Below are 115343 nucleotides of genomic sequence, written 5' to 3'. Positions count from 1 at the left end.
GACATCGATAAAAGAAATTCCATATTTTACATTCAATTTTTTCAAGCCAGTAGCATATTTCAGCACTAAATTGGCATTGGCACCCTGAGCAGTTTTTGCTTCTTTCAAGAGGCCTGCGGCTGCATTTAAAACAGTCTGCGGCAGTTTTTCAGGAATTAAATACAAATATACCTTTGTGTCATTTTCCAATAGTTGAAAACCACTAATCGCTGTACCGTTCCAATTCATTTCTCCATTTTTAGAATTGAGAATTAAGTAAACCGCTTCTTCTTTTGAAAATTGCAAATCATAGCAAGCCGATTGGTGGGACAAACCAAAATTGACCATAATTTGCTGCTCGTCTAAATAAACGCCATAGGAATAAGGCGTCAATTTTTCCTGATCATAACAGTAATCAATTACAGGTTTTATGTTTTTTTCATTTCCTTGAAAAGGACTCAGATTAAAAGCTGAACTCCCGCGATGACTCGTTACCACCATAGGAAGACCATTCAACTTAACACTGGTATAATCGCGACGCTCTGGATAAACGCGCAAAAAACTATTGGGCAAATGAATGGTGGGATAGGTCGGCACCAAAAGATGGCTGATGTTTCCCATGTACGGATTTACATAGTCTACAGGATTTTGCACTTCTGATGCTTTGGGATTTTGCTGCGCGTTGCAAATTGAAAAAACTGCAAAGGTCGCCGCTAATACATTTTTCTTGAAATTGATTTTCATTAATTCTATTTTAAATATAGTATTTCATTTATTTTGTGTAAAATTCCAGGTAGAGAACGGCCTTTTATCAAGGTATGTTATTTTTCTTTTCATTAAAATCGATCCTCCAAAAATGGAACCATTTCGGTTAACTTTCCGCTTTTGAAAGTTCCCTCTTTGAGATGTAAATCTACATTCAAAGCCTCGCAGAGGGATTCATTCACTACTAAACTAACTCAATATTATTATTTTTATATTGCAAACTTGTATAACGGAAAACGCCGTCTATTATAGCTATCGCTCGGGTTTGGTTGCACTATAATTTCCTTCGTTATGAAACCATTTTGCCCCTTGTCCTGTGAGCCATAAATAATAATCGGTTGGTAAATCGTCTTCGATACCTACGAATTTTTTTTCTTGAGTCCCGTTTAATGGGACATTTTTCTGATTCAACACTTTGAATATCGCAGTGCCTTCATCTACTTCATCAAACATTGCCACATACAATGCTTGCGCTCCGCCTTGCTTTGCTCCCGCAATTTGTTTCCATAAAAAATCCCCTTTTAACCTAGGAGTCGAATTGTATTGTGAAACATCTTTTTTTAAATTTCCCCAAGAAAATCCCGGAAAAACTAAAGGAACATAATCGACCCCATTGGCCTTGGTCCATTGGATATCCTCTGCAAGGACAGCGGGATTATAACTGTCTATTTTATACCTGCCCACAGCCCAAGGCATTATCATATCACATTTTTTTATGAGTGTGTGCAATTCCGGATTAGTTTGAGTGTCTTTTACCAATGTTCTCCAATAATAAGGAACACCCAATAATACGGATACTCTATTGTTAGGACCTTTCAACTTAGTCACTAAAGCATCGATGTCGGCAATGCTGTATTTTCGTTTGTCATTGAAACCCACCCCCCAAATACTGACCATCGGCTTTCCGTTGTGTCGCAAATAGGTTGGATTTTTACTATTGTTAAATAAATCAAACTGCTTTTGCAATTCTTTAAAATCTTCAGCCACAAAGGCGATATCTTCTTTTTTGCAGCCGCTTAAATCGTACATTATACTAATCGCTCTGTCATATTTTGCAGCAGCTTTAAGCGCATTTTCGAGCACTTTATTAAAATGTCTTTTCCCATTCAACTTCGATCCGTTGATTTCAACAACAAATCGTTGCATGTGCACGCCATCGATGCCGTAATCCTTCATCCATTTGAAATGCAAATCGACCGTCGAGGCATCATAAGGACTATATAGCGAAGCTTTGTCACCGTTGGCAAAAGAAAAAGGTGTTTCGTACTGTTGGATATATTCCCTCATATCGGGCCAAAAATCAATACAAGAACAGCCGGGACCAAAACCACAACTGCCTTTGTAATGATACCAGCCTCTTTGAGAGGCATCGCTCTGGGCGGCAAACCATCCTTGGTAGCCCGCCATCACGAGCCTATCGTAGGATTTGTACAGGCAACCCGATTCGTCATAAATGGTATCTTTCGACGAATTATCAAGTATTGCTGGTACTGAAACATGATCCTTTAGTATGGAAAAAGCAAACAAGGGAAGCATCACCACTATAGAAAGCCGATTTAGTCTCATTGAAAGGTATTTATCACTTTAAAAAAGGAAATTTCTATTGTCGAATTATTGTCTCAAAAAAACTTTAGGATGGATTTAAAAGCCCTAAAATATTCCAACAAAAAGACCATCCTCTATAAATTATAAAGGTTTCATATCGTCTGTAATCAAAATAAAGTAAAAAAAATCCTTTCTTTAATCCCTGAAGCGGATTAGGCTTTTTAGAAAAAAAGAAAGGAACAAAAGAACTTAGAAAGTAAACGAAACTACTTGCGGTGCGTAGTTGGACTTTGTTTCAGGAGCAGCTGTCAAAGCACCTATTCTGAAATAATACGTCCTACCAACAATAATATTAGCATTACCGGCGGTTTCTAGTTCGACGGTATAAATTTGGTCAGGAACAGCCAAAGCATTCAAAGTAACTTCGGTTCTAGAGGTTTGCATAAATTCGCCTACGTTGGGATCTCTGTGCGAATACAGCCCTATTTTCTTGACCAAATCAGCTGTCGTTTGTTCTAACTTGAATGTTGCCACAATCTTAGTTCCCACTTTTTCTATTTTTGGCTCCAAAATTCGTATGTATGGTTTTACTGTAAAATCAAGCATCGTTCTACCTGCAATCTTTACTTCTTGTGGAGCAACTAACTGAAAATTAGTTCGCACTGGTTGAACAGTGTACATGTTTTCAAAAAGACGGCTATTTTCGTATGTGCCATTATTTTTGATAACCAAGTTCTGCGGAGCTACATTGGCATAACCTGCTTCCCGAAGTTCTATAACCGAACCTTGAATAATATCTTGAGGTACTAGTGTCCCATCTTTCTCGTCGATAATTTTACCATATAAACCAGCAGTTGGTTCGTCTAAATTATCCATTTCGCAAGAACTCAAAACGCCTACGAAAATTGTTAATATAAAAATTCTTATATATTTATCCATAATATTAAATTCTTTATTGGGTTAATCTTTTTATTGGTTTAGTATTGTGGATTTTGAATTAATCCGTTAAGCGCCGTTCCTGGAATATCTTTATAGTAATATTTGGTCAAGAACAATTGTGGATTCATATTCAGATTCTCTCTTACAAAAATATATTTATACGGAGCAGTTCCTCTTAAATCAAGCAAAGGTCTTAAAGCTTTTTGTTTCACGTTATTAAACTTTTCGTGGTATTCTCTTCTACGAATCAAGTCCCAGTATTTTTTGTGTTCGAAAGCCATTTCCACAGTTCTTTCTCTTTGCACATTGGTAACAGTCAATGGAATGGCAGTCATAAAAGCGGCTCTTCTTCTAGTCGCATTTAGTGCGGCTGTCGCTTTGGTAACATCACCTAAACCACTTTCGACGACGGCTTCGGCATAATTCAACAGCACTTCGGCGTATCTCATATCCATATAATCGGTAGTACTTGAATTCCAACCATTGATGGTAGGTGTAGTCTTCAAAAACTTTTTGAATGAGAATCCAGTCTTAGTATGATCGGATGCAATTGGCGCAAATCCAGAGTAATTCAATGCATTTGAATCACCGAACACAAAATACTCAGTAGTACCTACTTTTGCACTTCCGGTTAGTACTAATGAACCTGCCGGATTTACCAAACCACCCTGAATATTGATGGTAACATCTTTAAATTTAGAACCTGGTACAATAACTGTGGCAAACATACGAGCATCTTTTCCTGCAAAAATATCTTGTGGATTTGAATACTTGAAGTAGGGTTTCAATTTATTAAAACCATTATAATTATTGATGTCATCTCCAGTAGCGGTTAGAATCGGTGAACTTACACCTGGATTGGCATAGCTTTCGTACAAATCAATAAATTCTAGGGTGGGATTCATCCTTCCTGGACTTGGCCAACCGTTTTTCAATTGATTTGGGCTATACCAAATATCATAGTTATTACCATAATTATTTCCGATAAGAGTACGTCCTTTTACCAATATTGCTTCAGTATTTAACGCAAGGTTTGGGTTTTCGAACATCGACCTATAATTTTCGGTTGCTTCTTCTGGAGTGGCTGGCAATGGTTTGTACAACGAAAATTTGTTAGAATCCATAATGGCATTAGATGCATCAATACATATTTGATAGTAGCCCGCTGCATCGGCAGGATCTAAACCTACTAATTTGGCATCATAAGCAGGACCTGACATCGGATTTTTAGGACCAAACTTTGCAATAGAAGCAGCGAAAAGAGCCGCTCTTGATTTTAAGGCATAAGCTGCCCATTTAGAGGCTTTTCTTTTATTTGGGTCAATATCCAACACTTTGATAGCGGCATCACATTCTGAAAGTACAAAATCCCAAGTTTCTTTCTCTGTATTTCTTGGTACTTTTAGTGCTTCCGAATCGCCGTTATACACTTGCGGCGTTTTGATGATTGGAACACCGCCGTGGCGTATCACCAATCCATAATAAGCAAAAGCCCTAAGAAAGGAAGCCTCACCTAAATAAAGGTCTTTTTGTTGCTGAGAAATATTTAGGGTTGGTACAATTTCCATAAACAAATTGATATCTCGAATCAAGGTATACGCTTCTGACCACCATTTGAATTTATCACCATTGATAAAGCCAGGGGCATTCACGTTGGAATGTGAGGCAATACCAGTAAACATCTCTTCACAAATCCCATTATTATTTGGATTAGAGCCATTGTAATTGAATCCTTGGTTTGGAAAAAAAGTCAAGTCTTCGATAGGAAGGCGATTATAGAGATCGGCCAAATAAAGATTGGTGCTGGCTGGCGTTGCAAATATTTCTTCTGCAGTCAACTTATCTCTTGGTTCCAAATCAAGTGAATTCTCGCATCCTACAAAAACTAAGGCAAAAAGCAGCAGGAAGTATGTTTTTTTAAATGTTTTCATTTTCTTTTAATTTAAATTAGAAACTAATATTAAGTCCGAAATTGTAAGTGGTAGTCAGCGGATAGGTAAAGCCTTCTCCTTCTTGATCTCCATCATCTGTAGTTACTGTTTTTTCAGGATCAAAAGCTTTTACGAAAGGATCACAAAAAGTATATAAGTTAAAACCACTAGCATAAAATCGTAAAGATTTGATACCAATTTGTTTCATGAAGGGTTGATCACCCTCGAAAGTATACCCAATTTCGATATTTTTTAGCCTTACATAACTTGCATCTTTTCTCCAAACAGAACTTTCTTTGTACATTCCTCCTACATCGGCAATAAGTCTTGTAGCAGGCCATTTCCCTGGAATCCATTCGCTAGTAGGATCAAATTGATCAGCTTTATGCCATCTGTCATAGAAATAATCAGGTAAATTACCATTGAATGCCATCACTTGGCCATAAACGCCTGTATATCGTACGGTGTATTGAGCCGCACCTTGGAATAAAACATTAATATCAAAACCTTTGAAAGCAGCATTCATGGTCATACCAAAAAACATTTTTGGCGCTGAATTATAAAAAAGAGGTTTTTGATCTTGCCCATCGATGATACCGTCGTTGTTGATATCTTCGTATTTAAAATCACCAGGAAGTTCACGGTTGATATTTCCAGTAGCACCGTTTTGCAAGGCACCATTCAGAATTTCTTGCTCATTTTGATAATAGCCATCGTAAGTGTAGGCCCATTGAAGGTCATTCCATCTGTATCCTTTTTGATTGGTGTAGCGTTGCATACTGTTGTTGAATGCTTCTCCTTCGCGGTGTAAATTTTTGGTACGAGAATAGGTAAAATTGCCCGAAACATCATATTTGAAAGCTCGACCATGGTTTTTGTAACCAATTTCGAACTCAAAACCCTGGGTACGATTGCTATTTAAGTTTTCTTGCGGCAATGTTCCACCGTAAGTATTAGGAAGACCCACACTTAAGTTGGCTGGAATACCTTCGACCAAACGATCAAAGACATCCGCTGTAAAAGTGAACTTGTTTTGCCAGAATCCCAAATCGATACCAAAATCGGTAGTGGTGGCAGTTTGCCAAGTCAGGTTTGGATTGGCAGGCACTGGAGTCGAAACCCCATTGGTAATCAAATCATTAGAAAACTCCCAAGAACCTCCAGATCCAATGGTGTACCCATCTATGTACTGAAAGGCATTTCCGGCAGGTTGCGCCGTGGTACCATAAGAAGCACGTAATTTCAAATTAGACATTACACTTACATTATTTTTTAGGAAATTTTCTTTTGAAACTATCCAGCCCACAGATCCCATAGGATAAAAACCCCATCTGTTTTCTGGTGAATATCGGTAAGAGCCCATGTAGCGTCCGGCCAATTCTAATAAATACTTCCCTTTAAAATCATAATTTACACGACCAAGATAAGACAAATCGGCAGATTCAGAGCGAAGTCCATCAGTTTCCTGATTGAGTGCATCTCCGTAACGAATTTCATCTTTGGTATAAACCGTTGCATATAATTTTTTGATGGATACAAATTGCCCATTGCCTTGATTTGATTCAATGACACCTACAGCACTTAGATTGTGATTCTCGCCTAAATCAGGCTTATAAGTCAAAAAGCCTTGTAAACTAAGACTGTTACTATTAGTGGTTCTGTAGGAAATATTACCAGTACCATTACGCATAATTACCGGTTTATAAATACCTAAAACTTGATCATAACTATATAAAGTGTAAGACTTTGATAAATTATTGGATTCAAAATTATTGGCATCATATGAAGCCATCCCTTTCAAAGACATTCCTTTCAGGAAAGGAAAATGGTAGTCCAAAGAAAGTGAGGTTTGTAAGTTTCTAGTTACCTCATCTACATATCCTGTAATATCTCTATCGGCTAACACCATTGGATTTTGATTACCAGGCAAAACAATGCTTGGATAAAGTGGATTATTGTTTGCGTAAGGTCTATCGGTTGGAACACTGGAACGAGTACCTTTGAAAATATTGAAAAAACTATCTCCTGGTTGGGTTCTATTATCATAGCGTCCTCCGATTAAAAGTTGAGCCTCAACATTTTTAGTCAGTTTGGCGGTTAAATTTGATCGTAGGTTATAACGTTGATACCCCATGTCATTGCTTTTAAGCAATCCTTCCTCATTTACATAACCAAGACCTATAAAATAACTCACATCGTCTGACGCTCCTGAAGCCGAAAGATTATGTTGTGTTTGCATAGCGGTTTTCTTGATGGCAACATCATACCAATCGGTACTTTCAAAACCTGGAACCTCATTTACATATTTATCAATTTGCTCTTGGGTGTAGAAAGGGACACCACCAATTACTCTGTTGATTTGAGTGTCATTGAACAATTCAGCATATTGGCCCGCATTGGCCATTCTAGGAATGTCGGTTGGTGAAATAAATCCTGTAACCGAACTGTATTCGAAAACTGGTTTTCCTTTTTTTCCTTTTTTGGTAGTTACCAAAATAACTCCATTGGCAGCACCTAAACCATAAATCGCAGCCGAAGCATCTTTCAGGACCGAAATACTTTCGATATCGTTTGCATTCAAACGTTGAAATTCGCTACCATCCCCTCTGCGGACCCCGTCAATAATATACATTGGAGAACCAAATCCTCTAATATTGATCGAATTGTCAAATACCCCCGGTTGCCCAGAATTTTGACGAATGTTAAGTCCCGCTACTTTTCCTTGTAATTTCTGAGCCATACTCGCACTCGTTGTGGTTTGAATTGCAGCTGTTGTAATATTCGAAACGGCCCCCGTCAAGGTTTCTTTCTTTTGCTTTCCATACCCAACAACCACTACTTCAGACAAACTCTTCGTTTCGAGTGTTAAGGTTACATTGACCACTGACTTTCCTGAAATGTCTTTTTCCTGTTTCAAAAAACCAATACTACTAAATTGCAAGATGCTTACATTTGTAGGAACGGTGATTTCATATTTACCGTCAAAATCTGTAGTAGTGGCTTTGGTGGTGTTTTTTACCAAAACAGAAACCCCTGGTATAGGTACATTGGCCTCGTCGAGCACAGTTCCTACTATTTTGCGGCTGGTTGCGCCTTTAGTCTGTGCCGATAAATTGGTTAAACTAAGTAAGAGTAGCAAACTAAAGACGGTGGCTAACCATTTTATCGTTGCAAACTCTTGGTTTTGGTTGATTGTCTTTTTCATAAATTTAAATTCAAAATGTGATTAGTTTATAATTTGGATTTGTTGTTCTTGAGGCAGCCCCTCTTTGCTATTTTTTAGTTCATATTATTAATGTTAATTTTGTTAAAAGGATTTTCTTTGCAATACGTGATTTCAATTATTAATGATACAAATTTCAATCTGCTAGCTTAATATTGGAATAATAATCAATAAAAAATCTATTAATATTTTATTAATTTGTATCTTTTCTAAAAAAAACACCAAAAAAAACATTATTTAATCAATTTTAACACTTGAAACTACCCCTATTTTTACATTTCAAAAAAATAACGTTTTTCTACTATCGTAAAATCTGTACGAAACACAAAACATTACTTTTATAGGTTTAAGCGGAAACGTTGCGGAGTTTTTTTTACCCTATAGTATATATTATGCTTCCATAGCTATTAGAATATAGATTCTATTTGTAGAAAGCTTCGCTTTTGCATAGTATTCATATTATTATGTGTAAAAAGAATTTTCTATGTCAATCTTTTTTAACAATTTCGACTACTTTTCTATGTGGTTTACATTAATTTCAAATTTATTATCACCACACACCCAGTAGAACACTTTTTTAAGAGTTTCTTGAGCTCCTGTGAAAATTCACCTTTTTTCAGACTCATTTTTCTTAATCCAATAGTTCAGAACTGAATATTTATAAATAATCGTACTACTAATTTTTAAAACCTTATGATTTTAGTACCAAAATCTGAATTAGCACTATTTTTGAACTTCCATTTCGATCCCAAACCAATCTATTCTACTAGAATTCCGCGCGAGCCTAAACTTGCAAAAATCAGCAAAGACCTATGGCAGAGTATTTTGCATTTTCGCCTGCTCAGGTTCGGAAAACTCTAATTATGGCAGCTAAATAAAAACAAAATAAGCCCATTTAAAAGCGTAAACTACACGAAAAAAAACGAAAAAATGAAGTGTAATATATAGGTATATCTATATTTATTTTGGTGATTTTGAAATCTATTGATTTAGAGTTAAATACAAGGTGAAATTTAAAGGCAAATGCACCAACATTTGATTGAAAAATATTTTAATATATCGATATAATTTAAAAAATGAATTATATTCGCAAAAAAAACAGCGCTAATTGATAACACTCTTTTTTTTTATACATTTTCAAGTTTTTTAAATAATTACGTTATTTTATAGAAGGCAGTACAGCACAATCCAAATCGACTAAATGAAAAAAATTTTACTTGTCCTCTTTACATTTTTGATTTGTTTAGGTTATGCTCAAGATAACCCATACAATGGCTTGCTTTTTTCATCAAACAAAGTAAATAAAGATAAGCGAACCTCACTTAACCTAACACCTACCACACCCTTTGGATTCAGCAATGGATTTGCGATGGAATTTGAAGCTAGCTTTCATCCCACAGACGGTTACTATGGTAATATCTTTAAAATTTTAGGCAACAAAAACTATAACATCGACCTGATTTCCAATTTTGAAGGCGGATCGAATCCGGTATTTACATTGGTGGTCAACAACGCTATTTTATCTACCTTTCAATGGAAAGAAATTCCTCAAGGCGGTATCGAAAAATGGATGAAATTCAAAATCGAGGTGGATGCCCTCAATTCCTCGATATCCTTGTCGATAAATGGGCATATTATCACAAAAAAAGTCAAAGATTTGACTGAAGTGAAAGATTACGAAATCGTTTTCGGTAAAAGCAATTTGAAAAATTTTGTGACCACCGATGTGAGTCCAATGAGTATCAAACACATCCGCTTATACGAAGAGGAATCCCTTGTTCGAAATTGGATTTTAGGCAAACACCTGAAAAACAACAGCGTATATGACGAAATTAAAAATGACCTCGCCACCACTCTAAATCCAATTTGGCATTTAGATCAACATTTGTATTGGAAAAATGCTAAGCAATTGCGATTCAGTAACTTACTGGGAATTGCTCCAAATGAAAAACGAGGTCTCGTCTACTTCATAGACCAAAAAGCAGTGTATACCTACGATCTGAAAACGCAACAGTTAGACACGCTACGGTACAAAAACAAGCCTTTTCCGTGTCAGGGAAATAATTTTATTTATAACGAAAAAACCAACGAAATCTGGTCGTATTCCTTTGATAAAAATTTAATTTCCAAATTTAGTTTCAACAGCCTTAGTTGGTCAAGCAACGAAAACTATTGTGTCGAACCTAATTTTTGGCACCACAATAAGTTGATTTCTCCGCAAGACGGCAGCCTGATTACCTTTGGCGGTTATGGCCATTACAAATACAAAAACAGTTTCAAAAAAATTCATCCCAAAAATGAAGTTTGGCAGTCAGTTGAGGGCAATTCTACTATCAATCCCAGGTATTTAAGCTCGGCAGGAATCCTAAACAAAGATAAATTCTTAATATTTGGTGGCTACGGCAGCAAATCAGGAAGTCAGGCGGTCAATAGCCACTGCTATTATGACCTTTATACTGTTGATTTTAACGGTTTCAAAACCCGTAAACTCTGGGAAAGAGCCAATTTAGATCAAGCGCCATTTGTACCCGTCGGTTCAATGGTTATCGATGCCCAATCCAATCATTTCTATTCTTTACTTTACGACAACAATACCTTCAATACCACTTTAAAACTGGCACGAATTGGTATTAATAAATTTGACATCACGGTATTTCCTGATGTGATTCCGTATAAATTTCTCGATATTAAATCGAATGGCAACTTATTTTTGGATGCTAATAGCAGCAAACTTTGCGCCATTACTGCCAATGAAGGGACGGTCAATATGTATTCCTTGGTGTATCCGCCGATGCTTGAATCCGACGTGTTTCAAAAAGAAGCAACCCCTTGGACAACCTACCTTTACGCCATTCTTTTGGTGCTGATTATTCTGGCTTTGATTGTATTATTTCTGCAAAGAAAACCCAAAAAAGAATCCACAACCACCGTTAGCCGTGAACCTCTGGCTGCATCAACCGCATTCGACGAACATTATGAACCCGCAGCTTACAACAAAATTAAAAAATCAGCCATCTATTTGTTCGGAGGTTTTGAAGTTTTTGATAAAGAAGGCAAGGACATTACTTCTCAGTTTACCCCTACCCTAAAACAGCTTTTCTTATTGATTCTGATGTCTAAATCCAAAAACGAAAAAGGCATCACTTCGCACAAAGTAATCGAAAATTTATGGTACGATAAATCCGAGAATAGCGCACGTAACAATAAAAACGTGAACATCAGCAAACTTAAATTATTGCTCGAAAAAATTGGCGATGTCGAATTGAATCACGAAAACACCTATTGGAACATCCAATTTGGCGAAAATACATTCTGCGATTATCAGTATGTGAACAAAATGTTGGCACACATCAAAAAAGAAGGCAACGAAGAAGATAAAATTGTTGAATTTTTGAATATTATTTCGGCAGGTGAAATTTGTCCTGATGTCCAAAACGAGTGGATTGAACCTTTCAAAGTTGAAGTATCCAATCGTATTATTGACGGCTTGGACTTTTTGTCGACCAATCATAAAAACTTAAGCTTACTAGAGTTGATTGCCAATACCATCCTTAAATACGATCCGCTCAACGAAGAAGCGATAATCATCAAGTGTAAATCCTTATATGCTTTGGGCAAAAAAGGTTTGGCAAAACAATCGTATGACGATTTTTGCAAAGAGTATTTGACTTTGTTAGACGCCAAATTCAATGTCGCCTTCAAGGATATTATTGAATAAAATACTCGAGCGATTGCATTTATTTTCTGATCAAAACTCTAGCGATTTTGCAATGGAGTCTGTCTGTATTTTAAATACTTTCCGTCGTTGATTTGCAATTTCATCATCCTTTATAAACTTTCATTAGAATTTTAGCTAATGAACTCTAAAGATCCTGCGAAAAATCAGGGAACCTCTCAATGTGTTCCCTACTTCTTATCACTTCATCAAAAATTATTTTTGAATAAAAGATTCGTTTATAATTTTCACTTTTTTTCATATATTTGTTTAGTAGTCAAAATAAACTAAACAGAAAAAATCGACTATTAGCTATACAAGTTACAACAGGTCTTTCTGCCTCAGCAGCATCGCAAATACAACAGCAGATAGCAAAAGGAACCAGCATAAAGAACCGTCTTTTTGACCACCGACAAAATTTCGATTTTATCTTTCTTAGGTTGAAGAATACATACAAAAAATCAAAAGTACTTCACTGGTTTGCAAAAATTAGGAAGACAAAATAGATACTACTTTTTCTAAAATAACTACATCAATATTTAAAGTAGGTCATTAACTGTGCTACTATTCAAAAAAAACGTCAATTGGTTTTACTTTTTTTAATGGCATTGTAAAAAATGAATTTCACCCAAGGGTAAAAAACATAAAAAATGAAACAAAAAATAAGTTTTACGCTAAACCGAGAAACGGTCACCGTGACGGCAAACGGAACGGATTCGCTATTGACCGTACTCAGAGAATATTTGGATTTAACAGGTACTAAATTCGGATGTGGGCAGGGAGAATGCGGTGCCTGTACCGTTTTGATTGATAACAAAGCGATACGGTCGTGCATGGTTGCTGTGGAAGATGTGGCTGGAGCAGCGATTATCTCGATTGAAGGGATGAGTGAAAATGGCAGCCTACACCCTATTCAAAAAGCCTTTATCACGCACGATTCGATGCAATGTGGTTTCTGTACGCCGGGGATGATTATGAATGCTTACGGCTTATTATTGCGAAATCCAAAACCGAGTCGCACCGAAATCATCAACGGTATGGAAGAAAATTTATGCCGATGCGGTTCCTACAATCGCATTTTAGATGCTATTGCCACTGCAGCCCAAGAAATGTCTAAAAAACCGAAGCTATGAAAAACGATGTTATTACAAGTGAAATGGCTACAGCACTACTCGAAAGCCGACGTGGTTTTTTGAAAAAATTGGGTGGCGGCATCATTGTAACTTTTACTATTGGTCAATGGTCTATCCTCGACGGTTGGGCGAACAATCCAGCGGCAGAAGTGTTGAATTTTAATGCTTATTTGAGAGTTAAAGAAGATGGTCGTGTGGATTGTTATACCGGAAAAATTGAAATGGGACAAGGCGTTGGCACCTCTTTAGCGCAAGCCGTAGCCGAAGAATTGGAAGTGTCTGTTTATTCAATTGATATGGTTATGGGCGATACCGAGTTGTGTCCTTACGATGAAGGTACTTGGGGTTCGATGACCACTCGTTTTGTCGATCCTGTTTTGCGAGCTGCCGCTGCCGAAGCGAGAATCGTCTTGATCGGTCTTGCTGCGGCACAGTTGAAGGTGGCTCCTGAATTGCTTGAGGTAAAAGAAGGCATTGTTTATGTTAAAAATGAGCCTTCGAAAAAAATATCTTATGCAGCACTCACCAAAGGTCAAAAGATTATTGAAAAACTTAGCGACAAACCGGTTCTCAAAAAAGCTAAGGATTTTAAAGTTATCGGAACTTCGATTGTCCGGTTGGACGCGGAGTCGAAGGTTAGTGGAAAAGCAAAATACAGTGGTGACATCAAATTACCCGGGATGGTTTATGCACGCATCGTTCGACCTGCTGTTTTTCGTTCTAAAAAAATCAGTTTAGATGCTTCTAAACTTGCCGATTTTGAGGGAGCACAGTTACTTGAGGATGGCAATCTGGTGGCTGTGATTCATTCTAATTCTGAAATGGCTTACGCTGCCGCGCAGACCGTAAAAGTCAAATGGGAATCTCCAAAAATCAATGTCAATCAGGATACTATTTTTAAACATTTAGAGAATACCATCCAAACATCTAAGATTCATCAAGAAGGAGGCGACTTGGCCACCGGCAAAACGCTGTCGGAGACGGTTATCGAAGCCGATTATTATGATGGCTATAAAGCCCATGCTTCGATGGAAACCCATTGCGCTACCTGCTATTTTGAAGGAGACAAACTGACGATTTGGGCTTCTACTCAGACTCCTTTTGGTACGCGCAAACATATCGCCAAAGCCTTGAATGTAGAATTAGAAAAAGTGCACGTCAAACAAATCCTTTTGGGGGGTGGTTTTGGTGGTAAAATTAGTGACAATCAAGCCGTAGAAGCTGCTAGAATCGCCAAGATTTGCGGAAAACCGGTACAATTGATTTGGTCAAGACGCGAAGAATTTATGCTGGTAGGCTTTCGCCCCGCCGCTTTGATGAAAGTCCGTTCGGGCGTGGACCGTAATGGTAAATTGAAATTATGGAATTTTGATATTTATTGCGCTGGTACAAGAGGTACTTCATTGTTTTATGAGGTGGAGCACAATCGCACGCGCATGTTCGATGATAAAAAGGCGCATCCTTTCGATGTGGGGGCTTGGAGGGCACCAGGAAATAATTCCACCACTTTTGCTAGAGAATCGCATATTGATGTGACTGCGCATAAAATAGGTGTTGATCCTTTGCAATTTCGCTTGAACAATTTGAATAATGAAAGAATGTCGGCAACTTTAACCTTGGCTGCCAAAACTTTTGGCTGGGATAAACCTAAAAAACCAAGCCATGGATATGGGATAGCTCTCGGGGAAGATGCCGGTACTTGCGTGGCCTTAATTGCCGAAGTTTTTGTCGATAAAGCGACAGGGGTTGTGCAGCCGATTCGAATGGTCTGTGCTCAAGATATGGGACAAGTGATCAATCCGCATGGCGCAACAATTCAAACCGAAGGCGGGCTTACGATGGGCTTAGGGTATGCCCTCTATGAGGATATTGCCTTTGAAGGTGGGGACTTAAAAACTACTGGTTTCGGCAATTATGAAATTACCCGTTTTTCGAAAACCCCACCTATTACTTGTGTTTTCGTTGATAAAAAAGAGGCCAAACCTGAAGGCGGAGGTGAACCCGCGATCATTTGTGTAGGAGGTGCTATTGCCAATGCAGTATTCGACGCCTGCGGTGCCCGAGTGAACCAAATGCCAATTAGTCCGGAACGAATTTTAGCCGCAATGCGGTAGAGGTTTGGGGTTTAAAGTTTATGGTTTGGAGTTTGGAGTTTGGAGTTTGGAGTTTGGAGTTTAAAGTTGAAAGTTGCAGGCTACAATATACAATTTACGATTTTTTGAATTTGTAATTTATTTAGGCTCGGTTAAGTATTCTTAATAATTTATTCACTGAAGAAAATCCCCTCAATCGCAATAATTTGGTAAATTGCAATGATATAAATCCCCGCAGTTGGAGGCGACTCATTATCCTACTTTGAAATTAAGGCAAAAATTATATTTCTTCTTTTAATAGATTAGTAATTAACAGTAATAAAAAAAACAGTTATGAAAACAACAAACGTAAAAGCTTTTGGCACCAATGCAGCCGATGCTCCTCTAAACGAGATGCATATTGATCGTAGGGAAGTAACGGCCAAAGACATTGAAATTGACATTTTATATTGTGGTGTTTGCCATTCGGATTTGCACACTGCGAGAAACGATTGGGGATTTACAGTATATCCTACTGTCCCAGGTCACGAAATTGTGGGGCGAGTAACCAAAATAGGCAACGAGGTTACCAAACTTAAAGTAGGCGATATCGCTGCAGTAGGCTGTTTGGTCGATTCTTGCCAGACTTGTAGTAGCTGTGAACAAGACTTGGAACAATACTGCTTAAATGGATGGGTTGGAACCTATGGTGGCGCCGACAAGCATCTGGGTGGCCATACATACGGTGGTTACTCTGAAAAAGTGGTCGTAGATGAACATTTTGTATTGAAAGTGCCAGCTCATTTGGATTTAGCTGCTGTAGCTCCTCTACTTTGTGCCGGTATCACTACTTGGTCGCCCCTTCGGCATTGGAAGGTAACTCAAGGCAGTAAAGTAGCCGTAGTCGGTTTGGGCGGATTAGGTCATATGGCTATTAAATTGGCTAAAGGCTTAGGCGCTGAAGTCACTCTTTTTTCAAGAAGTCCCGGTAAAGAAAAAGATGCATTGGACTTAGGAGCGGATGCTGTACTGATTTCGACCGATGAAACGCAAATGGCCTCCGTGATGGGTAAATTTGATTTGATTATTGATACCGTTCCCTACGTTCACGACATCAATCCGTATGTGGCTACGCTAAACATCAGTGGTACTTTGGTTTTGGTAGGCTATTTGGGACCTATTGACCCTTTCTTGAATACCGTGCCGATGATTTTAGGACGAAAATCAATTGCAGGCTCACTTATTGGTGGGATAGCCGAAACACAAGAAATGTTAGATTTTTGCGGCGAACACCAAATAGTTTCAGAAATTGAAATCATCAAAATGCAGGATATTAACGAAGCCTATGAAAGAATGCTCAAAAGTGATGTACGATATCGTTTTGTAATCGATATGGCTTCATTGAAATAGGAAATAGTCCTTAAAAATTAGAATCCCAGACACCACTTTTAATAGATGATGTTTGGGATTTTTGCTTTATAAAAAAAATAAAAGTTTACTCCTTCACCAAATATATACCGTCTTCCTTGATCTCGATGCCTTTCTCTTTATACAAAGCGCCGATGGCTTTCTTGAAGGTTTTCTTGCTCATTTTCAAGACCGTTTTGATGTCTTCGGGATGGGAATTGTCGGTTAGGCGCAAAAAGCCACTGCTGGCGAGCAATTGCCTTAAATAAAAAATGATTGAAAATTAGATTAACTTGTTCTGCTTTTTTATTAAAACATAAAGCAGTATTGAATTTATTCATTATTTACAATACTCTATTAAAAAAAATATCATAAATTTGAGTATAATTATTTTCACCCTGAATTTTATAGTTTTTTTTCAACCTACTCTAATTTAGATTCTTACAAATCAATTAAATATAGAGCTATGAGAAATTCAAACACAACTTCAAAATTTAGTATTGCTTTTTCAAATAAATTAAAAAAAGCTGCATACTTGAAAAAGGCTTTTTATCCTGCTTTCCTGATTATTTTATTTTTCACACTTACATCCAATAATTCAATGAATTGGATGGATTCAATTATGAAAAAGTTTCAGTTTTGGGAATGGACGGAAATTAATAAAAATTCAGAATGGGAAGCTAGAGCAGGATTACAAGCTTTAAACCTAAAGGGGGATTTTTACATTTTTGGCGGTAGAACCCCTATTAATCCGTTTGTAACCGATGTTATTGGCGCTAGTAAAATATGGGGCGATGTATGGAAAAGTAAAGATTACGGAAAATCGTGGACTAGAATTCTAGAAACTAACGATGAAACTCATTGGCCTGCAAGAGCTTATTTTCAAGCAATCAACAACGGAAAATACATGTATATTATTGGTGGGCAAAACTTCACTATTATTGATAACCCTGGCTATCCATTTTGTGGTCCATGTCCAGCTAAAATATCAAAATCTGAGTTTTTTAATGATGTTTGGCGGAGTGAAGATGGCATAAAATGGACTAATATGACTAAAGATATGCCATCGATAAAAAGATGGTCTCCAAGAGCCGGCTTAAGCGCAGTATTATTTAATAATGAAATTTATGTAATGGGTGGTTCAGTAAATGATGATTCATCCATAACACCGGGGGGACCGGCAAGAATATATTACAATGATGTTTGGAAATCAAAAGATGGAAAAAATTGGGAATGTATGACAAAAAATGCACCCTGGGCGCCAAGAGCTGGGGGCGTTGCTGTTGTCAAAAGTGGCTATTTGTATATGATCGGTGGTGAAGACGGATTTATTTGTAATCCATTCACTCCAAGATGTCCTCCGTATTACAATGATGTATGGCGTACAAAAGATGGTAAAACATGGGAAATTGTAACAGCAGCGGCTCAATGGAGCTCAAGACCCGGACATCAGGTGGTGGTAGCTGATAATCATTTTGTTCTTTTTGGCGGTTTTGGCTTAGATCCTAATTTTAACCCTACAAATAATTCTCAAAGCAAGTATGTAGCCTCAAATCCCGTCGATGTATGGGTAAGTAAAGATGGGAAAGATTGGGAAATGTTAAAAGACAAACCTTGGAATGCCGAATCCCCTGCAGATATTAAATATGATTTTGATGTTGTAGTTGTAAAAGGTAATCGTGAACATATGAAAGATGCGATATATACCTTTGGAGGAGATAGAGAAACTTTCGATTTCCTTGATTTTACCAATTATCTCAATGTAGATAACGATGTTTGGCGATTTTCGCTTCCTAAACAGTATCAAGATGGAAATAGTACTAATGAAAGCGCTGAATACCCAATTGAAAAAATAGTTTTACTGCAAAACTATCCCAATCCATTTGTCGATAAGACCGTACTATCTTTTAAACTTACAAGAAGTGCATTAGTTAAAATTAACATTTATGATATGAATGGCGAATTGGTAAAAAATGTAATCAATGAGAACAAAACTATTGGCCAATATGAAATTGAATGGGATGCCAAAACTAAAAACAACTTATTTATTAAAAAAGGAGTTTATATTGCCAAAATTTGGGCTGATGACGAATTAAAAACAATAAAAATGATTTTGAAATAAAAAGAAGACAAAACCCTTTAAACTACAATAGCTTAAAGGGTTTTGTATTATATTCAAATAATCTATTAAAAACACTCTTACAAAGTCCGCATAGTAATGACTAGGTTTTGCGTTACGAGCAGTTTTTATAAAATCTTAGCCTGATAAATCTTAGCTATAACCCTTCGCCACGGCAATAAAACTGATGTATGACCAGCTGAACTTTGGGTAGCAAATCCCTCGGGGTCGTTTATTGCATTGCTATCTTACTATTCTATAAAACGATACTATTAGCTTACTCCTTCACCAAATATATACCGTCTTCCTTGATCTCGATGAGTTTCTCTTTATACAAAGCGCCGATGGCTTTCTTGAAGGTTTTCTTGCTCATTTTCAAGACCGTTTTGATGTCTTCGGGATGGGAATTGTCGGTCAGGCGCAAGAAGCCACGACTGGCACGCAATTCGTCTAGGATTTTCTCGGCATTGGGTTCGATGTTTTGATAGCCTTGGATTTGTAGTGACACATCGATTTTGTTGTCAGGACGAATGGTTTTAATGTAGCCTCGCATTCTGTCTCCTGTTCGAATGGCATCGTCATACACTTCGTCTTTGTACAAAAGTCCTTTGTGCTGCTCGTTGATGATGACGTTGATGCCCAATTCGGTGATGTGGGAAACGATTAAATCGACTTCTTCCCCTTTTTCGACCGTGAGGTTATTGTTGTTCAAAAACTGATTGGTTTTGCTCGACGCTACCAAACGTTTGGTTTTTTCGTCCATATAAAGATACACCAAATAGCGTTTTCCTTTTTCCATCGGGCGTGCTTGTTCTTTGAAGGGTACGAGAATGTCTTTTTCCATTCCCCAATCCATAAAAGCGCCCACTTGGTTGACGTAGTTCACGCGCAAAAGCGCAAATTCATTTAATAAAATATACGGTTCAAGTGTAGTGGCGACCGGTCGTTCTTCGTGGTCTAAGTAGACAAAAACGATGATCTCCTCGCCTATTTCCCATTCGTTGGGCACGTATTTATTGGGTAAAAGTATGTCGTGGATTCCTTCGGGGTCTTTTTCGGGATTTCCCAAAAACAGACCTACTTTGGTATCGCGTAAGATGGTGAGCGTGTTGTATTTTCCTATTTCAATCATTTTCTTGTCATTTGTAAAGTGCAAAGGTACGAAGATTGAAAGGATTTATTTTAAAGCCATGGCATTCGCTTTCAAGACTTTTAACCACAAATTACACCAATCATCACAAATTCCATTCATTCTTACAATTAGTGTACTTTTTTTTAAAAGTAGATTTCTTGATTATCTAGTGATAATTTTTTTATAAAAAGTCCTGCCATTCCAATCCAAATGAAGAATGTATATAGCGTCGGAAACTAGCTGATTATAATGCAATTGCAATTCTTGTCCTTGCATTTTATAACTCGCGCTTTGGAGTAAAGTGCCATTGATGGAAAGCAAGGAAACTTGGATGTAATCGTTGCTAATCTGAGGCAAACGAAGGGTTATATTTCCATCGGAACAGGGATTGGGATAGACGGAGATATCTTGGTATTGTTCCTTATCGAAATCCACTGAACTCAAAAGTACAGCGCTGAAAATGGGCAGTTTTGCAAAATTACTTCCGAATACTTGGGTCACTTCGGCTTCGGTCATACAAAGCCAATCTTGCATTAAGGAAGCGTACAATTGACGGTAATCGAATTGCATCGGTACTTGGTTGCTGACTGTGGCATTTAAGGGGATGTCTGGCGAAGTACCAATCATACCCGGCACCGGATATTGCGTTCCGGCTACTTGGGTGGGACTTGTATTCAGAGCGGTACCAAAAAACATTACAGGAGCTGCTGAGCCGTGATCGGTGCCCAAACTGGCATTGCTTTTGATGCGTCGGCCAAACTCACTAAAGGTCATCCCGGCCACTTGATCGGCTTTGCCCATAAGCTCCAAATCCTGCTGAAATGCGCCAATAGCTTGGGAAAGCAAGGTTAAATTGGTCGCTTGTGAACCCGTGGTCTTATCGGTAGTGCCCACTTGATTCTCGTGGGTGTCGTGCGTATTGGGATGATTGACAATGTACACCGGGGTTTTCAAACCGCCATTGATCAATTTGGCTACAATCTTTAATTGATCGGCTAGTTTGTTACTCGACGGGTAGGTTACGGTATTGCTCAAAGGCACACCATAAGCCGTTTGAATGGTTTGTCGGTACACATTACTTTGGTCTTTCATCAGTCGTAGAAAAGTCAATTCATGACCATAATCATTGTCGGGTGCCGGGTCGGTATTGGCATTGATAACATTCAACAAACTGTTAGGATCGGTGACACTGTACCCCATATTGATATTCTGACCCTGCAAGATAAAAGGTAGCGTTGAACCAATTTGAATAGCCAAAGGATCAGGCATTTCGGCCGTTGGATAGTCGGCTGGAAAATTAGGATATTTTATATCCAAGGCTCTCCCCAACCATCCGCTATCTAAGGTGGTATTGCTACCCGAACCGGTAAACCAAATATCGGTGGCTCTGAAATGACTGAAATTAGGATTCGGATAGGAAACACCTTGGACAATCATCAGTTTTCCATTGTTGTACAGTCCTTGCATTTCAGCCATTGCGGGATGCAAACCGGTACTCAGGTTATTATTTAAGGGAAGTACTTGGGAATTATTCATTAAAATATTGCTTCTTGCATTGACCAAATTAGTCCATTTGTCTAAAGCAAATACCGTATTTAAGCCGTCGTTCCCGCCGTTTTGTTGCACAATCACTAGTATTCGCCCACAATTGGCCGCGGCAAGCGCCATTTTTTCTAAAGAAGTATTTTCGATTTGCGAAGATGCCATTACCGGCACACCGCCGAAAAGCAGTGGTACAGAGGCCGCAGCTGTGGTTTTTATAAATTCTCTTCTTTTCATGTCTTTGGTTGTCTAGATTTGGGGGTGGCTTCGTCTTTCCTGCCTCACCATCGAAGCAAAAAAAAAAGTTCTCGATTTACATTAATTGATATTCGGCAAGTTGGGTAATGGTGAGCAGCAAACTCTTCAATCTGGTTTTTACCGTGCTGGTATAGGTGGTGTTGCTGGGATTGGAAATATAGTTACTCCAAGCTACTGTCCAATAATTATTATCCGTTTGATTGGATAGTAAATTCTGCATTTTCAGGGTGTTTTTAACCGTGGTACTCAAATCAATCGGCAACAAATATTTGACACATTGATCGACTAATAGGTCAGGATCTATGACTACTTCGTTTGGAAACTGCTTCACCCAAGCAATGACATCCACTTCTATTCTGGTGCTAAGTCCATTAAACGTTTTAGTATAACCATTGAAAATGCTTGATAAAAAACTAAACCTCTTTTGAGTGGTGGTCGAGTTAATCCAATATTCGTGAAAGGATGGTTTTTGATAGAAGGCATTCCATCCCGAAACATTCGGAATGGTCCCCATGACTTGTTCGATTGGCAATAGAAAATTGGAATTGAAATCGTTCCAAATTTTATATTGTGCGTTGTAATTCGTGGCGTCGGATATTGTAGTGTTGATATTGAACGTTCGCAACGAGCCAATGACCAAATCTAAAGGCGATTTAATATACGCACCTCTATTGGCCATATCGTAAAAATGTTGACTTTTGAAAAGAGTATCCAAAACAGGTTGAATATTCCAATTATTGGCTACAAAAACTTGTGCCAATGGGGTAATGACATTCGCTTCAATTGTGGCATCGATATCGTAATAAACGAAGAAACGGTACAATCGTCGGCAGATGTATTCGGAGACCACCACCGATTTGGAAAAAATCATATCGACAAATGCATCGAGCTCATTGGCCCCTGTGCCATTTATGGTCGTATTATTGAAAAACGAAGAGAAAGTCTTGGTGGTTTTATCGTGCAAGGTGTCGTCATAGGTAGTGGTCGTGGGATAAGCATTCAAATTTTTAACTCTCCAGCCGGTCAGCACTTTGGCTGCTTGCACGACATCTTCCTGAGTGTACTCACTGAGCGGATCTTTTCCTAAAGTAAACAATTCCATTACTTCTCGTGCAAAATTTTCGTCGGGAGCATTTTTAGAATTGGCTTGATTGTTCAAGTAGTACATCATAGCGGGTTGCGTGGCCATATTTCGAATAATACTTTTGAAATTTCCCAAGCAATTTTCACGAAAATACTTCATATAATCGTAGCAAATTCTTGCCGAATTGCTGCCACAATAGGAGTTTTGAGAAATTCGAACGACCGTAAAATCAATGGGGATAAAATGATACCAAAACAAGGACATTTTCTCGCGAATATTTAAATCCTGATTGAGTCCGAGTGCAAAACACCAAGCGGCCAGTCCTCTGGTTCTGTTGGTGTTGGTCGTACCTCCAATAGCGCCTGAGGTAAAAACATTTTGGGTCCAATCGCTCCCATACGCTAACCCATTTTCATCGGCAGCATCGGGTTGGTAATAATTTACAGGTGGACTTGGGGTCGTATTGGTAAAATTTAAAAGGAGATCGACCGCCGCATTCATCCCAAGATTCACAAAAGCATCAGCATCGGATTTTTTGAATCCAAATTGGGTATGTCTCAACAAATAAGCGGCTTCATTGATAGTCCATGCGCCGGTGTAGGCTGCCAATCCGCTCGAAACGGGACTAGTTCTGGCGTTGATACCAGCCGAATATTTACGGTTAAAAAATTTTTTTCGTCGGTATTTTTCGAATAAAGGGTCAACGGTGTTCGCGTTTCTGGAAACGAGCATTTTCAAAAGGCTTCTTCGATTCATAGTGTGGGGCATTATAAAAAGTTTGAGCTAATATACTAATTTCTTGTAACTTTTTGAAATTTAGATAGTTTTCTTTAGTGCTATCCCGTTATCAAATTGAAATACCGTACAAAAAGAAACACAAAGAGACCGAAAATTAGCTATCAGTGGACACCTCCACAATTGCATTAAAAAACGGATTTTATGCTTAAAATGAATCCAAAGCCATCTTAAAAACTAGTCGCTATCAAAAAGATTGTCCGCTAAAAAACAAAACCTGTTGTTTTTTATCGGACAAAATTAATTTTAAAGCAATTAAAGAACTACTGCCATTTAATAGGTAAAACGTTTAAAAGCTTCTATGGCTTCATATTCAGCAAGACCTAATTCATCATACAATTTTGCAGTGTGTTTGTTTCGGTCTTCTGCTCTAACCCAGAATTCTCTGGAATCGTTGCCTTGAAACATCACTCGGTCTTTTTGCGATTGATGGTACAAAATAGCGTGTCTTTTGAGCATTACTTCATCAGGGCTCAATGGTACAGCCATATCTATTTCGTGCAAATCCCATTCGTGCCAAGCGCCACGGTACAACCACAACCAACAATCACGCATATAAGGTTTTGATTTCAGCCTTTTCAAAGCAGCAAAAATAGCGTTCAAACATACTTCGTGGGTTCCGTGTGGATCGGCAAGATCACCTGCCGCAAAAACTTGATGTGGTTTTATTTTTTCGATAATATCTGCTACAATGGCAATGTCTTCCTCGCCAATTGGGTTTTTCTTAACCTGTCCTGTTTCGTAAAAAGGCAAATCTAGAAAATGGGTGTTTTCGTCTTTCAAGCCAATGTAACGAACGGCAGCATACGATTCTCTTCTTCGGATGAGTCCTTTTAGTTTGCGCACTTCGACAGAATCTATTTGATCCTCCGATTTATTTTTCAAGAAATCGATAACCGCTTGGAAATTGATTTTGCTCTCGTCTTCGCCCACAAAATCGTTGCATACTTCGGCGAATTTCAAAGCTTCATCGTCTGTAACGGCTATGTTTCCGGAAGTTTGATACACCACGTGCACCTCGTGACCTTGTTTGATTAATTTGGAGAAAGTTCCACCCATCGAAATCACATCATCATCGGGATGAGGGCTGAATAGAATGACTCTTTTTTTGGCTGGATTCGCTCTTTCGGGACGGTTGCTGTCGTCGGTATTGGGTTTTCCTCCGGGCCAACCGGTGATGGTGTGTTGCAAAACGTTGAACATATTGATGTTCAAATCGTAAGCCGAACCACCCGATGCCAAAAGGTCGGACATTCCGTTGTTGTTGTAATCCCTGTCGGTCAATTTCAATATGGACTGATTTGTTTTTTGGCATAGCCAAACGATGGCTTTGCTTTTCAATTCCGGTGTCCAAAGGCATTCGCCTACCAACCACGGGGTTTTGTTACGGGTCAATTCCGAAGCAGCCGATTGGTCTAAAACGAAAGTAGTATTGCTATGATTTTGCAAAAATGTCGCTGGAATCTCGGAACTGATTTCGCCTTGAATGGTTCTTTTGATGATCTCGGCTTTGTTTTGTCCCCAAGCCATCAAAACGATTCTTTTAGAGCGAAGTATGGTCGAAACTCCCATTGTTACGGCTCGTTTGGGTACGAAATCTATGCCATTGAAATCGAAGGAAGCATCGACTCTGGTAATGTGGTCCAAAGTAATAATTCTAGTTCCTGAGTTGATGTGTGAACCCGGTTCGTTGAAACCTACGTGACCTGTTCGACCGATTCCAAGCAATTGAAAATCGAGTCCACCGGCATTTTTTATTTTCATTTCATAATCAATGCAATATTGATTCAAATCTTCGAAAGGAACGGTTCCATCGGGAATGTTCACGTTTTCAGGATCAATATCGATATGATTGAAAAGATGCTGATGCATAAAATAGAAATAGCTTTGGTTGTTTTCCTTCGACATTGGATAGTATTCATCCAAATTGAAAGTAACCACATTGCTAAAACTCAATCCTTCTTCTTTGTGCATTCTCACCAATTCTTCATACACTTTGATTGGCGAAGAGCCCGTTGCTAAACCCAAAACACAAGGTTTGTTTTTGGCTTGTTTGGCTTGGATCAATTGAGCTATTTCTCGCGCTACGATAACCGAGGCTTCGGCGGAGTTTTTGAAAATTTCGTTGTGAATTTTCTCGAATCTTGTTTCTTCAAATTTTCCCGGACTTTTGTAAGTGATGTCTGGGGATACTTCTACAGTAATTTTCATTTGGATTTTATTTGGATTAAATACTTCACTATTATTTTAAATATGCTAATGGATTCAACAAATTAGAACGGGATACTATTGGAAATCAATACAAAATGATTTGTTTTTTGGATTCAAAAAACAGGTTCTGATTCCAAAAGAATCAAGCATTGCCAATCCATTGATACAAATATATAAAATTATTACTAATTCAATGTTAATTAATAAATAATTTTATTAATTAAATCCGAGCAAAATAAGTAGCTGGCATTGCAGCCCATCGCTCGAATATCATCTATACCGTTTCGGAATAATCTAAATCGACTGAAAAAGTCTCTTTTAATTTCGACAAAGAAAATAAGGAAATAACTGTTATTACAGAGCCAACGACCATACCCGACAACAGGATATTACCATCGAAAATTGAATCTCTAAAAAAGGCATAAACGAAAATAATCAGTGGTAGAGCACCTCGAACAAAATTAGGAACTGTAGTGGTTACCGTCGCTCGAATGTTCGTTCCAAATTGCTCGGCTGCGATCGTTACGAATAAAACCCAATACCCTACTGATGTTCCCATCAAGAAGCATAGAAAGTAAAAAAGACTTGAAGATATATTGAATGCATTTAAATAAACGAAAATCATAATCAGGTTAAAAACCAGAAAAACATACATAATCTTTTTACGGCTTTTGAACCATTGACTTAACAAACCGCTAAGGATGTCCCCAAAAACTAAGCCCGAATAGCAAAAAGCAATAGCTTTTCCCGCTTCGACGGTGTCCGCATTTTGAATTCCAAGTGCTTTGGCAAATTCAGGAGAAAAAGTAATTAATATTCCCACCAAAAACCAAAGCGGCATCCCGATAAGAATGCAATTCAGGTATTTGAAAAATCTTTTTTTATGGGTAAACAAAGACAAAAAATCTCCTTTAGATTCCTCTTTCTCCATCGTTTTTTTGAAAATTCCCGACTCGGTAACCCCTATTCTCAAAAACAATAATAAAATTCCCAAAACGCCTCCCGCATAATAACATAGGCGCCAATCTTGAAAAATTTGATACACCAAATAGGCAGCCACAGCTCCAGAAACCCCAACCGAAGCTACAATCATAGTTCCGTAACCGCGTTTTTCTTTGGGTAAAGATTCGGCCACCAAGGTTATTCCGGCTCCCAATTCGCCAGCAAGTCCGATACCCGCGATTAATCTCCAAAAAGCATAAGCATCGACCGTGTGCACCATTCCGTTAGCGATATTGGCGACCGAATAAATCAAAATTGAGCCAAATAAAACTGATATTCTCCCTTTTTTATCACCTAGAATTCCCCATAAAATACCACCAAATAGCATTCCGAACATTTGCATACTGATCAGATATTCCCCTTGATTCCGAATGGCATCGCCAGTAATTCCGAGGTCCTTTAAGCTATCGGTACGCACAATCCCGAAAAGCAATAAATCATAAATATCTACGAAATAGCCTAAGGCTGCCACAATTACGGCTGCATTGAGAATGGATGTTGGTTTTTTGGGTTCTTGCGACGAAATGCTATTCATATTTATTGATTTGTTTTAAAATTTAAGTTTAATTTTTAGTGCTTTTTTTGCTCTACAGGAAATGTTGTGAACATTCATTTCTTTTTCTTTTTCTCAAACCATTAAGGACATTAAGTATCAGTAAGCATACTGCCTATCTTAATTTTCTTAATGGTTAAAATAGTTGTAATTTATTTTTAAATGTTTTGATTTTCACACAAAATCCAGTAGCACCATTTTCTTAATGTGCAATCCAGATGTCTTCAATTTCTTCCAATGATTTGCCCGTAGTTTCTGGGACGAAGAAATAGGTAATCAGAAAATATGGGATACACATTACAGCAAATAACCAAAAAGAGATGGCTGGACTCAATGATTCCAGTAGTACAGGAGTCAATTGACCTATCAAATAAGTTCCTATCCAAAGAGAAAAACCTGCCATAGACATCGCCAAACCACGCACTTTTACAGGATACATTTCGGATATTAACACCCAAATCACCACACAAATTGAAATCGCACAGAAGAAAACATAAGCAATAATTAAATACAATAAAATAGTAGGATTGCCAATATTCATATTAAAATAAAAACCGATAGCTACGAGCATCAGAAACATTCCTGAAACCCCTATATAAACCAGTTTTTTTCGTCCTATTTTATCTATCAAGTACATACCTAAAATGGTCGAAAGCACATTGACTACTCCAATCACTATTTGAAAATCAAGAGAACCTTGGGCTGCCATTCCCGCTTCTTTGAATATTATTGGGCCATAATAGAAAATCACATTTACCCCCATAAATTGACCCAAAATAGCCAAACTCATCCCAATAAATAAAGCTGTGCGATAGCCTGGTTGGAATAAAATTCTCCAGTTTGATTTTTCCTTTTTCAACAGTGATTTTTTGGTGATTTCCACTTGAGCCAATGCTTCTTCAGTACCCAAAAGTTGGGTTAATGTTTTTAAAGCAGCCACACTATTGTTTTTAGCAATTTGCCATCTTGGACTTTCAGGTATAAAAAATATAATTAGAAAGAAAAGTAATGAAGGTACGGCGCACAAGCCCAACATTCCTCTCCAATATTCGGTTTGGAAAATAGTTTTCATCGCTTCGGATTCAAATTGTCCGGTAGTAGCCCATTGCAAAACCTCAGCATTGGCAAAATAAGAAGCCACAATTCCGACGGTAATGGCTAATTGATACAGAGTTACCAAAGTACCTCTGAATCGCGCCGGAGCTACTTCGGAAATATAGAGGGGCGAAACAATAGAGGCCACTCCTATTCCCATACCGCCGAGAATACGACACCAAATCAGGGGTTCGAAACTGGTAACAAACATACAGCCCGCTGCTGAGAATGTAAATAAAGTAGCAGCCAATAACATCGTCCATTTTCTACCCAAAACATCAGCGATTTTCCCTGCAAAAGCAACGCCAATAATAGACCCTATAAGGGCGCAACCCACATACCAGCCCACAGAGACTGTGTCCAATTGGAATTGTTGGGTAACTAGTTCGATGGTTCCTGAAATCACGGCTACATCATAACCAAACAGGAATCCTCCTATTGCTCCTATTATCGAAAGGAAAATTACATAGCCTATATTCTCTTTTTTTGTATTCATTTTTTTGGTTGGTTAATTATTGGTTATTTAATTCAAAATATAATTTATCTTTTTTATTTCATTCCAAAATATTCCTTGTATCGATCATACAAATGTCCCGCTTGCAAATAACTCGATTGTGGGCTCATAAAGTGGGAAAACTCAAAAGTAATTCCTTTTTGGAAACCGGCTCTTTGGGCGGCTTCTAATTTCAAGCGCAATTTCTCGAATTTGATTGGGAAGAATTTGATGGGCATATCGCGATCAAAAGTTTCGGCATTGGTCCAGCATTCTAAACCGTATTTGTCACCTAATTTTTTATTAACCGAGAAAAAAGCATCCAATTCGTCATAATCGATATGGCCGTCTTGGAAAGCGCAAGCATCGACAGCACCTTTGATTCCGTCGAAAATTTCACCCCATTCTTTTTCGTGTTCCTGAACTGAAACGGCATCGGTTTTAGATAAAGTTCCCGAAGCGGCCATTACTGCTTTTTTACCATCAATCCAAGGAGACATAAACGTGGGCAAACCTCCTGAAACATCTTTACAAAGCTGTCCCAAAGTGCGGAATGAATCAATGGCACCTTTGGTTTTTCGGCTAATTTCGCCACTCAAGTACCAACCACCGAAACTTTTGAAATGCCCGTATTTTTTCCAAACTTCTTCGATTACAAATTTATTGGACTCAATTTCGTAAGTCATATCGCCCGTGTCCCAATACTTGCCTGAATCATACAGACCAAAATAAAATTTCAGTTTGTGCTTGTCGGCCAAACGCAAATACATTTCCAATAAATCGACAGATGGTTTGTAACAGCCTTGTTTTACTAAATAAGCAGAGTCGTAGGTAATAAATTTTCGATAACCAGAACGAATCATAATTACCGTATCGATACCGATCGCTTTCATATGGGCAAAATCGCGATCCCATTCTTTTTCACCCCAGTTTTGATGTGGTATGTCGTGTGAAATTTCGTCGAGAAAAGTACCGGTGATTTTCAAAGCATTTCCAGCAGGGACAATAAATTTAGGTTTTGTATCTATAATTGAATTAGGGGTATCGATGATTTCATTGCTTGAACCACTTTCAAAAGAACTCAAAAGCGGAATACTCAGTGCCGAAGCTGCTCCTACTCCTAATTTGTTTAAAAAATCTCTTCTTGTTTTCATAATCGGTGTTATTTTTTGATAGTATTTTATATTTTTTCTCATTCAAACCTATGAGGTTTTTGAAACCTCATAGGTTTTAGAAAATTGAATTATCGTTTTTCCATTTTTACTCGTTGTTAAGATTTCCATTTATTTCGAACCAAAAATATCTATATTTTCTCCACTTTCACCACTTGTACTTAACGTAAAATAAGTTTTTGCAGGACATTGCATATCGGTAAATCTTTTGGAATGCATAGGTGCTTTTACCACTTGTGAATTGGCAGAACGAAACAAATATACGTCTAGCCATTTTGCGCCTGTTACTTTGGCTGTCGTCGGCTGAACTGGTTTTCCCTCATTCGCAACTTGATCAATAGCATTTACCCTTTTGTAATTGGCCATAATTTCTTTTTGATAGCCATCTGCTTCAAAAATCTGTTCGTATCTTTTTCCGGCTCCTTCGACAATAAATTTTATTTTTTTTGCTTCAATCACCTCAATACTCATCGCGATCGTTTCGCCCGGATACCAATAATAATTGCTGATAGCTGGCGCATTTTGATACACTGCAGCTTGTCCCGATTTGTGACTGGTGCGACGCATAAAAGGTCGAAATGCCTTGCGTTCCTTGCTCACACTGCCATCGGCTTCCCGAATGACTTCCCAAGTCATCCCGATATCCGTTTCTTGATCGTCTGAGGTTCCACCGAGATAAATGGAAGCATTGTCTAAATAGGTTCCCAATTTGTTTGGGTTTTCGCGTGTTAAATCATAAGTCAAAGTGGGCAAAACCACCGTTCCTCCTATTCCTAACCAATAATCCCTACTCGAAACTGCTTTTCGATAATAAGCCCCTGCAAAACAACTAGAAGAACTTGGTGGCAAAACTTCACCATAAAATCTAGTTTTAATTTGTTCCTCCAAACTAATAGAAGGTACGGGCTGAGCCTGAGAGGAACTCTCGGAACAACTACTAAAAAAAGTTAGGAGAAAAAGGGCAACTACGCCACCAGAATTATTAAAGCATTTCATTATATAAATCTTATTTTATAGTTATTTCATCTACGAATATAAAAGTGGGTTGGCCCGCGCCATAATGCCAAGCTGGAATTTTTTCGAAAATAGGTGCTACAATCTTGATGTACCTTGCTTTTTTACTTCCAAAACTGGCCTTCAAATTCAAAATTTTAGGATTCTCTCCTTGGGTTGCTATTTCAATTTCCTGACCAAAAATCGGACTGAAATTTGTTCCATCTTCAGACAAAGAAACTATGAATTGTTTGGGTCCAAAAATCCAATCATTAGCAGAAATAAAAGTATTCATCTCCACTTGAGTCACTTCTTGAATGTTTTTTAAATCGACTACGGCTTCAAAATCTTGATTGTACAAACCAATCCAATCGCCTGTACTGAAAACCGTTGTGCCGTTCTTTCCATCGACCAATGTTTGAGCACCGTTAAATCGGTATTTTTCTGTAGGTTGATTTTTCAAAATGACTGGCTTCAATGTTGCCTTATTAAATTCGAATGCTTGCTCGAAAATTTTACTTTTTTGGGTTGAACCAATAACCGCCGCTTTAACGGTAACCGAATTTTTTATGCTAATATCCTTTTTATAAACTTCACTAGTAACAGTTGGATCAGCTCCATCCAAAGTGTAATAAATTGGATCTTTGCTGGTGGTTTTCAAGCTCAAAATCAAACTTGAATTCTGAGTATCCATCGTGATTTGCGGCGAAACCTCCAGGATGTTTTTAGCATAATTATACTTCAATTCATCATAAATGGGTAAAAGATTCATTAATCGAGTTAAAAAATCAGAGTAATTTTTCTTTTCTGGTTTGGTCCACAATACTTCGCTCAATGCAGCCATTCGGGGCAAAATCATATATTCAACATAGTCAGAAGTGGGCATATATTCGCGCCAAAGATTGGCTTGTGCACCAATAATATGTTTTCGTTGCTCACTAGTTAAGACTTCAGGAACGGGCTCGAAAGAATATACGCGTTCGATACTGGTGTAACCACCGATGGCCAAAGGTTCGGATTTGGTATCATTGCCTTGATAATGGTCAAAATAACAGTGGGAACTTGGCGTCATAATAGCATCGTGTCCCTGTTGTGCAGCTTCAATTCCGCCCTGAAAACTGCGCCAGGACATAATCGTTGCGTTTGGAGCAATTCCGCCTTCGAGGATTTCGTCCCAACCTATAATTTTTTTCCCTTTAGCGTTCAAGAATTTCTCCACTTTGCTGATACAATAACTTTGCAATTTTTCCTCAGCAGAATGTTTACTGTCTTTTATCAAACCGAGTTCGTTGATTTTAGCTTGACATTTTGGGCAATTTTTCCAACTGGTTTTGGGACATTCGTCGCCGCCAATATGAAAATAGTTTGAAGGAAATAAAGGAACCATTTCTTCAAAAACACCTGCTAGAAATGCAAAGGTTTTTTCGTTTCCTACACAAAGAACGTCTTCAGAAACACCCCAATTTTTTCTTACTTCATACTCTTTTCCTTTGCATCCCAGTTCAGGATAAGAGGCTAATGCCGCCATCATATGTCCTGGCAAATCTATTTCTGGTATTATGGTAATGTATCTTTTTTGGGCGTAGGCTACGATTTCTTTAATTTCATTTTGGGTATAAAAACCGCCGTGTGGCTTGCCATCGTATTCGTTTTTATTTTTTCCAACCTGCGTTTCGGCTCTTTTGGACCCAATTTCGGTCAATTTTGGATATTTTTTAATCTCAATACGCCAACCTTGATCGTCTGTCAAATGCCAATGAAAAGTATTGATGTTGTGCAACGCCAAAATATCGATGAACTTTTTCACAAAATCAACTGGGGCAAAATGTCTCGAAGCGTCCAGCATCATTCCGCGATAGCCAAAACGTGGATAATCAACAATAGTTACGTTGGGCAATTCGATTTGAGTTTTAGAATCGGAACTCATCAATACTTTACGAAGCAACTGAACGCCATAAAAGGTTCCGGCTCCCGTGCTACCATTAATTAGAATCTTATTTTGAGTAACATCGAATTGGTAAGCTTCCTTATTTTCGTTTTTGAAATTTGACTGTAATATAATTCCATTTTTAAGTATTGGCAAATTCGTAACTGAAACTTTTATACCAGTTGCATTTAAAATGTATTCGGATAGAAAAGTGGCAATTTGCTCCAAATTTTTCTCGTTTTTAGGATATGAAATCTGGGTTGCTGCCGAAAGAATAAAGGGTTTTCCTGTTCCCAAAACACTACTTTGAGGAAGCGGAATAATATTATAATCAACCGATTTTGAGTTTTGAGCCATTACGGAACAAATTCCAAAAATCACGATAAAGCAAAGAATGTAATTTTTCATCACGATTTATTTATTGTTTTTTATCCGTCATTTTAAAAACCATTTCGCCCCCATTTACAATATCGGCGTGCCTGAAAAATGGCGTTTTTAATCGTTTGCCATTTAAACTTACTGAAGCAACATATTTGTTTTGGGCGCTATTGTTTTGTGCTTTTATTATCAATGTTTTTCCGTTTTCAAGTGTAATATTGGCCTTATCAAACAAAGGTCTCGAAATCGTGTAGGTTGGATCGCCCGGAGCCACTTGGTAAAAACCTAACGCATTAAAAATATACCAAGACGACATTTGGCCACAATCCTCATTTCCGGTTAAACCATCGGGAGCATTACGGTATTGCTCTTTCATAATTTTATCCGCCAATTCTTGAGTTTTGAATGCTTTATTGATGTAATTGTAAAAATAAATAATGTGATGACTTGGTTCGTTTCCGTGGGCATATTGACCGATTAAACCTGAAATATCTGCTGATGCTTCTTCACCTTCAACAACCGCTTTAGTGTTAAAAAGTGCGTCTAAATTTTTCTCGAAAGCATTTTTTCCTCCCATTAAATTGATCAAACCCGGAACATCTTGGGGAACAAACCAAGTCCATTGCCAAGCATTTCCTTCGCAATAGGGACTGTTCATATGATTGGAATAGGAAGGATTAAATGGCCCAATGAATTTTCCGTTGCTGTCTAGAGCACGCATAAAACCAGTTGTTGGATCAAAGTATTTCTTGTAACGAGTTCCTCTTTCCGAAAGCCATTTATAATCTTCGTTTTTGTTCATATCCTTGGCTACTTGTGCCAAAGCCCAATCACAATACGCATATTCTAATCCTCTTGAAGTGGCGAAAATCACGTCCTTATCTGCGGGAATAAAACCAATTTCTTCGTTGTACTTTTTGCCTTTGGTCATCAACCATTCCCAAATGGCAGGATGATTTACTTTGATTCCTGTCGTGTCATAAGGAATAGAGCGCTTCATCGCTTTGTACGCCAAGTCCGTATCGTAACCCAGAATTCCTTTGGTGTACGCATCGGCAATTATTGAGGTGGCGTGTGCTCCAATCATTGTGCCGGTATAATTAGAGGCAAGTGCCCACATTGGCAACAAGCCACCTTGCTGGTAGTTGAGCAACATCGAATTAATAAATTCATTGGTTTTTGAAGGTTGAATTAAACTCACCAATGGCATTTGAGCGCGAAAAGTGTCCCATAATGAAAAAACAGTATAATAAGTTCCTTTTTCTAAAGTGTGAATTTTCAAATCCTGACCGCGGTATCTTTTATCGACATCTGAATAGGTTGATGGATGAATAAAAGCGTGGTACAGACCGGTATAAAAGATGATTTTTTCGTCATTCGAACCGCCTTCCACTATTATTTTTCGCAATTGTTGTTCCCAAGAATCATTGGCTAAACTTCGCACTTTCTCAAAATCCCAATCGGGTATTTCAGTATCTAAATTATTCAAAGCACCTTTTTCGTCCACCGGAGAAATGCCCACTTTTACGTTGACTTCTTTTGGATTATCGAAAGTCAAAACTGCTTTTACATTTTCGTCGTTTAGCGTGTTTCCGGAAACTTCTTTGTTTTGCTTGTATAATTTAACCGTGTAAGGCTTGTCGAATTTGGCATAAAAATAAACGTAATCTCTTTTTGCCCAACCTTCGGTAAGACGCATTCCTCGAATTTCGGTATTGCTTATAATTTCGATATTCGATTGCAGTACTTTTTGATTGTGTAAATTATGATGCAAATCGATAATAATTCCTGACTCGCCCGCTGGAAATTGGTATTTGTGAAAACCCGCTCTTGTTGATGCTGTGAGTTCGACTTGGATGCCATTATCGAAAGCAACTTTGTAATACCCTGCTTTTGCGATTTCGTTTTGATGCGAGAATGCCAAAGGATAATATTTTTGAAGCGTGTCGTTCTGCATTTTCAATTTACCAATGAAAGGTGTGAAGAGTACATCGGCAAAATCGGTCATTCCCGTTCCGCTCAAATGACGGTGCGAAAAACCCAGAATACTTTTATCATCTGTATAATAACCACCGCAGGCATCCCAGCCGTTAGTTCGTGTATCGGGACTGAGTTGCACCATTCCAAAAGGCACCACTGCACCAGGAAAAGTATGACCGTGTCCTCCCGTTCCGATGAATGGATTGACAAATTGCGTGACTTGGTTAGCACTTTGTTTTCCCTCTTTTGAAGAAGAAGTAAACAAAAACGCCAGAAGCAATAAAGGAATGATTTTCTTCATCGTATAATTATAATGTATTCATTTTTTCTTCGAATGTTTTCCAATCGGATTCTTGGAGTTCCAGCACATAAGCGTAGCCTTTTTCATTGGGTGTTTTCAACCACGTATTGACTAATTTTTGTTGGCCGCTTTCTATTAAATTTCCCTGCTTATCCCAAGTTTCATTAACACACAAACAACCCATTGAAGGCGTTTGTGGGTAAAATTCTTTGCCAATATACAAATTTGGATCTATCGTAGTGCCGTGAAAATGAATTTCAGTTCGACCCGCTTTTCCGGCCCAGAAAGTTTGTTGTAAAAGTGTGTTTTTCTGAAGGGTTGCTGGAAAAAAACTTAGGTAATTTTCTAAAGTAAATTTGGTTGTTGGCGAATTAAAAAAAGTAGCAGCATCACATTCAAAAGGCAAAAAAGTAACAAAAGCCAAGCTGGGTCCAATAAAAACATTTTCGGATTTATGCAAAGAATTAATTTTATAAAGGCCGACGGGTGTATTCCCATTGGTAATGTACATTGGTAAATTCGTGGCGCTGCGAGCCAATTGGTCAATGAATATCACTTTTCCGTTTTCTTTTACCAACAATCCGCTTTCCGTTTGAATAAAAACCTTGCCTACTTTGTTGCGATCTTGGTGTTGAATGGAATATAAAAATTTGCTTTTTTTATCTTTGTTAAAACGAATGATACTTTCTAAATCCGCTATCGAAATTGGATTGTAATTTGGCTGAAATTGATTTCGTAAGGCTTGAATAATCGGATGATTGCTGTTCTTGAATTTAGATTCCAAGAGCTGTTTTACCTCAACTTTGTTCTGGGCTAAATAATTTACAGCTGTGGCAAAAATCTTTTCATTCTCCGATTCGCCATTGGCAATAATTCTGATTTCAGGTACAAACTGATTTGGAAAACAGGCAAAAACGGATCCGAATACTTTTTGCAAATCGGATTTCGAGAGTTGATTGTACTCTTTTAATGCTTTTTCTAAAACGGCAAAGTTTTGTTTGGATTCATCAATAATATAAGCGGTTGCCCAAGCGTAACTTTCCCAATTAATTCTTTTATTGGCTAAAAAATCGTTGGCCGATGGGTTAATAATCGAATCGTTTAATTTAATCAAAAGCTTTTCTCTTGCTTGTTTTGAAGCAAAGGGAAATGGATTGGATTGCGAAAACCCAATACCAATACAACCGAAAAAAAGAAATATGATTACCAATTTACTCATTCGCATTAAGCTTGTTTTAGAAATAGATTAGACAACTTTTAAGGAGTTGTCTAATCTGATTTACTCTACATAATTAAAAACCAAAACCATAAACTACTTATTTCGTAGGATAAATTTTTGTAAAATATTCGGAATTGTATTTCAAACCTTCAAAAAAGAAAAAGCAATCCCCACCTACTCCGTTGGCTCTGTTCAGGTTGACCATTTGATTCACATACTCATTTGAGGCATTCCAAGTTCCGGATTGAATCAATACACCAGCGTAAAATTTATTTTTATCCCCACTGTTTTTGATGGCTGCGATTTGAGATTTCAAAGTAGCCTCATAACCGGCAATATCATAACGGTACAATTGTGGAATCACATAATCACAATATTTTTTGTCCAACCAAGTTGGCCAATCTTGCAAATAGTTTTGTTTTCCCCAAGGTGAAACTGTTGGAGCAGAAGAAACTATTACATTAGGTTTTACGGCTTTTACCGCTTTGTATAAAACCCCTAGAAAATCTGTTAATTTATTGGTTCTCCAGTCAATCCAAGCGGTAGTGTTTTCGTTTGCAGGAGGCGCAACTCCACCATTTTCGGTTTTATACAATTGTACTGTGTAATCGTCATAGCCTCCTTTTACTGGCATTGCAGGCAATCTATCATCTCCTTGAACCCCATCGACTTCATATTTTTTCACCACTTCTAGCACCAATGATTTTATAAAATTTTGAACGTCAGGATTGATTCCATTCATCCATTTGAAACCACCGCTCGAAACCAAAATGGCTTTGCTGGCATCTCTGGCAGCCCAAGCTGGATATTTATCAAGAATAACATCTGGACCCGCAATATTGGTATTGGAGGAAGAAAAACCATACTCAAACCAAGCGTGGACTTTGAGTTTTTCTTTGTGTGCTTCGGTAATCATTTCGAGTAGAGGATCTCTTCCGGCGAAACTTTCCATAATAGGAATTCCGAATTCTTTGTTCATAATTTCACTTGGATACAAAGTTCTACCTTTATTCCAAACCACCACATAAATATCGGTCATTGCTGACTTTTTGCAGGTTTGCACCGTTTCTTTAATGTTGGCAAGCGAGTTCAAAGCTGTTGAAGCCACATTGGTAACCCAAACTCCTTTGATTCCTTTTACCACTTCTGGTTTTGGATTTGGACTAACAGTTGGTGGTGTTTCATAAGTTGTACAAGAAATAACCAGTACGGAAACTAACATTAAAATCTTTTTCATAAGTATCAATTTTTAATAAAGAGCGGCATTGCCACAACAGCCAAAGCCGCTCTGAAAGTTATTTATTGTTCTAATTTATAAACCGCTAATCTGTCATTTGTTCCATAAAACAAGACGTGAAGTTTGTTGTTGATCACTTTAAAATCAGCATCTACCGTTATATTACCATTTCCAACCGTAGCTCCCGTTATGTTCATAATTGGATTTTCTAAAGAATACGTATTCGGTGTTGTATAATCTATAATTCTAAACACGTGTTTACTATTTACAAATGCGACATAAGCAATGTATTTTCTTCCTTTATAGGTAATGGTTTTGGCATCGGAAGTGGCAGCACCCGAAATCTTAGCGCTTTCGGTAAGAGAAGTACCCATCAAATTGACACCATTAAAATTGACACCAGTTGCAGCTCCTACAAAACCGTCTTCAGTAGGTTGCACACTATAATAGTTACCGGCTGCAGCATAAGGAAATGCCTTAGCTACAGGCGTTGGATTTAAAACCCCATTGGTCACGGTCCAAACAAATACGTCTGTTTTTCCCGAAATTGGAACTGTAATAGTGGCGTTTCCGTCTAAGGAACCCGAGATATTGATACCCGCACTTCTTGGTGCATACGCTAATCCAAGACTGGTTTGCGTGTAGGTGATATAAGCCGTTGGTGCAGGATCGGTAATGGAATTCCATTTGAAGATAGAAAGCGTCGTTGTTGATCCTGCCCCAGCGCCCAATTGTACGCCAAGTATTTTACCATCATTATCGGTGGCACACTTACGAATTCCTGTTACGGCTCCACCATCAAAATTAGTACCTGTTTTAGCAAGTCCATTCAAATAATTTCCAGCCAAGTCATAGGCATTGATTCCCAAAACTGGCGTTGCTCCTGCATTCATCGCATTGGTAGCAATCACAATATTATTTCCACTCCAAGCGGCAGAAGAACCAGCATTGGCAGCAAAATTAAAGGAAGCGTGCGATTTTTCTAATAGTGGCGTATTGCTAATTAAAGGATTCATAATAGTGAATTCTGTTTCAACACCATTTGTGCCGGTAATTTTCACTTTAATACTTTTCAATAAATCGACATTGGTCGTTTTGAATCCTGGATCAACTACGTTACCGAAACCGGTTATCAATTGGATCGTTGCATCATTAAAAGCAGTCAAATAAGGAACTACCGGTTGAACGATATTTTTGGCAGCGTCAATGATTAACATCTCTGAAGTAGTGTCTCCATTGATTACCATTCCTTTAATTTGGGCTGGTCCCACGGCATCGGATGTAAAGATCACATCGTACGGATAAGTAGTAGTTCCATCGGCACCTAAAACCAATAATTTGAAGGGTGGTTTTGATGGAGAAACGGTGTAATCTTTTGGTGTTCCATTGATAAAATTGGTCATAGTACCATTCAAAAATCCGTAGGAAACAGCTAAATTTGTAATATCAGTTCCCACAGGAACCTGCACGATAATGGTCGTTTTTCCAAAATTGATTTTATCTTTTGATAGCGGTAATCCCACCACATCTAAACTCACTAACAATGGCGGAGATTGAACAATCATTTTCCAGGTACTTGTAGCTCCATCTTTACCTTTAATCTGAATATCAATAGGTTTCGATAAATCATGAGGCACTCCATTTTCAAAATTGAGTAGTTCGCCATTGGCTACTAAAATCTCAGTTTTCAAGGCTGTAAGATTAACACCAGGTTTAAGAACTACTTTCGCTTCTTTAGTACCCGTATTTGCAATAGTATAAAGAGCATTATCGATTTTGACTGCTACAATTTTGGCAGGCTCGTAGGCTCGGTCGTCCAGATAACTCACCTCGCAAGAAGAGAGTACAAAAAGACTGAATAGGATGTAAAATACTTTTTTCATATTTTTAATTTTTATATTTTATTTAAGTTTTCAAAAACAATTAATTTTCAGGAGAACGTCGATTTTCTCCTGAAAAACCAACTGTTTTATTGACCGTAGCCTTCGTTTTGAGTGAGCCAAGGCGCTTTGTTTCTTTCGGTTTGAGGTATTGGCCACAAATAGAATTTATCATCCCAGTTTTTAGGTCTGTCGGCATCTCTTTGACGCAATTTCGATCCATAAGCAGCATATAAAGCCAAATCATTCAAATCTCTTGCTGAACCTGCTGCTCCATAACTAGGCACCATATCAGGAGTAACTTGGGTGTAGCCATCAGGGAAATTGGTTGCAGTAACGCCAGTAGCAATTGGGAAGCCATAGGTTTTTTCGGCATTTTCTAAGGCTCCTGTTCTCCATCTTCTCATATCGAAGAAATGCAAACCCGATTCTCTAGCCAATTCGACTTTTCGTTCTCTACGCACCAATTGTCTTAATTTGATTGGGTCTGTTAAAGTGGTACTAGGCATTCCTGCTCTGGTTCGCACTTCATTAATCGCACTTCTTACACTACCATCTATTTGATTCAATTCGATTTTGGCTTCAGCATACATCAATAAGATTTCAGCATAACGCATCAACAAAATATTATAAGTAGGCTCAGATACAATTTCATCATCAAAAAAGTTGTATTTTTTCCACAAATAGCCTACTCCACTCTGGATGTAACCGAACTGCGCTACAGAACCTGTATAGTCAAGGTTGGAAATTAGTTTTGAATTTCCTAAGGCATCGTAGGATAAGGTTTGTGGGTTATACAATTCCATTACGATGTTCAATTTCACCCCACCATTATTAGAAATAATCCTGTCTTTATGGGTATAAATAGACATTTTCAAACGTGGATCTCTATTGGCAAAAGGATTCTTGGGATCGTATCCTGAACCGGGTTCATCAATTCTTTTTCCGTTAGCCATTTCGTAGGTATCTACTAATAATTGGGTTGGAAAACGACCTGATTGTCCTCCGGCTGTTCTAGCAATTTCCCCAAAAGATTGGTAGTGGTATTTTCTTGAAGCTTGATCCGAATAGGCAATTCCTAAAATGTTTTCTTTTTTAGAAGCAGCTGTAAGTTGTCCTGCTCTTGTAAACAAGTCATTAAAATTAGGATTTAATGATCTTCCAGACTCCGCGATAATTTTTTGCGCAGTTTTGGCAGCGATGTCAAAATAAACAGCGGCTTTGGCAGCATCTTTGATTCCTGATTTTCCAAAACCTTCTTTGTGCCAAGAACCGGCATAAAGAGCGATTCTGGCTTTTAGACCTAGTGCAAAGGATTTATCAACACGTCCTAATTCATTAGTTTGCCACGGTAAAAAAGCACTAGCATCATCCAAATCTTGTATTAGATTATCAGCAATTTCATTCCAAGGTGTTCTTGCAATGCTTTTTTGTTCTTCCTCTGTAACTGATTTTGTAAAGTAAGGAACATCACCATAAAGCGAAATCAGATAATGATAATGCATCGCTCTTACTACTTTTACTTCGGCCAAATACTGTTTTGCCTTGTCGCTCAATTCCCCAAGATAAGGAGCCGAACCTTCTAAAACGTTATTACATCGGGCAACACCTGTGTAAAATCTTGCCCATTGCCCTTCTACCACAAAACTAGATTCCAATTGGATATTCCCTACTCCAATACTACTATTGTCTGATCTTTCGATACCCATCGGAGTGTACATATCATACAGTGTACAAAAAGGCAAAAGACTGCTTTCCATATACATTCCTTGATAGACTCCATTTGTACCTTGTTTGATTGCCGCTTCATTATTATAAAAATTAGAAGACAAATATTCGCTTAAGGGTTCTTTATCTAAATAATCCTCACAAGATGCAAAGCCTGCTAAAAGGCTTAATCCTATTATCGTTTTTTTAATTAATTTCATTTTCTTAAAATTTAAAGTTAGCACCAAATGTAAACGTCTGCATTATAGGGTAAAATTCACCTCCAAGGCTACCTCCATAATTTACTTCCGGATCATACCCACTAAAGAATTTACTGATCGTAAATAAATTTTGTCCGCTCAGGTAAAATCGAGCACCGTCTAATTTTGTTTTATCTAAAAATGATTTTGGCATACTATAGCCTAAAACCACGTTTTTCAATCTCAAATAAGCTCCATCTTGCACCCATTTGTCGGAAGTGACAAAATTATCAGCTGAGTTGGCTTCTGGCACTAATATTGGGTATTCGGCATCTTGATTTTCTGGCGTCCAAGAATCCAATTGATGTGTAAAAAGATTAGAACCGTTAAAGAAAGGTCTAACACCTATTCCGCTCATCATTACTTTTCGTTCTCCCACTCCTTGAAAAAACACCGTTAAGTCAAAATTACTATAATTCGCCGTTAAATTCAATCCGTACTCGAAATGTGGGAAAGGATCCCCTAAGTACACTTTATCACTCTCTCCAATTATAGTAGGATTTGCTCCACTTGGATCCATTTTCACATATTTCACATAGCCTGGTTTGGCTGAATTCGATAATCTTGGTGAATTAGCCACATCATTGGCATCAACATAATATCCATCGGTCTTATAGCCCCAAATTCCATTTTGTGGATAACCTACTGTTAGTGCTCTATTTGGGAAAAATCCGTAAAGTTTAGTTACTTCATTTTCATTGTTACTCAAGGTTCCGGTAATACCAAAGTTAAATTCGCCAATTTTCCCCTTATAAGTCAAGTTAGTTTCCCACCCTTTGTTTTGCATATCACCACCATTAGTGTTTCCAGGATTTAAACCAACATAATAGGGTAAAGGATAATCTATTAACATATCATAAACATCTTTGATATAATAATCGAAAGTAACGGCTAATTTTCTATTAAAAAACGAAGCATCCAAACCAAAATTGACTTGTTGCGATTTCTCCCAAGTGACATCTGGATTAGCCAAAGTAGTTTGTGCTACTCCTGTAGCCACTTGTTTATCTATCCAGTAACTGTAACCGGGGTCAATTGATGTAGCGTAAGGATAATTCCCAATTTCTTGATTTCCAAGAAGACCATACGAAGCTCTCAATTTAAAAAAGCTCACATAATTTTCTATCGATTCCATAAATTTTTCTTTGCTCACTACCCATCCCGCCGAAACTGATGGGAAAAATCCCCATACATTTCCTTCCGTAAATCGGGATGAACCGTCATAACGACCAGTTGCTTCAAAAAGATATTTATCGTCATAATCATAATTAAATCTTCCGTAAAAAGATGCCATAGCCCAATTGGAAGCGCCTCCGCTAGCCGTAGCTGTTTTTGCATCTCCATTATCTAAGTAATAACGATCCAATTCGAATAAGTTTTTTGAAGCACTAAAGTCAGTGTTCAAATTGTCTTCGACTTGGGTACCTACCAGTATTTTTGTTTTACTCAAACCAAAGTCTTTTGCATAGGAAACCTGACCTCTAATAAAATTACGAACCGTTTGCGCCCAAGTTTCACTTACGCCATCTGTGCCGGGAAAAGCCCCTAGGTACACTCCTCTCAAAGAGGTAAAATAAGGGGTTGTAATATAAGTCCCTCTCGATTCCGTTTTTCTATAACTGTATTGGCCCAATATTTCTAAATCTTTGATAGGAGTAGCCGTAAGCGTTGCATTGAACAACAATTCAGGTCGTTTTACAGTTCTTGAACCTGAAGCAGCTGCATTGGCTACCGGATTGTCTCCGTTTTTACCATAGCCCCAATAGCCATCCAGTTCTGTAACGGCAGATAAGGTGGGTAGCATATACAATGATTTATTGATAATTGCTTTTGGTGATGAAATTCCCGGCGTTAATTGATCTGAAACTCTATAGGAAATTTCGTTGCTGAATTTCAACCAAGGTCTAATAAAAGCATCTGTATTTACTCTGATGTTAAGACGTTTAAAGTTATTGGTTTCGATTAACCCGCCTTGGTCTAAGGCTGAAATAGTCCCAGAATATTTAAAATCTTTATTACCCCCTGAAAGTGCAAAACTGTAATTCGTTAGTAAAGCAGTGTTTTTTATGGTAGCATTTTTCCAATCGGTATCGTATCGATTCCAATTGTCTGGTTTGTAGGTTCTTTGATCAAAAATCATTTGTTCTCTTTGAGCTCTTTGGTCAGCTGGAATGACAATTCCTGCATTTTCTAAAGAGTTCAGCTCCGCCTGAAGAAAATCGGCAGCTCTCAGAACCTTTGGCATATTGGTAGGTGTTTGGATAGTAGAATACATATCAAATGATACCTTAAGTTTACCCTCTTTTCCTCTTTTGGTCGTAATCAAGACCACCCCGTTTGAAGCTCTAGAACCATAGATAGATGCCGATGCAGCATCTTTCAATACAGAAACCGATTCTACTGCATTCATATCGACTTGGTTGATATCCATTTCGATGCCATCCACCAAAACCAATGGAGAAAGCCCGGCCTTATAAGAACCTAATCCTCTAATTCGAATGCTCGAACCATCAGCTCCAGGCTCACCAGAACCTTGTTGTACGGTAACACCCGCTATTGTTCCTTGCAAAGCCGTAGATAACGAAACTACAGAACGTTTGTTCAAATCGGCTCCTTTTACCATTCCAACCGCACCGGTCAAAGTCGCTTTCTTTTGCGTACCATAGGCAACAACAACCACTTCCTGCATTTCGATTTTATTGGATTGCATTTGGATTTTTACATACGATTTGCCTGCGACAGAAAATGACATCGTGCCGTAAGCAACATAACTTACATTGATGGTGGTTGCATCTGCAGGAATTTTCATTTCAAAATTACCATTCAAATCGGTCGATGTGCCGTTTTTCGTTCCCGACACTGCAACGCTGGCTCCCACGAGTGGAAATCCGTCTGGGTCTAAAACCGTTCCTTTTATTTGTTTTGTTTGTGCCTCGACTGCGAGAGAGAACAAACACAACAGTAAAAATAGAATTCTTCTTTTCATAATTAATTGATTTTTATTGAGTTAATTTATAGTTAGTTATTTTATTCTAAGGTTTTCCATAATTGGTACAAGCCTCGAGGCACGTGAAAACAGCCTTTCCATTTTCCGCCTTTGGCCTCAAGCAATGGTTTTCCTTCTCGGGTTAAATAGCCAAACCATTCGCCGTGAAATTCTTTGTCACGGAAATGATTCCAAGTATAGTCGTGTAATTTCAAAAACCATTCTTTGCATTTTGGATTTCCTGTTAATTTGTAGGCTTTGGCAAAAGAAATCATCGTTTCGATATGCACCCACCACAATTTTTGATTCCATTGCAGCTCTTGCATAGGATGTCCTTTGATGTCTAAAAAGTAGTATATGCCGCCAAACTCTTTGTCCCAACCAAATTCTGTAGTGCGAATCAAAATTTCCTCACATTGTTGGATCAACGCAGGATTTTTATAACGAACCGCTAAGTCCATCAAAAACCACATCGATTCATTTCCGTGACCGGGATTGATTTGCCTTCCCTCGAAACTGTCACAAAGATGGCCATCGGGATAGATGTTCTCCATAATGATTCCGTGTTCTTTGTTTAAGAAATTGGTCATTATATCCTCGATTAATGGTGGTACCATTTTATCCACATTTTCCTTACCCAAAACTTCTTCTAAAAGCAAGGATAGATTGCATAAAATCATTGGAAGTGAGAAATTTTTCAAATCTCTTGTCCCAGGATGCGCTTTACTCCATTTCCCTTTTGGATTCTCTTTTCTGGCAATAATGTTATTGTAAGTGGCTACAGCTACTTCTTTATGCTCAGAATTGTTGGTGGCTTTATACAATTCGCCAAAAGCCATAGCGGCAAAACAATCGGAGAAAATATTATAGGGTTCTATCAAAGGTTCCCCTTTTTGATTGAGCGAAAAATACCAATTGCCCTCCGCATCTCGGCCATTTTTCAGCATGAATTCGGCTCCGTGAAGCGCGATGTCAAGCCATTCTTGCTTCTGCTCTACTTTGTTGTACAGCATAGCAAATAACCAAACTTGCCTGCCTTGCAACCACATAAACTTGTCGGTATCATAAACTTTTCCTTGTCGGTCTAAACAAGTGAAGAAGCCGCCAAATTCGTGGTCAATCGAATTGTTTTCCCAAAACGGAATGATTTGTTCCAATAATTCTTTCTGATACAATTTGGCATACTGAGATAAATCACGGTCTGTGTGATGTTCTTGTTTGATCTCGTTTTCAATTTTCAACATTGATGCTTTGTATTTAAAATTAATATATTACTGTCTATAAAACCCTACTGTTATTTTTTTAGATTCCCTGAAAAATCGATCTCTCTATCAAATGGATGTAGGCTTTCTTCGATGAGTTTTGCCAACTCTCTTTTAGTGATTGCTTTTTTAGAAAACTTAGACTTCGCAACAAATTTTCCGCCTGCTTGTTTTAAAATTTTTACCGCTTCGAGTTCCGTCAAAAGCTCTTGTTTTTTTTGTACGATAATTTTAGAATCAAATTGATGTAAGCCTTCCGTAAATTCCTCAATCGTCATCGTAGCACTTGGAGAAAACCAAGTTCTATTGGCCCATTTGTAGTTTTCGCCTTTTGTTTTTAAAATCCCTGTTGCAGTAATTTTTTGAATTGTTTCAAAATCGGCATCGGTTGGTTTTATATCGAAAAGAGGAGCGATATACGCTTTTTGACCTAAAAGAGATTGTTGTACTTTACGAATCGAAACTTCTCGAACTTCTTTATTCTCCTTTACACTCAACGCGGCCAATGTTCCTGCGGCTTGGCCTGTGAGCAACACCACGGGTTGCAAACGTGTGGCACCGTTAATCAAATTAGAAACCGAAATCGCTTTGTCTGAAACAACAAATCCGTTTACCTTTTCGGGAATCAAGGCTCCTAAAGGAATCGAATAAGAAGGTACTGGAGGAAAACCTAAATCTGGGGCATTGGGGTTTTGTTTGTGATGGTGATCTACGGGATAATCGCCCACCGAAATACCCGTTTTATACAAAGACTCCTTCTGATTATAGGGTTCGGCTACATGATTATAAGTAAAAAAAGATACTCCTTTGAGTCTTCGCCCTTCACGATGATAGGGTGCATAAGCTAATAAATCGGTGGTTCTAAACTCGTCATCTGCTAAACCTAAATTTTTATAACCTAACTCATTTTGGATATAATAAACAAATTGTAAGGAATAATTTCTTGCTTTGAGAAGTGCTGCATTTCGATCCTCTCTTGACATTTCGACCACATTCAAATAAATATCATTTCCTTTGGTAGGCCAATTGATCATGTATTTATTGTTGGGTAATTTACCATAGGTCAACATTTTGTTGCAATCAATTTTGATATTATCTACGGTTTCAACACAAGAACCTTTAAAATTTTCGGGATTATAATTACTTGGTTTTGCGATAGTTTTATCTGCATTTGGGCCGAAATCTTTCAAAACTGCCACCCAAGTCAAATCTTGAACGATGTCGTTGGGTTGTTGGGGTGCGTTGGCTTCCAGAGTTTCCGTTTTCGAATCCATTCCCAAACGGTAGGCTGCACCAGCCATTTTTAAGCTTTCGCCAATATCTGTTGCATCGATGGTTACTTTAGCGACTACTTCAAGTGTTTTACCTTGCTCATTTTTGAAAATGGCTCCTTTAACATGGTTTCCAACCTTTACTATTTCTGTAATGAAAAAACCGTGAATAATTTCTAAGTTTTTTTCTTTCGCAGCCATTCGATTGAAAATCATATTCCCTACTGAGGGTTCGAAAAGGGTGTTGCTCACCCAACCTGTTTCCAATGCCTGTGCCCCGCCATAATGAGCTCGTAATGCTTCTCTGAATTCATTCCAAATACCGGAAGGCAGATTGTGGTTTCCATCACAAGCGCCCACACCTTGAGCGGTAAACATCCCGCCAATCCAAGGCGTTTCTTCGACAATTAGCGTTTTCACACCAAGTCGAGCAGCCGTAATCCCAGCAGAAGTTCCGCTAGTAGAACCGCCTATGATCAATACATCGACTTCTTTCTTGGAGTGATTCTGAGAATATCCCATTAGGAATAAAAAGAAAACTAGAATATTAATTTTCATATGATAATTCGAATTGTTGTTTTAAGTTCTCCAAAACCATTTGATTTTAGAGAAATACATTGTTATTATAATCGCTAATGTGGTCAGCAGTACTCCTTGCAAAAAGCCCATAAAAGCCCCAGTTTTAAAAACATCAAAATAATTGGTAAGGCGTAGTAAAGTCAAAATTGGCATCACTACCAAAGCAGTGGCAACATATGCTATCATTGGGTTTTGTCCCGCCAATACTAAGAATTTGGTCGATTTTATATTTTTGAAATAATCACAGATTACCGAAAAGAAGAGTAGTGCAAAAAAGGCCAATCCCGAAGTTACGAAATAGTAACTATACGTAGATTGATCTTTTCTGATTCCGCCTTCATAAGCTTCGAAAATCAAGCCCAGCAGCAAACAATAGGCCCCCACGGTAAAAAGGTTTTTCCAAAAAACACCAAAACTCGAGGAATTTGATTTTAAAATAAAATAACCGCTCCCCAATAAAATGATTGTCAAAAAGAGATTGAGTTCAAGTTGGCGTGTGAATAAGAAAATTACATTGCTAACAATAAGCGCCAATGCTGTAAAAGCCATCAAATACGCCTGCCTATTGGATGTTTCAGAAAGCTCATTTGAATCGGAATTGATCCATTGGTACAAATATTCCCCAGCCAAACTTCCTGGAATAACTATAAATAAATATTTGAGATAATAAAAAGAGTATGCCCAAGGTGCCGGCGTAAAATCATACACTAATTTTACCCAACCCGGATTGGCAGCAGCCAAGAATACTGCCATTACAAAAGGAAGCACGAGCAATCGATAGTTCGGTTTTTTGTAGGTAAAAATATAAATGACACTAGCAAAAAAGGCCATATTTGCCAAAACGATAATAATAATATCACTAAAATAAAGATCAAAATCGGTTGTTTTTTTTCCGGTATATTCCAAATTGTACATTAGTATAAAACCCATAAAAAATGCGGCTAATTTAACTCCCCAAGTCCCATATTTGAATTTGCTAAAAAAAGGAATGATATCATTGGCAAACATTAAAAACATTAATCCAAAGGCAAAAAGCGAGATGAAACAGGAAGCCGAATCCACCGAACTGCTTATTACAAAGGGTTTCATATGCTGTAAAAAGATGGCAAAAAACACCAATTGAATCGCTCTAACAAAAGAATCCCAACAAAGTCTGTATTTATTTTCTCCCTTATCTATTTTGGTTCCCAAAGAAAACGGAAAAGCTGCTCCCATAGCAAAAAGAAAAAAAGGAAAAACCAAATCGACCCAGGTAATCCCAAAAATAGAAGGATCAAAAGAGGCATTCGGTGGAACTTGCGCGTGCGCCATCCAAGCAGGCAAATGAGTGAGATTCATTTGACCCGAAAGAATCATGCCGATGATGGCGATTCCTCGTAAGGCATCTAAGGCTAAAGCTCTTTTCTTCATTTGCAAAAAGGGTAAATCATTTTTCTATATTTTTAACCTATTATGGCCAATTCAACTTTAATTATTTTTAAACACATAGATTCATAGTCTTTTTAAATGTATAAAGGCGTTTCACTTTGTTTGAGTAAAACATAGCTTTGTGCAACCAAGAATTGGTCTATCCATCTCTTTTCCCTATGTATCTATGTGTTTAATTTTTGATTTTTGTATTATTCTTAATTATATATAATTGTACCCAAAAGTTTAAGCTTAATAATTCTATTTTAAAACTATTTTTTAATGTATTCCTTTGAAAAATAGTCCGGAAACGCTTTCAGTCCTTCATAGAAAAAGAAAGACTCTCCTTGAATGCCTAATTTTCGATTGGCTTCAATCATCGCTTTGAGAAATTCTGGACTTGGATTGACACCATTAACCTGAAGAAGCACTCCCGAAAAGAATTTGCTTTTTTGATTCGCAGGAAGATATTTCAGTTGGGACTCAAGCGTGCTGGTATAACTTTCGATCGTTTTTCGATACACTTGCGGAATGACGTAATCGCAGTAGCCTTTTGCTAGCCAAGTAGGCCAATCTTGCAGGTATTCTTCTTTGGCCCAAGGATGGATACTAGGTGCCATACTCACTATCATCTTGGGCTTGATTGCTTTGACCTCTTTATACAATTTCCCTAAGAAAAACGTTAATTTATCGGCTCTCCAAGTAAGCCAATCCGCATTTTTATAATCATTGGGAGGAAGATTTCCTTGATGTTCCTTTTTGTATAAAGCGAGAGTGTATTTATCGTAACCACCTAGTGAAGGCATGGCTGGCAAACGATCGTCCCCTTGAATACCATCGACATCATAATTTTGAACCACTTCAAGAACCAAGGACAGAATAAAATTTTGAACCTCAGGATGCATTGCATTCATCCATTCAAAACCATTTTTTGAAACCAAATTCCCTTTGTTGTCAATCGCTTTCCAGTCTGGAAATTTTTTTAGGATAGCACCGCCATTTTCACCATAAGAGGAAGCGAAACCAAACTCAAACCAAGCATGAACTCGCATACCTGCTTTATGTCCTTCTTCAATCATTTCTTGCAAAGGGTCTCTGCTTCCGAAACGCTCCATTATAGGTAGATTGAAAATGGATTTCATGATTTTGCTCTGGTACAAAGTGCGCCCCCTATTCCAACAAACCACATAAATATCGGTAATTCCTGATTTTTTACAAAGAGCAACCGTTTCTGTAATTTTCGCTCTTGAATCTAAAGCGTCCGAAGCCACATTCGTAACCCAAACTCCTTTTATGGCAGGTACGGGAGCAGCACTCAATCGAATATCCGCATTGACTCTAGTACAAGAGAGCAAAAGAAAAATTGACAAACAAAAGAAAAAGAATTTCTGATACATAAAAATTGATATATTGCTTCAACACAACAAATATATAAATTTTTAGTAACAAAGCAACAATTAATAAAAAAATTTATTAATTGTTGCTACTGAAGTACTATTTACTTAATAAAGGAGATAGCATTTTTTCCTTGACAATACAGCAAGCACCTATTACACCGGCCCGTCTGCCTAAAGTAGATTTTTTTAATTTCATATCGCGATTGACCAAACCCAGCGAATGTTTTTTCAAAGCCGCCTGAATTGGCAAGAGCACATAATCACCGAGGCGCGCAAAATCGCCGCCGATTACTAACAAATCGGGATTGAAAATGTTGAGCAAAATCGAAAGATACCTTCCTATTTTCTCGCTTTGTTTGGTGACCAAATCCACACACAAACTATCTTCGAGTTTGACCGCTCCATCTATAATGACATGATGCTGTAAGCCCAAAAGATTTTCGTCAATACTGACGTTGGATTGCTTGCCCTGGCTTATGGCTTCTTGAAATTGTTTTACCAACGACCAACCTGAAATTTCGGTTTCTAAGCAACCTAATTTGCCACATTGGCACATTATTTCATTATTAAAAATGGTACTATGACCAAATTCTCCTGAATATCCAGATTTTCCATAATAGAGTTTACCATCGGTGATCATCCCAATCGCCACTCCCCAACTATAATTAAGGAATATAATATTCTGTTCGTGATCGACCACTCCTTCCCTATATTCCCCAAAAGCCATGGCTCTTGTATCATTTTCTAGATGAACCGGAATAGTCAACTGCTCAGAAATAATTTCGGTCAAGGGCCTGTTTTCGCTATAAAAATAATTATAACTAAAGCCTTCCATCGAATTGATACGACCCGAAAAGTTTATACAAACTCCCACTATCATATCTTTGGCAACAGAACTATCTTCGATAAATGAATTCAGAATTTCGCAAAACTCCATTAGTGATTCTTGAGTATTTTGCAGAATAAAAGAAGTCCCCATTTCGATACTGACAAATTCATTCTTAATGTTTTGCAATCCAATCGAAAGGTCCGAAATATTCACTTCGACTCCCATAAAATAGGCGCAAGTCGGATTGATACTATATAAGGAAGGACGTCTGCCACCGCTATTGGTGACTTTCCCCATATCAATCATATAGCCCTCTGCCAATAATTCATTAACCGCTTTTGTTACTGTAGGCACACTCGATTGCAATTCCGAACTCAGCTCAGTAATTGTGGCGTTTCCACTGGATAGCAAGCGTTTTACTATGGTTTGTCTCAGCATGTGCCACTTTTGATCGGATAGACTTTTGTCTAAACTATTATCTAATAAATCTTTCAAATTCATTTTCACTTTTTATTTAAATACCACTTATTACAGCAATACAAACATAAACCATATTCGTTACAAAGTATAACTTTAGATTATTTATAACATTATAGCCCGATTGTATTACATTTCTCCATCAAAAATAATCAAAAAAAACTGATACAAATAGAAATTTTAAGATATATTTCATAAATTTTACTATTACATAACTAATTAATAAAATATTTTATTATATTTAACCCCTATAATTTAATTATTAACTAACTAACTTAAAAAAAACGATTATGAAAAAAATTTACTTAGTATTATTTTTGGCTAGTTTCTGCATAGGAAACGCCCAAATTAATTGGAAAAGAAGTGTTGCAAATGGCAATCTGCCTGCTTGGATGGCAACCGCAAATAACGAAAGAGGTACGGCAGCGCTAAACGACAAAATGTATGTGGTTTCCCGAGCTACAACACCACCAACAATTAGAGTGATTAATGGTGTTGACGGTACTGATGCTGCGGCAAATGTAAGTAATTACACAGGTGTTATTGGAGGAAATGTTCCATTAAATGACGTAGAAGTTAGTGCTAATGGCGCTATTTTAGCTTGTAATTTAATGGTTAACGGTTATGTTTCTCCAGCTAATGACAATTCTACTTTCAAAATTTACAAGTGGGATAGTGAAACCGCTGTCCCAACTCTTTATACCTCTTATAATGGATCATCTCTTACAGAGCAAGTACGTTTAGGAGATACTTTTTCGGTAACAGGCGATATTTCTAGTAATGCCGTAATTTTTGCCGCTGGTAGAACCGTAGCACCTACAACTGGCTTTAGAGTAATTAGATGGATTGTAACTGGAGGCGCAGTAGAAACAACACCAACTGTTATAACCATACCTGCTTTGACAGCATCAACTACTATAGTTTCAGTCACACCTCTTGGTTTAACAGCAACCTCTCGATTTATAGTAAAAGCAAGTGGTAACTTGATGACTGTACACAATGCGGATGGATCAGTAGTACCCGGAGAGTCTATACCTGAAGCAGTTCTTCCTAAATCCGCTAATGATATACGTTATTTTGAAGTTGGTCTTAAGAAATATGTTGCTGCCTATTTATATGGTGGTACTAATGAACTTGCAAAATTAATTGACGTTACAACTGGTTTTGCGAGTGCATCAACTGTGGCTGTTACACCTGCACTGGGAACTGTATCCAATGGGAATACAAGTGGTGGAATAGGTCTAAAAGTGGTTCCAGATTTGGTAGATGGTATTGCAAATACAATCACAGTTTACACCTTAGCAGGTAATAACGGTATCAGCGGAACGACTCTTGTCAAAGATGGGGTAACCGTAGTTTTAGGAAACAAAGATTTTTCAGCTGCAAATGCTCGAAAAGCGACTAAAATTTTCCCTAATCCAGCTAGAAATGAATTTTACATTGCTATCGATACTGATATAGACAAGGACGCTCAGGCCTATATTTATGACATTCAAGGTCGACAAGTAAAATCGGCAAAAATTCAAGATAACGTTCAAACTATCAACATTCAAGACTTAAATGCTGGTGAATATGTGGTAAAAGTTGTGAATGGTAGTATTAATAACACTGCCAAATTATTAAAAAAATAATCCTGTACTTGTTTTGAAATGAGGCTATTCGAGAGGGTAGCCTTATTTTTTTTACCTTTATAGTCAATTCTTTTTTTTGATGAAAAAAATCATATCCTTATTCCTGTTTTTTAATGCGTTGGTCCTTGAAGCTCAAAATATTACTTGGGCACAAATTACGTCCCAACATAGCATGCCTAAAGGTGTGCGCGTATTTTCGGGCGAAGATCCAAGCATTCCACTAAAAATAAAATACATCGATATCGACCTAAACCGATCTGATTTAGAATTAACACCAATACTGTCTTCCACAAAATCAAGTGCAAGAAATTGGGCTGCTAATTTAGGAGCTCTTGCCGTAATGAATGGCGGTTATTTTGGTGGAAACACTTCCTATTCTGCCGTTATAAATCAAACTGTTGAAGCCAAAAATATCGCCTCGGTAAAACGAAAAGACCTACTATATCCCCTAACCAGAGGCTTCTTCGGATTCAATCTCGATGGGTCGATGGCAGTAAAATGGATCTATCATTTTGGCAATACAAAACAAGACCTGTATTATTATGACTCTCCTTTTCCAAATGCCGATGGATTTCCGGCAAAAATACCAACTAAAGGTCAAGGTTTTCAATGGCATAATTTAAAAAATGGAATGGGTGCGGGCCCAGTATTAATCAAAAACGGAACGATTGTAGATACTTATGACGAAGAAGTTTTTTGGGGTTCTGGAGTTTCAAATACGAGTTTGGACCCGAGATCCGCCATTGGATTTACCAAAAAAAATCACCTCATTCTATTGGTGGCAGACGGCAGACAGCCCGGAATTTCAATAGGAGCTACATTACCGCAAATGGCATCGATACTGGAAAAACTAGGATGTTATGAAGCCTTGAATTGCGATGGTGGTGGTTCTACACAGTTGGCAACTCCTATTACTTTCATCAATACACCCTCGGAATCGTATCGTTCTATCCCCTCAGTTTGGGCGTTACACAAGAAACCAACTTTGAAAACACCTACTCCAATTGCTCCAATAGACAATTATGCAAGTTCAACACCTACGGTGTATATTGCTTGGGATAGGCCAACAAATAAAAAATGTACGTATCGGTTGCAAATTGCCTTTTCAAATGAAAATTGGAACCAGTATACTGGTTTTACTACTGCGACTTCAACTGATAAAACTATAATTATCAATCAAGAAACCACGAATACGAATTACACGTTTTCAAATTTAGTTCGAGGAAAAATGTATTATTGGACCGTGGCTGCGTACAAAAATGGAAAATTGAAATCGTATTACACCACTCCCCAAAATTTTATCTTTAATTCTGACGAAAAAGCAAAATAAAATTCCCAGCTACCGCGACAAAATGCTTTTTGTTTCAAAAGGTACTTTCGCAGGCACACCTCTGCTCCTCAATATGATAACAATATCTTAAAAATAATCTTAAAAGAGATATTTTAATCTATTTTTGTGTCAACTGATTTGTCTTTACAGAAAAATGGACCTCAAAAATACCTTGACATGAAAATTGAAAAATTAAGTAGAGAATTGAATGAAATTTTACAGTCTATTATAGTCAACGAGTCGAAAATAGATGCTACTATATCCGAAATTCACCCAGCCTACCGATTAAGTGCCAAAAATTTGTGCCGGTATTTGATCTTGAGGAGCTACGATTTAAGAAAATATCACGCCAGTTTATCGGATTTTGGCGTTTCCTCTTTGGGTGCCTCCGAAGGCTATGTGTACAGCAACCTCTATAATGTTGTCCGAAATTTAAAATTGATTCAAGGACTTCCCATCGACGAAAAATCGAATATCGAAATCATAGGTTATGAAAGAAGTTGCGAACTGATTAAGAAAAATGCCAACCATTTATTCAATGAAGGAAGCCGAAATCAATTCATTGAAATTATGGTTACCTTGCCCAACGAAGCGGCAGAAAACAAATCGATTATTGAGGAAATGGTGGAAAACGGGTTGGAAATAGCCCGAATTAATTTAAGTCACGGTGATATTGATATTTGGACCAAAATGGTGCAATTTATCAACGAAATTAAAGCCGAAACCGAGCATAAATTGAAAATCTACATGGATTTGTCAGGGCCAAAATTAAGAACTTCGCCAATTGAAATCAAAGGAAAAAAAGGCAAAACAAAAACCGGCATCCCCATCAAGGTGGGTGAGCATATTATTTTAACCAAAAGGGCGACCTTAGGGAAGAAATCAAAATTCGGAAAAAACAAGGAGCAACTAAAAAAAGCAGAAATTGGCGTGGCTCTTCCTGAAATAATTGATGATGTAAAAATTGATGATATCATTTTATTCGATGACGGAATGATTAAGTCGGTTGTGGTTTCGAAAACGGATGAAGATGTCGAACTTTTGATCACACATTGTTACAAAAATAAATTATCCTCTGAAAAAGGCATTAACCTGCCAGACACCAAGTTGAACCTTCCTGCCTTGACCAAGAAAGATATCGAAAACTTAGATTTTGTGTGCAAAAATGCAGATATTGTAGGGTATTCATTTGTAAGAACTGGTGCTGATGTCCAATATCTATACGAACAATTAACCCGTCATAACGCCAAGGATTTAGGTGTAGTTTTCAAAATCGAAAACAAAGAAGCTTTCGAAAACTTACCATTAATTCTACTCGAAGGAATGAAACGAGATAAAATAGGTGTGATGATTGCCCGGGGAGATTTGGCAGTGGAAATAGGTTTCGAACGAAGTTCCGAGGTCCAAAATCAAATACTTTGGCTCTGTGAAGCCGCTCATATTCCGGTTATTTGGGCTACCCAAGTGCTCGAAAATTTAGCCAAAACTGGGATTCCAACCCGAGCCGAAATTAGTGATGTGATTCAGGGTATGCAAGCCGAATGTATTATGCTCAATAAAGGCCCCTTCATCAATGATGCGATCCAAATGCTTCAAAATATTATGGTTAGAATGGAAGCACATTCCTTTAAGAAAAAGAACTCACTTAGGGCTTTGAATATTGCTAAAAACTCCGTAAATCAACTTATGGGAGAACTAATAATACCTCAAAAAAAACAAAATTAGACATTTGATCAATGAAAAATAATAGAGACGAACTGCATCAATTTCCTTTATTTCAAAAAGCGGAACAAATTTTAAAAATCACCCAAGGTTTAGTAGAAATTGTGCCCGCCGATAATGAATTTCTACAAGAAACTACCGTACGATTTATGCTGGAAGATGCTATGATAATCCCTGCAAAAATTGCTGGCGCACATGGAGTGGAATTGTATGATTTGAAAATGGAAAATGCTACTATTATCCGAAAAGCGGCTCGCGATCTCTATGTTCAAGCCGGAAGTTTGCGATTTGAAGAAAGCATTCAAGACAAAGATTATATCAATTTGTTGCGAAATGAAATCGAAGAATTCCGCCTCTTATTCATTGACTGGGTCGAAAATTTTGACGTATGGAATTACATCAAAGACGATTGGGGCTTGTTCAATCCGCCCGGTGTAAGTGCACACGACAAAGATCCTGACGATGATATTCCATTTAATCCTGATGATTTTTTGAATTTTGACGATGATGATGAAGAGTAGAATTTAATTTAAAATTTAACCAAAAAAAAAGTATTTTCGCACCACCAAAAAATCAAAACTGGTTCGATTGATTAGGGAAACACCTCCGAAATCATGAACTTATTAAAACAAAATATATGGCATCAGGTTTTTTCGCATTATTAGATGATATCGCTGCAATTATGGATGATGTGGCAGTAATGAGTAAATTGGCAGCCAAAAAAACGGCAGGGATTTTAGGCGATGATTTGGCCGTAAATGCCGAAAAAGCCTCTGGATTTATTTCTTCGAGAGAAATACCCGTTTTGTGGGCCATTGCCAAAGGATCTTTGCTCAATAAAATAATCATTTTACCAATTGCTTTTCTTTTGAGCGCCACTTTCCCTTTGGCCATAATAGTCATTTTGGTGCTTGGCGGACTTTATTTGGCCTATGAAGGTGCCGAAAAAATATTCGAATATTTCTTTCCACATAAACATGCTGCCACACATCTGGCCGAGCGAGAATTTTCCGATGAAGAAATTTTAGCAGTTGAAAAAGAGAAAATAAAATCAGCCATCGTGACCGATTTTATTCTTTCGGTCGAAATAGTAATTATTGCACTTGGCACTGTTTTAGAAAAATCAATTGGTACTCAAATTATGGTCGTCAGCATTATTGCATTACTAGCCACGGTCGGGGTTTATGGAATCGTCGCTTTGATCGTGCGAATGGATGAATTAGGCTATAAACTAATTGCACTGAGTACAAAAGAACGCAGTTTTTCAAAAACAATAGGCAATTTATTGGTTCGAGCCTTGCCCAAAGTTATCAAAAGTTTATCTTTTATTGGCACTATCGCTTTACTCCTAGTTGCTGGCGGCATCTTTGCTCACAATATTGATTTTCTGCATCATGCTTTTCCTAATGTACCTTCAACAGTAACAGAATTTATTTTCGGATTAATCATCGGATTTCTAGTTTTAGGAATTGTTACCCTATTTAAAAAAGTATTCAAAAAAAAGTAAAATTCAGTAAACTAGAAAAATTAACTATTTTTGCACTCTAAAATTTTTGCCTTATGCCAAAGAAGAAATACAAAATAGCGGTTATTCAATTGAATCTAAACGATGTTGCCGAAAATAACCTGAAAAAATGTTTGAGTTGGGTTAGAGATGCTGCCAGTAAAGGTGCCGAAGTAATTTCTTTACCCGAATTGTACAGTAGCCACTATTTTTGTCAAAGCGAGGATGTTGATAATTTTGCATTGGCAGAACCTTTGTACAGCACTTCATTTATCGCTTTTAGTGCATTGGCAAAAGAATTGGGAGTCGTGATTATTGTTCCTTTCTTCGAAAAAAGAATGGCGGGAATATACCACAACAGTGCGTATATCATCGACACCGATGGTTCCGAAGCAGGATTGTACCGCAAAATGCACATTCCAGACGATCCGCATTTTTACGAAAAGTTTTATTTCACTCCAGGCGATTTGGGTTTTAAGGCCTTCCCTACTCAAAAAGGAAAAATTGGAACGCTTATTTGTTGGGATCAATGGTATCCAGAAGCGGCTCGCTTAACTGCTTTGCAAGGGGCTGATGTGTTGTTTTATCCAACAGCAATTGGTTGGCATCCTTTGGAAAAAGAGCAATATGGTGAAAATCAACACGGTGCTTGGATGAATGTAATGAAAGGTCACGCTGTGGCAAATGGCGTGTATGTCGCCGCTGCCAATAGAATTGGATTAGAACAATATATCGAAGGAACAGCTGGAATCCAGTTTTGGGGTTCGTCATTTATAGCTGGGCCTCAAGGCGAAATTTTGGCGCAAGCCTCACACGATAAAGAAGAAATTTTAATTGCCGAAGTAGACTTGGATTTGCAAGAAAATGTGCGTCAGAATTGGCCTTTCTTTAGAGATAGACGAATCGATGCGTTTGGAGATATTACCAAAAGAGCGATTGATTAAATTAATGGCACACGGACATTAGGGATAAAACAGATTGTACTGATTTTATTCAAATATTTTAAAAAAGGACTGAAACAATTATGTTTTAGTCCTTTTTTTGTTGCCTAATTCTTTTTAAAATTTATAAATTATACCCTAAATAGTATAATTTTTAAAAACAAATACTTTTTATGTTTTTAAGGGTATAAATATTTAATAAAAATAATAAAATATATCAAATAAGGTATTATTTTTTAAAAAAATAGTACATTTGTACTTTAAAAGGTATAAAAATGAAGGAAAATCTAAATCATATCAGTATTCACGTTAAGGCAAAACGAAAACAAAACAAACTAACACAACCCGAATTAGCGCTTAAAGCTGGGGTTGGTTTGCGATTTGTAAGAGATTTAGAACAAGGAAAAAACAGCTTGCGAATGGACAAAGTAAACGACGTACTGCGATTATTTGGAGAAACATTAGGAGTAGTCCAGATGGATCGAGGTAAATTATTAGGAAATGAATAGAAGTGGAAAAGTATATATGAAAAATGTTTTCTGTGGCGTAGTAAGCGAAACTGACGCTGGCTATTTATTTGAATATAACCAAGACTATGTACAAAATGACCAAGCACAAGCAGTAAGTTTGACTTTACCGCTAACCGAAAAACCCTATCAAAGCAAAACATTATTTGCTTTTTTTGACGGATTAATCCCCGAAGGATGGCTTTTAGACCTAGCCGAAAGAAATTGGAAAATAAACTATAAAGACAGAATGGGACTGCTCCTCAGCTGCTGTAAAGATTGCATTGGAGCCGTAAGCGTTGTAAACAATGAAGAATTATAAAAAGAAATATTTAGCAAGATTAGAAAACAAAACCGCAGAAGTTCAAGAAAAAGAACCTTTCTATGGTAGAAGGTGCTTGCATTGTTATGAACCTCTTTTTGACCCTACTTCCGATTTTCACGAAGCTTGCAACAAACGTTTTTTTGGACAACTAAAAACCCCTCAATTGGGGTACAGTTTAGATAATTTGCAAGAATTGGCTACACAAGTAATCCAAAGTCAAATGGCGGTTACGGGTGTTCAAGCCAAAGTATCGTTGAGTTTATACAGAAAACAAGATAAAAATTTAACCAAAAAATTGACCATCGTTGGGCTTTATGGCGATTACATCCTAAAACCTCCATCCGAACATTATGCACAATTGCCCGAATTAGAAAGTGTCACAATGCATATGGCTGCTGTTTGTGGCATAAACGTAGTTCCGCATAGCCTAATCCATTTGCAAGATAGCACTTTGTGTTATATCACCAAACGTGTCGATAGAACCCGAAAAGGAAAACTACAGATGGAAGATATGTGCCAACTCAGCGAACGACTTACCGAAGACAAATACAAAGGAAGTCACGAACAAGTAGCTAAATTGGTCTTGAAATATTCCTCCAATCCTTTGCTTGATGTTAGTAATTTTTATGAACAGGTTTTGTTTAGTTTTTTTACAGGAAACACCGATATGCATTTGAAGAATTTCTCGCTTTTAGAAAAAGAAGGACAAGGTTTGAGTTTGTGTCCTGGGTATGATTTAGTGCCAACAGCATTAGTAAACCCAGCAGACACCGAAGAATTAGCCTTAACCCTAAACGCAAAAAAGAGAAAACTAAATTACAATGATTTTCTTGCTGCTTATGAAAATGGTGGTTTAAATAAGAAAGTTTTAGACAATACTTTAGAACTTTTTCAGTATTGCAAACCCGAAATGGAAGCCGTTTTAGCAAAAAGTTTTGTAAGCGAGGAATACAAAGAAAACTATAATACTCTACTAAATAATAGGTATAAACAGTTAGGTTTGTAATAAAAAAAGGACTGGAACGCTAGTTGTTTTGGTCCTTTTTTGTTGGGTTTATTTAATAAGAATAAAAAAAATCAAGACTCCACAATAAAACCACCCCAAATTTATCAATCCTTCTAATTTTTATAATCCTTACGAATGTTTATATTTGTGCTCATTAATTTTAGTTTCGTTTTATGACCACTACAAACAGACGTTTCCCCGCTGAATGGGAAAAACAAGAAGGAATTTTATTGTGTTTTCCGCATAATGGCAAAGATTGGCCAGGGAAATACGAAGCTATTCAATGGGCTTTTGTAGAATTTATCAAAAAAGTGGCTACTTTCGAAAAAGTATTTTTGGTCGTTGCCGATGAAAAGCTAAAGGCAAAAGTTTCGGAAATGTTAGAAACAGCAACGGTTCAAATGACTAATGTTTCTTTCATCATTTATAAAACCAACCGAAGCTGGATGCGGGATTCGGGACCGATTATTGTTCAAAACGGAACCAAAAGAGAAGCTTTGAATTTCAATTTTAATGGTTGGGCCAAGTATAAAAACATTAATTTAGACAAGCAGGTTCCTGCAAAAGTGGGCGAATTTCTAAAACTTCCTATAACCCAAGTTTTATACAACGGAAAACCCGTAATTGTTGAAGGCGGAGCAATTGACACCAATGGAAAAGGAACTTTATTAACTTCGGAAGAATGTTTGATGCATCCAACAATTCAAGTTAGAAATCCTGGTTTTACCAAAGCAGATTACGAAGCGGTTTTCAAAGAATATTTGGGCATCACCAATGTGATTTGGTTGGGCGATGGCATCGAAGGCGATGATACTCACGGTCATATCGATGATTTGTGCCGTTTTGTAAACGAAGACACCATCGTTACCATTGTAGAACAAAATCCTAAAGACAACAATTACAAACCTTTGCAAGACAATTTAAAACGTTTGCAAAACGCAAAATTAGAAAACGGAAAATCGCCACAAATAGTGGAATTACCAATGCCAAAACGCATCGACTTTGATGGATTGCGATTGCCTGCCAGTTATGCCAATTTTTTGATTTTAAACCAATGTGTTTTGGTACCGACTTTTAATGATGCCAACGATAGAATTGCATTAAACATCATTGCCGATTGTTTTCCTGATAGAGAAATCATCGGAATTAATACCATCGATTTGATTTGGGGGTTTGGAACTTTGCATTGCTTGAGCCAGCAAATCCCTGCATAATATATAAAACTAATATCATTAAAAACCACAAATTAGCAGATTATCATTTGCCAATTTGCGGTTTTTATTTTCAACACTATTTATTTGATTTCCAAGCATTATTACTTTCGTTACAATCAGGAAAAACGTGATCCGGATCAATAACAATACTTTCTATTTCTTCAGTAGAATTATGTTTGAAAGTCCAATCTACATTTCTCTGCCAAATTTCAACAGGCAATTTTACCCTGCTTACTTTTCCGCTTTTTGTTTTGATATCCAAAATGACTGGCATCGCCATTTTTTCGTAATTCTCAATACTGATGACAGCTCCTAATTTGGGATTATTATCGACATATTGTACTTTATTTATACCTTGGTCTAAACGCCAATTATTGACAAACCAGCCTCTCCAAAACCAACTCAAATCTTCCCCAGCCACATTTTCCATCGTTCTAAAAAAATCATCTGGCGCCGGATGCTTGAATGCCCATCGTTCTACATAAGTTCGAAAAGCTAGATCGAAACGCTCAGAACCTAAAACATGTTCGCGTAAAACTACTAATGCAGCCCCTGGCTTTGAATATCCTAAAGTTCCAATGCTAGCTTCCTTCATATTATCGGGTGAACTCATTACTGGTTCCAGCTTTGGTGTTGTATATTTTTCAGCAAAAATGTGCAAATCTTCAGGTTTATCCTTATACTCTCCTTTATTAAAATCACCCGAACTTAATGAATTAATAAAAGTGTTAAAACCTTCATCCATCCAAGCGAATAAACGTTCGTTTGAACCCACAATCATAGGAAACCAAATATGACCAAATTCGTGATCCGTAACTCCCCATAAGTCGGCATTTTTGGATTTATAGCCGCAAAAAACAATTCCTGGATATTCCATTCCTCCAGCTATGCTTGCCACATTTGTAGCCGCCGGGTATGGATATTCAAACCATCTTTTCGAATAATTTTCAATTGATGTTTTTGTATATTCGGTGGACCTTCCCCATGCCTGATTTCCCTCACTTTCTATCGGATAAGCCGAAATTGCCATTGCTTTTTTTCCACTGGGCAAATTGATTCTAGCAGCATCCAAAATAAAAGCCGAAGACGATGCCCACGAAACATCGCGTGCATTTTTAATACTAAAACGCCAAGTTTTAGTTGTTTTGGATGCGGGATTAGAGGCATTTTTAACATCTTCCGCAGAACGAATGAGTACTGTAGTCTCACTTTTTGAAGCTTGCTCCCAGCTTTTCTGCTGTTCGATATTGTACACTTCTTTTGCATTTACCAATTCACCAGAACACACAACAAAATGATTCGATGGTGCAGTAATATTGATATCGAAATCCCCATATTCTAAATAAAATTCGGAGGCTCCCAAATATGGATTGGTATTCCATCCTGCAATATCATCATACACACACATTCTGGGATACCATTGCGCAATAGAGAAAATCTTACCATATTTTGTTCCTAATATACCCATTCTATCGGATCCTTCGTTTGGTGAAATAAAAGAAAAATCGATTTTAACTTTGACCTTTCCTCCTTTTGAGTTCAATTCCTGAGGAAGAAAAACTTGCATGCGAGTATCAGAAATTACAAATTTCGCCTCTTTTTCTGAAGAAACTCCTTTATTTGCGGATATGATTTTAACTGATTTTATTTTGAAACCGCCATCAAATTGCTGACCTTGAGCACCGTTTCTACTTCCAGTCAAAGGTACTAAAGCATTCCCACGAGAGTCATCTTTAAATAAATTTTGATCCAAATACATCCACAAAAAAGACATTTTGTCTGGACTATTATTGGTATAGGTTATTACACTTGTACCGGAAATTTCGTTTATTTCCTCATTTAATTTGGCTGTCAATTGGTAATCTACTCTGTTTTGCCAATATTCATAACCAGGTTGCCCACTTGCTGAACGAGTATTTGTTCCGTTTTTTGAATAAAAAAATGGTCCAAAAGCTTCGTTATAATTGTACTTTGAACTAGCATGATTTTGAGCAACCTGACTATTTTGTTGTGACCACAAGGTTGAAATCACAAATAATAATGCCAATTGGATTAAAGCTTTGCAAGGGTAGTTTTTCATTTTATAAATTTTTCAGAAGCAAATTAATGAAAAATAAACGTAGTACTAAAAGTAAAAGGCATATTTTGGGCAAATTTTTAATAATTATTTGTATTAAGACTATTTGATACTGCTATTCAAAATTTATAGAATATATTTACCTCGATAAAAAAGTATAACATAAATTGGATATTATTTTGACAACTACCATTTCTAATTCAAATCTTACCGCTCAAATTAAGCATTTGGGGGCTGAATTATTTTCTTTAAAAGATAAAGAAAACAAGGAGTATATTTGGGAAGGAAACCCAGTATTTTGGGGGAAACATTCTCCCGTTTTATTTCCAATCGTGGGGACATTAAAAAACAATTCTTATAAATATGATGAAAATGAATATCATTTGTCAAGACATGGTTTTGCCCGCGAAATGGAATTTAAATTGATTGAAAAATCTGAAAATAGTGCCACTTTTTCATTGGCTTCAACTTTAGAAACAAAAAAAGTCTATCCTTTTGACTTTGAATTGCAGATTTGCTATGTACTTGAAGAAAACAAATTGAACATTGACTATAAGGTAATCAACAAAAATGAAAAAATGATGCCGTTTTCAATAGGTGCACATCCAGCATTGGCAATGGTCGAAAATTTTGATAATTATAGTCTTGAATTTGATCAACAAGAAGTATTGAATTATCATTTATTGGAAGAGGGGTTAATTTCTAATACAACTAATAAACTTCCACTTCAGAACCGCCAACTTGTTTTGAACTATCAACTTTTCGAAAAAGATGCTTTGGTTTTTAAAGCCTTAAAATCTAAGTCGATTAGCATTTTAGAAAACACCAAACCTATTCTGAAAGTGAATTTCTCAGACTTTCCGAATTTAGGAATTTGGACTATGAAAGATGCGCCATTTTTATGTATTGAACCTTGGTTTGGTTATTCGGATACTTTAGATGAATATGATGATTTTTCAAAAAAAGAGGGAATTCAGCTTTTGGAGCAAAATCAAACATTCGAATCCAATTATAGTATCGAAATTTTATAGCTATGTTAGAAATTAATTTTAAACCTTTCCCCAATCTTGAAACAAAACGATTACTGCTAAGACGTCTTGAAAATGAAGATGTGAGCGAGATTTTTGCACTTCGGTCTGATCAAGAAGTGATGAAATACGTCCCCAGACCATTGGCAAAAACTCCACAAGACGCCTTGAACCATATTGCCATTATTAATGAAAAAATCGATTCAAATGAAGGGATAAATTGGGCAATTACCCTAAAAGACAATCCAAAACTCATTGGAATTATTGGTCATTACCGCATAAAACCAGAACATTTTCGAGCTGAAATCGGTTATATGTTACTCCCTGAATATCACGGAAAAGGAATCATTTCGGAAGCTATAAATGAGGTTGTAAAATATGGTTTTCAAGTGATGAAACTGCATTCGATTGAAGCCATAATTGATCCTGATAATATTGCTTCGGAGCGCGTTTTACAGAAAAATGGTTTTGTAAAAGAGGCGCATTTAAAAGAAAATGAATATTATGAAGGGCATTTTTTGGATACCGTTATTTATTCTATTTTGAATAAAAAACAATTTTGACTTATACTTTATTTTTTTAAAAGCCTTGAACAAAAACGACTAATGATTTCCTACCGCATCAATTAGGGCTTCAATTTCGGGATCGTTTTTATATAAAGTTCCTCCACTTTTTTTCGGGCCCAATCGGTTTTTCTGAGGAAAGTCAAACTCGATTTTATACTCGGATTATCATTAAAACACTTTATTTTTATCAATTCTCCTAAAGTGTCAAATCCGTAAAAATCGACTAATACTTCCAATATTCTTTGTAATGTGATACCGTGCAGCGGATCTTTTGATTGTTGTTTTTCCATTGTACAAATTTACGCATTTTTCTATATTTCTTTGGTGTTTCATACATTTGTATCTACATTTGCCGTCCGATGCTAAAAACAATCAACATACTCAACAAAAGAGCCCGTTTCGATTATGAAATAATCGAAAAATTTACGGCCGGAATCGTTTTGGCGGGTACCGAGATAAAATCTATTCGCTTGGGAAAAGCCAATATTACAGAGAGCTTTTGCGAATTTAGTGGAACCGAACTTTTCGCCATTAATACGTATATTGAAGAATATGCTTTTGGCAACCAATTCAACCACAAGGCCAGAAGTGAACGTAAACTTTTACTCAACAAAAGAGAATTAAAAAGTTTAGCCCGAAGTGTTCAAGCCAAAGGCTTAACCATTGTTCCTTTGAAATTGTTTACTAATGAAAAAGGAATGGCTAAACTAGAAATTGGTCTTTGCAAAGGAAAGAAGACCTATGACAAACGAGAATCGCTCAAGGAACAGGATACCAAACGAGATCTTGACCGAATCAAAAAATCATTTTAGATTAATTTTCTATTTCAACATTATTTTCTGATTTAATTGCTATTTTTACTTCCAATAATTTTTAACAAAAAAAATATGAAAAAGTTTTTTATTGCACTGTCAATTGTTTTTTTAGCTAGTTGTAGTAGTGGTACGGCCATCGTGAGCAGTTGGAGAGATCCAGATACTTCGAATGCAAATACCGAATACAAAAAAATCCTGGTAGTTGCTTTGGTGAAAAATGAAGCTACAAGAAGAATCACCGAAAACAGAATTGCTTCGATTGGTCCAAAGTTTCATTCTTCGTATGCACTTTTGAATGGTACGAGTTTAGATTTATCTAAAGATCAAAAATTGAAAATTCTCAAAGACGAAAACTACGACGCCGTAGTAACTATGCGTCTAGTTGACACTATGAAAGAAACAGAATATGTCCCTGGTACTAACACTTCTATGTACTACGGCGGATATGGCGGAATGTACGGTGGATACGGTGCTTATGGCGGTTTTGGTGGGTGGTATGGAATGTATTCTCCGGTATATTACGACCCAGAATATTACCAAGAAACAACTTCATACTTGGTTGAAACTAATGTATTTTCGTTAAAATCAGACAAACTGATTTGGACTGGAACAACAAAATCTTCTTCAGGATCCGATATTGGTCTTTTGGTTGACAGCATCATCGCAACAGTTATGCAAGAAATGAAAAAGGATGGATTTATTCCCAAAAAATAATATTTCAATCTAAAAAAGGATTGTCTAAAAAATAATACTTAAAAAATTTAGGTATTATTTTTTTTTATTTTAAATTTATGACTAAATTTGTCAAGACAAAATAATTCACATTAAATAATATGAAAACACTACTAAAAAATGCAAGAGAAAAAAAAGGGCTTAAGACCAGAGAAGTGGCACAACTTTTAGGCATTGATCAAGCATTAATCAGTAAATTCGAAAATGGAACAAGAAAACCAACCAAAGATCAAGTAGTCAAGTTGGCTTCCTTACTCGAAATCGACTTTGAAACCTTAATGATAAATTGGCTCAAAGAAAAAATTATTTATGAAATTGGACAAGATGAATTTGCTCTAAAGGCGATGAACTTAGTCCAAGAAGAAATTGCGAACAGCTACGTCACCATCAAAAAGTCCATTTCTAAAAACTTGTCTGCCATTCTTGAAGAAATAGATGTTTTAAAAACCAAACTAGATCAATTTCGTCAGTTTGACAGCTATAGAATTGCTCAAGCATTGGAACTTGAATATACTTTTGAAAGTAATAGAATCGAAGGAAATACAATGACACTTCGCGAAACTGATTTGGTCATCAACGAAGGCTTGACCATTTCTGGAAAAAGTATGCGAGAACATCTTGAAGTTATTAATCACCAAGAAGCGATTGCCTATATCAAGCATTTGATGGAGAAAAACACTCCTCTGAATGAGCGCGAAGTTTTGTCTATTCATAACTTAATTTTGCGCGGTATTAATCCTGAAGATGCGGGTCGTTACCGAAGGGTTCAGGTGATGATCAAAGGAAGTTCTTACATGCCTCCACAACCTTTTTTGGTTTCCGCAGCAATGGAAGATTTTTTTATTTGGTATGAAACCCATAAAAACGCCTTGCATCCGATAGTTTTGGCAGCAGAACTTCACGAACGTTTGGTCACCATTCATCCTTTTATTGATGGAAATGGCAGAACTTCGCGTTTGGTAATGAATCTAATTTTGTTGCAAAACGGCTATGTAATTGCCAATATAAAAGGTGATTATGATTCGAGAATGCAATATTACAATGCATTAGAAATTGCTCAAACTCAAAAAAACAAAGAAGATTTTCTGTTGTTTATAGCTCAAATCGAGAAAGAAAGTTTGACCCGTTATCTTGAAATCATTGGCCAATAAAAAATCCCGTCAAGTTCCAAAAGACAAGACGGGATTTTGATTTATTACAAATGAGTTAATACTCCTTCGTTGAAATGACAAAATGATTAATTTTTATTTTCCAATAAAGGAACAAATTTAAAATCTCCAAATTCATGTTTTTCAAATTGTTTTTCATTTTTTCGGATGAGTAAAGTCATAATTTGAGTTTCTTCACCAAGCGGAATAACAAGCCTTCCTCCTATTTTTAGCTGAGCCATCAATGCATGAGGTATGTTAGGAGCGCCCGCCGTAACGATAATACCATCAAAAGGAGCGTGTTCGGGGAGCCCTTTATAACCGTCTCCAAATGAAAGATGTTTGGGTCTAATGCCTAATTTTGGTAACAAATTCTGTGTTTTTTTAAATAATTTCACTTGTCTTTCTACACTGTAAACAGTTGCTCCCAACAGACACAAAACTGCAGTTTGATAGCCTGAACCAGTACCAATTTCTAGAATTTTTTGACCTTTCTTAACCTCTAATAACTGAGTTTGAAATGCCACAGTATATGGTTGTGAAATGGTTTGTTCCGCATCTATTGGAAAGGCTTTGTCTTGGTAGGCAAAATTTTCAAAACTTGAATCTATGAAAAGATGTCGTGGAATCGTATTAATTGCCGACAAAACAGTTGCATCTCGAATTCCTTTTTCTTTCAAAAGTTTTACCAATTGATTACGAAGCCCTTGGTGTTTGTCAGTGTTTTTCAAAATTTGTAATGATTATTTTCGGTAAAAATAGACTTTAAAATTTCAAAAATCAAGTAAGAATTTCCAAAACTTTAAAGAACAAATTTTAGACAATACGCAAATAAATTATACATTTGTTAAAAATCATTTTTTATGTTAAAAGTAGGCGTTTTAGGTGCTGGCCACCTTGGTAAAATACATTTAAGATTATTACAACAATCTGAAAAATATGAATTAGTTGGTTTTTATGACGAAAATCAAGAAAACGGAGAAAAAGTTGCCAAGGAATTTGGCTATAAACAATTCCATACCATTGCGACTTTAATCCACGCCGTCGATGTAATTGATATCGTGACTCCTACACTTTCGCATTTCAAATGTGCCAAAGTTTCCATCAAATCGGGTAAACACGTTTTTATTGAAAAACCCATTTCAAATACCGTTGCCGAAGCCGAAGAAATCATTGCATTAGCCAAGGAATATAATGTAAAAGGTCAAGTGGGTCACGTCGAAAGATTTAATCCTGCGTTCAAAGCTACAAAGGATATGATCGAGAAACCGATGTTTATAGAAACCCACCGATTGGCAGAATTCAATCCTCGTGGCACCGATGTTCCTGTGGTTTTGGATTTAATGATTCACGATATTGATGCTATTTTGAGTGTTGTAAACTCGAAAGTCAAAGAAATTCACGCTAGCGGAGTTTCTGTCATAAGTGAAACTCCTGATATTGCCAATGCTCGAATTGAGTTCGAAAATGGTTGTGTGGCCAATTTAACCGCCAGCCGAATTTCAATGAAAAATATGCGTAAATCGCGTTTCTTTCAGAAAGACGCCTATATTTCGGTAGATTTTTTAGAGAAAAAATGTGAGGTGGTAAAAATGAAAGACGCACCAGAAACTCCGGGAGATTTTGACATTATTCTTCAAAATGCTGAAGGTGTAAAAAAGCAAATCTACTTTTCGAATCCAGATGTGGAGCAAAACAACGCCATCCTAGAAGAATTGGAAACTTTTGCTGACGCCATCAATAATGACACTACGCCTATTGTAACTTTGGAACAAGCGACCGAAGCTTTACGTGTGGCGTATCAGATTATTGATTGTTTTGGCCCCCCAACCCCCAAAGGGGGAGTTTAATCCTTAAATAAATTGTAAATTAAAATCCTATTCACCTCTAGTAGGAATTCCCCCTTCGGGGGTTAGGGGGCTTATTATGAAAACAATAGCCGTCATCGGAGCAGGAACAATGGGCAACGGAATTGCACATACTTTTGCTCAAAGTGGTTTTACCGTAAAATTAATCGATTTATCCGAAAAATCATTAGATAAAGGAATGGCAACTATTTTTGCCAACTTAGACCGAATGGTTGCAAAAGGAACCATTACTGAAGAAGAAAAATTCAAAACCATCAATAATATCATCACTTATACCGACATTAAAGACGGTGTTGTTGGCGTAGATTTGGTGGTTGAAGCAGCTACCGAAAACGTAGAATTAAAACTCAATATTTTCAAGCAATTGAACGAAGTTTGTTCGCATAATACGATTTTGGCTACCAACACTTCTTCTATTTCTATTACGCAAATTGGTGCTGTTGTTGCTCATCCGGAACGCGTTATTGGAATGCATTTTATGAATCCGGTGCCCATTATGAAATTGGTCGAAATCATTCGAGGTTACAATACGAGTGATGAAGTGACCAAAATCATTATGACCTTATCCGAAAAACTGGGTAAAACTCCCGTTGAAGTCAACGATTATCCGGGTTTTGTAGCCAACAGAATTTTGATGCCAATGATAAACGAAGCCATCGAAACTTTATACAACAAAGTAGCTGGCGTTTATGAAATTGATACCGTGATGAAACTAGGAATGGGACATCCAATGGGACCATTGCAATTAGCCGATTTTATTGGTCTCGACGTATGTTTAGCCATTTTAAATGTAATGTACGACGGTTTCAAAAACCCGAAATATGCACCTTGTCCGTTATTGGTCAATATGGTTCGTGCCAGAAAATTGGGCGTGAAATCGGGTGAAGGCTTCTATGATTACAGCGAAAGTAAGAAAGCTGAGAAGATTGCGAAACAGTTTATCTCTTCTAAGTAATTTTAATTATGAGAACATTTGAAACTGAATTTAAAAGTTTTCACCAACGTCTTTTTAATTTAAAAACCTTTACCTTTTTAGCATCGTTTATATTTTTCACATATTTAATTTTAAATTTTAAACTATTAACCCCTTCACAATCAATAATAATTCAATCGCTTTTTTCATTAATTTTTATTGTTTTCATTATTTTTGAAAGTAAAACCAATATTCATAAAATTACTCTAGATAACGAAAAAATCATACTTGAAGGTGAAACTTTTAATAAAAAATGGAAAAAATCAATTACTATAAAAGAAACCAAAATTATTTTAAAAGGAATACCATCTCGAAATGGTCTCTGTAGTGTGATTTTTTATTTAAAATTTAAAAATTTAAAAAACACCTATACTTTAAATAAATTTGAGACCTTTTCTGACGAAGAAATATTAGAAATATTTAATGAATTTAAAAAACTCAAGGAAGAAAAAATAATTTTAGACGAAAGGCTCGTAATATATAGAATCCAAGAAAAAATAGAAAAATGTCCATTTCGATAAACCTCCTCAAAATAAAATCTTCTTTACCATCAACCGTAACTCTTGTTGCTGTTTCTAAAACCAAACCGATTCCCGATTTGATGGAAGCTTATAATGCGGGTCAACGTATTTTTGGTGAAAACAAAATCCAAGAAATGGCCGAGAAATGGGAAGCGATGCCAAAAGATATCGAGTGGCATATGATTGGTCACGTTCAAACGAATAAGGTCAAATTTATGGCACCGTTTGTGAGCTTAATTCACGGCGTGGATAGTTTGAAATTACTGCACGAAATCAACAAACAGGCACAAAAAAACAATAGAATTATCGACTGTTTATTGCAAGTTTATATTGCCGAAGAAGAAAGCAAATTTGGACTTGATGAAGAAGAATTAGCAGGAATTATTCGTTTCATCACACAAAACAACGAAATCTATAAAAACATTCGAATCGTTGGATTAATGGGAATGGCAACTTTCACAGATAATCAAAACCAAATCAAGAAAGAATTCACGCATTTGAAATCGATTTTTGATAGGATCAATCAACTTCCAACTTCTAACTTCCAACTTCTAACTTTATCAATGGGAATGTCTGGCGATTATCAACTCGCCATTGAATGCGGAAGCACGATGGTTCGGATAGGAAGTAGTATCTTTGGGGGACGAATTTGATTTTTGACTGAAGATTAACGATTTTTGAAGTCAGATTTGACAACTGAATACTAAAAACTGAACACCGAACACTTATTTTGTACGCAATACTCGACATAGAAACCACCGGAGGACAATTCAACGAAGAAGGAATTACGGAAATTGCCATCTATAAATTTGACGGTCACGAAATCGTGGATCAGTTCATCAGTTTGGTCAATCCAGAAATTCCGATTCAGCCTTTTGTAGTGAAATTGACTGGCATCAATAATGCAATGTTGCGCTCTGCACCCAAGTTTTTTGAAGTGGCCAAAAGGATTATCGAAATGACATACGATTGCGTTCTTGTAGCCCACAATGCCGATTTCGATTATCGAATTCTTCGCACTGAATTTAGTCGACTGGGTTATGATTTTAATGTAAAAACGCTCTGCACTGTTGAGCTTTCGCAACGCTTACTGCCAGAACAACCTTCGCATAGTTTAGGGAAATTGGTTCGTGCTTTGGGAATACCTATGGCCGACAGACATCGTGCCAATGGCGATGCGATGGCAACTGTAAAACTCTTTAAATTATTACTTGAAAAAGACATTGAAAAAACAATTGTCACCGAGTTAATCAAAACGGAAATCAAAAAAGGAATTGCTCCAAAATTATTAGACATTGTGCAAAATATGCCCTCGAGAACTGGGGTTTATTACATTCATAATGATCAAGGAAACCTCATTTATATTGGCAAAAGTCGCAACATCAAAAAAAGAATCAACCAGCATTTCACAGGAAATACAACCAAATGTAAAAAGATTCAAAACGAAGTTTTTGATGTTACTTATGAAGAAACAGGCAGTGAACTCATCGCTCTATTAAAAGAAAGCGAAGAAATAAAAATTCATAAACCCATCCTGAATCGGGCGCAACGCAAAAGTATTTTCCAATTGGCATTGTATGCTGAACAGGACAAAAAAGGCTACTTGAATCTGAAAATTCAAAAATTCGATGGTAGAAAAAAAGAAATTACTTCTTTTTCGTCGCTGCAAGAAGCGAAAAACACGCTATTTCACATTACGACCAAATACCAATTGTGTCAAAAACTAAACGGTCTTTATCAAACCAAAAAAGAATGTTTTCAATACGGAATCAAAGAATGTGATGGTGCTTGTATCGGGGCAGTATCTGCCGAAGAGTATAACAGTAGAGTGAATACATTTCTAGAAGAATGGAATTACAAAACTCAAAATATGATTCTCATTGACAAAGGGCGGAACATTAGCGAACGTTCTGCTGTATTAATAGAAAATGGAATTTACAGAGGTTTTGCATTCTATGAGTTGAACTATCAAATTACAAATCCGTCGATTCTGCACAACATTCTTACACCGATGCAAAACAATCGAGATGCCAAGAATATCATTCAAAGCTATATGCGTAAGTCAAAAACCATCAAGATTATAAATTTTTAATCTAAATTTGGTACTATGTATAAACAAAAATCAAAGCTCAACCTGCTGCGGCAAAAAATCCATATCATCATTTATGGAACAAATACTGTCGCCGGAAGATTATTTGACCTGATTCTGCTTGGGCTCATTCTGTTGAGCGTTTTTTTGGTAATGCTCGAAACAGTCAAAGGATTTGATGTAAAATACCATCACGAACTCATTGTTTTAGAATGGATTATTACCGTTTTTTTTTCGCTTGAGTACTTACTAAGAATCTATACCACCAATCAACCTCGAAAATACATTTTCAGTTTCTTTGGTATTATCGATTTGCTTGCTATTTTACCGATGTATTTGTCCTTATTTTTCATAGGATCAAAAGTTTTTTCAGTCATCCGTGCGCTACGATTATTGCGATTATTCAAAATATTAAATCACCCAAAATTTACAGGACAATCACTCCATATTCAACAAGCATTGCGCGCCAGCCGCGGAAAAATAATTGTTTTTATCTATTTTGTTCTCATAAGCACCATAATTATAGGCTCAATAATGTACATAGTCGAGGGCGAAGAAAACGGATTTACAAGCATTCCAATCAGCATTTATTGGACAATTGTAACCCTTACTACCGTTGGGTACGGCGATATTTCACCCGCAACCCCTTTGGGACAATTCATCGCCTCGATGGTTATGATTCTCGGTTACGGCATCATTGCTGTGCCCACAGGAATCGTAACCGCCGAATTTTCCAAAACAAATACCGACAAAACAGCACCAGAAAAACAAGTTTGTGAAAATTGTGGCGTGGGGAATCATAATCCAAATGCAAAATTTTGTCATCGTTGTGGACATCCATTAACACTCGAATAATATGAAGCTATTTCCAGCTGTACACTGCAACTCCTCGTTGTTCAAGTTGTTTTTCTAAGGCATAAAAGGAGCTTCCTTTGGTCGCTCTTTTACACCAAGAAAAACTAACTTTCACCACTGCGGGGTTTCCGTTTCCATCTGGGCTAAAAAAATATGAAGTACTTAATTACCATCGTCGGACCAACAGCTATAGGAAAAACTTCCTTAAGCATTGCTTTGGCACAACATTTCAAATGCGAGATTATTTCTTGCGATAGCCGACAATTTTTCAAAGAAATGCAAATCGGCACAGCTGTACCGACTTCAGAAGAATTAGCGGATGCAAAACATCATTTTATCCAAAACAAATCGATTTTCGAGAATTATACCGTGGGCGATTTCGAAAAAGAAGCCATTGTCAAACTTGACGAATTGTTTTTGACCAATGATTATGCGGTTCTGGTTGGCGGTTCTGGTTTGTATGTCGATGCCGTTTTGAAAGGTTTTGACGATTTTCCCGAAATAGAGACTTCGGTTCGTGAGGAAGTTAAATCGAATTATGAAAAATTGGGTTTACATTATTTGCAAACCGAATTAAAAAAACTGGATCCCAATTATTTCGAAGTTGTTGCCAAAGAAAATCCACAACGTATGATGCGCGCTCTGGAAGTTTGCATCGGAACTGGAAAACCCTATTCCTCCTTTTTGAATCAAAAGAAAAATACTCGTAACTTTACTCCTATTCTCATTGGCTTGGAAGCCGATAGAAAAGTAATTTACGACCGAATCAATCTGCGTGTCGATCTTATGATGCAGGAAGGTTTATTGGCAGAAGCCGAAAAAATATTTCCGTATAAAGACTTAAATGCGCTACAAACGGTCGGATATAGAGAATTATTTCTTTACTTTGAAGGTAAAATCAGTTTGGAATTTGCTATCGAGGAAATCAAAAAAAACACGCGACGATTTGCCAAACGCCAACTTACTTGGTTCAAACGAAATGAAAAAACCAAATGGTTTGATTATCTTGAAAATAGAAATGAGATTACAAATTATATTGCAAAACAAATTCAGAACAATGTTTAAATTCCAAAAATGAAATTCCAAATTCCAATACTTCAATTTTGTAATTTGTTTTTTGAATTTTGGGTTTTATTTTTTACAATAAAAAATCTATGGACTTACAAGAACAACTGAAAAATTTATTTCCGGACCATATCGAATCGGAACCCGAAGAAGTTCCACAAGAAGATCACGTGCTCTACGTTCAAAAAGAACCGATGATTTGTAAATTCGAAAAGCGAAAAGGAAAAGCCACGACTATAATCGAAGGTTACGAAGGATCGGACGAAGATTTTAAAATTTTGGCTAAAGAAATTAAAACAAAACTGAGCGTTGGCGGCACCTTTAAAGACGATTCTATCATCATTCAAGGTGATTATCGCGATAAAATAATGCAAATGCTCAAAGAAAAAGGTTTTAAAGTAAAACGTGTTGGAGGATGAAAGCCCCCTAACCCCCAAAGGGGGAATTAAAAATTCACATTAAAATAAGGACAAAAATTAATCAAAGATTAATAACAATAAAAACCTATTTACCCCAATAGGAATTCCCCCTTCGGGGGTTAGGGGGCTATTATGATACAATCATCAGAATTGATACTCAATCCAGACGGAAGTGTGTATCATTTGAACCTATTACCAGAACACATTGCCAACGACATCATCTTCGTAGGCGACCAAAACCGTGTTGAAAAAATTACACAATTCTTTGACAGCATCGAATTTTCGACTCAAAAGAGAGAATTCAAAACCCAAACCGGACTTTTCAAAGGCAAACGAATCACCGTAATGTCAACTGGAATTGGTCCAGACAATATCGACATTGTAATGAACGAATTGGATGCTTTGGTCAACATCGATTTGAAAACCAGAACACCAAAAGAAAAACTCACTTCATTAAACATTATCCGAATTGGAACTTCGGGTTCCTTGCAGGCTGATATTCCTGTGGATAGTTTCGTTATGGGAAAATTTGGTTTGGGCTTAGACAATATGCTCCGCTCCTACTTGATTGATGATATCGCAGAAATTGCTATGGAAGATGCTTTCATCGAACACACCAATTGGGATTTGAAAAAAGGACGCCCGTATGTAATAGCTTGTTCAGAAAAACTAGAAAAAAGAATGGAAAGCGACCGAATTTTCAAAGGAATTACAGGAACAGCTGGCGGATTTTATGGTCCACAAGGAAGGGTTTTGCGTTTGAACATTCAAGATGAAAATCTGAATTCAAAAATGGACAGTTTCAATTTTAATGGCACCCGAATGACCAATCTTGAAATGGAAACAAGCGCCATTTATGGTTTGGGCAAACTTCTTGGACATCACTGTTTGTCCTTAAACGCCATCATTGCTAATCGCGCCAACGGTACTTTCAGCGAAGATCCCTATAAAGCGGTTGATGAATTGATTGGGTATGCTTTGGGGAAATTAGTTGAGTAATGAATGATGAATTAAATAATTTCGAAAAAATTCTGTTCAGATATTACAGCGATGTTTTAGAAGAAGAAGTTGTTGAAACTATGTGGGCTGAAATAATTGACAAAGAAAATGGAATATATAAACTTGACAGCATACCTTTTTATGGCCCACAAATTGCAACTGACGATTTATTTTTAGCTGAATATGATGAACTTGAAGAAAGATTGGTTTATAAAGAAACAATCGAGTATTCAGGCAACTCAATAATTCAAGTAGTAATTCTAAAAGATGGTTTCGACAAAGAAATAATTCGAGAAAGGCTAAATTTAATAAATTGTCTATCCGAAGGATTAAATAAAAAATATTTTTCTGTGGAAATCACTAAAAACATTGATTATTCTATTGTAAAAGCCTTAATAAATGAATATGTAGATTTAGATATTGCAGATTTCGCCGAACCTTATCTATCTGAAAAACACAAAACTGATTTATTAAAATGAACCTAATCCTCGAAACCGACAGACTTATTCTTCGTGAATTCCAACTTTCTGATGCAGCAGCTTTTTTTGCTATGGACAGCAATCCCAAAGTGCATCAATATTTATGGAACAAACCCGTTCTAAAAATCGAAGAAACTTACGAAATCATTGACTTTGTTCAGAAACAATACCTAGACAACGGCATCGGGAGATTTGCCATAATTTTAAAAGAAACCAATGAATTTATAGGTTGGGCTGGCTTAAAATTCAACACTGAAACAGTAAACAACAAAACTAATTTCTACGATATTGGCTACCGATTGGACGAGAAATTTTGGGGAAAAGGTTATGCTAGCGAAGCAACTGGTGCTTGGTTGAACTATGCTTTCCAAACAATGAATATCAAAACTATGGAAGCTGCAGCTCATTCTGACAATGCCGCTTCAAATCGAATTCTTCAAAAAATTGGAATGCAAATGACCGAGCAATATCTAGAAGATGGCATTTCGTGGAATTGGTATCAATTGGATAATAAAAATTCTAAATAAAAACCTGCTGGATGTAATTATTAAATATTTAGAAAAATAAAATTGAAACGCATAGAATCATAGATAAAAGAGTTAATAGCCCAATTTTTGGTTTCACATAGCTATGATATACTAAAATCAAGCGAAGCGTCTTTTTAAAATCCTTAAAAAAACTATGAATCTATGCGTTTAAAAAATCTAAATTGAATTAGACCCAACGGATTAAATAAAATTATTTTTTCAAATTTTTCGCATACAATTGCCTTCCCAATTCTGCCAAAAATGGAAATCCAATCGCATCATAATCGTAGGAATCATCATTAAAAATTCCATCTTTATTGGCTAACAGCGTTGCTGAAACCATAAATTCTACTTTATTTTCGGTATCAACAATATAGGCACAATCAATCATAGTTCCGTAAGCGTCGCCCACTTTGTTGTAAATCTTTATATTAGCCGGAATATTTTCTTTGGTATCGCCAAACATAAAAAACTTGCAATACCCATCATAATATTCTTTTGCGTCATAACCTGCATTTTTAGGCAAATTAGACATCGAAAATAAAACAAAATCTCTCTGTTCCTTTGTCAAATTGAATCGTTGAGACACTTTAAATGCTTCCGGGAAAACGAGTCTTTTCAATGTGTTGTGCAGTGTTTCTAATGGATAATAATTCTTTTGAGAAAAATCGAAAGGCTCATTTATCAATAAATTGTCTTTGTAATACCCCTTCCCCTTTTTAACCCCATTTATTTCTAATGGTTTGCTTGCCGAATTTAGTTTTTCTTCGGTCGATACTTCTGTTTTATCGTCTTTTGTGATGGTCACTTTGTGCACTAACGGATTTCCAGAATCTGGTACAGAAATTCGATGCGAAATACGAAATGGCGAAAGTCCTTTATCCTTCATCCCTTGATTTAAATAATCAAATCCAATCAATTCGAATAAATGATTACTGGCTTCATTATCACTTACCGCAAACACTTTAGTCATTTCGTCCGTGAATTTATAGGCTGTTGGATTACCATCGATTTTAAAAGTATCATCCATTGAAGTCCCAGGAATAGTATTTAACTTTTCAAGCACCATCAAAGCAAAAGGAAATTTGACTGTACTTGCAGGATAAAAATAATTGTTGGCATTTAAACGATACGTAAAATCTTTAAAACTCACCTTATTATTTTTGTCTCTTATAATTTCAGTATAAATGACTTGCAGTTCATATACATCAGGATTAGACATTACGTTTTTGATCTTCGGATTATCCGATGCTAAGGATTCAGATAGCCTATTTTTTTTGGTTGAAGAACATCCAAATTCCATAAAAACTACCATTATGATAATACAAATGCGAAAAAATCTCATAGACAACATTTTAAAATTTTTGGTTAGAACTCCAGTCAATCAAACCGATTCCTTTATCATTCAAATATAAATTAATTTTGCTAAAATGCCTATTCCCGAACCATTTTCCTTGATTAGCACTCATTGGCGATGGATGACCTGATTCTAAAACCAAATGTTTTATTCTATCGATTTTCGAACCTTTTTTTTGCGCAAAACTACCCCAAAGCAAAAAAACAATCTGTTCTTTTTGGTCCGAAATTTTTTGGATTACGGCATCGGTAAAAACATTCCATTGCAAGTGTTTATGACTATTGGGACTGTCTTTTCGAACTGTAAGCGAAGCATTCAAAAGCAATATTCCTTGCTTTGCCCAAGGTTCTAAATTTCCCGAAATTGGAAAAAAAACAGTGCCCAAATCCTCGTTCATTTCTCTAAAAATATTACGCAAGGAAGGTGGGATTTTGATGCCGTCATTCACTGAAAAGCATAAACCGTTGGCTTCATTTGTACCGTGATAGGGATCTTGTCCAATAATAACCACTTTCAAATCTTGAAACGAACAATGCTCAAAAGCAGCAAAAATCAACTCTTTTGGCGGAAAGCAAGTATGGTTTTGGTATTCTTCATCGACGGCTTTCATCAAATTCCTGAAATAAGGTTTCTGGATTTCGTCAGATAAAATAGTTTGCCAAGAAGGATTGAGGTTGGGGTTCATATTTTTAAAATTTACCTAATTCAGTTTTTATAACAACTTCTAATTTTGGTAAATAATCCTTACATATTTCATAAACAATTTCATAATCCAACATTTCGTAATGATGGGAAATAAAATCTCTAAATCGAACAATTTTGTTCCACTCTATTTCTGGATAATTTTTTTCCAATAAATTGTGCTTTCTTGAAGTATTTTTTAAATTTTCGCCAATGGCTTGCAGTCTTGTTACAATGGCATCGAGTAAAGTTTTCCCATAATCATTGCAAACAAAATCGTCAGGATTATGAATTTCAGAAAATCTTTTGTTGCAAACCGTAATATGATCTAAAATCGTTTCAAGTGAATATTGATATACTTCGTCATACATAAATCAAATCGTTTTTGATGTTATCAAGAAATCTATTCGACAAATGCGGTCCTTTTCTAACGATTTCAATTTTAGAATTTAATTTATTTTCTAAATAAACATACAATCCCATTAATAAACTGTAAGAGGGTTCCGTAAATTCGACCATAAAATCAACGTCACTATTCTTGTTTTCCTCTCCTTTTGCGTAAGAACCAAACAAAGCAATGGAAACAACTCCATAATTATCTTTAAGGAATTGCTTGTCTGTTTTTAAAGTATTGATTATTTCGTCCTTTTTCATTTAACAAATATAAATATTATTTTTTTAGATTATTACAACTTAACAAGTTTGTAACTTTGCGACTATTCAATTCAAGAATTAAATGATATCCATTACAGAAAAAACACTTCAAGATTTACAATTTCCAACTGTTCTCGAAACCGTTTCGGCCATTTGCAATACCGATATTGGCAAGCAAAAAGCGCTAGAAATTACACCATTCCGAGATAAGGAATCCTTGATGAATGCTTTAATGCAAACCTCGGAATATGTTTCTTCTTTCCAAAACAACAACGCCATTCCCAATCACGGATTTGACGCGATAACCTACGAAATCAAGTTTTTGGCCATAGAGGACAGTTTTCTGGAAGTGGGTAGTTTTAGAAAAATTGCCACTCTTTCGGAAACCACGAATTTTATGCTGAATTATTTCAAGAAATTCGAAGACTATTATCCCTATTTGAATAAAAAAGCATCTGAAATACAAATTACCAAAGAAATCAGCAGTTTGATAGATATGGTGGTTGATAAATATGGAGAAATAAAAGACAATGCTTCGCCGGATTTGCTCAATATTCGTCGCGATATGAATGTGGTTCGCGGTAAAGTGAATCAAAGTTTTGGTATGGCTTTAACGCAATACAATTCCTTAGGATATCTTGATGACATTCGGGAAAGTTTTGTTCAAAATCGTAGGGTTTTAGCCGTTTTAGCAATGTATCGCCGTAAAGTGAAAGGATCGATTTTAGGTAGTTCCAAAACTGGAAGTATTGCGTATATCGAACCCGAAACCACCTTAAAATATTCGCGAGAATTAAGCAATTTAGAATACGAAGAGAAAGAAGAAATCGCCCGAATTCTGAAACAATTGTCAAATTATATTCGGCCGTTTTTGCCCTTACTGATACAATACCAAGATTTCTTGAGCGATATTGATGTGATTGCTGCCAAAGCAAAATATGCCAACAGAATCAACGGCATTTTACCCACAATTACCGAAGACCGCCGATTGTTCTTCAGAGATGCCTTCCATCCTATTTTGTATTTGAATAACAAGCAGAAAAACGAGGTTACACATCCGCAAACATTCGAATTAAACCAAGAAAAACGAATCATCGTCATTTCTGGACCCAATGCTGGAGGAAAAACTATTTCGCTAAAAACCGTTGGATTATTACAATTGATGCTACAATCCGGAATGTTGATTCCCGTGCACGAACGCAGCGAAACTTTTTTGTTCGATAGGATTTTGACCGATATTGGCGACAACCAATCTATTGAAAATCATTTAAGTACCTACAGTTACCGACTCAAGAATATGAACTATTTCTTGAAGAAATGCAACAAAAAAACGATGTTCTTGATTGACGAATTTGGTACGGGTTCCGACCCGGAATTAGGTGGTGCTTTGGCAGAAATTTTTTTAGAAGAATTCTACCATCGCGAAGCTTTTGGAATCATTACGACGCACTACTCAAACCTTAAACTTTTGGCGAACGAGTTACCTTTTGCCATCAATGCCAATATGTTGTTTGACGAAAAAACATTGGAACCTATTTATAAATTAGTTTTGGGTCAAGCAGGAAGTTCTTTTACTTTTGAAGTAGCTCAGAAAAATGGGATTCCTTTCAGCTTGATCAATAGGGCGAAAAAGAAAATTGAAGGCGGAAAAGTACGTTTTGACAAGACCATTGCCACGCTTCAAAAAGAGCGTTCGAAATTAGAAAAAACTTCAATCAATTTGAAAGAAGAAGAAATTCGAGCTAGGGAGGAAAGCAAGAAAATGGAAAATATCAATGAAAAAATCAAACAAAAACTGGAGAGTTATCAAGAATTGTACGATAGTAAGCAAAAAACGATTTATATCGGGCAAAAAATAGAAGACATAGCGCAAAAATATTTCAATAATAAAAACAAAAAAGACTTGATTGGGGAGTTTTTGAAAATCATAGAAATCGAAAATTCTAAACGTATCAAAGCGACTCCAAAAGAAGCTAAGGCAATTATGGAGAAGAAAAAAGAAGTAGTCAAAGAGATTGAAGTCAAAGTAGAGGAAATTAGGGTTGCCAAAAAAGAAAAGAAACTTAAACCTATTATCGAAAAACCAAAACCCATTTTAAAGGTGGGCGACAGAGTGCGAATGTTTGACGGAAAAGCAGTGGGAAGCATCGATAGTATTGAAAAAAATAAAGCCACAGTCAATTATGGCGTTTTTACATCGAAAGTCAGTTTGGATCTGTTGGAATTTGTAGAAACGGGTAAGAAATAATTTTAAATTATGAATAATCTACCTCAAAACAAAAAAATAATCCTCTTCGATGGCGTTTGCAATTTATGTGACTCGGCGGTGAAATTTGTGATTCAACACGACCAAAAGGATGTATTTCGATTTGTAGCTTTGCAATCGGAATTGGGTCAGGAAATCCTAAAACACATCGGTATCGATACAAAAAATATTGACAGCGTTATTCTATATGACCCTGGCGTTGCCTATTATTACAAATCAGCTGCAGCAATTGAAATTGCAAAAAATCTTGGTGGATTTTTTCATTTTGGAACTGTTTTCAGAATTATTCCCAGCGGAATAAGCAATCAACTTTATGATTATATTGCCAACAATCGTTACAAATGGTATGGTAAAAAAGAGAGTTGTATGGTTCCAACTCCAGAATTAACATCAAAATTTTTATAAAAAATAGCAATTATGACATTTATCATATTTAATGTTGGTCAATACTCCTAAATTTGACCCATCTTGAAAAATTAATTATGGGAAGAATACCTTTATATTCATGGGGAAACGGGTCATTTATAATGATTTTTGTTTTTGGTTTAGTAATAATTGGTTTAATTGCAGCCGTTTACTTTATGATGAATTCCGATAAGAAAAAATAATTAAGATAGAATGCAAAAAAAGAGGATATCCCCATAAGGTATCCTCTTTTTGTATTTAACACATTCGAAAACTGACCATTAACCTCGTATCAATTTTCTGTATTTCAATCGTTTAGGAGTTAAATCTCCACCCAAACGTTTCTTTTTATTTTCTTCGTATTCAGAGAAGCCTCCCTCGAAATAATACACTTCTGAATCGCCTTCAAACGCTAAAATATGCGTACAGATTCTATCTAGGAACCATCTGTCATGCGAAATAACCACAGCACAACCTGCGAAATTTTCTAAACCTTCTTCCAAGGCTCGAAGTGTGTTGACATCCAAATCATTGGTAGGCTCATCTAACAGAAGTACATTTCCTTCTTCCTTTAAAGTCATGGCCAAATGCAAACGGTTTCTTTCCCCTCCAGAAAGCATTGACACTTTCTTGTTTTGTTCGCCTCCACCAAAATTAAACCTAGATAAATAGGCACGAGAATTTACTTGTCGTCCGCCCATCATAATCAATTCCTGACCATCGGCGAAGTTTTCCCAAATCGATTTGTTCGGATCAATATTCGAATGCGATTGATCTACATAAGCAATTTTCACTGTGTCACCAACCAAAAATTCTCCACTATCGGTTTTTTGCTCGCCCATAATCATCTTGAAAATCGTCGATTTACCCGCACCGTTTGGCCCAATAATTCCAACAATTCCTGCCTGTGGCAACGTGAAATTCAAATTATCATACAATAATTTTTCACCAAATGCTTTGGCAACATTCTTGGCTTCAATCACATTTGTTCCCAATCTTGGACCATTTGGAATATAAATTTCTAATTTTTCGTCCAATTGTTTTTGGTCTTCGTTCAAGAGTTTATCGTAGTTCTGCAAACGTGCTTTTTGTTTGGTCTGACGGCCTTTGGCACCTTGACGAACCCAATCCAACTCGCGCTCTAAGTTTTTTCTACGTTTCGAAGCCACTTTTTCCTCCTGCGCCATTCTATTGGATTTTTGCTCTAACCAAGACGAATAATTCCCTTTCCACGGAATGCCTTCTCCTCTATCGAGTTCCAAAATCCAACCCGCTACATTGTCTAGGAAATACCTATCGTGTGTAACCGCGATTACAGTTCCAGCATATTGTGCCAAATGTTGCTCTAACCAAAGAACAGATTCAGCATCCAAGTGGTTCGTTGGCTCATCCAAAAGCAAAACATCGGGTTGTTGCAGCAATAATCGGCATAAAGCCACGCGACGACGTTCTCCACCTGATAAATTCTTAATCGGAGTATCACCGTCTGGAGTACGCAAGGCATCCATCGCAATTTCCAGTTTAGTATCGATTTCCCAAGCACCAAGAGCATCAATTTTGTCTTGCAAAGCCGCTTGACGATCCATTAATTTGTCCATTTTATCGGCATCTTCGTAATTTTCTGGAAGGCCAAATAAATCATTGATTTTGTTATACTCCTCCAAAACGGCCATTGTTTCGGCAACTCCTTCCTGAACAATTTCGAGAACGGTTTTGTTTTCGTCTAATTGTGGGTCTTGTTCTAAATATCCTACAGTATAACCGGGTTGAAAAACCACATCGCCTTGATAATTTTTATCTACACCAGCAATAATTTTCAAAAGCGAAGATTTTCCAGAACCATTAAGCCCCAGAATTCCAATTTTGGCTCCGTAAAAGAAGCTCAAATATATATTTTTAAGAACCGGTTTGTCTGCTCCTTGATAAGTTTTGCTCAATTTTTGCATTGAGAAAATTACTTTTTTATCGTCTGCCATATTTTTTATTTATTTTTTATTTGTTGTAAAAAAATTATCATTCTAGCTCCCCCTCCGGGGGTTGGGGGGCTTACACCCTTCCCTTAAGCGAGTTAAAAACCCAGGCATTCGCCAAGAATCCTAAGCCAACGGCTGCAAATCCCCAACCTGCTACATCATCATATCTAAAAGCCCCTAGGCCTATCAATAACAATCCCATTAAAATCATTATCAATGTCGCCCATCCTAAAATGGTGTTTTTATTCATTCCCATAACTAAATTTTATTATTTTTTTTAAGAAGTGCAAATATCGTAAATTTTCAGTGCTAATTAAATATTTTAAAAAGCATTTCTTTCAACAAATCTGATTGCGGAAGCGCATTGGCTCCTACTCCTTTGCTTTTCACATCGACATCACGTAACGAGGACACGATTTGACTGACTTTTTTCATCGGAAAATTTTTCAGTGCCACATCATAATCCTTCAGAAAAAATGGGCTCACTCCCAGAACCGCAGCCACATTTTTTGGATTTCGATCTTTCAGGCCGTGGTATTTTAGTAGTTTGACATAGAAACCGAAAACCGTACTTGTGGTCACAATTAGTGGATTTGCTTTCGGATTATCAGAAAAATATTGAGCAATTTGGTACGCCTTCAACTGATTTTTGGAGCCTAAAGCATTCAACAATTCAAAATTATTGAAATCTTTACTAAAACCAATATTCTCCTCAATATGTTTGGGAGTAATGGTACTGCCTTTTGGCAAAATAATTTGCAATTTTTCTAATTCATTGTTGATTTTACTCAAATCATTACCCAAAAATTCAACCAACATTGCATTGGCTTTGGGTTCAATCGAATAATTTTTTCCTGATAAAACCCGCTTAATCCAATCGCCAATTTGATTTTCATATAGTTTTTTACTTTCGTAAACGACGCCATTTTTGGCCAAAATTTTGGTCACTTTTTTACGTTTGTCCAATGTTTTGTTGCGGTAACAAAAAACCAAAACTGTTGAAGACATTGGGTTTTCAGCATAATTCTCGAGCTTATCGATAGATTTGGCCAAATCCTGAGCTTCTTTCACAATAACCACTTGGCGTTCTGCCATCATCGGATAGCGCTTGGCAGTAGAAACGATATCTTCAATAGTCACATCACGACCATATAAAACCGTTTGATTGAAGCCTTTTTCGTCCTCAGTCAAAATATTTTGCTCTATAAAATCGGATAATTTATCGATATAATAGGTCTCTTCTCCCGTCAAAAAATAGATAGGTTTGATGCTGCCCGCCTTGATATCATTGACTATTTTTACTACTTCGTCCATTAAGATTTCTGATTTTAGATTAACGATTTTAGATTTCTGATTTGCAAAATTCTAAACACTATCTCCTTTTTTTTATTTTCCTTTATCTCTTCGTTTATCATCTATCAGTCTATTTTCTATTCTCTTTTTTCTCTATTATAAAAGTCTTACTTTTGCTTTATGCAACAACTCAATTTTCTTTCGTATTCTTTTCGTTTCAAAAATAGCGAAAATAAAGTCTCTATTTTCGACGAAATCAGGAAAAAATTCATCATTCTCACACCTGAGGAATGGGTTCGCCAACACGTGGTTCGGTTTTTATTAGAAGAAAAAAAATACCCCAAATCTTTAATCAATGTCGAAAAAGTATTAAATGTCAATGGATTGCGAAAAAGATACGATATTGTGGTTTTCAATCCCGATGGGTCCATCTTTGTTTTGGTAGAATGCAAAGCGCCTGAAATTAAAACTGCCCAAGCGACATTCGATCAAATCGCCCGCTACAATATGAGTTTGAAAGCCCAATATTTAATGGTAACCAATGGTTTGAATCATTACTTTTGTCAAATGGATTTTGAAAATGAGAAATATGAGTTTTTGAATGAATTGCCGGATTACGATACAGAGAATATAGAAAATAGATTAAAGAGAATAGACAAATTGATATAAAAAGTAATTAAGTTGATAAAAAATGCAAATAATAACTACAACTATTTCATTCTTTTTATTGATAGGGTTGATTGTTTCACCTTCATTTATAATATATAAGTTAAACAAACTAAATGTTAAAAATAATTTTATTTTTTACTTAATTTTTGGAATTATAATAACTTCAATTTTGATGTTAATTGTTGCGTGGTGGTCTCACTTTTCTACTAAAATTCTTCTTTCTCATTACGGTTACAATTTCGATTCGATGAATCTTATTGAAAGATTTGAAAATGTTTCAGCTGAAAACCTAGATAAAGTAAAAAACTTAGAAATAAGTATGATGGGAATTGGCTGGCCTCTAAAAGCAATTATGTCTTATTTAGTTTATTGTCCATATATTCTTATTGTATATATTGTCACTTTTTATTTTACAAAAATAAAAAAAGGAAACATTCAAAAACGGCTAAACGATCTAAAATCATAAAAGTCTTAAAATCTAATAAATCTAAATGAAAATAGCCGTTGTCATACTCAATTGGAATGGAACAAAATTATTAGAACAGTTCTTGCCTTACATCGTAAAATATTCTTCTGCAGCTGACATTTTTGTCGCCGACAATGCTTCGACTGATGATTCTGTTGCTTTTGTAAAAGCGAATTTTCCAACAGTAAAAATCGTAGAAAACGAAAGTAATTTTGGCTTTGCCCAAGGGTATAATGAAGCTTTAAAAAACGTTGATGCCGAGATATATGCTTTGGTCAATTCTGATATTGAAGTTACCGAAAATTGGTTAGAACCCATCATCGAAACTTTCGAAAATGAACCCAAAACGGCTATAATCCAACCTAAAATTTTAGATTTCAAACGCAAAGAATACTTTGAGTATGCTGGCGCTGCGGGTGGTTTTATGGATAAATACGGTTATATGTTTTGCCGTGGGCGAATGTTTGACACTTTGGAAAAAGACAACGGACAATATGATGACCATTGCGAAATATTTTGGGCTTCGGGCGCGTGTTTTTTTATACGAAGTTCAGTGTATAAGGAACTAAAAGGTTTCGATGCTGATTTTTTCGCCCATCAGGAAGAGATCGATTTGTGTTGGCGCGCTTTCAATAAAGGTCATATCGTCAAATACAATTGGCAATCTAAAGTCTATCACGTGGGCGGAGCGACTTTGCAACAAGGAAACCCGAGAAAAACATTTCTAAATTTCAGAAATTCGTTGTTGATGATGCTCAAAAACTTACCGAAAAACCAACTGTTTCCCGTGCTTTTTATCCGACTGATTTTAGACGGAATAGCAGGAATTCAATTTCTTTTGCAAGGAAAATTGAAGCATCTGCTTGCTGTTTTAAAGGCTCATTTTTCGTTTTATTGGCTATTATTCAAATATTATAAAAAAAGAGAACATTTTCAATTCCAAAACTACTACAAAACACAAAATGTTGTTTACTTGTATTTTATAAAGAAAATAAAAGTATTTAACAATATTTTAGGTACTAAATCAATAAATAATAACTAAATTTGTAAAACATCAATAATTAAAATTTTAACATTTATGAAAAAAGTTGTAATTGCCTTATCCCTAGTAATGCTTTTAACTTCCTGCGTTTCTAATAAGAAATATGCTGCATTAGAAGCAAAAAATAAAGAAACTCAAGATTTGTTGAACTCCTGTACTGTAAAATTGAATTCTTGTTTAGAAGAAAAAGCAGGGCTCAAAGCTACGGTAGATGGCTTGAAAGATCAAAACCAAAATTTGATCGCACAATCTAAAGATATGACAGTATTAACGAAACAAGGGGCGCAAAATATTGAAAAAGCGCTAGAGTCAATCAAAGAAAAAGATTTGAAAATCAGCAGAATGCAAGACGCTTTAACCAAAAAAGATAGTGTTACTCTTGCTGTGGTTACAAGTTTGAAATCGGTAGTTGGATTGAATGACGAGGATATCGAAATCAATGTTGAAAAAGGAGTCGTTTTCATCTCTATTTCTGATAAAATGTTGTTCAAAAGCGGTAGCTATAATGTAACAGATAAAGCGAAAGGTGTTTTAGAAAAAGTTGCAAAAGTAGTCAATGACAAACCTGATTTTGAATGTATGGTTGAAGGTCATACCGACAATGTGCCATATAATGGAAAAGGTGATTTAATTGACAACTGGGATTTGAGTGTAAAACGTTCTACATCAATTATACGTGTATTATCAGAGCAATTGAGTGTTAATCCTGCCCAATTGATCGCAGCTGGTAGAAGCTCTTATGTGCCGTTAGTATCGAATGATACTGCTGAAAATAGAGCAAAAAACAGAAGAACTAGAATCTATGTAATGCCAAAAATTGACCAATTCTATGAAATGGTAGAGAAAGAAATGAAAAAACAACAACCTTAATTAGTGTTCCGTTTGTTTAGAAATAAGAAACGTCTCGAGAAATCGGGACGTTTTTGTTTACAATTGTTTTTAAATCTTATATCGAAAATCTACAGAATATCCAAACTCCCCTTGCCTTCTCTAACCACCTCCGGTTCGTATCCTGATAAATCAATAATGGTTGACGCAAGATTATCTCCATAACCACCATCGATAACCATATCAACAAGGTTTTGCCATTTTTCGAAAATAAGTTCAGGGTCGGTGGTGTATTCGATTACTTCATCTTCATCACGAATCGAAGTAGAAACAATTGGATTTCCTAACATCCTTACCATTTCCAAGGCAATAGAATTATCGGGAACCCTAATTCCGACCGTGGTTTTCTTTTTGAATTCTTTCGGAAGTTTGTTATTCCCAGGCAAAATAAAAGTGTAAGGGCCAGGCAATGCTCTTTTCAATATTTTAAATGTAGCGGTATCAATTTGCTTTACATAATCGGAAAGGTTACTCAAATCAGAGCAAATAAAGGAGAAATTGGCCTTTTCTAACTTCACTCCTTTAATTCTGGCAATGCGTTCTAAAGCCCTACTGTTGGTAATATCGCACCCTAAACCATAAACCGTGTCTGTTGGATAAATGACCAACCCGCCGTCTTGCAAAACCTTTACGACTCTTGCAATTGCAGCTTCGCTTGGCTTGTCTTCGTATATTTTTATGAATTGTGCCATTAAAGTTTTTAGTTTGTTGTTTATAGTTTAGAGTTGTTGAATCATTTAAATTTTAGTCCTTTGATTTCACAGTTATGTAAATAATTCATCATAGCCCCTATCTTATTTTTTTCTATCTCAGTTATTTCGTTTAATTTCAAATGCTGTTCTTCTGAAATTAGCTTTTTATCAAAGGCTCTGTATGATTGAGATTTTACCTCTCCAACAGAACCTTTTGCAATACTCAAAAATTGTATAAATTCCCTATTTCCATTTCTTTCAAATCCTTCAGCAATATTATCCATCACTGAACCAGAACTTCTATCTATTTGGTCTTTGAGTGAGTAGTTTGTTTTTAATGATGTTGTTTGAATTAATACTTCAACAAATTGACATATTTCTCTAGCTTTCTGCTAAATTTCTAAATCTTCAAATTTATTTATTCTCGCCAGAACTATAAACTATAAACAACAAACTATCAACACCCTACCCAATCACGTCCAACTTAGCAAAACGCAACAACAATTTCTTGATTCCTCCTACTTCAAATTTGATTTCTGCTTTTTTGTCTGCGCCAACGCCTTCCAAGTTTAATACTTCGCCTTTGCCAAAACGTTCGTGCATTACAATATTTCCCGTCAACAGCTTATTATCAAATAAATTGGCAGCACCGGAATTACTCGAAACTGGTTTCAGTTTACGAATGTTAAAATCGGTTCTAGCTCCCCCTTCGGCGGTTGGAGGGCTTGGTGGCGTACCTGCAGTAGGTTTTGCCAAACGCAATTTAGATTTATCGACATCCCCAAAAATATCACTGTCAATCATTGGTTTGTAGCGGTAATTATTTTCTTCGGGCGTAAGGTATTCGAGATATTGTCCGTCGATTTCTTCAATAAAACGCGAAGGTTCACTGTCGGTGAGTTTTCCCCAACGGTAACGGGATTGAGCATACGTCAAATATGCTTGATGTTCTGCTCTAGTTAAAGCCACATAAAACAAACGGCGTTCTTCTTCGAGTTCGCTTCGCGTGCTCATACTCATTGCGCTTGGGAATAAATCTTCTTCCATTCCGACTACGAATACGTGCGGAAACTCCAATCCTTTGGCCAGATGTATGGTCATCAAAGCCACTCGATCTTCATCGCTAGTGTCTTTATCTAAATCGGTTGCAAGCGCTACATCTTCCATAAATTCCGATAACGCACCACGAGCACCATCAATCTCTCGTTGTCCTTCGGTAAAGTCTTTGATACCGTTTAATAATTCTTCGATATTTTGAATTTTTGCCATTCCTTCGGGAGTAGCATCTTTTTTTAATTCTTGAACCAATCCCGTTTTTTTAGCTACGTGGTCGGTGATATAAAAAGCATCTTGATTTTCGTTAATCACTTGAAAACTTTGAATCATCATCACAAAATCTTGCAATTTTTGTTTGGTGCCCGAGTTCAGTTTCAAATCGATTTTGTCAATATTTTGCATCACTTCAAATATGGAACGCTTGTAATGATTGGCTGCCACGGTAAGCTTTTCGACGGTAGTATCACCAATTCCGCGATGTGGATAATTGATAACACGAACCAATGCTTCCTCATCTTTTGGATTCAGAACCAAGCGCAAATAACACAAAACATCTTTGATTTCTTTTCTTTGATAAAAAGACAAACCACCATAAATTCGATACGGAATATCTCTTTTACGCAAGGCATCTTCCATTGCACGTGATTGGGCATTCGTACGATACAAAATAGCAAATTTACCATTGGTCAATTGCTGTTGCATCTTTTGTTCGAAAATAGTGCTTGCCACGAAACGACCTTCCTCGGCATCGGTCAGACTACGATGCACTTTGATTTTAGGTCCAAAATCATTGGCGGTCCAGACAATTTTATCGAGTTTAGTTTTATTCTTATCGATAATAGTATTAGCAGCTTCCACAATATTTTTGGTCGAACGGTAATTTTGTTCCAATCGAAAGGTTTTTACCCCTTCATAATCTTTCTGAAAATTCAAAATATTATTGATATTGGCACCGCGAAAAGCATAAATACTTTGAGCATCATCGCCGACTACACAAATGTTTTGGAATTTATCCGATAAAGCACGAACAATCAAATACTGTGAGTGATTGGTATCTTGATACTCATCGACCAAAATATACCGAAATCGGTTCTGATACTTAGCCAAAACCTCAGGGAAGCGCGTTAGCAATTCATTAGTTTTTAATAACAAATCATCAAAGTCCATCGCTCCGGCTTTGAAACAACGCTCGACATAATTCTGATAAATTTCGCCCAAACGAGGTTTTTTACTCATCGCATCGGCTTCCTGTAACTCGGGATTATTGAAATACGCTTTTACTGTTATTAAACTATTTTTATAAGAAGAAATACGACTTAAAACCTGCTTGGGCTTGTAGATATCCCGATCCAATTGCATTTCCTTGATAATCGCCGAAATCGCACGAACAGAATCCTGAGAATCATAGATCGTAAAATTCGAAGGATACCCTAATTTATCCGATTCTGATCGCAATATTCGAGCAAAAACCGAGTGAAAGGTCCCCATCCAAAGATTTTTGGCTTCATTGGACCCGACAATATCCGAGATACGGTTTTTCATTTCGCGAGCCGCCTTATTAGTAAAGGTTAAGGCCAAAATACTAAAAGCGTCAACGCCTTGACTCATTAAATAAGCGATACGTATAGTCAACACTCTGGTTTTTCCGGAGCCTGCACCAGCAATAATAATCATTGGCCCATCTTTTTGGAGGACGGGCTCTCGTTGCGCTTCGTTCAGTTGATCGATGTATTTTTGCATAAAAATCTAATGTTGAATGCAAAAATAAGGATTTAAGAAATAGAAAATCAATTTAAAGTGGAATCAAAATGCAGTTTTTTTTGAAAAAAAAAAAGGTTTTGGAGTTAGTCCAATATTTAAAAAAAATGATATAAAACAAAAAAAAACGAGGCATTAGCCGAACGAGCGAAGCAAAGGCGACGGATCGAGCGAAGTGACACGTCGCACCTATAAAAAAATCCTCACCAAATAAATGATGAGGATTTAAAGAAAGGTGACATTTGATAGTAAGAGGAGGAATCCCAGCGGGCTTAAATATTACTCAAAACCTTTGTAAAACAAAAAAACCCCGTTCGTTAGAACAGGGTTTTTCAAAAGAAAGGCGACGACATACTCTCCCACAAATTGCAGTACCATCTGCGCAGGCGGGCTTAACTACTCTGTTCGGGATGGGAAGAGGTGAGCCCCGCCGCAATAACCACCTTAAGGTCGTTTTGCAATGGGTAACTAGCTTTTGCTAATTAACATTACACAATATCTTAACATACTGAGATAAAGAATTTTTAATTGTCATTCTCGCCTAGGCGGGAATCTAGAAAGTTTCTCCCCGAGCCTTTCGGCTCGGGAAAAGGTGTACATAAGCTTACGGGTTATTAGTACTACTCGACTATGACATTACTGCCTTTACATCTATAGCCTATCAACGTGGTCATCTCCCACGACCCTTAAAAGAAATCTCATCTTGTGGTGGGTTTCGCGCTTATATGCTTTCAGCGCTTATCCCTTCCCAACGTAGCTACTCTGCGATGCTCCTGGCGGAACAACAGATACACCAGCGGTTAGTCCAATTCGGTCCTCTCGTACTAGAATCAGATCCACTCAAATTTCTTGCGCCCACAGTAGATAGAGACCGAACTGTCTCACGACGTTCTGAACCCAGCTCGCGTGCCACTTTAATGGGCGAACAGCCCAACCCTTGGGACCTTCTCCAGCCCCAGGATGTGACGAGCCGACATCGAGGTGCCAAACCCCCCCGTCGATATGAGCTCTTGGGGGAGATCAGCCTGTTATCCCCGGCGTACCTTTTATCCTTTGAGCGATGGCCCTTCCATGCGGAACCACCGGATCACTATGCTCTACTTTCGTACCTGATCGACCTGTATGTCTCTCAGTCAAGCTCCCTTATGCCATTGCACTCTACGCACGGTTACCAAGCGTACTGAGGGAACCTTTAGAAGCCTCCGTTACTCTTTTGGAGGCGACCACCCCAGTCAAACTACCCACCAAGCAATGTCCCCCACGTTTGTGGGGTTAGGCCTCAGATAAACAAAGGGTTGTATTTCAACAATGACTCCACAACGCCTAGCGACGCCACTTCACAGTCTCCAACCTATCCTACACATCATTTATCCAAGGTCAATACTAAGCTATAGTAAAGGTGCACAGGGTCTTTTCGTCCCACTGCGGGTAAACGGCATCTTCACCGTTACTACAATTTCACCGAGCTCATGGCTGAGACAGTGTCCAGATCGTTACACCATTCGTGCAGGTCGGAACTTACCCGACAAGGAATTTCGCTACCTTAGGACCGTTATAGTTACGGCCGCCGTTTACTGGGGCTTCAATTCAATGCTTCTCCGAAGATAACATCTCCTCTTAACCTTCCAGCACCGGGCAGGTGTCAGGCCCTATACTTCATCTTACGATTTTGCAGAGCCCTGTGTTTTTGATAAACAGTCGCCTGGACCTCTTCACTGCGGCCAGCATTGCTGCTGGCGACCCTTCTCCCGAAGTTACGGGTCTATTTTGCCTAATTCCTTAGCCATGAATCTCTCGAGCACCTTAGGATTCTCTCCTCGACTACCTGTGTCGGTTTGCGGTACGGGTACTATTAACCTGAAGTTTAGAGGTTTTTCTTGGAAGCCCTTAGGTACACTATCTCTTTGTCCGAAGACGCCGAGTACTATCAGCCTTTGCCAAAATCTGCGGATTTGCCTACAAATTCTATAGCTACAGCCTTCAACGAACTATTCCGTCAGTTCGCGGTACTTTCATCACTCCGTCACCCCATCACAGTTAACAGTAGTACGGGAATATTAACCCGTTGTCCATCGACTGTCCCTTTCGGGTTCGCCTTAGGTCCCGACTAACCCACAGCTGATTAGCATAGCTGTGGAAACCTTAGTCTTTCGGTGTGCGGGTTTCTCGCCCGCATTATCGTTACTTATGCCTACATTTTCTTTTCTAACCAGTCCAGCATGCTTTACAACACACCTTCTACCCTGTTAGAATGCTCCCCTACCACTTTGCAAATTAATGCAAAATCCATAGCTTCGGTAATATGTTTATGCCCGATTATTATCCATGCTCGTCCGCTCGACTAGTGAGCTGTTACGCACTCTTTAAATGAATGGCTGCTTCCAAGCCAACATCCTAGCTGTCTGGGCAGACAAACCTCGTTCTTTCAACTTAACATATATTTGGGGACCTTAGCTGATGGTCTGGGTTCTTTCCCTCTCGGACTTGGACCTTAGCACCCAAGCCCTCACTGCTGGTAAACATTATATAGCATTCGGAGTTTGTCAGGAATTGGTAGGCGGTGAAGCCCCCGCATCCAATCAGTAGCTCTACCTCTATATAACTTTATGACCAACGCTGCACCTAAATGCATTTCGGGGAGTACGAGCTATTTCCGAGTTTGATTGGCCTTTCACCCCTACCCACAGGTCATCCGAAGTCTTTTCAACGACAACCGGTTCGGTCCTCCACTGTGTGTTACCACAGCTTCAACCTGCCCATGGGTAGATCACACGGTTTCGCGTCTAACACTACTGACTAAAGCGCCCTATTCAGACTCGCTTTCGCTACGGATCCGTGGCTTAACCACTTATCCTTGCCAGCAACGTTAACTCGTAGGCTCATTATGCAAAAGGCACGCCGTCACCCCACGAAAGGGCTCCGACCGCTTGTAAGCGTATGGTTTCAGGATCTATTTCACTCCGTTATTCACGGTTCTTTTCACCTTTCCCTCACGGTACTGGTTCACTATCGGTCTCTCAGGAGTATTTAGCCTTAGCGGATGGTCCCGCCAAATTCAGACAGGGTTTCACGTGCCCCGCCCTACTCAGGATACCACTATCCTTTACACTTATTACTTATACGAGGCTATCACTCTCTATGGCTCTACTTTCCAGTAGATTCTAATTCTTTGTGCAAGAAATGTCGTGGTCCTACAACCCCAACATTGCCGTAACAACATTGGTTTGGGCTAATCCGCGTTCGCTCGCCACTACTTACGGAATCACTTTTGTTTTCTTCTCCTCCGCCTACTTAGATGTTTCAGTTCAGCGGGTTCGCCCACCTATCGGTGTACTATGTCTTCAACATAGTGGGTTGCCCCATTCAGGTATTTACGGATCATATCGTGTGTGCCAATCCCCGTAACTTTTCGCAGCTTATCACGCCTTTCTTCGCCTCTGAGAGCCTAGGCATCCCCCATACGCCCTTATTTTGCTTATTGTACTAATCATTCATTTAAGAATGACCGTTTTGTTTATTCTGTTTGAGCCGTTGCATTGCAACGTCTCTACAAAATGCTTTCTACTTTTTAAATATTTTTATCTCAATATGTCAATGAACTTTAAGCCCCCTCCAGCTCCCCCGAAGGGGGAGAGCCGATTGCTCTTTGTTCCTCCCCTTTGGGGAGGTTAGGAGGGGCTTTTGTGGAGAATAACGGAGTCGAACCGTTGACCTTCCCGATGAAAATCGGGACGCTCCAGCACCATCCTGCTGAATCTTCTTTGGTGGAGAATAACGGAGTCGAACCGTTGACCTCCTGCGTGCAAGGCAGGCGCTCTAGCCAGCTGAGCTAATCCCCCAATTTTTTTAAATTCCAAATTTTTAAATTCCAAATTCCAAAAAAATAAGGATTTCAACCTCTAGAATTTCCTCTTTTTAAGTGAAAATAGTAGTCCCGGGCAGACTCGAACTGCCGACCCCTACATTATCAGTGTAGTACTCTAACCAGCTGAGCTACGAGACTCTGTTTTACTTAAATTGCAAAGCCGTTGCAGCGCAACGTCTCTACCTGTATTATTTGAACTAACAGCGAGAGTAATTGAATCTTTCGATTCTTTCCAAAATAATCTTCGTCTTCTTTCCTAAAAGTGCTTTTTTATTGTATAGTGTATTGTTGTATATCGTATAATGATTTGACTCTTTATACTTTTTTACAATATACATTATACATTTTTTTGCTAACATTTAGGCTCTAGAAAGGAGGTGTTCCAGCCGCACCTTCCGGTACGGCTACCTTGTTACGACTTAGCCCTAGTTACCAGTTTTACCCTAGGCAGCTCCTTGCGGTCACCGACTTCAGGCACCCCCAGCTTCCATGGCTTGACGGGCGGTGTGTACAAGGCCCGGGAACGTATTCACCGGATCATGGCTGATATCCGATTACTAGCGATTCCAGCTTCACGGAGTCGAGTTGCAGACTCCGATCCGAACTGTGACCGGTTTTATAGATTCGCTCCTACTCACGTAGTGGCTGCTCTCTGTACCGGCCATTGTAGCACGTGTGTAGCCCAAGGCGTAAGGGCCGTGATGATTTGACGTCATCCCCACCTTCCTCTCAGTTTGCACTGGCAGTCTCGTTAGAGTTCCCGACTTCACTCGCTGGCAACTAACAACAGGGGTTGCGCTCGTTATAGGACTTAACCTGACACCTCACGGCACGAGCTGACGACAACCATGCAGCACCTTGTAAATTGTCTTGCGAAAGTTCTGTTTCCAAAACGGTCAATCTACATTTAAGCCTTGGTAAGGTTCCTCGCGTATCATCGAATTAAACCACATGCTCCACCGCTTGTGCGGGCCCCCGTCAATTCCTTTGAGTTTCATTCTTGCGAACGTACTCCCCAGGTGGGATACTTATCACTTTCGCTTAGCCACTGAAGTTGCCCCCAACAGCTAGTATCCATCGTTTACGGCGTGGACTACCAGGGTATCTAATCCTGTTCGCTACCCACGCTTTCGTCCATCAGCGTCAATCCATTAGTAGTAACCTGCCTTCGCAATTGGTATTCCATGTAATCTCTAAGCATTTCACCGCTACACTACATATTCTAGTTACTTCCTAATAATTCAAGTCCTACAGTATCAATGGCCGTTTCCCCGTTGAGCGGGGAGATTTCACCACTGACTTATAAGACCGCCTACGGACCCTTTAAACCCAATGATTCCGGATAACGCTTGGATCCTCCGTATTACCGCGGCTGCTGGCACGGAGTTAGCCGATCCTTATTCTCACAGTACCGTCAAGACATTACACGTAATGTTGTTTCTTCCTGTGCAAAAGCAGTTTACAATCCATAGGACCGTCATCCTGCACGCGGCATGGCTGGATCAGGCTTGCGCCCATTGTCCAATATTCCTCACTGCTGCCTCCCGTAGGAGTCTGGTCCGTGTCTCAGTACCAGTGTGGGGGATCTCCCTCTCAGGACCCCTACCCATCGTAGCCTTGGTATGCCGTTACCATACCAACTAGCTAATGGGACGCATGCTCATCTTTTGCCGTTGTGACTTTAATGTGAAAATGATGCCATTCTCACATACTATGAGGTATTAATCCAAATTTCTCTGGGCTATCCCTCTGCAAAAGGTAGATTGCATACGCGTTACGCACCCGTGCGCCGGTCTCTAGTATTGCTACTATACCCCTCGACTTGCATGTGTTAAGCCTGCCGCTAGCGTTCATCCTGAGCCAGGATCAAACTCTTCATCGTATATTGTTTGCTCAATTGCTCAAGCTATTTATTATTCGACTCAAATTCTAGTGGTTTTTTAAATCTTCCGATTCTCTTACTCTCTTTATTATTGTTTTAATTCATTCGAGTCGTTGCTGTGCAACGTCTCTACAAACCAAAACGGCTGTCAATTCAATATGTCTAAGAACTTTCGTTTTTTATTACTATCGCCATTCTCTCGTTTAGCGGGTGCAAAAGTACAACTTCTTTTTATTCTGGCAAGAAAAAATTAATTTATTTTTCAAATAAAATTTTAACAATCAAAATTTATTTTGCGGAGGGCTAAGATATAGAATCTTTAAAATCCACACAACTTTTTTTGCTATTTTTTTTCGAGTTTTTAAAAGAACGTCTGCTTGAATGCGGGTGCAAAAGTAGTCTAAATATTGATTTACACAAGCGTTTTTTTGAAGTTTTTTGAAAGTATTTTTTAAATCGCTGAAATCCCGTGGGTTGAAATAGAAACTTTTTTTAGCTTTGTTCCCTTCCTAGATAAAAATAGGATGAAATTCCAATAAAATCATTGATTCTTGATTACTATAAAGACTGTTGTTATTGATTATCTCTTGGTATTTGTGAGGAATTGCTTCGCCAGTTCGCTCCGCTCGTGTGCAGTGGAAATACTCTTGCGCCGGGGTTCGGCACTAGAAATTGTAACGTATAGCCCGACCCGCCGCAGCGGGGAACGCCCAAAAAATCTATTTGCTTGATTTTATAGCTCTGTTTATCCAAAAATCGGTTAGGTCGTCGTAATCTACTGGTTTTGCTGGTGGTTGACTGATTAGTCTGCGTGATTCGAAGGCTCGCACTAGAATGGTTTCTATTAAATAATCTTCGTTGACCTCATAGGGCTGATATTGCGCTTTCAGATTTAGATCAAACATTTTGGCCGTGGTGCTTGACCAAAAAGCTGTCCATCCGCTTTTTAGGGTTTTTACTAGATCGTAGGTCGTGATTCCGGTTTGACGATGAATTAACTTGATAAGAATTTGACCTTGTTTACGCGAAAGCTTTTTGAGTTGCGCCTCGAACTCATTGTTTAGGTAATCTTCGACTATTTTGAAATATTTTTTCTTTTCTTTATTTGTTTTTAGACTAGCCATACCCCTATTGAGGGCGGTCAATCGTTCCGATGCTAGTTTTGCATAGGGATAGGTGCGGTAAACTCTATTTTTGAGGAGTTCAAATTGTTTTTTAGATTCTACGTCTATTTTGCCTTTGTAGAGCACAATCTCTTCTAATTGGATGGTGTCTTTGAAAATAGTATCATTATCTCTTATATAAAATCCATCGCTGATCGTATCTTTTGGGGTTACTTGAGCCGTGGCCGAGATAGAAATAAAAAGGAAAAACAAGAAAAAAGTGGTAATCTTCATGACAGTAATTAATATATGTGACAAAATTATACATTTATATACAACTGTAATGCCATTTTTTTAATTTAGCCAAAAAATATTTTTATGAGTTCAAAATCGATATTAAAAAAGACATCTCTTACATTTTTAGAAAATTATTTGAATAATGCATCTCCAACGGGCTACGAAAGTTCCGGACAAAAATTATGGATGGATTATTTAAAACCTTATGTTGACACCTTTATTACAGACACGTATGGTACTGCAGTAGGAATTATCAATCCAGAAGCTCCCTATAAGGTAGTCATTGAAGGTCACGCCGATGAAATTTCGTGGTATGTGAATTATATTACTGATGACGGGTTGATTTACGTAATAAGAAATGGTGGTTCCGATCATCAAATTGCACCTTCGAAACGGGTTAACATTCATACCAAAAAAGGTATTGTGAAAGGTGTTTTTGGTTGGCCGGCGATTCATACGCGTAATCGCAGTAAGGAGGAAGCTCCTAAAATCGACAATTTATTCATTGATATAGGTTGTTCTAAAAAAGAGGAAGTTGATGCTTTGGGCGTTCATGTAGGTTGTGTGATTACCTATCCCGATGAATTTATGATTTTGAACGAAAACAAGTTTGTTTGTCGTGCGATTGATAATCGAATGGGAGGATTTATGATTGCCGAAGTAGCTCGTTTACTCCACGAAAATAAAATAAAACTTCCTTTCGGGTTGTATATTACCAATTCGGTTCAGGAAGAAGTCGGACTTCGTGGTGCCGAAATGATTACCAAAACCATCAAACCCAACGTTGCCATTATCACCGATGTTTGCCATGACTCGACTACACCGATGATTGATAAGAAAATAGAAGGTGAAACTAAAATTGGAAAAGGTCCCGTTATTACTTATGCTCCAGCGGTTCAGAATAATTTGAGGGAACTTATATTGGATACAGCAGAGGAGAAAAAAATTCCTTTCCAAAGATTGGCTTCATCAAGAGTAACTGGAACCGATACCGATGCCTTTGCTTACAGTAACGGCGGAGTGGCTTCGGCGCTAATTTCCTTGCCCTTGCGTTATATGCATACCACGGTTGAAATGGTGCATCGTGACGATGTAGAAAATGTGATACAATTGATTTATGAAACTTTATTGAAAATGGAAAACGAGGAAACGTTTTCTTATTTTAAATAGAAAAATAGCATTCTATACTTTCAAAATCCTTTCCTTTTGCAATTCTAAAGGAAGGGATTTTTTCATTTGGAGCTTGGTCAGAATTTGACACTGCTTTCTAACTTTTTTTAGTTTAAATGAATAATGCTAAAGGTAGGGTTTTCATACTCTATATAAGGCTTTGATGGGGCTTTGATAGTGCTTTGATGGGGTGTAAAGAAACTTCTTGATTCAAATCTAACTCTGAATGGTGCTCGAAGAAAATAGCTTTACGGTCGAAAGCGGCTTTAATCAAATAGTGATTTCCTTTGAAATAGCATTGCTTTACAATGGCTTTCATTTTTCCTTCCTCGACCACTTTTAGTTGATGTGGGTACAATAAAAGGGTTGCGTCAGCACTTTCGATATCAGTAAAATGAGACTGTTTTAATTCGTTGATTTCACCAAACAGGGAAGCGACATAATAATTTGGTGGATTTTCATAGAGTTCTCTTGATTTTCCTTTGGCTACTAATTTACCGTTTTGCAACACCATCGTTTCATCTGAAAAAGACAAGGTTTCGGCGCTATCGTGCGTCGCGATGATGCAGGTGATTTGTTTCTTTTTGAAATAATTGAATAAATTCCGACGCAAGGAATTTTTTCTAAAAGAATCGATTTGACTAAAAGGCTCGTCCAGCAAAAGAATTTCGGGTTCTACTGCCAAAACTCTTGCCAAAGCGACTCTTTGTTGTTGACCCCCACTCAAATATTTTGCTTTTACTTTGGCAAACTGAGTCATTTCGACCATTTCTAAGAGTTCCTCAACTCTTGCTTTTTTCTCCTCTTTATAGATATTAGACAAAAACTTTCCTACATTTTCTTCGACAGTAATGTAGGGCATCAAATCAAAATCTTGCGCCAAATATTTGATATAATCTTCGCCGGGAATTAAATTGTATTTTGGACCGAGAATTGCTTTTCCATCATAAAATATATCGCCCTGATCGAGATTATACATCCCGTACAAAAGTTTCAACAAGGTGCTTTTACCACAACCGCTTTCACCAATGAGAGCCACATTTTGGCCTTTGACAATGTCGAAGCTGACATTTTCGATAACAGGATTTTCGATATAAGTGAAGGAAATATTTTTTAATTGAAGCATTTTATAATTTTATTGCTGCAAATTTACAATGTTTATTGCAATGAATTCAGTGGTATTTTAATGAATTTGTTGCTATTTTTTGCCCATCTTGGGTGTTCAATCTATGTCAAAACTAAATTAAGAATTATTATTTCTTCTTGACGGTATATTTTGATGCTTTGATTTGGTCGATTAGAAATTAAAATAAAAGGCTACTACATTTCTTAAATATTAAACATAAAAAAAGCATCATTATTGAGTTATAATGGTGCTTTCTGAGTAAATTCTATCTTTACTTCCCCTTGTCGCAAATTATTTAAAGTTGGATTAGATTCAAATTTTAGACTATTTATTGATGATATCAAAGTTTAATGCTTGGGTTTCATTCGAAATGTTGTTCCCGGTGATGGCATTATCTTCCGCGATCAGTTGGTCGGGCGTTTTTTCCTTTTTTGGTAAAAGTATTGGCTCAACATAAACATACCCCCCTGAAATACTATTGATTAGTTCGAAATCTAATATCAGTGTTTCATTTGAAATGTTGTTCTCGGTGACAGCATTATCTTCAGCGATTAGTTGATCGGCTGTTTTTTCTTTTTTTGGAATATTTACCGGCTCAACTTCTTCATATTTATCTGAAATAGAATTGATTAAGTCGAAATTTAACGCCAGTGTTTCATTTGAAATGTTGTTCTCGGTGATGGCATTATCTTCAGCAATTAGTTGATTGGCTGTTTTTTCTTTTTTCGGAATATTCACAGGCTCAACTTCTTCATATTTATCTGAAATAGAATTGATTAAGTCGAAATTTAACGCCAGTGTTTCATTTGAAATGTTGTTTCCTGTCATTGCATTATCTTCACCAATTAGCAGGTCGGCTGTTTTTTCACTTTTAAAACTATTTAGCGGCTCAACTTCTTCATAATCATCTGAAATACTATTGATTAGGTCAAAATCTAACGTCAGTGTTTCATTTGAAATGTTGTTTTCTGTGATTGCATTATCTTCTGCGATTAGCAGGTCGGTAGTTTTTACAACTGTTTTAGTAGCAACTGCCTCAACTGGTTCAACTACGCAATTTGCTTTATCCGATTCAATATTTGACAACTGCCGTAGGGAGCTGTATTTTTTACTATAACCGATTTGTTTAGCTTCTTTAGTTAAATTAGTTACCGCAGTGGTTGAAGCCATTGTCTGAGCACTCTTGCTAGATGCAATTTCTTTTTTTGATTCCTGCGAAGTTACAACTCCACTCCTATAATCAACATTAATATTGTCTAAATTAGTTAATACTACTAATGCAATTCCTGTGTAAATGATTAAATTTTTCATAATAGTTATTTTTTTAAAGTTATTTTTTGTGTTTATCAAAATCATATAATAATATCCTATGCAAATATATATCTAAAAGACAGTATCTTGTTTTGCATAGTACTACAATTTAACAATATTTTAACATATACAGCGCCGAACTTCAAAAAAATAGCAGCTGTAAACCACTAGAATATAACATTTTAAAAAACACACTACAATTTTGGTATTCTAAAAAAAAGCCCGAACTATAGCCAAGAAAACAGATAAATTATATCTTTACTAAAAAATATAATTATGATTTCTACAGCCAAAACCGTCGAAATGTACCTAAACGAACTTCCTGAAGATAGAAAGGAGCCTTTTTTGAAACTTAGAACTTGCATTTTGAATTCTCTTCCGCAAGGTTTCCAAGAAGAGATCAGTTACGGAATGTTAGGGTATGTGGTTCCCCATAGCCTCTATCCAAATGGGTATCATTGCAATCCGAAACTGCCGCTACCTTTTTTGAGTATTGCATCACAAAAGAATTTTGTTGCCATCTATCACATGGGATTATATACCGATCCGGAACTTATGCACTGGTTCATTACCGAATTCGCTAAAAATAGCAAGCACAAATTAGATATGGGCAAAAGTTGTATCCGCTTCAAGAAATTAGACCAAATTCCTTTTGACTTAATCGCTGAACTTGCAGCAAAAATGTCTGTGACTGACTGGATCAATTGCTATGAACTGAGCAAAATCTAAATTGGCCGCAGAAAAGAGACTATTTTTTATTCACTATTATTTTTAAGACCTAAGTTATCGGTCAAGCGAATCCAATGTCCTATATACCTCTTCTTATATAGTTTTTCTTGCGTGAGAATGGCAGATGTTCGCTATTCCCGTACCAAAATTAACTTTGATAAAATGATTTCCATATAGAAATGAAAATTTCAATTATTTCAACACTTTAATTTCGATTTCTGAATCGTTATAAACACGATGGATTTGATTTTTGAAATCTTCGGGTTTCGCGTAAAAAATATTATCTACAAAAGTCTGTGGATTTATATCAATCAATGGAAACCAAGTGCTTTGAATTTGAATCTGCAATTTGTGGCCTTTTTTGAACGTGTGAAAAACGTCTTGCAACTTAATATTCACCGCTGTTTTTTGATTTGGAACAAAGGGTTCTGGCTTTGAAAAACTATTACGAAAACGTCCGCGCATCACTTCACTCCTAACCATCAGGTGGTAATTACTCATTTTTAAATTAGGCTGTACATATTTTGTTTCTGGTTCATCATTGGGGAAAACATCGATTATTTTTACGATCCAATCCGCATCGGTACCTGTCGTTGAAACTTGTAATTTAGCTAGAATATCGCCAGCCAATGTAACATTATCATTTAATACTTCGGTTTCAAAAACCAATACGTCGGGACGTCTTGCAGCAAAACGCTGATCGTCGGTCATATATTTTCTGGGTGTTAGCCCTTGTTGTTTGACATCTTCAGAATAAGGTACTGGTTTCTTTGGGTCGCTACTAAATTCTTCAAAACCTGTATCATTATTTTTTCTTGACAAATTCTCATTTCCTTGTAGGTAAAAAACTTGCGTTTCTGCATTTTTTGGAGGCCAAGCATCATAGGTTTTCCATTCTTTATTTCCTGTATCAAAAACATAAGCTTCAGGAAGTTTATTCTCCCCTTTTCCATTTCCTTTCAAGAAATGTCGGAAAAAATTAGCTTCGATATTTTTTTGATAAAAACCAGAGATACTGTCTCCAAAATTGATATTCCCAATCACTTGTTTTTCGGAATTTCTTGCCCAGTCACCGTGACTCCAAGGCCCCATAACGAGGGTATTGTAGTTTTTGCTGTTTTTTTCTACAGTGGCGTACGTGTTTAAAGGACCGTATAAATCTTCCGCATCGAACCAGCCTCCTACAAACATTACAGCGGGTTTTATATTCTTCATGTGTTGCAGAATTCCCCGTTTTTGCCAAAATTCATCATAACTAGAATGTTCTTTTAGCTGTTGCCAAAATTCATTACTCTTATCATAATATTTGTCTAAATTCACCAAAGGCCCGACATTTAAAAAAAATTGATAATCATCATTGCTTCCGATATTGGGAAATTGAAACCAATCCTCGGTGGTTCGTTTACTTTTTTGTGGTCCAAATAAAGGCGTAACTTTCCAATAACTCAACAGATACGCACCATTATGATGAAAATCATCAAAAAAGAAATCACTTATTGCGGCTTGTGGCGAAACGGCTTTCAATGCAGGATGGTTGCTCAATAAAGAATAGGATGCATAAAATCCGGGGTACGAAATACCCCAAATTCCAACATTACCGTTGTTGTTGTTCACATTTTTTACCAACCAATCGATGGTGTCATAGGTATCAGAGGCTTCGTCGACATCCTTATTGTTTTTTTTATTTGGTAGGAACGGACGCATATTATCATACAAACCATCGCTCATATAGCGTCCGCGAACATCCTGATACACCACAATATACCCTTCCTTCATCATTGTTTCGCTAGGACTGATGCTTCTTTTAAATTTATCCTCACCATAAGGCGCGCAATCGTAAGGTGTCCTTTGCATCAGTATCGGATACTTTTTTGAAGTATCTTTTGGAGTATAAATTGAAGTAAACAATTCGATACCATCACGCATTTTGATATGAACTTCTTTCTTGGAGTAATTTTCTGCAACATAATTTGTTGTTTTTTCCTGTGCCAACGCAAAGACACCAAAAAACAAAAGCGTAATCAGAAATGATTTTTTCATAAATGGAGGGTTGTAATTATTTTGCAATAATAGGAATAACAAACTATTAAAGTCTTGTTTGAATTTATTTTTTGAACTGAGAAATACCTGTTTTCAACCAAGTTTCATATTCTTCAACACTTACATAACTAATGGTGGGCGTAGATTGATTCAAATTGTTTCCTTCTAAATCAGTCAAAACGTACAGTGGCTGAGTATTCGTTTTGTATTTTGAAATCATAAAATCGGTCCACTTATCACCTATTGTTTCTATTTCGGAGCCCGTAGTTTTAGAAATAAAGTGTTCATTTTGGGGTAATTCACGTTTGTCGTCAACGTATAATGAAATTAAAACGATATCATTTTTCAAAATAGATAAAACACTTTCATCCGACCAAACATTATTTTCCATTTTTCTACAGTTAACACAGGCAAAACCGGTAAAATCTAGCATTATAGGTTTATTTACTGTTTTGGCATACGCCAATCCTTTCTCATAATCATCGAAAACTACAATTTGATGGGGGCCTAATTTAGCTCCCTCTGGTAAAACTGTGGCTGCAGGATTATTTCCTGAACTGCCAAATCCTAGTGGACTTTCGCTATATTCCATTGGTGGTGGAAAAGCATTAATTAATTTCAGTGGTGCTCCCCAAAGTCCGGGAATCATATAAATCGTGAAGGATAAAACCACTAAGCCCAAAGACAATCTTCCCACTGAAATATGTGACATTGGACTATCGTGAGGCAATGAAATTTTTCCGAATAAATACAGTGCCAATGTTCCAAAAATTGCAATCCAAATTGCCAAGAATACTTCTCTTTCTAACAAATGCAATTGCAAAACCAAATCGGCATTGGATAAAAATTTAAAAGCCAAAGCCAATTCTAGAAATCCTAAAACCACTTTGACCGTGTTGAGCCATCCGCCCGATTTGGGCAATGAATGCAACCAACCTGGAAACATTGCGAACAGCATGAAGGGTAAGGCAAGTGCCAACGAAAATCCAAACATTCCAATTACCGGAGCAATTCCTCCCTTGGAAGCTGCTTCGACTAATAGCGTTCCAACGATAGGCCCAGTACAAGAAAAGGAAACGATGGCTAATGCTAGCGCCATGAATAAAATCCCAATCATCCCTCCTCTATCGGCTTGGCTATCGACTTTATTCGCCCAAGAATTGGGTAGCATAATTTCGAATGCACCCAAAAATGAAACCGCAAAAACAACTAATAAAAGGAAGAAAATAAGATTGAACCAGACATTGGTCGATAAAGCATTCAAAGCATCGGCACCAAAAATCCAAGTCACAATCAATCCTAAAATAACATAAATCAAGATTATGGCAATTCCATAAATGATCGCGTTTTTAATCCCTTGTGCTCTCGTTTTACTTTGTTTTGTAAAAAAACTTACCGTCATTGGAATCATTGGAAAAACACAAGGCGTCAGTAGTGCGGCAAAACCAGATAAAAAAGCAATCAAGAAAATTGACCAAAGTCCTTTTTGTGATTCCGGTTGATTACCAGAAGAAATCGGCTGTTCCGGCTTGGCAACCATCGAATTACTGGGACCCAAACTGGGCTCTAAAGAAGCTTCTTTTATTGTATCATTCTCGGCGGTAGTTTTGGTTATTGGATCCGAAGAAACAACTGGCGAAGAGGAACTAGCAGTTGAGTGCACTACAAAACTGAATTTTTTCTCTATATTAATGCACGATTGTTTGCAAACCTGATAATTGAATTCAACTTCTATCGTCTTGGTATTGGAGTTTATTAAAGTAATTTCCTGTTGTATTTGCGCATTTTTGACAAAAAAAGTTTCATTTACTTCAAAAACGTCATTGTAAGCGGTAGTGGTTTTTCCCTCTTTGGCTTTGCCAATCAAATTGTAATTCCCTTTTTGATTTTTGAAAGTGATTTCCAATGGCAACGGTCCTCCATCAGGAGTAAACTGAGAGTACATATGCCATTCGTTTTCGATAATACCGTTAAACGTCAGTATATAATTGGTTTCAGATTTCTTTTCAATTTTTGTGGTCCATTTTACGGGATCTAGTATTTGAGCGTTGCCTAAAACGAATGCGAGTAAAGCAAAAAATGTAACACTAATTTTTCTCATTATTTCAATTGTATTTTAAGTATATTTTTGGTTGTATTTTTAATTTTAAAACGCTCATCTTGACGCTTTCCTACGATCCACACAATTTGATTGTCAGAACACAAAATCCACGTATTTTCTTTTTCAATCAAGGATAATTTTTCATCTTTGAAAAATTTACTCACTTTTTTAGATTTCCCATCCATTCCCAGGGGCTGAAAAACATCACCCTCTTTCCAACGACGTAAGACCAATGGATACCATATCTTATCTTCATCGACAAAAATAGCGGTATTTTGTAACAAACTTATCACAGATTCCTTGCTAAATGATAACTTTAAGGGAATTTTAATTTCTTTTTGATTTTTATTAATAAAATAAACATCTTCATCGTCACCTGAAGGAATCGGACTCAAAATGAGAAAATCTCTGTTTTTCAACAACCTAAATTCCTCCGAAAAAACTTGCTTACCCGATTGGGCATCAACCAAATCGTAAATATCTTCCCAAGCCGAAAAACCAAAACCGTTGAACCAATGGTACAAATAGGATTTATAATTGGGTAACTTCCTCAACTGATTCAAATCAAAGTAAACGTCGGTTCCTTTTTCCTTTGCAACTTCTTGGTACACCAAAAACGAAGCGTCATCGACCATAGCTTTAGCTTCTTGCAAATAGGTTTGTGTTTTCTGAAAAGAAGTAAGAAAATCGGGATTCAAATCCTTCAAAATGGGAGCCAAATTATGTCTGATTTTATTCCGCAAGTATTTATCAGAAGCATTGCTGCTATCTTCGCGCCATTCAATTGTATTATCGTTAGCATATTGTTCAATTTCCGATCTGGAAAATGCTAATAATGGCCGAATCACTTTGTCATTTTTCGGCGGAATTCCAGTCAACCCATCCAAACCCGTTCCACGAATCAGATGGATAAGAACGGTTTCTAAATTATCATCTGCGTGATGCGCAGTTAGAATGTAGTCGTAATTTTCTGTTTGCAATAACTCGTAAAACCAACTATAACGCAATTCACGCGCAGCCACTTGAGTCGAAAGTTTATAATCATTGGCGAAAGCCTCGGTGTCAAACTGAGTCAAAAATAATGTAACATCATTAGCTTCTGCATAATTTTGAACAAAATTTTGGTCCCCAAAACTTTCTAAGCCACGAAGTTGAAAATTGCAATGCGCGATTGCTATTTCGAAAGACAAATTCCGAAATAAATCGACCATTACCATACTATCTAGACCACCACTGGTAGCCAAAAGCAGTTTTTTTCCAATTAAAAAAGGGAAATTTTGAGCGAGATGATTTTGGAGAGCATTTTTCATTGGTCAAAAATAAAGATATAATATCAAAAAATGATAAGAACCCACTTTTATACTCAATTTAGAATTATAAAAAAGTAAATATTGCAAAAATTTCGGCAATGTTTTAGGTTTTAGCAATCATTCTTCGTATTCCTTTTCTGGAATGCAAAGCGAAGTTTCACCTGCACTTATCACAAAACTATATATATTTCGGAACTTCATTTATAAAAAACTATTCGTCCATGATCTTGATTATAATGATAAAGTTTATTTCTATTTATTTTTGTTTGGCAAAATTAAAAAATGTGCTTGAAGACAAAGTCAATTTCAAGCACATCATTTAATACAAGTTTTTCTAATTTTTAGTTTGCAATTTTTCTTAATGCTTTATTGAGATTGTATCCCAAGCTCATCGTGACACAAACCGGACAAATACCGAAGCGAAAGAAAAATAGAACGAACTTTTTATGAAAAGGCAAGTTTTTTGGTACCATAGGACAACTTTTTCCGTCGCCTTCAAATTCTTTAATCCCCCAAATATTAATTGACTCTTTCATCTTGATTGCTAATTGTTATCCGAAAAAGTAGTAGGTACAAATTGCCATCATAGTAAAAGACACAATTGTAAGAATCATTTTTGTTTTCTTTTTCATAATTATTGAATTAAAAGGGAATTAATAGTTGCTGTCATTACCTCATCAGATTCTGCAATACTCAACTGTTTTACTTGTTTGTGCGTTTTAGGATTTATAAAAGTGACAATACCCGACACATCTTGTGTTTGTTTTTTGTCGCTTGTTAATCCACAGGCTTTAAGCATTTTTCCCATTCCTTTTCTAGGAATTGTAGAAACAGCAACATAGGCATTGGCTTTTTCTAATTCTTTTTTAGAAACTTCTTTTGTCGCTTCATTGGTAAGGTCATTCAAGTAAATGTTAACCCCTTTTGCTGCATACGGCATAATATTCGCCCCAAATCTTGCCGCATTTGCCTTACATACAGCACACCAATTTGCTCTGTTTACTACTGCAATCAATTTTGGATTTTCCAAATGTGGAATCGTTTGGGCAATACTTCCAAAACTTGTTCCTACTACTAAAGCTACCATAAATACTCTTAATTTTTTCATTGTTTAATTATTTAAATTGTTTTTATACTAGTTAATACCCATACCTTCATTTTATCACCCAATTGGAAATAAAAAAAGCGAACTATTTGAAATTAGTTCGCTTTTCTGTGACTATGGTTTGCTGTATATTGTTCATTAGACTCACGAATTGCTCTAATTCCCCATTATCAAACAAAACCGGTCCGTGACCAAAACAAAGAATTTTTGGTTTTAAGTCAACTATTCTTTTTATAGATTCCATGTTCATTTTTTTATCTGTAGTAAATAAATTTGGTGGTTGATTAAGTCCAACTGCAGTGGTCACTAAATTCATATTTACAAGAGCATCCCCCACAATTAAAACTTTATCCCGTTCTCTAAAAAAAGAAATATGTCCTTTAGAATGCCCGGGAGTATTAACAACAGTGAAACTTCCAACAGCGTCACCCTCTTTAAGTACTTGGGATACTTTATGGCCTTTACCTGCCCAATAATTCTGTTGAAACTTTGCTATCAAACCATTGCTATTCGGGTATTCATAAATAACTTTTCCTGATTCTGCATTCTCCTTTTCAAGTTCAGATGTCCAAAGAGGAATGTTTAAAGTCTTGCAAATAAAATCACTGCTGCCTTGATGGTCAGCATGAGCATGAGTCAGCACATGTTTGGTTATTTCAATGTTTTTAATTGCGTTTAAAATTTTGTTTCCCGAGCTTCTAATACCTGAATCTATTAGGATATCGTCAATTACATAACAATTGATACTATTTCTCGGCATTAGTGGTATTTGAAATACATTTTCTGCAATTTTTTTCATTTTTTTTTGTTATATGATTCGTACTATTTTAAATAAGGATTGAATTGTGTGTGAAATAACTTTAACTAGTTAATACCAATACACCTCATTTAATCACCCAATTACAACTAAAAAAAGCGAACTATTTGAAATTAGTTCGCTTTCTTAAATTCTTAGTTTAACCCGTTGGGTGTAATTCAATTTAATTTTTTTTAAACACATAGAATCATAGTTTTTTATTAATTTTAACCCGTTGGGTGTAATTATTTGAAGTAAAATAAATTGAATAAATATTGGTCAAGATACTGAAATTCAGTATCTTGAAGTCGCCAAACAAACCAATATTTATGTCAAATATAGTAAAAAAATATTTAAGAGTTTTAGAAGTTATAAGTTCTTTAAATTGTGAATTAGAATTTAAGTCTGGCGTCGGAAGAAAACAAAAAATGTCTGATTTAGAGATAGTTGCATTGAGTTTAACTGCGGAATTTATGTCAATTGACAGTGAAAATTCTTTATTTAAAGAGATAAATAAACAACAAATTCCTAACTTAATTGACCGAAGTCAGTTCAATAAAAGAAGGAGAAAATTATTTTTCTTTTTAGAGGAAGTTAGAGTAAAACTTGCTTCTCATTTTTTAGAATTTGAAAATTATTTTATTGTTGATAGTATGCCATTGGAGATATGCAAATTTGCTCGTCATAACAGAATTAAAATCTGTAAAAAAGATTTTGAAACTGCTCCGTCTAAAGGATTTTGTGCCTCACAAAACAATTGGTTTTATGGTTATAAACTTCACGGTGTTTGTTCAATAAATGGTGTTTTTCATTCATTAGATATTACAAAAGCTGAAGTTCACGATGTCAATTTTTTAAAAAATATAAAAGAACAAATGTCTGATTGTGTGGTTCTTGGCGATAGAGGATATTTATCTGAATCAATTCAGTTAGATTTATTTCAAACAGTAAATATCAAATTGGAAACGCCAAAAAGAACAAATCAAAAAGACTATACGCCTCAACCTTATGTCTTTAGAAAATCAAGAAAAAGAATTGAAACATTATTTTCACAATTGTGTGACCAGTTCAAAATTAGAAACAATTATGCTAAATCTTTTGAAGGATTTAAAACACGGATTTTAGCAAAAATAACGGCATTAACATTGGTTCAATTCATCAATAAATTTATTTTTGATAGACCAATAAATAATATTAAGAATCAAACAATTTAATTACACCCAACGGGTTAATTTTATTAAGACGCTTCGCTTGATTTTAGTAAATCATAGCTATGTGAACCCAAGAACTGGGCTATCCAACTCTTTTTTCTATGATTCTATGCGTTTCAATTTTACTATTTCTAAAAATTTAATAATTTCACCCAACGAGTTTAGTTTAGGTATTTAGTTTAGGTTTTCAACTCCTTTTCTAGCCTGCTCTAAACACTTGTATTTTTGGTTTTGTGCATTGTGTTTGTTGGTGTAGCCAAACTCTTTGGTGATGCTATCGATATCCTTATCATCATAAAAAATAGCTCTCAAAAGTACGATACACTTATTGGTTACAGCCTTAAATAGAGAAACAACTTTGTTGGAATTCGCTTGATGGATTTCCTCTTCGGCTTCTTCGTAGTCAATTAAGTACTTCTCATAAATCCCAACTTCTGATTTGACCATTTTATTACAATCTCTTAATCGCTTTAACCAAAGATTGCTGCTTATAGCGAAGATGAATGTTTTTAAAGAAGAAGTTAAATTGAAGTCATCTTTAGGTACTTTTTCTAATAAAACGATAATTGTTTCTTGAAAAATATCTTTGGCATCATCCTCATTGCCATTATTTTTTAAAATAAAGTTCCTAACCGATGGATAATAAAACTTGTACAAGATTTCATAAGCCTTATTGTCTTTCAATTTTAAGCCTTTAAATGTTTCCATATCGGTTTGATTGGTTAAGTCCATATTTGTTTTTATTAAAGATTGCTACTGAGAATTGCCCCTAATACCGTTAAGGGCAGTAAAGGCTGATTTTGATAGATGGTATCTATTTGCCTCTGTAAACACTGGGGCCTTATTTTGTATATTCATTTTCTTAACGCATTAAAAAATTATCGAAATTGATAATGCAAAAATGAACCCTTTTGAGAAGATGTGCATTGATGTAGGTTAAGAAATGAATTGGGGATATTACTTTGCTTTGGTTTGCTCTTTTCTAACTCTGCTTAAAGCTTCTGGAGTTATTCCTAAATAAGAGGCTATCATTTTTTGTGGCACTCTTTGAACAATATTTGGGTATATTTTTACAAAATGCTCATAACGTTCAATAGCAGAAGCACTCATCAACATAATGACCCTTTTTTGTAAGACAAAGACACGATTGACCACAGTATTAATGTCAACTTGTTTTTTTCTTTCTTCTTTCTCTATAACAGTAACTGTGGACTCTTCTAACGCATCAATAAACAACTCACACGGATCGGTTACTTCGCAAAGGTCTGCAATAGTCCAACCTTCATTTGCAAAGGCAAAAATGTGTTCCTTCCCTTTTTGATCAATAGTATAGCTCCTCAATAAACCGGCTTCAACACTGAAAACTTTTGTATTTAGCTCCCCAGCGTGTTGAAGTATTTGTCCCTTTTTTACTATCATTACCCCCATCGTTCTTTTTTTGACGCATATTCAAATTTAGTAAATTCAAATGAATTTAACCTAAAACTTCGTGCATTGCTTTT

General features: G+C 36.9%; 88 protein-coding genes, 2 tRNA genes, 3 rRNA genes and 2 pseudogenes (2 of these 95 running past the window's edge). 40 read left to right on the top strand and 55 right to left on the bottom strand.

The genetic code is table 11. The features are described from left to right. The 5 genes from E1750_RS00955 to E1750_RS00935 form a co-directional block, all read right to left on the bottom strand. A protein-coding gene (locus E1750_RS00955) for a GH92 family glycosyl hydrolase (RefSeq protein ID WP_133274955.1) crosses the window boundary here: on the bottom strand, window positions 1–723 show its beginning. The gene continues 1569 nt to the left of window position 1, outside the view; only the first 723 of its 2292 coding nucleotides appear in the window; the start codon lies at window positions 721–723; its stop codon lies beyond the left edge, outside the window. 273 nt (window positions 724–996) lie between these two features. Further along, the gene (locus E1750_RS00950) at window positions 997–2310 is read right to left on the bottom strand and encodes a glycoside hydrolase family 71/99-like protein (protein ID WP_133274954.1); all 1314 of its coding nucleotides are present in this window, start codon (window positions 2308–2310) and stop codon (window positions 997–999) included. 228 nt (window positions 2311–2538) lie between these two features. Then, entirely contained in the window at window positions 2539–3228 is a 690-nt protein-coding gene (locus tag E1750_RS00945) for a DUF3823 domain-containing protein (RefSeq protein WP_133274953.1), read from the bottom strand. Between the two features lie 38 nt (window positions 3229–3266). Then, window positions 3267–5159 (bottom strand): RagB/SusD family nutrient uptake outer membrane protein, encoded by a 1893-nt coding sequence (locus E1750_RS00940; protein WP_133274952.1) that lies wholly within the window; start codon window positions 5157–5159, stop codon window positions 3267–3269. Between the two features lie 16 nt (window positions 5160–5175). Continuing rightward, window positions 5176–8364, bottom strand: a complete 3189-nt coding sequence (locus tag E1750_RS00935; RefSeq protein WP_133274951.1) for a SusC/RagA family TonB-linked outer membrane protein — start codon at window positions 8362–8364, stop codon at window positions 5176–5178. A gap of 1219 nt (window positions 8365–9583) precedes the next feature. On the opposite strand from E1750_RS00935, the gene E1750_RS00930 reads away from it, so the two are divergent. The 4 genes from E1750_RS00930 (at window position 9584) to E1750_RS00915 (ending at window position 16712) form a co-directional block, all read left to right on the top strand. Then, the gene (locus E1750_RS00930) at window positions 9584–12100 is read left to right on the top strand and encodes a hypothetical protein (RefSeq protein ID WP_133274950.1); all 2517 of its coding nucleotides are present in this window, start codon (window positions 9584–9586) and stop codon (window positions 12098–12100) included. Between the two features lie 647 nt (window positions 12101–12747). Next, window positions 12748–13230: a (2Fe-2S)-binding protein gene (locus E1750_RS00925; protein WP_133274949.1), complete on the top strand. Its 483-nt coding sequence runs from the start codon at window positions 12748–12750 to the stop codon at window positions 13228–13230. After that, a complete protein-coding gene (locus E1750_RS00920; protein WP_133274948.1) occupies window positions 13227–15344 on the top strand; it encodes a xanthine dehydrogenase family protein molybdopterin-binding subunit in 2118 nt (705 codons plus the stop codon). Before E1750_RS00925 ends, E1750_RS00920 begins: the two co-directional genes overlap by 4 nt. A 312-nt stretch (window positions 15345–15656) precedes the next feature. Further along, window positions 15657–16712: an NAD(P)-dependent alcohol dehydrogenase gene (locus tag E1750_RS00915; protein WP_133274947.1), complete on the top strand. Its 1056-nt coding sequence runs from the start codon at window positions 15657–15659 to the stop codon at window positions 16710–16712. An 85-nt stretch (window positions 16713–16797) separates the two neighbouring features. On the opposite strand, the pseudogene E1750_RS00910 reads toward E1750_RS00915, so the two are convergent. Continuing rightward, window positions 16798–16974, bottom strand: a pseudogene (locus E1750_RS00910) (GntR family transcriptional regulator); the annotation flags it as partial. A 201-nt stretch (window positions 16975–17175) separates the two neighbouring features. Between E1750_RS00910 and E1750_RS00905 the strand changes: the two are divergent. Continuing rightward, window positions 17176–18831: a T9SS C-terminal target domain-containing protein gene (locus E1750_RS00905; protein WP_133274946.1), complete on the top strand. Its 1656-nt coding sequence runs from the start codon at window positions 17176–17178 to the stop codon at window positions 18829–18831. A gap of 274 nt (window positions 18832–19105) precedes the next feature. Here the strand turns inward: E1750_RS00905 and E1750_RS00900 are convergent, their stop codons facing one another. The 20 genes from E1750_RS00900 to E1750_RS00805 form a co-directional block, all read right to left on the bottom strand. After that, on the bottom strand, window positions 19106–19960 hold the full coding sequence (locus E1750_RS00900) for a CvfB family protein (RefSeq protein WP_133274945.1): 855 nt from the start codon (window positions 19958–19960) through the stop codon (window positions 19106–19108). A 162-nt stretch (window positions 19961–20122) separates the two neighbouring features. After that, window positions 20123–21739 carry a DUF1501 domain-containing protein gene (locus E1750_RS00895; RefSeq protein ID WP_133274944.1) on the bottom strand — a complete coding sequence of 539 codons (1617 nt, stop codon included), beginning with the start codon at window positions 21737–21739 and terminating at the stop codon, window positions 20123–20125. A gap of 76 nt (window positions 21740–21815) precedes the next feature. After that, a complete protein-coding gene (locus E1750_RS00890; RefSeq protein WP_165697987.1) occupies window positions 21816–23600 on the bottom strand; it encodes a DUF1800 domain-containing protein in 1785 nt (594 codons plus the stop codon). Between the two features lie 312 nt (window positions 23601–23912). Then, on the bottom strand, window positions 23913–25850 hold the full coding sequence (gene nagB / locus E1750_RS00885; protein WP_133274942.1) for a glucosamine-6-phosphate deaminase: 1938 nt from the start codon (window positions 25848–25850) through the stop codon (window positions 23913–23915). A gap of 274 nt (window positions 25851–26124) precedes the next feature. Further along, window positions 26125–27387, bottom strand: a complete 1263-nt coding sequence (locus E1750_RS00880) for an MFS transporter (protein ID WP_133274941.1) — start codon at window positions 27385–27387, stop codon at window positions 26125–26127. 220 nt (window positions 27388–27607) lie between these two features. Next, complete coding sequence (locus E1750_RS00875) at window positions 27608–28996, bottom strand: sugar porter family MFS transporter (protein ID WP_133274940.1); 1389 nt, start codon at window positions 28994–28996, stop codon at window positions 27608–27610. A 53-nt stretch (window positions 28997–29049) separates the two neighbouring features. Beyond that, window positions 29050–30147: a DUF4434 domain-containing protein gene (locus tag E1750_RS00870; protein WP_133274939.1), complete on the bottom strand. Its 1098-nt coding sequence runs from the start codon at window positions 30145–30147 to the stop codon at window positions 29050–29052. 129 nt (window positions 30148–30276) lie between these two features. Then, the gene (locus E1750_RS00865) at window positions 30277–31161 is read right to left on the bottom strand and encodes a hypothetical protein (RefSeq protein WP_133274938.1); all 885 of its coding nucleotides are present in this window, start codon (window positions 31159–31161) and stop codon (window positions 30277–30279) included. A gap of 10 nt (window positions 31162–31171) precedes the next feature. Continuing rightward, the gene (locus E1750_RS00860; RefSeq protein WP_133274937.1) at window positions 31172–33493 is read right to left on the bottom strand and encodes a glycoside hydrolase family 20 protein; all 2322 of its coding nucleotides are present in this window, start codon (window positions 33491–33493) and stop codon (window positions 31172–31174) included. 10 nt (window positions 33494–33503) lie between these two features. After that, window positions 33504–35744, bottom strand: coding sequence for a GH92 family glycosyl hydrolase (locus E1750_RS00855; protein WP_133274936.1), 2241 nt, complete (start codon window positions 35742–35744; stop codon window positions 33504–33506). 7 nt (window positions 35745–35751) lie between these two features. Then, window positions 35752–36963, bottom strand: a complete 1212-nt coding sequence (locus tag E1750_RS00850; protein ID WP_133274935.1) for a hypothetical protein — start codon at window positions 36961–36963, stop codon at window positions 35752–35754. Window positions 36964–37060: 97 nt separating this feature from the next. Next, window positions 37061–38200, bottom strand: coding sequence for a glycoside hydrolase family 10 protein (locus E1750_RS00845; RefSeq protein ID WP_133274934.1), 1140 nt, complete (start codon window positions 38198–38200; stop codon window positions 37061–37063). 62 nt (window positions 38201–38262) lie between these two features. Beyond that, a complete protein-coding gene (locus tag E1750_RS00840; RefSeq protein ID WP_133274933.1) occupies window positions 38263–40083 on the bottom strand; it encodes a hypothetical protein in 1821 nt (606 codons plus the stop codon). Window positions 40084–40169: 86 nt separating this feature from the next. Further along, window positions 40170–42008 carry a RagB/SusD family nutrient uptake outer membrane protein gene (locus E1750_RS00835; protein ID WP_133274932.1) on the bottom strand — a complete coding sequence of 613 codons (1839 nt, stop codon included), beginning with the start codon at window positions 42006–42008 and terminating at the stop codon, window positions 40170–40172. Window positions 42009–42012: 4 nt separating this feature from the next. Further along, a complete protein-coding gene (locus E1750_RS00830; protein ID WP_133274931.1) occupies window positions 42013–45033 on the bottom strand; it encodes a SusC/RagA family TonB-linked outer membrane protein in 3021 nt (1006 codons plus the stop codon). A gap of 41 nt (window positions 45034–45074) precedes the next feature. Then, on the bottom strand, window positions 45075–46277 hold the full coding sequence (locus E1750_RS00825; protein ID WP_133274930.1) for an AGE family epimerase/isomerase: 1203 nt from the start codon (window positions 46275–46277) through the stop codon (window positions 45075–45077). A 50-nt stretch (window positions 46278–46327) separates the two neighbouring features. Next, window positions 46328–48124, bottom strand: coding sequence for an FAD-dependent oxidoreductase (locus E1750_RS00820; protein ID WP_133274929.1), 1797 nt, complete (start codon window positions 48122–48124; stop codon window positions 46328–46330). Window positions 48125–48145: 21 nt separating this feature from the next. Continuing rightward, window positions 48146–49555, bottom strand: coding sequence for a DUF5009 domain-containing protein (locus tag E1750_RS00815; protein WP_133274928.1), 1410 nt, complete (start codon window positions 49553–49555; stop codon window positions 48146–48148). A 269-nt stretch (window positions 49556–49824) separates the two neighbouring features. Further along, window positions 49825–50922, bottom strand: coding sequence for a glycoside hydrolase family 10 protein (locus E1750_RS00810; RefSeq protein WP_227873932.1), 1098 nt, complete (start codon window positions 50920–50922; stop codon window positions 49825–49827). 124 nt (window positions 50923–51046) lie between these two features. After that, entirely contained in the window at window positions 51047–52279 is a 1233-nt protein-coding gene (locus E1750_RS00805; RefSeq protein WP_133274926.1) for an ROK family transcriptional regulator, read from the bottom strand. Window positions 52280–52545: 266 nt separating this feature from the next. Between E1750_RS00805 and E1750_RS00800 the strand changes: the two genes are divergently transcribed. The 10 genes from E1750_RS00800 to E1750_RS00755 all read left to right on the top strand — a co-directional run bounded on the left by E1750_RS00800 (window position 52546) and on the right by E1750_RS00755 (window position 62434). Further along, a complete protein-coding gene (locus E1750_RS00800; RefSeq protein WP_133274925.1) occupies window positions 52546–53886 on the top strand; it encodes a T9SS type A sorting domain-containing protein in 1341 nt (446 codons plus the stop codon). A 79-nt stretch (window positions 53887–53965) separates the two neighbouring features. After that, window positions 53966–55216, top strand: coding sequence for a phosphodiester glycosidase family protein (locus E1750_RS00795; RefSeq protein WP_133274924.1), 1251 nt, complete (start codon window positions 53966–53968; stop codon window positions 55214–55216). A gap of 177 nt (window positions 55217–55393) precedes the next feature. After that, window positions 55394–56941 carry a pyruvate kinase gene (locus tag E1750_RS00790; RefSeq protein ID WP_133274923.1) on the top strand — a complete coding sequence of 516 codons (1548 nt, stop codon included), beginning with the start codon at window positions 55394–55396 and terminating at the stop codon, window positions 56939–56941. Between the two features lie 11 nt (window positions 56942–56952). Continuing rightward, window positions 56953–57459 (top strand): hypothetical protein, encoded by a 507-nt coding sequence (locus tag E1750_RS00785; RefSeq protein ID WP_133274922.1) that lies wholly within the window; start codon window positions 56953–56955, stop codon window positions 57457–57459. Window positions 57460–57575: 116 nt separating this feature from the next. After that, on the top strand, window positions 57576–58445 hold the full coding sequence (locus E1750_RS00780) for a DUF808 domain-containing protein (RefSeq protein ID WP_133274921.1): 870 nt from the start codon (window positions 57576–57578) through the stop codon (window positions 58443–58445). A gap of 53 nt (window positions 58446–58498) precedes the next feature. Further along, window positions 58499–59386, top strand: coding sequence for a carbon-nitrogen hydrolase (locus E1750_RS00775; RefSeq protein WP_133274920.1), 888 nt, complete (start codon window positions 58499–58501; stop codon window positions 59384–59386). Between the two features lie 272 nt (window positions 59387–59658). Continuing rightward, entirely contained in the window at window positions 59659–59892 is a 234-nt protein-coding gene (locus E1750_RS00770; RefSeq protein ID WP_133274919.1) for a helix-turn-helix transcriptional regulator, read from the top strand. Further along, entirely contained in the window at window positions 59885–60211 is a 327-nt protein-coding gene (locus E1750_RS00765) for a HipA N-terminal domain-containing protein (protein WP_133274918.1), read from the top strand. The genes E1750_RS00770 and E1750_RS00765 overlap by 8 nt, the downstream gene beginning before the upstream one ends. Then, window positions 60198–61220, top strand: coding sequence for a HipA domain-containing protein (locus E1750_RS00760; protein ID WP_133274917.1), 1023 nt, complete (start codon window positions 60198–60200; stop codon window positions 61218–61220). Before E1750_RS00765 ends, E1750_RS00760 begins: the two co-directional genes overlap by 14 nt. 173 nt (window positions 61221–61393) lie before the next feature. Continuing rightward, entirely contained in the window at window positions 61394–62434 is a 1041-nt protein-coding gene (locus tag E1750_RS00755) for an agmatine deiminase family protein (RefSeq protein WP_133274916.1), read from the top strand. Between the two features lie 76 nt (window positions 62435–62510). Here the strand turns inward: E1750_RS00755 and E1750_RS00750 are convergent, their stop codons facing one another. Continuing rightward, window positions 62511–64514: a M1 family metallopeptidase gene (locus E1750_RS00750; RefSeq protein ID WP_165697986.1), complete on the bottom strand. Its 2004-nt coding sequence runs from the start codon at window positions 64512–64514 to the stop codon at window positions 62511–62513. Window positions 64515–64690: 176 nt separating this feature from the next. Here E1750_RS00750 and E1750_RS00745 point away from each other — a divergent pair, with 176 nt between their 5' ends. Together E1750_RS00745 and E1750_RS00740 are read left to right on the top strand one after the other, a co-directional pair. Continuing rightward, window positions 64691–65542 carry an aldose 1-epimerase family protein gene (locus tag E1750_RS00745; protein ID WP_133274915.1) on the top strand — a complete coding sequence of 284 codons (852 nt, stop codon included), beginning with the start codon at window positions 64691–64693 and terminating at the stop codon, window positions 65540–65542. Between the two features lie 2 nt (window positions 65543–65544). Further along, window positions 65545–66102, top strand: coding sequence for a GNAT family N-acetyltransferase (locus E1750_RS00740; protein ID WP_133274914.1), 558 nt, complete (start codon window positions 65545–65547; stop codon window positions 66100–66102). Window positions 66103–66164: 62 nt separating this feature from the next. Here E1750_RS00740 and E1750_RS00735 read toward each other — a convergent pair whose 3' ends face one another. Next, on the bottom strand, window positions 66165–66395 hold the full coding sequence (locus E1750_RS00735; protein ID WP_133274913.1) for a VF530 family protein: 231 nt from the start codon (window positions 66393–66395) through the stop codon (window positions 66165–66167). A 69-nt stretch (window positions 66396–66464) separates the two neighbouring features. Here E1750_RS00735 and smpB point away from each other — a divergent pair, with 69 nt between their 5' ends. From smpB to E1750_RS00720, 3 genes are all read left to right on the top strand, one after another. Beyond that, entirely contained in the window at window positions 66465–66917 is a 453-nt protein-coding gene (smpB, locus tag E1750_RS00730; protein ID WP_133274912.1) for an SsrA-binding protein SmpB, read from the top strand. Window positions 66918–66992: 75 nt separating this feature from the next. After that, window positions 66993–67634 carry a hypothetical protein gene (locus tag E1750_RS00725; RefSeq protein WP_133274911.1) on the top strand — a complete coding sequence of 214 codons (642 nt, stop codon included), beginning with the start codon at window positions 66993–66995 and terminating at the stop codon, window positions 67632–67634. A 119-nt stretch (window positions 67635–67753) separates the two neighbouring features. Beyond that, window positions 67754–68803 carry a Fic family protein gene (locus E1750_RS00720; RefSeq protein WP_133274910.1) on the top strand — a complete coding sequence of 350 codons (1050 nt, stop codon included), beginning with the start codon at window positions 67754–67756 and terminating at the stop codon, window positions 68801–68803. An 86-nt stretch (window positions 68804–68889) separates the two neighbouring features. Here the strand turns inward: E1750_RS00720 and E1750_RS00715 are convergent, their stop codons facing one another. Then, window positions 68890–69531 carry a protein-L-isoaspartate(D-aspartate) O-methyltransferase gene (locus E1750_RS00715; RefSeq protein ID WP_133274909.1) on the bottom strand — a complete coding sequence of 214 codons (642 nt, stop codon included), beginning with the start codon at window positions 69529–69531 and terminating at the stop codon, window positions 68890–68892. 132 nt (window positions 69532–69663) lie between these two features. On the opposite strand from E1750_RS00715, the gene E1750_RS00710 reads away from it, so the two are divergent. From E1750_RS00710 to E1750_RS00660, 11 genes are all read left to right on the top strand, one after another. After that, the gene (locus tag E1750_RS00710) at window positions 69664–70650 is read left to right on the top strand and encodes a Gfo/Idh/MocA family protein (RefSeq protein ID WP_133274908.1); all 987 of its coding nucleotides are present in this window, start codon (window positions 69664–69666) and stop codon (window positions 70648–70650) included. A 76-nt stretch (window positions 70651–70726) separates the two neighbouring features. Continuing rightward, a complete protein-coding gene (locus E1750_RS00705) occupies window positions 70727–71623 on the top strand; it encodes a 3-hydroxyacyl-CoA dehydrogenase family protein (protein WP_133274907.1) in 897 nt (298 codons plus the stop codon). 8 nt (window positions 71624–71631) lie between these two features. Continuing rightward, on the top strand, window positions 71632–72162 hold the full coding sequence (locus E1750_RS00700) for a hypothetical protein (protein ID WP_133274906.1): 531 nt from the start codon (window positions 71632–71634) through the stop codon (window positions 72160–72162). Further along, window positions 72147–72815, top strand: coding sequence for a YggS family pyridoxal phosphate-dependent enzyme (locus tag E1750_RS00695; protein WP_133274905.1), 669 nt, complete (start codon window positions 72147–72149; stop codon window positions 72813–72815). Before E1750_RS00700 ends, E1750_RS00695 begins: the two co-directional genes overlap by 16 nt. A gap of 77 nt (window positions 72816–72892) precedes the next feature. After that, entirely contained in the window at window positions 72893–74254 is a 1362-nt protein-coding gene (locus E1750_RS00690; protein WP_133274904.1) for an exonuclease domain-containing protein, read from the top strand. Between the two features lie 15 nt (window positions 74255–74269). After that, window positions 74270–75106 carry an ion transporter gene (locus E1750_RS00685; RefSeq protein ID WP_133274903.1) on the top strand — a complete coding sequence of 279 codons (837 nt, stop codon included), beginning with the start codon at window positions 74270–74272 and terminating at the stop codon, window positions 75104–75106. A gap of 153 nt (window positions 75107–75259) precedes the next feature. Continuing rightward, window positions 75260–76171: a tRNA (adenosine(37)-N6)-dimethylallyltransferase MiaA gene (gene miaA, locus E1750_RS00680; RefSeq protein ID WP_133274902.1), complete on the top strand. Its 912-nt coding sequence runs from the start codon at window positions 75260–75262 to the stop codon at window positions 76169–76171. An 89-nt stretch (window positions 76172–76260) separates the two neighbouring features. Continuing rightward, the gene (locus E1750_RS00675; RefSeq protein WP_133274901.1) at window positions 76261–76590 is read left to right on the top strand and encodes a translation initiation factor; all 330 of its coding nucleotides are present in this window, start codon (window positions 76261–76263) and stop codon (window positions 76588–76590) included. A gap of 132 nt (window positions 76591–76722) precedes the next feature. After that, complete coding sequence (locus tag E1750_RS00670; protein WP_133274900.1) at window positions 76723–77589, top strand: nucleoside phosphorylase; 867 nt, start codon at window positions 76723–76725, stop codon at window positions 77587–77589. Continuing rightward, entirely contained in the window at window positions 77589–78068 is a 480-nt protein-coding gene (locus E1750_RS00665; protein ID WP_133274899.1) for a DUF4265 domain-containing protein, read from the top strand. The genes E1750_RS00670 and E1750_RS00665 overlap by 1 nt, the downstream gene beginning before the upstream one ends. Beyond that, the gene (locus tag E1750_RS00660; RefSeq protein WP_133274898.1) at window positions 78065–78595 is read left to right on the top strand and encodes a GNAT family N-acetyltransferase; all 531 of its coding nucleotides are present in this window, start codon (window positions 78065–78067) and stop codon (window positions 78593–78595) included. Before E1750_RS00665 ends, E1750_RS00660 begins: the two co-directional genes overlap by 4 nt. A gap of 211 nt (window positions 78596–78806) precedes the next feature. On the opposite strand, the gene E1750_RS00655 is transcribed toward E1750_RS00660, so the two are convergent. Genes E1750_RS00655 through E1750_RS00640 form a run of 4 tightly spaced genes read right to left on the bottom strand, consistent with a single transcriptional unit; the run spans window position 78807 to window position 81287 of the window. Next, window positions 78807–79940, bottom strand: a complete 1134-nt coding sequence (locus E1750_RS00655) for a serine hydrolase (protein ID WP_133274897.1) — start codon at window positions 79938–79940, stop codon at window positions 78807–78809. A gap of 10 nt (window positions 79941–79950) precedes the next feature. Beyond that, window positions 79951–80637: a uracil-DNA glycosylase gene (ung, locus tag E1750_RS00650; RefSeq protein WP_133274896.1), complete on the bottom strand. Its 687-nt coding sequence runs from the start codon at window positions 80635–80637 to the stop codon at window positions 79951–79953. A 4-nt stretch (window positions 80638–80641) separates the two neighbouring features. Next, entirely contained in the window at window positions 80642–81004 is a 363-nt protein-coding gene (locus tag E1750_RS00645; protein ID WP_133274895.1) for a HepT-like ribonuclease domain-containing protein, read from the bottom strand. Continuing rightward, entirely contained in the window at window positions 80997–81287 is a 291-nt protein-coding gene (locus E1750_RS00640) for a nucleotidyltransferase family protein (RefSeq protein ID WP_133274894.1), read from the bottom strand. Before E1750_RS00640 ends, E1750_RS00645 begins: the two co-directional genes overlap by 8 nt. Window positions 81288–81369: 82 nt before the next feature. Between E1750_RS00640 and E1750_RS00635 the strand changes: the two genes are divergently transcribed. Both E1750_RS00635 and E1750_RS00630 read left to right on the top strand, forming a co-directional pair. After that, on the top strand, window positions 81370–83535 hold the full coding sequence (locus E1750_RS00635) for an endonuclease MutS2 (protein ID WP_133274893.1): 2166 nt from the start codon (window positions 81370–81372) through the stop codon (window positions 83533–83535). Between the two features lie 9 nt (window positions 83536–83544). Next, the gene (locus E1750_RS00630; protein WP_133274892.1) at window positions 83545–83958 is read left to right on the top strand and encodes a thiol-disulfide oxidoreductase DCC family protein; all 414 of its coding nucleotides are present in this window, start codon (window positions 83545–83547) and stop codon (window positions 83956–83958) included. A 281-nt stretch (window positions 83959–84239) separates the two neighbouring features. Here E1750_RS00630 and ettA read toward each other — a convergent pair whose 3' ends face one another. The 3 genes from ettA to holA form a co-directional block, all read right to left on the bottom strand. After that, the gene (gene ettA / locus E1750_RS00625) at window positions 84240–85934 is read right to left on the bottom strand and encodes an energy-dependent translational throttle protein EttA (RefSeq protein WP_133274891.1); all 1695 of its coding nucleotides are present in this window, start codon (window positions 85932–85934) and stop codon (window positions 84240–84242) included. A gap of 70 nt (window positions 85935–86004) precedes the next feature. Then, on the bottom strand, window positions 86005–86187 hold the full coding sequence (locus tag E1750_RS00620; RefSeq protein ID WP_133274890.1) for a CAL67264 family membrane protein: 183 nt from the start codon (window positions 86185–86187) through the stop codon (window positions 86005–86007). A gap of 53 nt (window positions 86188–86240) precedes the next feature. Continuing rightward, window positions 86241–87245 carry a DNA polymerase III subunit delta gene (gene holA / locus E1750_RS00615; RefSeq protein ID WP_133274889.1) on the bottom strand — a complete coding sequence of 335 codons (1005 nt, stop codon included), beginning with the start codon at window positions 87243–87245 and terminating at the stop codon, window positions 86241–86243. A 159-nt stretch (window positions 87246–87404) separates the two neighbouring features. Between holA and E1750_RS00610 the strand changes: the two genes are divergently transcribed. From E1750_RS00610 to E1750_RS00595, 4 genes are read left to right on the top strand one after another with little or no spacing between them, the layout of a single operon-like run. After that, a complete protein-coding gene (locus E1750_RS00610) occupies window positions 87405–87893 on the top strand; it encodes a type I restriction enzyme HsdR N-terminal domain-containing protein (protein WP_133274888.1) in 489 nt (162 codons plus the stop codon). 22 nt (window positions 87894–87915) lie between these two features. After that, window positions 87916–88359, top strand: coding sequence for a hypothetical protein (locus E1750_RS00605; protein WP_133274887.1), 444 nt, complete (start codon window positions 87916–87918; stop codon window positions 88357–88359). Between the two features lie 25 nt (window positions 88360–88384). Continuing rightward, window positions 88385–89401 (top strand): glycosyltransferase family 2 protein, encoded by a 1017-nt coding sequence (locus E1750_RS00600; RefSeq protein WP_133274886.1) that lies wholly within the window; start codon window positions 88385–88387, stop codon window positions 89399–89401. Window positions 89402–89437: 36 nt separating this feature from the next. Then, entirely contained in the window at window positions 89438–90271 is an 834-nt protein-coding gene (locus E1750_RS00595; protein ID WP_133274885.1) for an OmpA/MotB family protein, read from the top strand. Between the two features lie 89 nt (window positions 90272–90360). Here E1750_RS00595 and E1750_RS00590 read toward each other — a convergent pair whose 3' ends face one another. From E1750_RS00590 to E1750_RS00550, 9 genes and pseudogenes are all read right to left on the bottom strand, one after another. Further along, window positions 90361–90981, bottom strand: coding sequence for an L-threonylcarbamoyladenylate synthase (locus tag E1750_RS00590; RefSeq protein ID WP_133274884.1), 621 nt, complete (start codon window positions 90979–90981; stop codon window positions 90361–90363). Window positions 90982–91022: 41 nt separating this feature from the next. After that, a pseudogene (locus E1750_RS00585) lies at window positions 91023–91412 on the bottom strand (four helix bundle protein). 34 nt (window positions 91413–91446) lie between these two features. Next, window positions 91447–93777: an ATP-dependent helicase gene (locus E1750_RS00580; protein ID WP_133274883.1), complete on the bottom strand. Its 2331-nt coding sequence runs from the start codon at window positions 93775–93777 to the stop codon at window positions 91447–91449. 356 nt (window positions 93778–94133) lie between these two features. Then, a 5S ribosomal RNA gene (gene rrf, locus E1750_RS00575) occupies window positions 94134–94242 on the bottom strand. A 147-nt stretch (window positions 94243–94389) separates the two neighbouring features. Beyond that, window positions 94390–97276: ribosomal RNA gene (locus tag E1750_RS00570) — 23S ribosomal RNA — on the bottom strand. Window positions 97277–97557: 281 nt separating this feature from the next. Continuing rightward, window positions 97558–97634, bottom strand: a tRNA-Ala gene (locus tag E1750_RS00565). A gap of 90 nt (window positions 97635–97724) precedes the next feature. After that, a tRNA-Ile gene (locus E1750_RS00560) sits at window positions 97725–97798 on the bottom strand. Between the two features lie 232 nt (window positions 97799–98030). Beyond that, window positions 98031–99542, bottom strand: a 16S ribosomal RNA gene (locus tag E1750_RS00555). The 16S, 23S and 5S rRNA genes sit together here with 2 tRNA genes alongside, the layout of an rRNA operon. Window positions 99543–100261: 719 nt before the next feature. Beyond that, window positions 100262–100963, bottom strand: a complete 702-nt coding sequence (locus tag E1750_RS00550; RefSeq protein ID WP_317126131.1) for a DUF4294 domain-containing protein — start codon at window positions 100961–100963, stop codon at window positions 100262–100264. Between the two features lie 60 nt (window positions 100964–101023). Between E1750_RS00550 and E1750_RS00545 the strand changes: the two genes are divergently transcribed. Continuing rightward, entirely contained in the window at window positions 101024–102112 is a 1089-nt protein-coding gene (locus E1750_RS00545) for a M42 family metallopeptidase (protein ID WP_133274882.1), read from the top strand. Between the two features lie 148 nt (window positions 102113–102260). On the opposite strand, the gene E1750_RS00540 is transcribed toward E1750_RS00545, so the two are convergent. Together E1750_RS00540 and E1750_RS00535 are read right to left on the bottom strand one after the other, a co-directional pair. Further along, the gene (locus tag E1750_RS00540) at window positions 102261–103238 is read right to left on the bottom strand and encodes an ABC transporter ATP-binding protein (RefSeq protein ID WP_133274881.1); all 978 of its coding nucleotides are present in this window, start codon (window positions 103236–103238) and stop codon (window positions 102261–102263) included. Window positions 103239–103562: 324 nt separating this feature from the next. Continuing rightward, entirely contained in the window at window positions 103563–104549 is a 987-nt protein-coding gene (locus tag E1750_RS00535) for a hypothetical protein (RefSeq protein WP_133274880.1), read from the bottom strand. 276 nt (window positions 104550–104825) lie between these two features. Between E1750_RS00535 and E1750_RS00530 the strand changes: the two genes are divergently transcribed. After that, window positions 104826–105278 carry a DUF1801 domain-containing protein gene (locus E1750_RS00530; protein WP_133274879.1) on the top strand — a complete coding sequence of 151 codons (453 nt, stop codon included), beginning with the start codon at window positions 104826–104828 and terminating at the stop codon, window positions 105276–105278. A gap of 192 nt (window positions 105279–105470) precedes the next feature. Here E1750_RS00530 and E1750_RS00525 read toward each other — a convergent pair whose 3' ends face one another. From E1750_RS00525 to E1750_RS00505, 5 genes are all read right to left on the bottom strand, one after another. Continuing rightward, the gene (locus E1750_RS00525; RefSeq protein ID WP_133274878.1) at window positions 105471–107318 is read right to left on the bottom strand and encodes a CocE/NonD family hydrolase; all 1848 of its coding nucleotides are present in this window, start codon (window positions 107316–107318) and stop codon (window positions 105471–105473) included. A 64-nt stretch (window positions 107319–107382) separates the two neighbouring features. Beyond that, window positions 107383–109419 (bottom strand): protein-disulfide reductase DsbD family protein, encoded by a 2037-nt coding sequence (locus tag E1750_RS00520; RefSeq protein WP_133274877.1) that lies wholly within the window; start codon window positions 109417–109419, stop codon window positions 107383–107385. Next, complete coding sequence (gene tilS / locus E1750_RS00515; RefSeq protein WP_133274876.1) at window positions 109419–110729, bottom strand: tRNA lysidine(34) synthetase TilS; 1311 nt, start codon at window positions 110727–110729, stop codon at window positions 109419–109421. Before tilS ends, E1750_RS00520 begins: the two co-directional genes overlap by 1 nt. A 634-nt stretch (window positions 110730–111363) precedes the next feature. Next, complete coding sequence (locus E1750_RS00510; protein ID WP_133274875.1) at window positions 111364–111837, bottom strand: hypothetical protein; 474 nt, start codon at window positions 111835–111837, stop codon at window positions 111364–111366. A gap of 82 nt (window positions 111838–111919) precedes the next feature. After that, entirely contained in the window at window positions 111920–112633 is a 714-nt protein-coding gene (locus tag E1750_RS00505) for an MBL fold metallo-hydrolase (protein WP_133274874.1), read from the bottom strand. Window positions 112634–112959: 326 nt separating this feature from the next. On the opposite strand from E1750_RS00505, the gene E1750_RS00500 reads away from it, so the two are divergent. Next, entirely contained in the window at window positions 112960–113844 is an 885-nt protein-coding gene (locus E1750_RS00500; RefSeq protein WP_133274873.1) for an IS982 family transposase, read from the top strand. A gap of 171 nt (window positions 113845–114015) precedes the next feature. On the opposite strand, the gene E1750_RS00495 is transcribed toward E1750_RS00500, so the two are convergent. From E1750_RS00495 to E1750_RS00485, 3 genes are all read right to left on the bottom strand, one after another. After that, window positions 114016–114573, bottom strand: a complete 558-nt coding sequence (locus tag E1750_RS00495; RefSeq protein ID WP_133274872.1) for an RNA polymerase sigma factor — start codon at window positions 114571–114573, stop codon at window positions 114016–114018. Window positions 114574–114798: 225 nt separating this feature from the next. Next, window positions 114799–115260, bottom strand: coding sequence for a Crp/Fnr family transcriptional regulator (locus E1750_RS00490; RefSeq protein ID WP_227873931.1), 462 nt, complete (start codon window positions 115258–115260; stop codon window positions 114799–114801). Window positions 115261–115315: 55 nt separating this feature from the next. Continuing rightward, window positions 115316–115343, bottom strand: partial view of an anthranilate synthase component I family protein gene (locus E1750_RS00485; protein ID WP_133274870.1) — the 3' end only. It continues 1259 nt past the right edge of the window; 28 of the gene's 1287 nt are visible here — the last part of the coding sequence; its start codon lies beyond the right edge, outside the window; the stop codon is at window positions 115316–115318.

The sequence above is a fragment of the Flavobacterium nackdongense genome, from assembly GCF_004355225.1.
Classification (GTDB): domain Bacteria; phylum Bacteroidota; class Bacteroidia; order Flavobacteriales; family Flavobacteriaceae; genus Flavobacterium; species Flavobacterium nackdongense.
Note: the sequence above shows the minus strand (reverse complement) of the source record. Positions and strands in the feature narration are given on the sequence as shown.

Bases quoted from the DNA above. Each gene is read 5' to 3' on its own strand.
- E1750_RS00950 (WP_133274954.1), bottom strand. From the start codon at position 2,310: ATGAGACTAAATCGGCTTTCTATAGTGGTGATGCTTCCCTTGTTTGCT.
- E1750_RS00945 (WP_133274953.1), bottom strand. From the start codon at position 3,228: ATGGATAAATATATAAGAATTTTTATATTAACAATTTTCGTAGGCGTT.
- E1750_RS00940 (WP_133274952.1), bottom strand. From the start codon at position 5,159: ATGAAAACATTTAAAAAAACATACTTCCTGCTGCTTTTTGCCTTAGTT.
- E1750_RS00935 (WP_133274951.1), bottom strand. From the start codon at position 8,364: ATGAAAAAGACAATCAACCAAAACCAAGAGTTTGCAACGATAAAATGG.
- E1750_RS00930 (WP_133274950.1), top strand. From the start codon at position 9,584: ATGAAAAAAATTTTACTTGTCCTCTTTACATTTTTGATTTGTTTAGGT.
- E1750_RS00925 (WP_133274949.1), top strand. From the start codon at position 12,748: ATGAAACAAAAAATAAGTTTTACGCTAAACCGAGAAACGGTCACCGTG.
- E1750_RS00920 (WP_133274948.1), top strand. From the start codon at position 13,227: ATGAAAAACGATGTTATTACAAGTGAAATGGCTACAGCACTACTCGAA.
- E1750_RS00915 (WP_133274947.1), top strand. From the start codon at position 15,657: ATGAAAACAACAAACGTAAAAGCTTTTGGCACCAATGCAGCCGATGCT.
- E1750_RS00905 (WP_133274946.1), top strand. From the start codon at position 17,176: ATGAGAAATTCAAACACAACTTCAAAATTTAGTATTGCTTTTTCAAAT.
- E1750_RS00900 (WP_133274945.1), bottom strand. From the start codon at position 19,960: ATGATTGAAATAGGAAAATACAACACGCTCACCATCTTACGCGATACC.
- E1750_RS00895 (WP_133274944.1), bottom strand. From the start codon at position 21,739: ATGAAAAGAAGAGAATTTATAAAAACCACAGCTGCGGCCTCTGTACCA.
- E1750_RS00890 (WP_165697987.1), bottom strand. From the start codon at position 23,600: ATGAATCGAAGAAGCCTTTTGAAAATGCTCGTTTCCAGAAACGCGAAC.
- nagB (WP_133274942.1), bottom strand. From the start codon at position 25,850: ATGAAAATTACTGTAGAAGTATCCCCAGACATCACTTACAAAAGTCCG.
- E1750_RS00880 (WP_133274941.1), bottom strand. From the start codon at position 27,387: ATGAATAGCATTTCGTCGCAAGAACCCAAAAAACCAACATCCATTCTC.
- E1750_RS00875 (WP_133274940.1), bottom strand. From the start codon at position 28,996: ATGAATACAAAAAAAGAGAATATAGGCTATGTAATTTTCCTTTCGATA.
- E1750_RS00870 (WP_133274939.1), bottom strand. From the start codon at position 30,147: ATGAAAACAAGAAGAGATTTTTTAAACAAATTAGGAGTAGGAGCAGCT.
- E1750_RS00865 (WP_133274938.1), bottom strand. From the start codon at position 31,161: ATGAAATGCTTTAATAATTCTGGTGGCGTAGTTGCCCTTTTTCTCCTA.
- E1750_RS00860 (WP_133274937.1), bottom strand. From the start codon at position 33,493: ATGAAAAATTACATTCTTTGCTTTATCGTGATTTTTGGAATTTGTTCC.
- E1750_RS00855 (WP_133274936.1), bottom strand. From the start codon at position 35,744: ATGAAGAAAATCATTCCTTTATTGCTTCTGGCGTTTTTGTTTACTTCT.
- E1750_RS00850 (WP_133274935.1), bottom strand. From the start codon at position 36,963: ATGAGTAAATTGGTAATCATATTTCTTTTTTTCGGTTGTATTGGTATT.
- E1750_RS00845 (WP_133274934.1), bottom strand. From the start codon at position 38,200: ATGAAAAAGATTTTAATGTTAGTTTCCGTACTGGTTATTTCTTGTACA.
- E1750_RS00840 (WP_133274933.1), bottom strand. From the start codon at position 40,083: ATGAAAAAAGTATTTTACATCCTATTCAGTCTTTTTGTACTCTCTTCT.
- E1750_RS00835 (WP_133274932.1), bottom strand. From the start codon at position 42,008: ATGAAATTAATTAAAAAAACGATAATAGGATTAAGCCTTTTAGCAGGC.
- E1750_RS00830 (WP_133274931.1), bottom strand. From the start codon at position 45,033: ATGAAAAGAAGAATTCTATTTTTACTGTTGTGTTTGTTCTCTCTCGCA.
- E1750_RS00825 (WP_133274930.1), bottom strand. From the start codon at position 46,277: ATGTTGAAAATTGAAAACGAGATCAAACAAGAACATCACACAGACCGT.
- E1750_RS00820 (WP_133274929.1), bottom strand. From the start codon at position 48,124: ATGAAAATTAATATTCTAGTTTTCTTTTTATTCCTAATGGGATATTCT.
- E1750_RS00815 (WP_133274928.1), bottom strand. From the start codon at position 49,555: ATGAAGAAAAGAGCTTTAGCCTTAGATGCCTTACGAGGAATCGCCATC.
- E1750_RS00805 (WP_133274926.1), bottom strand. From the start codon at position 52,279: ATGAATTTGAAAGATTTATTAGATAATAGTTTAGACAAAAGTCTATCC.
- E1750_RS00800 (WP_133274925.1), top strand. From the start codon at position 52,546: ATGAAAAAAATTTACTTAGTATTATTTTTGGCTAGTTTCTGCATAGGA.
- E1750_RS00795 (WP_133274924.1), top strand. From the start codon at position 53,966: ATGAAAAAAATCATATCCTTATTCCTGTTTTTTAATGCGTTGGTCCTT.
- E1750_RS00790 (WP_133274923.1), top strand. From the start codon at position 55,394: ATGAAAATTGAAAAATTAAGTAGAGAATTGAATGAAATTTTACAGTCT.
- E1750_RS00785 (WP_133274922.1), top strand. From the start codon at position 56,953: ATGAAAAATAATAGAGACGAACTGCATCAATTTCCTTTATTTCAAAAA.
- E1750_RS00780 (WP_133274921.1), top strand. From the start codon at position 57,576: ATGGCATCAGGTTTTTTCGCATTATTAGATGATATCGCTGCAATTATG.
- E1750_RS00775 (WP_133274920.1), top strand. From the start codon at position 58,499: ATGCCAAAGAAGAAATACAAAATAGCGGTTATTCAATTGAATCTAAAC.
- E1750_RS00770 (WP_133274919.1), top strand. From the start codon at position 59,659: ATGAAGGAAAATCTAAATCATATCAGTATTCACGTTAAGGCAAAACGA.
- E1750_RS00765 (WP_133274918.1), top strand. From the start codon at position 59,885: ATGAATAGAAGTGGAAAAGTATATATGAAAAATGTTTTCTGTGGCGTA.
- E1750_RS00760 (WP_133274917.1), top strand. From the start codon at position 60,198: ATGAAGAATTATAAAAAGAAATATTTAGCAAGATTAGAAAACAAAACC.
- E1750_RS00755 (WP_133274916.1), top strand. From the start codon at position 61,394: ATGACCACTACAAACAGACGTTTCCCCGCTGAATGGGAAAAACAAGAA.
- E1750_RS00750 (WP_165697986.1), bottom strand. From the start codon at position 64,514: ATGAAAAACTACCCTTGCAAAGCTTTAATCCAATTGGCATTATTATTT.
- E1750_RS00740 (WP_133274914.1), top strand. From the start codon at position 65,545: ATGTTAGAAATTAATTTTAAACCTTTCCCCAATCTTGAAACAAAACGA.
- E1750_RS00735 (WP_133274913.1), bottom strand. From the start codon at position 66,395: ATGGAAAAACAACAATCAAAAGATCCGCTGCACGGTATCACATTACAA.
- smpB (WP_133274912.1), top strand. From the start codon at position 66,465: ATGCTAAAAACAATCAACATACTCAACAAAAGAGCCCGTTTCGATTAT.
- E1750_RS00725 (WP_133274911.1), top strand. From the start codon at position 66,993: ATGAAAAAGTTTTTTATTGCACTGTCAATTGTTTTTTTAGCTAGTTGT.
- E1750_RS00720 (WP_133274910.1), top strand. From the start codon at position 67,754: ATGAAAACACTACTAAAAAATGCAAGAGAAAAAAAAGGGCTTAAGACC.
- E1750_RS00710 (WP_133274908.1), top strand. From the start codon at position 69,664: ATGTTAAAAGTAGGCGTTTTAGGTGCTGGCCACCTTGGTAAAATACAT.
- E1750_RS00705 (WP_133274907.1), top strand. From the start codon at position 70,727: ATGAAAACAATAGCCGTCATCGGAGCAGGAACAATGGGCAACGGAATT.
- E1750_RS00700 (WP_133274906.1), top strand. From the start codon at position 71,632: ATGAGAACATTTGAAACTGAATTTAAAAGTTTTCACCAACGTCTTTTT.
- E1750_RS00695 (WP_133274905.1), top strand. From the start codon at position 72,147: ATGTCCATTTCGATAAACCTCCTCAAAATAAAATCTTCTTTACCATCA.
- E1750_RS00685 (WP_133274903.1), top strand. From the start codon at position 74,270: ATGTATAAACAAAAATCAAAGCTCAACCTGCTGCGGCAAAAAATCCAT.
- miaA (WP_133274902.1), top strand. From the start codon at position 75,260: ATGAAGTACTTAATTACCATCGTCGGACCAACAGCTATAGGAAAAACT.
- E1750_RS00675 (WP_133274901.1), top strand. From the start codon at position 76,261: ATGGACTTACAAGAACAACTGAAAAATTTATTTCCGGACCATATCGAA.
- E1750_RS00670 (WP_133274900.1), top strand. From the start codon at position 76,723: ATGATACAATCATCAGAATTGATACTCAATCCAGACGGAAGTGTGTAT.
- E1750_RS00665 (WP_133274899.1), top strand. From the start codon at position 77,589: ATGAATGATGAATTAAATAATTTCGAAAAAATTCTGTTCAGATATTAC.
- E1750_RS00660 (WP_133274898.1), top strand. From the start codon at position 78,065: ATGAACCTAATCCTCGAAACCGACAGACTTATTCTTCGTGAATTCCAA.
- E1750_RS00655 (WP_133274897.1), bottom strand. From the start codon at position 79,940: ATGAGATTTTTTCGCATTTGTATTATCATAATGGTAGTTTTTATGGAA.
- ung (WP_133274896.1), bottom strand. From the start codon at position 80,637: ATGAACCCCAACCTCAATCCTTCTTGGCAAACTATTTTATCTGACGAA.
- E1750_RS00645 (WP_133274895.1), bottom strand. From the start codon at position 81,004: ATGTATGACGAAGTATATCAATATTCACTTGAAACGATTTTAGATCAT.
- E1750_RS00640 (WP_133274894.1), bottom strand. From the start codon at position 81,287: ATGAAAAAGGACGAAATAATCAATACTTTAAAAACAGACAAGCAATTC.
- E1750_RS00635 (WP_133274893.1), top strand. From the start codon at position 81,370: ATGATATCCATTACAGAAAAAACACTTCAAGATTTACAATTTCCAACT.
- E1750_RS00630 (WP_133274892.1), top strand. From the start codon at position 83,545: ATGAATAATCTACCTCAAAACAAAAAAATAATCCTCTTCGATGGCGTT.
- ettA (WP_133274891.1), bottom strand. From the start codon at position 85,934: ATGGCAGACGATAAAAAAGTAATTTTCTCAATGCAAAAATTGAGCAAA.
- E1750_RS00620 (WP_133274890.1), bottom strand. From the start codon at position 86,187: ATGGGAATGAATAAAAACACCATTTTAGGATGGGCGACATTGATAATG.
- holA (WP_133274889.1), bottom strand. From the start codon at position 87,245: ATGGACGAAGTAGTAAAAATAGTCAATGATATCAAGGCGGGCAGCATC.
- E1750_RS00610 (WP_133274888.1), top strand. From the start codon at position 87,405: ATGCAACAACTCAATTTTCTTTCGTATTCTTTTCGTTTCAAAAATAGC.
- E1750_RS00605 (WP_133274887.1), top strand. From the start codon at position 87,916: ATGCAAATAATAACTACAACTATTTCATTCTTTTTATTGATAGGGTTG.
- E1750_RS00600 (WP_133274886.1), top strand. From the start codon at position 88,385: ATGAAAATAGCCGTTGTCATACTCAATTGGAATGGAACAAAATTATTA.
- E1750_RS00595 (WP_133274885.1), top strand. From the start codon at position 89,438: ATGAAAAAAGTTGTAATTGCCTTATCCCTAGTAATGCTTTTAACTTCC.
- E1750_RS00590 (WP_133274884.1), bottom strand. From the start codon at position 90,981: ATGGCACAATTCATAAAAATATACGAAGACAAGCCAAGCGAAGCTGCA.
- E1750_RS00580 (WP_133274883.1), bottom strand. From the start codon at position 93,777: ATGCAAAAATACATCGATCAACTGAACGAAGCGCAACGAGAGCCCGTC.
- E1750_RS00545 (WP_133274882.1), top strand. From the start codon at position 101,024: ATGAGTTCAAAATCGATATTAAAAAAGACATCTCTTACATTTTTAGAA.
- E1750_RS00540 (WP_133274881.1), bottom strand. From the start codon at position 103,238: ATGCTTCAATTAAAAAATATTTCCTTCACTTATATCGAAAATCCTGTT.
- E1750_RS00535 (WP_133274880.1), bottom strand. From the start codon at position 104,549: ATGAAAAATTTAATCATTTACACAGGAATTGCATTAGTAGTATTAACT.
- E1750_RS00530 (WP_133274879.1), top strand. From the start codon at position 104,826: ATGATTTCTACAGCCAAAACCGTCGAAATGTACCTAAACGAACTTCCT.
- E1750_RS00525 (WP_133274878.1), bottom strand. From the start codon at position 107,318: ATGAAAAAATCATTTCTGATTACGCTTTTGTTTTTTGGTGTCTTTGCG.
- E1750_RS00520 (WP_133274877.1), bottom strand. From the start codon at position 109,419: ATGAGAAAAATTAGTGTTACATTTTTTGCTTTACTCGCATTCGTTTTA.
- tilS (WP_133274876.1), bottom strand. From the start codon at position 110,729: ATGAAAAATGCTCTCCAAAATCATCTCGCTCAAAATTTCCCTTTTTTA.
- E1750_RS00510 (WP_133274875.1), bottom strand. From the start codon at position 111,837: ATGAAAAAATTAAGAGTATTTATGGTAGCTTTAGTAGTAGGAACAAGT.
- E1750_RS00505 (WP_133274874.1), bottom strand. From the start codon at position 112,633: ATGAAAAAAATTGCAGAAAATGTATTTCAAATACCACTAATGCCGAGA.
- E1750_RS00500 (WP_133274873.1), top strand. From the start codon at position 112,960: ATGTCAAATATAGTAAAAAAATATTTAAGAGTTTTAGAAGTTATAAGT.
- E1750_RS00495 (WP_133274872.1), bottom strand. From the start codon at position 114,573: ATGGACTTAACCAATCAAACCGATATGGAAACATTTAAAGGCTTAAAA.
- E1750_RS00490 (WP_227873931.1), bottom strand. From the start codon at position 115,260: ATGATAGTAAAAAAGGGACAAATACTTCAACACGCTGGGGAGCTAAAT.